Origin of the sequence: Veillonella parvula, from assembly GCF_024461875.1 — a bacterium.
Taxonomy (GTDB): Bacteria; Bacillota; Negativicutes; order Veillonellales; family Veillonellaceae; genus Veillonella; species Veillonella parvula_I.
The window spans coordinates 288,358-376,561 of the sequence record NZ_JANGAL010000002.1; the positions used below are offsets into that span (position 1 = coordinate 288,358).

The window sequence follows — 88,204 nt, forward strand, 5'->3', positions numbered from 1 at the left end:
TATATATATTCTTTTGCTTAAAAAAGGTTACTAATATATCAATCAACTCTAGTATACGAGCAATGAGTTTCTCTTTATCGATAGTTGGATCTACACCATCATGATTACCGACATTTGCCGTATATTCAGCCAACGCCTTTTTAAGTGCTTCTACAATACCAATATAATCAATTATTAGGCCATTACTCTTACCTTCATTAACACGATTAGCACGAGCGATTGTTTGCATTAATGTATGTGCTTTTAATGGTTTATCTAGATATAAACAAGACAAGCACTTAACATCAAAGCCTGTAAGCCACATAGCACATACAAACACAATACGTAATGGGTTATCTGAATCTTTAAACTCTTTATCGAGGTCTCGTTTTATCATTTTCCGTCGATGTGTTTCAATGTCTAGCCCCCAAGCTTTAAATGTTTGGATTTCATTTTGTTCTTGACTGATAACAACAGCCATGTCCGTTTCTTCCATCCATTTTAGTTTGCGTTCTAGTTCTTGTGCTTCCTGTTGTGTCGCTACTTTAATTTGTTTTTTAAGATGCTTAATTTCTTCTTTCCAATATTCCTGTACATAATCGTACATACGAACACAGGTAACTTTATTTAAGCACACAAACATGGCTTTGCCACTAGTCCACACATCGGAATAATGTCGTACAAAGTCCTTGGCAATAGAGCGAAGTCTCGGCTCAGCAGTAAGGATATGAATTGATTTTTCAAATTCCTTCTCTAACTTCTCTTGTTGTGCACTATCTAAATCTGCTGCTTCGATAGCATCAAGAATCTCATTAGTTATCTCTGGATTTTGTAAATCATCTAGCTTAGCACCACGATTTTCATAATATAATGGCACCGTAGCACCATCCTCAACAGCTCGTTTAAAATCATAGACCGATATATAGCCACCAAAAGTACGCTCTGTAATATTGTCATATGAAAGTAACGGTGTACCAGTAAAGCCAATACGTGCCGCTGTCGGTAACAGTTTCATCATATTATCTGCATACAGCCCATACTGACTACGATGAGCCTCATCAGACATGATAATGATGTCATGATCAGGATAAATCGGCTCTACATCAGATTTATTGAACTTATGAATCAATGTAAAGATAAAGCTAGGATTCCCCTTTAATTTAGCAATTAAATCCTCGCCACTAGTTGCAATACATTGCTTTGCCTTACTATCCTTACCCAGAATGCCACAATTTTCAAAGATATCACTGATTTGTATATTAAGCTCTTCTCGATCTGTAAGCACTACAAAGGTTGGTGAACCTGCCATCTTGCGACGTATCTTCTGTGCAAAAAAAGCCATAGAATAGCTTTTACCAGAACCTTGTGTATGCCAAAAGACACCAAGTTTACCATCTCTTAATCTTCTATCTGCATAAGCCTCTACCGCCTTATTTACACCTAAGTATTGGTGATTACGAGCTAATATTTTAGCAGTGCGACCATCAGAATGGTCAAAGAGAATAAAATTCTCTAACAAATCAAGAAAATTTTCCTTATTACAAATACCAAGAAGCATAGTTTCAAAAGCTACACTCCCCTTTTCATCCTCATCTAGACGCTTCCATTCATGAAAGAATTCATATTTACTACTAACTGTACCAACCTTTGCTTCTAAGCCATTAGAAAGCATTACAAAGGCATTGTAGTAAAATAATTGTGGAATGGTATCTAGATAATCTTTATAGTTATCCTCATATGCATTTCGCACATCAATATCCGGCCGTTTCGATTCAATAAACAGCAAAGGAATCCCATTCACAAATCCAACGATATCTGCTCGCCGATTATACAAATCACCATGAACAATGAGTTCCTTTACTGCTAAGAATTCATTATTCTGTGCGTTTTTAAAGTCTATAATAGCAGCCTTTTTAATCTCTGCTCTCCCATCAGGACGCTTAACCGTTACAGGGATACCATCACGAAGATAATTGTATTTCTCTTCGTTGATTTGTATCAAAGATGCCGTTGACATTCTACGAGTTAATTTAGAAATTGCCTCTATAATTTGTTGTTCATTAATCCAAGGATTTAGTCGTTTAAGGCCCTTGCGTATTTCTCTGGTCAATAAGACTTCTTTATAACTAGTCCTGCCAAATGTGCCATCTACTCCGAGTTGCTCTAAATTATATGCATACGCAACCTTCCACCCCAATCTATTCTGCAGCACATCACAAGCACTATCTTGAACTAGTTTCTCTTCAGAATAATCATGACTCATAGTAACACCTCCTTTACACCTCTATTTCCCCATTCATAAGCTTAGGAAGTAAACGATCTCGGGCTTGTTCACAATTTCTATTAATATCTCTCAATACTTGTACTCTTTTAAATAAAGGCTCAACAATATTATTAAAAGTATCCGCTATTTCTTGTGAAGGAATTATTATCATTTCTTCCTTCAAGTACTTAAAATGTCTTGCATAATGATAGTTAGATAAATCAACTGATAAAAGAGATAAATATAATAATGGCGCTGGCATCAGTTCAGTATTACTAATTATTAACTGTGTGCCATCTGCACCTTTAGCAAATGGAAATTGAATATACTTTAAAATACGAGTATGATCACCAAATACGATTACAGGGGCTTCGGATGATACGATTGCATCCTCAAGATTTGTATATCCTGCAATGAACTCCCTACTTTGATCAATAATAGGGATAGTCCCTTCCCGTAAATAATCTTTCGTTTTTATCTGTACTGTCCGTGGTACTGTTTTAATAACACTACCAACAGATTCCAATTTCCAACCTTCTGGAACTCCATCTACATTTTTTATATTTTCATACCCAGGAAATCGTAAATCTACAAACCATTCTTTATATAAACGCTGTGCAGCCTCTTCAAGGAGCTTGATTTGCTTTTGATTGTTTCCAATGAGGTCATCATAGCTACCAATAATAGACGCAATTTTTCTCTGAATAGTTATTTCAGGGCAAGGAATATCTAAACCATTTAAGATCTTAATTGTTAAAAACTTTGTTGTAGATCCAGAAGACATTGACTTTAATAAACGAAGCTGCTCAGTAATAGCAAAAGCTAAAAATCTAACTGTCAATAGACTAGTATTTGCACTCTCAATAATATATGTTCGTTGATACGCATTAAATTTTCCTTTATAATATTTTGCCGTATAATTTCCACTAGCGTTATTTCCTGCCAACAAAACAGCTTCAGTATCATATGCCCAATCATCAATCTTTAGGGTATTGGGATCACAAGTAAAAAATGGATAGGCACCATCGGTCACGGCTGCATTAGAATCTAATTTACCTGTTTTTATTAATGCAATATTCTTTAGCTTTTCAATCTGATAACTCATAACCCCATCTCCTTCATATTTTTAGAGATAGTTTCCATAAGTGCATTAGATTCTTGTTGTAATGCTAACAGTTCTTCATGTATTTCAGCCATACGTTCTTCAAAGTTAACCCCATCATCTTCTACAGGGGCTACACCAACGTAAGCACCTGGTGTGAGGGACCAACTTTTATCTTCGATGCTCACACCGTCATTATCACCTTTGGCTTCATTTGTGATATATGCAATTTTACATAACCCTGGTACGTCTACATATTCTCCATCGCCAAATTTTTCATATAACCATTGTGCTTCTTGAGCAATGGTTAATGTTTCTTTAACAGCTTCTACCTTTTCATCGTATTCTTTCTGAACCTTTCTTCCTTTGCCTCGACCCGCATCAGCAACAGCTTGTTTACCTTCAGTCTCAATAGCTTTCACTTGTTCGGAAAGAACCTCTATATGTTGAGAAAAGGTTTTATCTTCACCTAATGTCTTGCGATATTCATTAAGTAATGCTGTATATTTTTCAACTTCACCACGATAGAGCCAAACAATAGCATTTAAATTTTTTAATTGCCATTCGGTCCATTCGTTTAATGTACGATCAACAACAGTATAGTAATTACGGGCATCAATGAAGAGTACCTTATCTTCAATAGCATCTGGCTTTGCTCTATCAAAGAACCACAAAGAACATGGTAAAGATTTTGTATAGAAGAAGTTATTACCAACACTCACCATTACATCAACTGCACCAGTTTTAACTAGGCTTTCACGGATATTTTTATCCTTGCCTTGACTGTCCGTAGCAGAGGACGCCATAACGAAACCAGCTCGACCTGTATCGTTTAAATAGCTATAAAAATAGGAAATCCAAAGATAATTAGCATTACCGATTTCCTTATTTTTATTAACGCCAGGCATACCAAATGGCAAACGTCCCGCAGCCTGTGTAGATTCAGATTTAACCTTATCTACGTTAAATGGAGGATTCGCCATAATATAGTCACAGCGACCTTCTAATTGATGAGCATCATTGTAAAAGCTGTTTCCTTCATCTCCAGATTTAATAACACCAGTTAAACCATGAACCGCCATATTCATTAAACAAAGCTGTGCATTATACTCAACCTTTTCTTGTCCATAAAATGTCATTGTGGTGTTCGCATTCAATCCGTGAGAGTTTACAAAATCACCAGATTGAATAAACATACCACCAGATCCACAGGCTGGATCAAATAGCGTGCCATGAGTCGGTTCCAGAACATTAACAATCATCTTAACTAGAGATTTAGGCGTAAAGAACACACCATCATCGGAGGCAATGTTCTTGGCAAATTTGTTTAAGAAATACTCATAGATTCGGCCAATGATATCTCCACCTACTTCATCAAGAGCAGAGTTATTAAAGATACGAAGAATTTCTGCTAACAGCTCATCAGAAAAATCTGTATAATTCTTAGGCAATATCCCTGTCAGCTGTGAACTTTGTTCTTCAATCAAAGCCATGGCATTATTGACCACTTCACCAAGACTAGTCATGACTTGACCATCTTTGCTAGTTAAGGCTGCACCTTTGATGTCCTCTGGTAAGTTAAGGAGATAGTCATATTGTGCTTCTAGTGGTAAATAAAGAGCACTTTTAGCCTTAAAGTCACTAGCTTCTACAGGCATAACACGACCATTACGCATAGGTCTATCTTTTAAGATTTCAACCTCAATAAGTTTGAAACGACTATACGCATAACGCAAGAAGATAAGCCCCAATACAGGCATACAATATTGATTTGACGTCAGTTTAGATCCTGCACGTAGCGCATCTGCAGCTTCCCACAATTCATTTTCTAATTTTCGTATATTAACCATCGTTTCAATCCTTGCATTATCAATAATACCGCTAAAGCCACATAGAGGTTTAATACCGATATATGGCTTTAAGGTATGTATTTTTACGTATTTTATATCAATATTATACCATTACAAACAAGTACTATTTTAGGTATAAAAAAAGCACCCTTGAGGGCGCCCATATAAAAAATAAAGCAACACCGAATTAACGATGCTGCCGCTTGAAACCAAAAATGGTTTTTCTATGTACCTAAATATTACCTTATGTGGAACCATGTGTCAATAGCTCTAATAAGCACATCAAATGTAGCTTTTATATTATCATTCAACCTATAATCATTATCTCGGAAAAAGCGTTTCTTAAGTTCATCTAATTCACCACATATATGATTATGAACACCAGTACTAATACATATTCTCTGATGAGCATACATCGTAGTTAAAATTTGATAGGTAGAAATATGACCCAAATGTCTACGTCTACTTGATGGTGATTTTATAAATTTAGTGCATTCACGTTGCAAATCAGCATTAATACGTTTATTATGTGTAGAGTTTATATCGTTAATAATACAATTATTATGCGCACATGCATTCCGTAAACTTTTAACGGTATACATTAAGTATAATCGTTCAGTAATTTCAGTATTTTGCAATAGTTCTACACAATATTTATAGAAATATAAATACTGTCCAAAAGAAATCATTTCTAGAAAAGCCCATACTGGGCAACGTTTATTTTGATCATCAATATATTTAGCATATAAATTACCGCAATATAAGCTACCACTATTTTTCCATAAGTCATGCTGTAATTGTTCAAAATTAGATTTCTCTAGTTGATTCATATATTCCTCAACTACATCATAAGGATCAATATTATTCTGCTGTAAAATAGATAATAAATGAACTTTTGAAAAATGCTCAATCCCAATAGTCATCTCTAACATGATTCGTCTCAATCTATTATCAATACATGCTAAATCTATTAAATAGCTAAAATCTAAATTTACATATTTTCCAGATTTTGTGGATTTTAAGAAGTTCTTCCTAAAGGATCTAAGTCTAAAGTAGTTATTATTCTCTACTAAATATTGCTCTGATTCCGCTTCAGTAATATTATTAAAAGTAATACCTTTAGATATACTATGCTCTATCTGTTCTCTTGGTGTTAAAAACGGACCATCGGACATACAGTCGCTCCCTTCAAAATAACCAACCACACACAAAACAAAGGCAAAATTTATATATACAATTATACCACTGCTTAAATATATTTGACTCTATTGAAAAATCATCTTTCTTTTACATATAATATGGCTTAAACACCTACATTCTACTTAAGCAAAGTGACTTTTTGTATAACTTTTGTTGTCGCACCCGCATAGTGGATAGTTTTATAATTCGCGACTACGTCGCGAACCAGTCTAAAGGCAATAATAAAGACCTCCTCTATCTTGGTGTATAATTATTATAATCTCCATATATTATTTAGTATTTCGCTATAATTATAATAAACTCATCATTTACCTTATCAGGGAGGTTCATAATGGCACAAGCATTAATCGTAATCGATATACAAGAAGGCTTAGTTAAGGAAAACCCTTACAATGCCAAAAACTTTATCTCAAATACAAAAGCAATCATTCAACATTTTAGAGATCAAAATATAGAAGTCATTTATATCAGACATTCTGAAGATGAAGGCTTATTAGCAACGGGCAGTGATAATTGGCAAGTCTATCACGAATTAAAACCGCAAGAAAACGAAAAGATTTTCAATAAATATTACAATAGCATCTTCAAGGATACTGAATTAAAGGAATATTTAAACCGAAAAAATATTACCGATGTAACATTCGTAGGAATGCAAGTGGAATTTTGCATTGATACATCTGTGAAAGTAGGCTTTGAATATGGTTATAATATCACCATCGTCGAAGATGCTATCTCAACCTTTGATAATGATCATCTATCCGCCGATACAATCCTATTCTTTTACAAAGAAAAGATTTGGCGGAATCGATTTGCACAGCTAAAAACAACAAACGAAATGTTAAGTATCAATTAAATTACGAAAATAATACAAAGATTTTTATAATTTTTTCTCACGTATTTGTCATATATGTATGTTAAAATTTCATTAAATATTTATGCCCGAACATAGGAGGTCTTTTTTATGTATAAGTATATTACGATTTTAGGAGCTGCGGGCCAAATAGCTCAAAAGTTGACTGCTACACTATTAACATATACAGATATGCACATTACATTATATGGTCGTCAGTTGAAAACACGTATACCTCCAGAGATTATCGACCATGAACGCGTTACAGTGATTGAAGGTTCGTTCCAAAATCCAGGTAAATTAGAACAAGCTGTAACAAATGCGGAGGTTGTATTTGTAGGTGCTATGGAGTCTGGCAGTGATATGGCGTCCATCGTGAAAGCATTGAGCCGCAAAAATATACGCCGTGTTATCGGTGTGTCCATGGCTGGACTTTCTGGTGAATTCCCTGTAGCACTTGAAAAATGGACCTTCGATAACTTGCCGATTAGCTATGTTCAAGGTGAGCGCCAAGCACGCAATGTATTACGCGAATCCAACTTAAATTACACCATCTTGCGCCTCACATGGCTTTATAATGATCCAGAGAAAACTGATTACGAACTCATCCCTGAAGGGGCTCAATTCAACGATGCCCAAGTTTCACGCGAAGCAGTGGTAAAAGCCATCTTTGATATCTTACACGCTGCGGATGAAACGCCTTTCCACCGCACAAGCATCGGTGTAGGTGAACCAGGTACACACTATGACAAACCAAGCTTTCACTAATATATAGCTATATTAACAATAAAGGCCTGATAGACTATGAAAATAGATAAAAGCTACAGTAATACAATAAATATTGACGATAATGCAACTAATATTTTACAAGGTAAGGTAGATATATTATCTGCTCTTGTACAAGGCCAAAATGACATCATTCAAGGTCGTATTCTATCTTTAGAGAAATCTTTTGATAGTATAGATAAAATGTTAGATAAAATATAAATAGTATAATATATTAATTCTTTAATAATAAGGTATATCCAAGATCTAAAGAGTACATTTTTACTCATGTAACATAGATTTTGGATATACCTTTTTTATTCCTACATTTTATAGATATTTATATAGATAAACTCACGTATTTACGCTATACTAATAAATGATTAATATACACTTATAGGTATGTGAAAGCAAATGCCTCTTAGATTATCAATTATATTTATATATACAGTTCGTTGTATAAAATGTGCAAGATTCTATGTATAAAAATAAATGATAGTCATTTTTAGTCCCAGTTAGGGCAGAGGCTTATTAAGGAGTTATTATGAATCGTATTGTTGTTATTGGCAGTTGCAACATGGATATTGTAGTCCTCGCGGATAAACGCCCTACTGCGGGCGAAACAATTATGGGCAACGAATTGCACATCGCGCACGGTGGCAAGGGTGCAAACCAAGCGGTGGCTGCAGCTCGTCTAGGTGCAGAGGTCACAATGGTCGGCTGTATCGGTGAGGATGCATACGGCCAAATGATTTTAGATAATTTAAAAGAAAATTTCATCAATACAGATTACATCGTTACGGTACCGAACACTACAACCGGTACAGCACACATTACATTAGCTGAAGGCGATAACAGTATCATCGTGATTGCAGGCGCTAACGCTAAGGTCAATAAATCCGTAGTAGATAATGCGTGGGCCGCTATTGAGAAAGCCGATCTCGTAATGGTGCAAAACGAGATTCCTATTCCAACTATTGAATACATCGTTCGTCGTTGTCACGAGGCTAATGTGAAAGTCCTCTTAAATCCGGCTCCAGCGGCTGACCTCAACCCTGAATGGTTAGAATTAGCAACCTATATTACACCAAACGAACATGAGTTATCTGCCCTCTACCCTAACCAATCTACAGAGGAAACCTTGCTGGCGAACGAAAATAAAATCATCGTTACCCTTGGTAGCAAAGGCGTAGGTTATGCTGACGACGGTGAAATCCGCATCGTACCGGGCTTCAAGGTTGAATCCGTAGATACAACAGGCGCTGGCGATACTTTTAACGGTGCCTTTGCAACGGCTATCGTTAATGGTGAAAGCTTAGCCGACGCTCTACACTACGGCAATGCAGCCGCCGCCCTCTCCATCCAACGCTTAGGTGCCCAAGGTGGCATGCCAACAAAGGACGAGGTCGCTGCATTCTTGGCAGAGAATTAACATATTGAATACAAGCTATACATTCTTATGTAACGAATGCATCTGCCCTCTATATAACAAAGGGAGTTAATGAATGAGGCGTTAAAACCTCGTTCATTAGAATAGAAAAAGGAGTTTACCATGCAACGACACGGCATTTTAAATAGCCATATCGCTAAGGTATTGGCAGATCTTGGCCACACAGATACAATTTGTATCTCTGATTGTGGCTTGCCAGTACCTGAAGGGGTTCAAAAAATCGACTTAGCCTTAGATTTTGGTGTACCTAGCTTTGAGCAAGTAGTATCCATCATCGCTAAGCATATGAAAGCCGAAGCGATTCATGTGGCTACAGAAATTAAAGAAAACAATCCTAAGGCTTACGCCTTCTTAGAGTCTACCTTCTCATCCGAGCAATACGAATGGATTGAAACGAGCCATGAAGCTTTCAAAGAAGCCACAAAACAATGCAAGTGCATCATTCGAACTGGTGAAGCATCTCCGTATGCAAACATTATCTTGCGCGCCGATTGTATTTTCAGCGATCGTCCGTAGAATAATAGATTAAGATATACTTTCATCAGTCATATAGGAGTAGTTATGGAAATTGTTATGTCAGGCATTGCGAAGGCATTTGGCACAAACCAAGTGTTGCGCGATGTAAGTATTACCCTCAAGGAGGGCGAGGTTCACGCCTTGATGGGCGAAAACGGCGCCGGCAAATCTACACTCATGAATATCCTCACCGGTATTCACAAAGCAGACGCTGGTACGATTACCATCGACGGCGTAGAGCGTACCTTCCCGAACCCGAGAGAGGCCGAGCTGAACGGTGTAGCTTTCATCCACCAAGAGCTCAACATTTGGCCAAATCTAACATTGTTAGAAAATCTATATTTAATGAGACCAAAGCGCAATAAATTTGGCATGCTCGATAAAAAGGCGATGCTCGCTGAGGCAGAAAATACATGCCGCGAACTAGGCATCGAATTGCCACTCACAACAGAAGCAGGCCTTTGCTCCGTTGGTCACCAACAAATGACGGAAATCCTTCGTATCTTGATGTTAGATGCAAAGGTTGTCATCATGGACGAACCGACAGCAGCCCTCACAGAGCGTGAAACGGCGACATTGTTCAACATGATGCGCAAAATGAAAGCACGCGGCGTTGCTATCGTATATATCTCTCATCGTATGGAAGAGGTATTTAGCGAATGTGACACAATTACGGTTATGCGTGATGGTCACACAATTATCACTAAACCAACATCTGAGATTTCTGTAGACGAAGTGGTACGCCACATGGTAGGCCGTTCCATCGACGAGTTCTACCCTGCTCGCACTACAACACCGGGCGATGTGGTTATGAACGTGGATAACCTCAAACCAGAAGGTTTCGACAACGACATCTCCTTCTCCTTGCGCAAAGGCGAAATCCTCGGCGTAGCAGGTCTCATGGGTGCTGGCCGTACAGAAATTATGCGCGCCATTTTCGGTGTAGATAAACACAACGGCGGCACCGTAACAGTAAACGGCTCCGTCCTAAACTGTAAAAAACCAGAAGATGCCATCAAGGCTGGCATTGCTTTCATCACAGAAAATAGAAAGAGCGAAGGATTGATTCTTGATTTCTCCATCGGTTCTAACATTACATTGCCTAATCTTGGCGAAATTTGCCCCTCTCATGTACTTGATAAGGGCAAACTCAATTCCTTTGCTGACGAATTGTCTAAAAAACTAGGCGTTAAAACACAATCTATTCACGAACCCGCATCATCCCTATCCGGTGGTAACCAACAAAAGGTGGTTATCGCGAAATGGGTCGGTAAAAAGCCATCTATTATCATCATGGACGAACCTACGCGCGGTATCGACATCGGCGCCAAGCGTGATATTTACGATTTAATGAACGAATTAACGAACGATGGTGTGTCCATTATCATGGTGTCCTCTGAGTTACCGGAAGTGCTCGGCATGAGCGACCGCGTTATGGTCATTCATGAAGGTCGCGTAGCAGGTATCTTGGACCGTAGCGATGCAACACCAGAATCGATTATGACATTAGCCACAGGAGGACAATAATGGACAGCAAAGCTCTACAATATGTAAAAAAATTAGGCCCCCTCATCGGCCTCATCCTATTATTCGTAATTATCTCTGTCATGAACGACAGTTTCCTTGAATTTTCTAACTTGCGTAACTTGTTACGCCAAGTATCCATCAATGCAATCATCGCCTTTGGTATGACATTCGTCATCTTAACTGGCGGTATCGACTTATCCGTTGGTTCCATCCTTGCCCTCTCTAGTGCAGTGATGGCCAACCTCATCGTAACTGGTACTGACCCTGTATTGGCTATCGTATTAGCCGCAGGTGCAGGCCTCGTATTGGGCGGTATTAACGGTCTCGTTATCACCTATGGCCGCGTAGCTCCATTTATTGCTACCTTGGCAACCATGACCATCTACCGTGGTGCAACGCTAGTATTCACAGACGGTAACCCAATCTCCGGCCTTACACAAGATCCTCTATTCCACGGCTTTGGCCAAGGGGACATCGCAGGCCTTCCAGTTCCAGCTATCACTATGTTCCTAGCTTTCATCATTCTCTGGTTCGTATTGAGCCGCACCTCCTTGGGTCGTAAAACATACGCCGTAGGTGGTAGTGAAAAGGTTAGTTACATTGCTGGTATTAAGATTGACCGTGTTAAAATCTTCGTGTATGCCTTAACGGGTATGCTCTGTGGTATCGCCGGTGCAATCATCACATCTCGTCTTAACTCTGCACAACCTACAGCAGGTGCAGGCTACGAACTGGACGCTATCGCGGCGGTAGTTCTTGGCGGCACAAGCCTAGCTGGTGGTCGTGGTCATATCGTTGGCACATTAATTGGTGCCCTAATTATCGGTACCCTCAACAACGGGTTAAATATTCTCGACGTTTCCAGTTTCTATCAACAAGTCGTAAAAGGTATTGTCATTTTATTGGCGGTTCTTGCAGATCGCAAGAAAGCCTAGGAGGTTCCTATGAAAAAACTATTGTTACTGTTGGCGATGGCTATCATGGTTATCGGTCTTGTATCAGGCTGTGGTAAAAGCGCTGATAACGGCGGCGACAAAAAATCCGGCACCATCGGCTTCTCTGTTTCCACATTGAACAACCCATTCTTCGTAACTATGAAGGAAGGCGTTGAGGCTCAAGCTAAAGCGCTTGGTCTTAAAGTTAAAATCGTTGATGCTCAAAACGATCCTGCAAAACAAGCAAACGATATTTCTGACTTGCTTGAAAGCGGCGTTTCTGTATTGATCATCAACCCTGTAGACTCTGCAGCTATCTCTACTTCCGTAGAAGCAGCAAATGCTAAAAACATTCCTGTAATCACTGTTGACCGTTCTGCTGACAAAGGCAAAGTAGTAGCTCACATCGCTTCCGATAACGTAAAAGGCGGCGAAATGGCAGCTCAACTGATCACTGATAAAGTAGGTAAAGCTGCAAAAGTTGCTGAAATCGAAGGTATCCCTGGTGCTTCTGCAACTCGTGAACGGGGCCAAGGTTTCCATAATGTAGCTGACAAAGACTTAACAGTAGTAGCAAAACAAAGTGCTGACTTCGACCGCACAAAAGGTTTGAACGTAGCAACAAACATTTTGCAAGCTAACCCTGATGTACAAGCTATCTTCGCTCATAACGACGAAATGGCATTAGGCGCTATCCAAGCAGCTAAATCCGCAGGCAAAACAATCTTCATCGTAGGCTTTGACGGTACTGCTGATGCAGACAAAGCTGTTAAAGACGGCACATTGGCTGCAACAATTGCGCAACAACCGGACCAAATGGGTAAAATCGCTATTGATACAGCTCAAATAGTTATCAAAGGCGAAGCTGTAGAAGCTAAAATCCCTGTAGATCTTAAAGTTGTTACAAAATAATTGTAAATAGAAACTGGGTACAAAAAAGAGTCGCATCCTTTGATGCGACTCTTTTTATTTTGGCTCTCGTTCCAAAAATTCTTTGAAAAACTCAATAAACTTTGGCAAATATGTTTGATCTAAACTTTCAATTGTCATATTACATTTGTAATTATAAGTAGTACAGATAGTAACATCTATCGCCAATGCACCCTTTTGATCTAACGAGAATGTTAAGGTATCCCCTTCTCCAGTTAATACATGGGTAAAGGTTGCTTTGCCTTTACACTTCTCATACAAATCGACTAATTCTTGATAGCCTTTACGAATTCCGGACCAATCGCTAGGATCAATATAGCCAGAACAGATATTATAGCCTCGTTTAATATATACGCCAAACACACCAAATTCAGATAACTCTACATCCATATCAAAAGCTATTGTTAAATTTGGTTCATTTACGATTTCATACATACTATTCACACTCCACAGACAAAAACAATTTCATTTATTATAACGTAACTATATGTAAAAATAAAATAGCGACTAGTTGATTATCTTAACTAGTCGCTATTTGTATGGTAGGACTTTAAAATTAGAGTTCTTATTACAGTGTTTTCTTAAAGAATATGGTCGTATGTACCTTTCCAGGTAGTTGTTTCCGTTTATATTCTTTAAAGCCAAAGCCTTCATACATTTTGGCAAGCCATGGGTGTTCTGCAGCAGTACCTAGTGTTACGGCTGGTGTTTTATATACATTGCGCAGTAGATTTTCTGCTTCAGTTAAAACTTCACGAGCATAGCCCTTTCCCTTATGTTCAGGGGCTGTCACAAAGTGTGCAATGTGCGGATATACGTCTGGCGTAGCTTTGGGAATCCAAGGCATGCGGAATGAAATAGAGCATACTAAGGAACCATCTACGTAGAGACCAAATACAGGATATTTTAAGATCCACACCCGAGATTCTTCTGGGCTAAAGTTAATAGCATCGAAGGATATAGGGTAGTTCTTATTCTCCGCATATCCTGCAATTAACACCTCGTGATATTCAGCCGCATCATCTACGGTTAATTGTCTAAATTCTTTCATATGTACCTCGTTTAAAGCGACCTAATTCTAAAAATATTAGGTCGCCATGAATTTCTATATTACTAGGATAGCACGCATTATTATGCTCTGCATTATTTATAGAGCAGTATTTTTATAGAGCAGTACTATTTATAAAGCTGCACTATCTAGTGGCTGTTCGCTATCTAGTGTAAGGTAACGGCTCAAGAATTTGCGTGTTCGTTCTTCTGTTGGATGTTCAAGGACAACCTTAGGATCCCCTTGTTCTACGATGACGCCGCCTTCCATAAATACGACTTGGTCAGCCACTTCTTTGGCAAAGCCAATTTCGTGAGTTACGATAATCATCGTAACCTTGAGCTCTTTCGCAATCTTGCGTATAACAGCTAATACTTCACCTACGAGCTCTGGATCGAGGGCTGATGTAGGTTCGTCAAAGAGGATAACCTCTGGGTCCATCGCAAGGGCACGAGCGATGCCAATACGTTGTTGTTGACCACCGGAAAGTTGTACCGGATAGTAATCATCATAGCCTTCCATGCCTACTTCCTTGAGGAAGCGTTGTGCGATTTCACGGGCTTGAGATTTCTTCATCTTCTTAACCGTTACAAGGCCTTCCATAATATTTTCAATAACGGTCTTATTAGAGAACAAGTTATAAGATTGGAACACCATGGATGTGTTACGGCGTGCGTTTAAGATTTCCTTGTTAGACGCTTTATGGAGGTCTACAGAAATATCATTTAACTGCATTGTCCCTGCATCGGCCTTTTCAAGGAAGTTAAGCGTTCTAAGGAATGTCGTCTTACCACTACCGGATGGGCCAAGGATAACCGTTACAGACCCTGTTGGCACATGTAAGTCGATGCCCTTTAAAATTTCACGGTTCCCGAAGGATTTGTGAACTTGTTTAATATCTATCATAATGCATTACCTCGTTTATACTTGCTTGCATAGATTTCTAAACGATGGAAGATAAATTCAAATACAATCCCCATCACCCAGAATAGACCGGCCACCACGATGTAGGCCTCAAAATATTGTGAATTTTCCTCTGTATATAACTTTGCAGCGCCAAATAGTTCAATAACTGTGATGACAAATACGATACTCGTACTCTTCATGGTGTTAAGGAACTGATTTGTAAATAGTGGCAACGCAAAGACTGTAGCCTGTGGCAATACGATGCGACGGAACGCTTGGAACCAAGTCATACCGATGGCCTGAGCCGCTTCCATTTGCCCTTTCGGTACCGATTGTAAGGCAGCCCGGAAGATTTCACTCAAATAGGCTCCTGTGTGCAAGGTTAAACCTACAACGGCTACAAAGGTAGCTGGCACCTTTTCAAAGGGCACATGCACCCCTGTTTGATCCTCTAGCGCGAGGAATAGAATTGGTAAACCATAGTACACGAGGTATAAGAGAACCATGTTCGGAATACTACGGCACAATAATACATATAGGTAGCTGAGCTGACTGAGCACAGGCACTTTATTTTGTTGTAGCACGCAACTTAATAACCCTAGGATTGTACCCAAACCAACGCTGAGGAAGGTAATCATAAGGGTGACTTTCACATAAGGAATGACAGCAAAGAAGGTGCCATAAATATAGGTTGAATCGATTATATGTCCCATACGCCCCTACTCCTCACTGATCAAAATGCGTTGCGTTTCCTTGCCCGCAACGGTAAAACGTTTTTCAAGCAATCGGCCCAAGAGAGACACGATGATAATTAGAATACCATAAATGATGGCCGCATCGACGAATAGCTCAAGATAGCGCTGACTATTGCCGCCCATGAGGTCCGCCTTACGCATCATATCGACAACGCCGACGTTAAAAATGAGCGCCGTCCCTTTCAACATGCCGATAACGAGGTTCGTCAACGGTGGAATGCTCATGGTGAAAGCCTGCGGCAAGATGATGCGCACATAGTTTTGGAACTCGGTCATACCAAGACTTTTAGCGGCTTCCTTCTCACCAGGAGCCACCGCATCAATACTGGAGCGCATGATTTCAGCGCTGTAAGCTGCAATGTGCAATGTAAATACGGCGTATACGAATACGAGGCCTGGCACATTTTTCATGTTAAGCCCCATGTGGGACATGATTTCTGGTACCCCAAAGTAAATAAGGAAGAGCTGTACCAAGAACGGAGTGCCCCGCATAAAGGAGATAAATACGATAAATAATTGGTTTAATACTGGTACCTTCTTGAGGCGAATGATGGCTATGATAGAGCCCAAAATAACACCTAAGATGGCAGAAATAACGGTGATAAGCACCGTTACGTGCACATAATTCAAGAGCTGTGGAAACGCTTGGATCATGTAGGACACATCAAAATACTTGCCCACAGTAACACCTCGCTTCTAGACATAATAGAATAAGGCCGCCAAGGCGGCCTATCCGTTATTTTTGTGTTGGATCGAATGTGTAATCCCCACCAAGATATTGTTCAGAAAGTTTTTTCAACGTACCATCTGCACGCATTTCTTTCATAGTTTTATCGATTTTTTCGTTTACTTGTTTCATGTCATCTGTACGTTTAGACAAGAAATAAGTTGGTACTACGGCCAATACATCACCTACGGCTTTAAGTGGCAAGCCACGGTCTTTAATAGCAGAGTTAATTACGTATTCATACTCACCTGCTGCATCAGCACGGCCTGTAGCAACGAGGTTTAATGTTTCTGCACCTGCTTTATCTGTATAGATAACTTCGATTTGAGGATTTGCTGTTTCGTTGAATTGTTTTACTAACTCGTTGAACTCAGAGGATGTAGTAACGGCGATTTTCTTGCCTTTCAAATCATCCAATTTAGAGATGTCGTTGCGATCGTTTTTAACTACTAATTTACGTGTAGAGTAGTTGTTAACCTCATTTGTGTAGTAGTATTTTGCTTCACGTGTCGGGTTGCGACGCATTTGGTTTGCAATCATGTCCACTTGGCCTGCATCCATTGCTACAAAGGCAGCATCAACGGCCATTGGCTTGAAGTTGAAGTGAAGGTCTGGATTACGACGCTCAATTTCTTTCAACAATTCTACGTCAAAACCAGTAAGGTTGCCATTATCATCTGTATAGGAATAGGGGCGAACTGTACCGCGTGTAGCTACGTTAATTACTTTAGCATCAGGATTTACCTTTGCGTCCTTAGATGTATCGTCACCGCAACCAGCTACGACAAGCACGCCTAGTGCCAACGCGCCGATGGCGAATAATTTCGTTAATTTCTTTGTATTAAACATGTAAAACTCCTTCTTTTCGCAATGTTTGCAGGAATGACTCTACCTTATCTGTATGGGTAAAAGCCTCAATAACTCTATCTATTTGGTCAGCCTCCAAGGTGAGACCTAATTTAATGCGTATATCCTCCATAGTAAGAGGATTCTTCGGCGATCCTTTAGGATTATTCACCGTTTCTGTGAAAGTATCTCCATTTTTCAAGGTAACGGTTACTTTCGTAATCCGCTCTGTTTGAGATACCTTCGGCAAGTCATAGACACGCTCTATGCGCGACATACAGTCTCGTACATCTGTGTCTATGGCATCTATCTTGAACAACTCATCCTGTACCGACCCATACGCGAGGACTTGGTACACGATGTACTCTATGGAAAACTGCCCTTCTCGACCTGTTGTTGACGATGTATAACGCAATGCCGCATCAGCACCAGGTGGGAAGTGAACAGTCACTCGATTTATCTCATCCCAAAGGGAGAAATCGGGGGTGGTACATAATCTACATTGATCTTGTTCCTCTGTATCTGGTGAAAGGTAGTTGTGTTTAGACACATACGAAGAAGATGTATATAGTCTATGTACCACGATTTCTGCTGCTTCAGCGCCACAAATGGCTGCCGAGCAATACGGGTGAACTTTCATCCACAAACCAGGATCAATGAGTTGTCCTGGTGCTAGCCAACGGCTAGCAATGTCATTTGATGTAACGGTAATATTACCGATAGTTTTAAACCAACCCCGTTCAGGGTCAAATGGTTTTGTACTTGTTCGCAGTGATGTATGTTGTAACAGTTCGTAAGCCCATACGCCATTGCGTGCCGCCAGTCCCGCATGGAGCGGCTTACCATCTGTGCCACTTTGAAAGAACATGCCCGCCGATTGAGTAGCAGCCAAAGACAGGAGCTGAGCCAAGCTTTCACCATGAAGGCCTCGCAAAGCGCCTATAGCGGCCGCCGCCCCAATAACACCAACGGTCCCCGTAGAATGCCATCCTTGGGTCCGATGGGCAGGATTGATAAGGGAACCAATAATCCCTTCTAACTCGGCACCGATGATATAGGCCCGAAAGAATTCGTGCCATGTATCCGTCGGCTCGAGCACTGCCAGTAAAGCAGAGTATAAAACAGTACTGAAATGACCTGCTAGATTTGCCTGGGCGTCATCAGAATCTAAATAATGGGAGGCAAAGCCATAATACAAAGCTTTATCGGCTTTAGATACATTTTCTATTGCTAAGTCAATTTTGCCCTCTGATATAACCTTGCCACTCAAAACAGTGGAGTTCATAACATGACCAACATCCGAGCCTATAGATGACTTAGCCCCTATGAACCGAGCCAAGTCTTGAACGGCTTGTTCGTTCTCTGCTGGTGCTAAGGATGCCAGATAATCTAGAAAGGCAATACGAGCCACTGACAGGAGGTCCTCACGGTTCGTCACATCCGTTTGTTCTATGTAGTTCACAATCGTCTGTGTTACAGAATCCATGAAGCCGTCCTTTCAGTTATCTATAATTAAATATATTGATTGATTCGTCAGTAATATATCAGATTTTATAGTAAAAGATTTACTAAATACAGCTCATCCAACATATGAATTTACTGTCTATTTTATTTACCAAATTTTTCAGCACGGTCATTTGGTTCTAACCAAATGGAGTCGTCTGGACCTTTTGGAACGAGGCGTGGTAGGTCTTCAAATGGCGTATGGTCTACATAGTAGAAACGTTTACGCATGGAATCGAAGTCTGTTGTGCCACCGAAGGCTGGATTGGAGTACAAGTCCTTCGCATAGTTCCAAAGATTTGGATAGTCTACGAGGCGTTTTTTATTCACCAAGTATTTTTGGTAGAATACAAGGTCAAAACGTGCCAATGTTGGGAAGATACGAATATCTGGGTCCGTAATAGTATCACCCATCAAGTAACGTTGCTTGCTAAGGCGTTCTTCAAGCCAGTCTAAGCGAGCAAAAATGCGGTTATAGTAATATTCGTAATCTTTTTGGTTCGTTACGAGGGCTGCTAGATTTACAGCCAAGTTGAAGTCAGCATAGATGATAACATTCAATGCATCGATATCAGCACGCAATTCCTCAGGATAAATATCTGGTGCATTAGGGGAAATGAAATCTTTAAAGCCTAATGCCAATTCCGTAGTCAACGCATGGTAGTCGTTGTTAACTACCGCGCCAGTCGTAACATCTACGATAGCTGGTACTGTGGAACGTGCATCATAGTTAGGGTCGCCCTTGCGATACGCTTCACCTAAAGAGTGAATACCCAATACGGGGTCTTTTTCATCTTTATCAAGGGTAAAGAACCAGTCCGCAATAACGCCTGCTGGACGCAATGGATCAACAACACCTTTGGAAATTACCTTATCTAGTCCGAGCAAATCGATGGCGATAGCAATACGGTGAGCCCAAGGACAATGCTTAGACCATACAAGGCGATAACGGTCCTTTTCTACAGGTAAAAGCCCTGGTTCACCGCCAAAAGGTGTTGTGAATTGAGGCTCTTCACTATCAGAATATTTTTGACGACGGTTAAAATTCGATGCATCTTTACCTTCATACTCCTTCTGCTCCCCTTGAGAACGAGGGTTACTAGATTGAAACTCAGAAAAATCGATGGGACAAGGATTCATAGCGCGTTGGAACTCAACTTCTTTTCGAGCCGCCGCAATGGTAGGATCCTTGATTTTACTTACATCTACGTGTTCACTCATTCTATACTCCTTATAGAGGTCATCCCCATTAGCTTTATTCCACTTTTCATGGTGAAAGCTTCTGTGATATTCCTCAATTATTCCTACTAACTTAATATGAATATAAGCCTATATTATATTATTTAAAAACCTATGTCAATAGTGGGTATTTAAAATTTATAATATCTATTACAAACAAAAATCTCGAGTTATATCGTTTCTAGATATAACTCGAGCTTTATTTAAATTATGTGTATTAAACAAACACTAGTATTGGTAATATTTTTATTCGTGAGGTGTTGTATAGTTAATATCTTGTGCCTTGTAACTTTCACCATGAGCTAATACATGAACGATGGTTTCCAATGTGGCACGTACAGTTTCAACAGCCATGCTTGGTTGATTTGGTTTATCCACCACTTGGGATGGCAAGTATGGGATGTGCATAAAGCCCGCCTTAATATTGCCCTTTTGCGCGGCATAGTGACATACACCATACATCAAGTGGTTGCATACGAAGGTTCCCGCTGTATTGGAGACCTTAGCAGGAATACCGTTTTGATGTAACGCATTGACGATATTTTTTATGGGCAATGTCGCAAAATAGGCACTAGGGCCATCGGCTACAACAGGCTCATCTTCCGGTTGGTTGCCCCCATTATCTGGGATGCGAAAATCGTCGCAGTTAATAGCAACGCGTTCCACTGTAATATCAGGACGACCACCTGCTTGACCTACACACAGGATAAAATCTGGTTGGCACTGTTCAGCTGCTGCTTTTACAGTATCAACAGATTTATAACGAATGGTAGAAACCATTTGTGTCACTACCTTGTAATCACCATCGGTATAACCATCCATTGTTTTGACCGCTTCCCAAGCCGGATTAATAGGTTCACCGCCAAATGGATCAAAGCCGGTAATTAAAATTGTTTTCATCACACTACCTCATAACGATATCTTATGGTTCATTAGAATAATCAAGCATGATACATAACCTTACAAGATATATCATATAGTTTCATAAGCATATCGTACTTTCACAAAAGGGTTAAATAAAGTAATACATTAATAGAATATTCAATACGAGCATGATTAATGCAATTGGAAGTTGTGCTTTAATAACGCCGTATTGGTCGCGCATTTCAAGGAGCGCTACCGGTACGATGTTAAAGTTGGCGGCCATAGGTGTCATCAAAGTACCGCAATAGCCAGCAAGCATTGCTATAGCACCAACAGCCGCAGGGTTCGCACCATGAGCTACAACGAGCATTGGGATACCGATGGCACTTGTAATCATCGCAAATGCAGCAAAGGCGTTACCCATGATCATTGTGAAGATAACCATACCAATGCAGTAAGCCACAACAACAAGGAATACATTATCTGCTGGTACTACACTTGCGACTGCACTGGAGATAAGTTTACCAACGCCAGCCAAATTAAATAGATACCCAAGAGCCGCTAATAACTGGGACAAAATAGCAGTCCAACTGATAGCATCGATAAGTCGACGGCCTTCATGGAAACCTTGGTTAAGTTCGCCCTTTGTAATAAAAAGAGCAGCACACATAGCTATGATTGCGGCAATACCTAGACCAACAAGAGCACCTAACTTAGTAAAGAAACCAATAAAGAATGTAATAATACCAACAAGTAACGCTGGTACGAAGATAACATTACCAATACGAACAGCTTCGCCTTTTTTGAATTCGATAGGAGATTCAAAGTAATGGCCTTTGCCGAGTTGTTTTACTAATACAATAGCCGCCATAGCAATGACAAGCCAACCATTAATTTCCTTGGAGAGATAAGAACCAAAGATAAAGGATACGCTATATAAGAGCCAAAATAAGCCTGTACCAATGCGATATTTATGTTCTTTATCTAGAAATGATTGAATAGCAAAGATAAATAGAATAATCCCTACGAGAAGATATACATAATCTAAGGGCTGCATTTTATAGAATATTTCTAACATATTATTCAGCCTCCTTCTTCAATTCTTCTGGTGTAACAAGAATATTTAACTCATTAGGTACTAATTTACCAGCTTTCATATCCGCTTCGTCACGAGCTACAGAGGCTTGAATTGTTTTATCAAAGATAATAAAGCGAATAAAGTTAACGATATAAGCACAAACAGCAGTTGGCAATCCGTACAATACCATATCTGTTAACTCTACAGAATAACCTAATTGTTCCATAACGCCTTTGATGAGTAATAACCCACCAGCAGCAAGGAATAAGTTTTGACCGAAGAAGTTACCTATATTATCTGCAGAAGCAGCCACACCGCGCACCTTATCAAGCGTACATTGAGATACTGGACGGCCTTGAGCTACCGCAGCTTCACTCATAGGAGCAATCAATGGACGAACCATAGCAACCATACCGGACATGTTAATGCCAAAGGCTACAGTTACTTGACGCACAAATAAGTAAATCATAAAGATACGACCTGCCGTAGCAGCGTTGATCTTGCCAATCAAAATTTCTGCCCGTTCACGCAAGCCGTGACGTTCCATAAGACCGATAACAGGTAAAATCAAAATAAATAATGACATATAACGATTTTTAACAAAGGCCTCTCCAATAGCACCAACGATATCGTTAATACTGAGACCACCTGCAAGGCCCGTTACAAAGCCTGCGGCTACGACAACTAACAAGGCATTAAAGCGCAGCATCAGACCGATGACCATCACTAAAATACCAGACAAAATCAACATATGGACACATCCTTTCTACAAATCATCCATAACACATATAACCATAAAGATACGTTATATGTATATATTATATACTGAATAGTCATAATCTTACACAAAAAAATACCTTGTATCTAAATTTAGTGAATGTCCCTGATCTGCGATCAGAGCATAAAACACTCAAATAGAGTACAAGGTAATTTACGTAATTAATATAACGCTTTCTTAATTAATTTAATTCTTTCTTGAATAATATAGTTGTATGCTGTTTTCCTCTAAAATGAACCTTATCATATGCCGTAAACCCAAAGGATTCATACATTTTAGGCAACCACGGATGTTCCTTAGCCGTTCCTAGTGTAACAATATGTGTTTTAAACTGTTCTTTTAAAAGCTCCTCTGCATAGCCCAAGACTTCCCGTGCATATCCTTTGCCTTTGAAAGCTGGTGCCGTTACAAAATGAGCAATATGCGGATATTTATCCGGCGTTGAGTATTTCACCCAAGGCATACAAAACGTAATAGAACTAACTAATTGCCCATCAATATACAAGCCGTATACAGGATAATTTTCAATCCATTCCTTAGATTCCTCTTCCGTAAAATCAATAGCGTCGAAGCTAATGGGATAGTCTTTTATAGCTGCGTAACCATCGATTAATACCTTATGATATTCTGCTGTGTCTGCAACTGTTAATTGTCTAAATTCTTTCATGGTCTTTCCCTCATATCTATATTTTTATTCACAAACTACGAATATTAATTCACTTTGTGAAAGTAATTATACACCTATATGTATTTATTTGCAATACAATTACATAAATATTATATGAAATTATAATATCTATAAAGAGGATCTCATATGGAGTGCCATAATATATACACAGAAGAAACTAATAACAAGATAAAACTATTGAGACAAATAAGTTATCAACTACGCCATATTGATAGATTTATATTACGTATTCTATTTTTAATCAAAAAGAATGACACCAACCATAAAATGATTGGTGTCAAAAAATACTCATAAGATAAAATTGTAATATTTGACGGATAGCAAAAATAAATTATGTCTCCTTAATAATAGTATTATACATATAAGGAGACATAACTCAAAATCTTTTTAAAACACTTTTAAAAATATACGTTATAAATGATATATTTACGCCCTATCATTGGACATCCAATCACAATAAAACAGATTTTTTCTCATATGAAAATCTTTCGATTCTATTAACCGCGACCTTTAATAACGCGAACACGTTGAATATCAGGCGTACCATCTTTATGTTTAGAAATAGTATCTACTCTGATACGTTCAAGTTCTGGTTGGAATTCTTTAAGTGCTCTAACCATTTGATCATCGGCGACAGCACCGTTTTGAATAGCCCTGTAAATTAATGCAGCCATTTCATAACGAGTCATCATACGATCTCCACCAAATTTACCGTCTGGATAACCCACAATAATACCATTACCTGCTAATGTCGCCACATAGTCGTATGCCCAATGGTTTTCAGGTATATCTGGGAAAAGTTGCATCTTATCCAAATCCAAGGAGTTGAGCTGTTTCCCCTCAGAAACCTTCATGAGTATGCCCTTCACATTTTCAAGCTCAGCACGAAGATCTTTGATTTCTTTCGCCATTGCTACTCTAGAAGTAGACACATGATTGCCTTGACCGATTTTCATGCTAACACCAGCGTTCAACATATTTTCACCGCCGCCGAAGGAACCACCTACACTAAATAGAGTATCCTCATTTGGACGATAGAATGCACCGATTGAAGCTGCATGAGCATCTTTGTAGTTACCATAGCCTGCAGCGATATCCCATTTATCATCAGGATCGAAATCTAGAGGGTGAAGTGCTGCCAATGCGGCTGCCCCTGCACCAACCCTATTCATACGACTATCAATATTCTTGATATTTCCACCGATTTCTTTTAATTGACTTACATTAACGGCATCCGAATCAGACGTACCTGCTGCAACATTGGTGATTTTCTTATTACCTGCATTGATACCAGTTTCTGTGATGCTAGGACCATTCTTAATTGTCAAGCCATTATTGTTCATTATGGTATTACCAGTTGTTACAGATTTAAATGTCGGTGTATCGATTACAGATACTTTATAGTCTACACCACCAATTGCATTTGTCCCTTTAATTACGCTAATATTGTTACCTTCCGATACGGAAGAGTATTTACCTGCCCCATTAGCTACAGCCTTCAATTGGTCTTCTGTTGCCGCTTGACCACTAGTTATGTTAGCAGGGTCCCAGGTCTTATTAGTCAAATTATTCACTGTACCAGCTGTGCCATTAACAGTTACTTTACCTGCTTGTATTGTTCCTTCAGAACCCTTAATAGAAATTTGCTTATTAGGATCTGTTCCAAGAGTAATATCATCATTGAGGTTTACTTTATAAGTCTTAGATCCATCATTATTAGTTATGGAAGTTACTGTTGTATTTTTACCATTCTCTAGTTTTGTTGTAGCACCAGCTACCGCTTTACTCAATTGACTCACATTTACTGCATCTGTAACATCAGTACCGTCAGCGACATTAGTAATCTTCTTTCCACCCGCATCGATACCAGTCTTAACAATCTTGGGACCACCATTAATAGTCAATCCATCAGTATTCATAACAGTATCACCGGTAGTTACGCTGTTCAAACCTTTCAAGTCCTTAGCTAGACGAACTTTTAAGTTGCTATCACCATCGGATATAACACCGATATTGTCATCAGTAGTCAATTTACTTACATCGGTAATACCACCAACTACATTCACTTGTTCGTTAAGTTTCTTCTTGATAACAGCGCCTGTATCTCCGCCATACTTCATACCGTCATCTAAAGTTGCAACATCATGCTTGTCGCCATTCTTTTCTTCGATTACTAAGCGAGTAATATTTTTGCCATCAATACCAGATTTTCCGTCGCCCCCCTTGATAGAAATAGCGTTATTACCATCCTTGCCATTCAAACCAATAGATCCATCTTTACCATTGATAACAACAGCTGAACCATCTTTACCGTTAACTCCGATGGAACCGTCTTTGCCATCAATACCTTTCTTACCAAGGACTAGATCATCATTTACATTAACTTTGTAAGGATTAGCAGCTGAGCCATCACCTTCAACAGTTGTATTTTTACCATCTTTAAGAATAGTCTTACCTGCTGCAATAGCGTCTTTCAGTTGACCAACATTTACTGCATCCGTATTATCAGTACCAGCCGCTACATTAGTAATCTTCTTATTGCCTGCATCGATGCCGTTCTTAAGAATCTTAGGACCACCATTTATAGTCAAGCCATCCGTATTCATAACGGTATCGCCGGTAGTTACACTAGTCAGATTTTTCAATTCTTTTGCTAATTTAACATTAAGCGCACCATTTGCAGATACTACACCAATATTGTCATCAGACAATTTATTAGTATCGGCACCACCTTTGATATCTAACTGTTCACCTAATTGTTTATTGATAACAGTTGTATCGTCACCTTTGAAGTTTAAGCCTTTTACAATGGTTTTATTGATATTTGTAATATCATTTTTATTATTTTTTACACCGTCACTAACATATTTTAATTGGTCTTCTGTTGCTGCTTGACCATGTACAACTGTAGGATTATCGATATCCCATATACGGTTAGTCAATTCATTTACCGTACCGGCGCCAGTTATTTTAACTATTCCCGCCTTAATATCACCTGTTGTACCATGAATTGTAACCTTATTTCCAGCTGTAATCGTACCAGTAGTACCATCTATAACGACTTGTTTATCAGCATCTGAACCGAGAGTAATCTTATCGCCTAATCCAACTGTATATTCTTTACCGCCAGCAGCGTTAACTCCTTCTGTAACGGTTACGTTAGCATCTTTAGCTTTTACAGTTGTTGCTTTGGCTGTACCACCAATTGCGGCATTTAATTGATCCACATTGACAGCATCAGTTCCAGCAGTACCTGCTGCTACATTAGTAATTTTTTGACCACCCGCATTCAAACCATCTTTATTGACATAAGTCTTCCCATTGATAGCCAAGCTACCATCAGGTCCTAAGTTAATATCTTTTTTAAGTTTAACATTTAGTTGAGTACCATCAGATTCTACACCAATATTATTATCTGTCAAGTCCGCAGAAGCGCCACCCTTAATAGATAACTTATCACCCAATTGCTTATTAATATCTGTACCAGTATCACCAGCGAAGTTCAATCCTTTTGCAATAGTAGTATTGATATTTGTGATATTTGTTGTATTGGTATCTTGTTGTACTTTGGATGCGATATCTGTCAATGTAACTTGTTTTTTATCGCCTTTATCATTAGCTACAGTCAATACCATGTTGCCATCACTGTCAACTTTATATTTACCTTGGCTATTTAAATCAGGGTTTGCTACCAAACGATAGTCCCCTTTTCCCACTTCGGTAAATACATTACTCAAATCAACATTGACTTTACCTGTATCGTTACGTTCCAATGTCAAAGTTTTACCATCATTGGATACACTACCACTTGTAACAAAGTTATTTTTAAGGCCTGTCACATTAGCGGTCAAACCGTTTGTACCGGTTAGATTTGCAATGCCGTCACCATTAGCTTGATAAGTTGCTGTACCACCGGTCACGTATTTATCCTTTGCATCAACGATACGGTTGATATCTCCGATATTAGCACCATTTGTAATGACATCTCCACCGCTAGCAACGCCTGTAATCTGTTTGTTCCCCGCATTAATACCATCTTTTACGATTTTTGGACCTCCGGTAATAGTCACACCGTCAGTATTCATAACCGTATTACCAGTTGTTACACTAGTCAGATTGTTAAGTTCTTTAGCCAATTTAACATTCAGCGTATTTATTCCATCGGATACCACACCAATATTGTTGTCGCTCAATTTAGATACATCTGTTACCCCGCCAACAACATTAGTTTGTGCACCTAGTCTTTGAATAAATTTATTATCCGTAGCTCCTGCAGCCTTTACATCACCTGCATACACTACGCCTTTATTCACTTCAGTATTCACCGCATATAATTGGCTACCATTTATAGCATCGGTAGATGTAGCAGAAAGACGTCCAGCTGCTACGTTAGTAATGGTACGCTCTACACCTGTCTTGCCAACACTTACTGTAGAAGTAGGATTAATGCCTGCAAAATTATGTATTTCTCCATTGACCGTTTCAGACGTAGTACCAACTGCTGTTGCAGTTTCAGATCCAGAACCGATAGCTACAGCATTTTCATTCTTTGCATTTGCTTCATTACCGATAGCTACACCATTCTTTACTGTTACGTTAGCCTTATTACCTATTGAGGTACCATTTAATCCAGTAACAGAAGTCGAAGACCCTATGGCAGTGCCATCTACTGCAGTAACATTCGTGAGTCTACCAAGTGCCGTTGCTCCTAAAGCTTTTGCTTTGGCTTGATAGCCAACAGCTGCAGACTGCCCACTCGTAGCATTTGACCATGTTCCAATCGCCACACTAGCATCATCTTCAGCCACCGCATTTGTTCCCATAGCAATAGACCATCTTCCCTTTGCCTGCGCATTACCACCAATTGCATAAGCATAGGTATTTGTAGCTTTCGCTAAACTTCCCATCGCCAAAGAAGATTCTTCTTGAGCATGAGCAACGCTACCAATAGCAATAGCATGAGTCTTATCCGCTTTTGCGTCTCCACCAATAGCAGCAGCATATTCTCCAGAAGCTTTAGCATTTGCACCTACAGCAACTGCATTTTTAGCTGATGCATATGCTACGCCACCAATAGCAGTAGCATTTTGAGCCGTAGCATTTGAGCCTCCACCAAGAGCAGTCGAATATTGAGCCGAAGAATTACTATGAGCACCTATCGCCAAAGCAACTGCACCTAAAGACTTAGCATAACCACCTATTGCCACATTATTAGGATCAGATCCTGTCTCAGTTCCATTTCCCAATGATATACCTGATCCTGTTCCTTCAGGAATTACTGCATGAACAGTGTTCAATGGCAGTGCTATACTTCCCACCAATGCAAGTGCACATAAAACAGTACACGCACTCGTTCCACCACTTCCGCTGATTTTTCCACGATTATTGGCAAATTCCGAAACAACCACATAACATTTTTTCACCCGACTCCAAATGACTTTATAAATCCGGTTCATAACACTCCTCCTAAATTTTTTCTGTTACACTAACTAATTACACTAAAAATACACTATATATTAAGATAAAAGATATATACTCTCTGCCAAAAACACCTCTTCAAAAACAGGTAAGTATATATTTTAAAATCATTATTACATTATTATTATAATAATAATTCAAGAACCCCAAAATCTTAATTATTATGCAATTCTATTTATAGTGCTAGAAAACAAAATAAGGCTACTTTGATTTGTAAAAGTTTTGTAGAAAAACCATATAAATCAAGGCAGTCTTTTTTAAATTTCATTATAACATAAAGAAAAACATCTGAAAAGGAGCATAAAAGAGGCTTCGTCAAATATTGGGACATTTATCTCACAAATCTTTTTTCATTAAAAGTAGAATACGTATTCAAAAAACATATAAGATAATACAAAAGCATATTAGACAAAAAAACAGGATGTATCAAAGATACATCCTGTTTTGAACTTTTACAAACTCTAGAAAAGTTAATTCTATTGATTATTGTATATACGGGAACCGTATACGTCACGTTCGTTTTTAGGTTCGTTGTTAACGCGAACACGTTCAGTTTTATGACGGTCGTTATCATCACCAGAAATACGATCAACACGGAAATGGTTAAGACGAATATTTTGTAATTCAGGACCGAATTCATTCAATGCACGTTTCATGTTTTCGTCAATAGGAGCACCGTTTTGAAGTGCACGGTACAACATAGTAGCGAATTCGTAACGAGTCATCTTAACATCGCCTTTGAATGTGCCATCAGGGTAACCAACAAGGATACCATTACCAGCCAATTGGCTAATATATTGGTAAGCCCAGTGGTTACGAGGAACGTCTGGGAATTCAGCAGTTTTGCTAGGATCAATTGCATGTGGAGTCAAGATTTGTAACAAGTTATTATATTTGTTTTCCATATCTTGAAGACGTGCGTTCAATTCAGCAATTTCACGACCCATAGCTACGCGGGAACGGGATTCTGGGGAACGTTTACCAAGACGAATAGATACACCTGCGTTCAATTGAGTTTCGCCAGTACCTACAGTGCCACCAACGGAGAACATTGTATCTTCGTTAGGACGGTAGAACGCACCCAACGCAGCGGAGTTAGCATTATGGTAGTGACCATAACCAGCAGCAATTGTCCATTTGTCATCTGGGTTGAAGTCCAATGGATGCAATGCAGCCAATGCAGCAGAACCTGCGCCTACTTTGTTAACGCGTCTTTCAACAGTACCAACACGACTAGTCAAGTTCTTAATATTGTTATTAATTTGACCAGGTGTGGAATTGTTGATTTGTGTTTGTAAGTCATTAGCTACGGAATATAATTGGCTACCGTTTACAGCATCTGTAGAAGTAGCGGAGATTTCCCCAGCCGCAACATTTTTAATTTGACGTTCAGCACCAGCTTTACCTACAGACACGGAACCATTAGCTGCAGAACCTACGCCAGCAAAACCACCAAAGGTATGACCAGCGATGGTTGCACTACTTTGAGCTGTAGCTTCACTTGTAGTAGAACCTGTGCCTAATGCGATAGAGTTTAAATGTGTTGCATTTGCATGATCACCAATCGCCATAGCGTAGTCAGCTGTAGCACTCGCATCAGAACCAAATGCATTAGAACGCACATTAGTTGCCTGTGCACCAGCGCCAAATGCTTGAGCATGATCACCAGATGCAAGGGCAGAGGAACCCATAGCAACAGAATGATTATTAGTTGCTTGTGCGCTAGAACCAATCGCATTAGATTTATAGCCAGACGCTAGTGCTTCATAGCCAATAGCTTGTGAGCGAACTTCGGAAGCCTTTGCACGAGTACCAATAGCGGTAGACCATGTACGTTGTGCTTCAGCAGAATGACCAATAGCAATAGATTCATTCATCAACGCTTTGGAAGAATTCCCCATTGCTAATGCAGAGGTACCTGCTGCAGTATTGTTAACACCTATAGCGACAGAATTACTTTTCCAGTCACCAGTTCTCTTTGTAGCATCATCTGGCTCATTTTCATAATCACGATCACGGAAGTTTGCATCAGATTCTTTTACAGTATTACCACTACCATACGCAACTGCATTATTAGCACCTGTAACAACATTAGTGTTGTCCATTACAACAGAAGCAGCGTCTACTGGATTAACATTCGCACCAACAGCAGTGACAGCAGCCAATACAGCAAATGCTAATTTTTTGGAATGTTTCATTTCTCTCATCTTACACCCTCACTAAATTAAAAAATTATCTAAATTACAATACAATTTTTCATTCTCTCTATGTTCCGTCTCTCACCTCGGTCTGAACAGGTGATATTCTAAATTAGCATAAAGAAATACCCCTATATCAGTTTAAGAAAAATTTATATTGTCGATTACTCGCATAGAATATCAAAGTTTTACGATATACACAACCCTTTTTTCTAACACAAATCAAATTAACAAGTTTCTATACCTATCAAAATCCGCTTTATTCCTAGCTTTATAAGGAAATAAATTTTACTCATTATTTTCCCTTATGAGTTAAATTTTTCGCAACTTTGTAAACTTTTCTCATGTAACAAACTGTATAACTTATAAATAAATAACCACCTTATAAGTACGCAAAATATACCTTTTACCCTTATTATATCCCATTCACACTTAATTCATGAATTATATGTGAATTAAACTGTTTTGTATATTTAATCAACAACTTAACATTTTATTATAATTTTATATTTCTATAGCGCCAGTATCTATCAATGCAAATCGGTGCCCCAAAAAACGCTAACGAGAATGTTATGAGAATAAACATGACAAATACAATTTATATTGACTAATATTTTATGTATATGTTTAAAAAAAGAAGGCCCCTATTCTTCATGAAAATACCCCTTTTACTGATTATCCAGTAAAGGGGGTACATATCAAAAATAGGGGTTTTATAACAAGAATCTTTCTTTATTATATGTAATTATACTAATAATGCACTTACAAGTGCTTCTGCTTTATTAAAGTCGGATTCTTCGGGGTTCCAGTTGCATTTGATTTCAGGTTCTACTACAGAGAATCCATATTTAGTCAACTCTTCACGGAGTACCTTTGTAGATTCACCAGACCAGCCATAGGTACCAAATACAGCAGCCTTTTTATTTTTGAATTTCAACTCACGCAAGAAGTCGAGCCAACCAGCTACAGCAGATAATACGCTGTTACCCACTGTTGGAGAGCCTACAGCAATCGCTCTAGACTTAAAGACTTCCGTCATAATATCATTTTTATTGGTTTTGCTAATGTTAAAAATCTTAACACGTGTATCAGGGGATTGCTTAGCAATTTCTTCAGCAATCTTATGGGCCAATTTCTTGGTGCCATCCCACATAGTATCGTATACAACTGTGACTTGATCTTCTTGGTACGCTTGAGACCATTCATAATATTTTTCTACGATTTGCATTGGATTTTCTCGCCAAATGGCGCCATGACTAGTAGCGATGATATCGATTGGCAAGTTAAGCTTTTGAATTTCTTCAACTTTAGCTTTTACCAATGGAGAGAATGGATTCAAGATATTAGCGTAATATTTCATCGCCTCTTCCCATAGACGGCATTGATCGGCCTTATCCGCCCATAGTTCTTCTACGGCAAAATGCTGACCGAATGCATCGTTGGAGAACAAGATATTATCCCCTGTCATATAAGTCGCCATGGAATCAGGCCAGTGAAGCATGCGCATTTCTACGAACACCAAGGATTTACCGTTCCCGATATCTACGGAGTCACCAGTTTTAACAGTTTTGAAATTCCATTCTGGATGATGATATTGACCAACCAAGGACTTAACTGCATTTTCGGTACAATAAATTGGCGTATTAGGTATTTTTTCCATCAACGCAGGCAAAGAACCACTATGATCTACTTCGCCGTGGTTACATACGATGAAATCAATCTTATTCAAATCGATTTCGGATTCCAAGTTATCAATGAACTCAGAGGAATGAGGTTTCCACACAGTATCGATGAGGACAGTCTTCTCCTCTTCAATCAAATAGGCATTTTGGCTTGAACCATTATTAATACTGTAATCAGAACCGTGGAACTCTTGCAATTCCCAGTCGATTTTGCCAACCCAAGAAACATTGTTTTTAATGTGCTTTCTCATAATAACCTCCATGTTCTGTGAAAGTTGACGTGCTTAACTCAGATTTTTTTAATGAACCTATATAGAAACACGAATGATAGAAGCAACTTTCACCGATAATACCAAATATATGGCCAAATGTTATATCAATGGATACAACATAAATCGGTCATTAACTATAGTTTTATTATATCGATATCACACAATTAAGTCTGTACCTGTAGGTACAGTTTTGAGAATTATTATAAAAACCACTCATAGGTAATCACATGCCGTACATTAGTACACATCGATTTCCCATGAGTGGTTACGAGTATATGTAATTATATGATTATTTATTACCCGATTTAGATAGTCCAGGGATAGCTTTATAGATATATAATGCAATATATCCATCAACCAAGCTATGAACGATGGTACCGCCACCTACAAGAACAAATACAACGTAGATGAGATCAATGTTTGGCATCGTAGTGGTAGTATAGAACAATAGGCATGCTAGTACCTCACCAATAGCGTGAACGATAGCACAAGCAAGGTTAAACGCAACAAAGGATAGAGCCCCTGTTAATACGCCTGGATGATGTTTAATATAGTAAGCCCCCATCAAGGCAAAGATGATATGAGATGCAGCACGCATAACGATAACAAGTGGGAACCCTGCTACAAAGAAGCCGAGCGTAGAACCTATCACGACACAAGCTGCCATCTTTCTAGATAAGAACATAGCTAGGAATATAGGAACATGACTCGCCAATGTATACGATGCCGGTGGAATCACAACTTTCAAAGGCATCACGATAGGAATCATGATGGCTAATGCCATCAATAAAGCAGTAATGGTTAAATTTCGATACATCGAAGAATTCATAAAGGCCTCCTTAAAGAATATTTTGCCATACATCTACCAATATAGCACTCTAATATATGAAGAACAACTACGTATACCGCTAGTGTCCTACAAAAAAAAGAGAGGGCCTTACAACCTTCTCTTTTTTAATTGGACAAATATATTATAATACCTATATCTTAACGCTTATAATACGATTTTAAAAATGACGTAACTCACGTTAATACCTTTCAGGAATCTTAATTCATTACTTTTATAAACGTTCGATTACGGCTTGCGCCATTTCTGTTGTACCTACGCGTTTCAACCCTTCACGGTAGATATCGCCAGTGCGGTAACCATCAACGAGCACTTGTTCTACAGCACTTTCAATAGCGTCAGCCACTTGAGGTAAATCAAGGGAATGACGGCACATCATCGCAGCGGACAAGATTGTACCCAACGGATTCGCCAAGTTTTTGCCCATGATGTCCGGTGCAGATCCGTGGATTGGCTCGTACAATGCAGTACCGGTACCCATGGATGCAGATGGTAAAAGCCCGATAGAACCGGAAATAACAGCACCTTCGTCGGACAAGATATCGCCGAACAAGTTTGTCGTAACGATAACATCAAACTGTGCAGGATTTACAACGAGCTGCATCGCGGTGTTATCTACATAAAGGTAATCTGTTGCAATATCTGGATTAGCAGCCGCTTTCTCTTGCGCGATTTTACGCCACAAACGAGAAGACGCCAATACGTTTGCTTTATCTACGGATACGACCTTTTTGTTACGTTTACGAGCTGTTTCCATAGCGATATCCATGATGCGTTCTACTTCATAACGGCTGTATGTTTCTTTATCCCAAGCGAACTCATTAGCACCTTCACCTTGTGCCTCTTCACGTTCACCGAAATAAATACCGCCAGTTAACTCACGAACGATAACGAAATCTACATCTTGTACGAGCTCCTTTTTAAGCGGAGAATACTCTTGCAAAGATGGATAGATTTTCACAGGACGCAAGTTACAGAACAAACCAAGCTCCTTGCGAAGACCTAGGATTGCCTTTTCAGGACGGATAGACGGATCTACATTATCCCATTTAGGACCGCCAACAGCACCAAGCAATACAGCATCAGCATTTTTACAAGCCTCGATAGTATCCTCAGTCAAAGGCACGCCGTATGCATCAATAGACGCACCGCCCGCTTTCTTATCAATCCAATTAACCTTTATACCGGCTTTCTCAAAAGCCACATCACACACAGCCTTCGCTGCAGCAATAATCTCAGTACCGATACCATCACCAGAAATCAATACGATATTTTTTTCGCTCATTCTTATTTCCTCATATACTACATTCATCCGAGGCAAGGTGAAGTCCTAAAGCTCCAGCTAGCTTAACGGCCTTCGCCCAAGGGGCTCGACCTACTAAAGTCGCTTGAGGACTTCACCTTGCCTCTACATTATCAATACATTGCGGAACTCCGCAAGACCGAAAAACACATCCACCCTCAGAACAGAAGATTACAATTTGGCTCAAACCTCACCGACAAATTGCTAAGAGCCGAATGCCCGTTGAAACCGACTTTGGCCCTGCGAAGGCCGCAGGCCGGAGTCAGACCCGGCCAGTGGAGGTTGAGACGGATGTTTGGCTCGCCTCCGAAGACCGCTAAGGCAACTGGAGGGAAAAACAAACATTCCATCCCGGATATGTACTACTTGCGATGTTTCGCAAAGTTTACAAGACCTCCTGCTGCCGCAATGTCTTGAATGAATTGTGGCAATTCAGTACCTTGGTATTGTTCGTTTTTAGTCAAGTTATACACGATGCCTTTAGACAAGTCTACGCCGATAGCGTCGCCTGCATCGATACGATCTACTTGTTCGCCGATTTCAATAACTGGTAAACCGATATTGATGGCATTACGGAAGAAGATACGTGCAAAGGAGTGTGCTACGATAACAGACACGCCTTTTGCTTTAATAACGCCTGGTGCGTGTTCACGAGAGGAACCGCAACCGAAGTTTTTGCCAGCTACCATGATTTCACCAGCTTTCACATTAGGAGCGAATGTAGTATCAATGTCCTCCATCGCATGTTCAGCTAATTCGTTCCAATCAGCAATCGCCAAGTAACGAGCTGGAATGATTACGTCTGTATCTACATCGTCGCCGTAGCGCCAGATTTTCTTGCTTTCAAAATCCATATTAAACCTCCTCAGGGCCTGCAATGCGGCCTAATACAGCACTTGCTGCCGCCACGTAAGGGCTTGCCAAATATACTTCAGAATCAACGTGACCCATACGACCACGGAAGTTACGGTTTGTAGTGGAAACGGTTCTTTCACCAGCTGCCATGATCCCCATGTAACCACCAAGGCAAGGACCACATGTTGGCGTGGACACAGCGCAATCAGCTTGAATGAAGATATCCAACAAACCATCTTTCATCGCTTGGTCGTATACATCTTGGGAGCCAGGAATTACGATACAACGAACGAATGGAGCCACCTTGCGACCTTTGAAGATTTCCGCAGCTGCTACCAAGTCCTCATAACGGCCATTTGTACAAGAGCCGATGATCACTTGGTCGATTTTAATATCTTTGTCAATCTCGTTGATGTAATGTGTGTTGGATGGCAAATGAGGGAATGCTACAACTGGTTGCAATTTAGACAAATCGATAGTCACAGTTTGAGCATATACTGCATCAGGGTCTGGATTAATTGGTTCTACAGGACGGTTTACGCGACCTTTGATATAGGCTTCGGTGATTTCATCATAAGGGAACACGCCACATTTACCGCCCGCTTCGATAGCCATATTACAGATTGTAAGACGGTCAGCCATAGTCATATGTTGCACGCCTTCGCCACCGAATTCAAGGGCCATGTAACGAGCGCCATCTACGCCAATTTTGCCGATTAAATCAAGGATTACGTCCTTACCAGTTACCCATTTGTTAGGTTTACCGATAAGCTCAACCTTAATTGTTTCAGGCACTTTGAACCAAGTTTTACCTTCTGCCATAGCAACACCTGCATCAGTGGAGCCAACGCCTGTGGAGAATGCATTCACCGCACCATATGTACAAGTGTGGGAGTCAGCACCAATCATCATTTCACCGGGACCGATAAGACCTTTTTCTGGCAAGATAACGTGCTCGATACCCATACGACCTACTTCAAAGTAATTCGTAATGCCATGTTCGCGTACGAAATCGCGCATGACTTTCGCTTGTGTAGCAGATTGAATATCTTTATTTGGTGTGAAATGGTCAGGAACCAAGTAGATTTTATGACGATCAAATACAGGTTTGCCGATTTTTAAGAACTCTTTGCGAGCCGGTGGGAATGTGATGTCGTTCATCAATACCGCATCCAAATGACACTCGATGATTTGGCCTGGCTTTACAACATCAAGACCCGCATGACGAGCCATATTCTTTTCAGTAATGGTCATACCCATATTATTCTTCCTCCTGTTGTTCTAGCTCCATAGCTAGGAATACTGAGTTTACTGCATTAATATATGCATTTACACTTGATTTAACAATATCGGTGCTGATACCACGACCATGGTACAAACGACCGTTATATTCTACCTTGAGAGTTGCTTCCCCAAGGGCATCTTTACCAGCTGTTATAGCGCGGATTTGGTAATCTTTCAAACTGATTGGCAAGCCAACCACACGTTCAACCGCTTTAAGGGATGCGTCTACTGGACCATCACCAACGGCTGCATCTGCTTTTTCACCTTCTGGAGTCATGAGACGAACGTCAGCATAGGCATAGCCTTTTTCGCCCGATTTGTAGTATTGAGCCACGAGTTCGAATGCTTTTTTGTGGTGAAGATTATCTACTACAAGGGCTACGATATCATCATCGTATACTTGTTTTTTGCGGTCCGCCAATTCTTTGAATTTACCAAAGAGATCATTGATTTTCTCTTCTGTGAAAGATTGAAATCCAAGTTTTGCCAAATGATCGGCAAAGGCATGACGGCCAGAGTGTTTACCCAATACGAGATCTGTTTTTTCAGCACCTACGGACTCAGGCGTCATGATTTCATACGTTTCAGGGTTGCTCATCATACCATGTTGGTGAATACCAGACTCATGAGCAAAGGCGTTAGAACCTACGATTGGTTTATTGGGAGGAACTACAACACCTGTTAAACGGCTCACAAGTTTAGATACTTTCGTAAATTGTTTTGTATCAATATTCACTTGAAGGTCATCGAAATAATCATGGCGTGTTTTAAGAGCCATAACAACCTCTTCAATTGCTACATTACCTGCACGTTCACCTAGACCATTAATTGTACCCTCTACTTGACGTGCACCTGCTTTAATAGCAGCTAATGTATTCGCATTGGCAAGGCCTAAGTCGTCATGACAGTGAACAGAGATGATGGCATTTTCAATACCTGGTGTATGTTCTTTAATATAACGGATTTTGTCACCAAATTCGTTAGGGTTCATGTACCCCACAGTATCTGGTACATTAATAATTGTAGCGCCACCAGCGATAGCCACGCCGAATACTTCACACAAGAAATCTAAGTCTGTACGAGCCGCATCTTCACCAGAGAACTCGATTTCATCAAATTTGCCTTTTGCAAATTCCAAGATAGATTCAACGCGATCCAATACCTCTTGACGAGTCATTTTCAATTTATATTTCATGTGGATTTCGGATGTAGCGATAAACACATGCAAACGGCTGCGCTCTGCATCTTTCAACGCATCAGCCACCTTTTGCACGTCCTTTTCGTTGGCACGGGCCAAGCCACAAATCGTTGTGCCTTTAACCTCGCGAGCAATCATTTGTACCGCGTCAAAATCTCCAGGGGATGCAGCCGGGAAGCCAGCCTCGATTACGTCGATGCCGAGGCGTACTAGGCCTTTCGCAATTTCAATTTTTTCAGGAGTTTGTAAAGACACACCTGGTGTTTGTTCCCCATCACGAAGGGTTGTATCGAAGAAATATACGCGATTCTGTTCCATAATAGCCACCTTTTCTATCCTCATAAAACATAACACTTTATTATATCTATCCATAGTGAAAGTTTGTAACATCACCAATGTCGACACTATGTATAATCAGTGATTTACTAGACTTTCACAAATAAAAAAGCCCCTCAGAACAACCGTCGTTGCTCAAAGGGGCGTTATATTCATAACACGGTACCACCCTAATTGGGACTCGTTTCGGGTATAACGGAACCACCGTCGATGACTACTGACGTTCGCCACCGAAGCTCACGGGAGAGTGTCAGCGTACAACCTCTATTGCCTCGCACCAGCCGGCAACTCTCTGAAAGCAGGATTTGTAAACCTTTATACCCGTTCATCGCTTGATTTAAGATATAAGGGTATTGTACTGTATTCTATAGACTTATGTCAATTAAAATAAAATGAATATGATTTCATAAAACTCATCGTTAGTAGTTAGTCCACTCTAAACTATCAAAATCATTCATAATGAGTTTCTTCTTCTTTACCACTTGGTTCGTTAGCTCAATGCGTTCACTAACAAATGAAATATCTGTATACCATTCCTTTAAATTAGCATACACTTCATTCTCTAAATCAATAATGATAGTTTCTATGGGATCCCAAGTTTTACACTGTACAGATTCCACCATAACCATGCTACTACCTATGAAAGTAACATCTCTACCATAAATCCAAAATGGCAATATCTTATTTTTTATAGAAATAGAATATATAGCATCCCCATGAGGCGGTTCCGTTTCATATTGCGTGCGTATTTGGTACTTTTCCATAATTTCATTACTACCATTTTCTATATATGGTAGCTTTGAAATCTTATAATTTTCTGCGTTCATATAAGCTCCATTATTTTTAATATCAACCACACTATAGAGAACTGTATATCGCTATTTGTGTAGCATATATTTTGCTATACTTATTACGAAGAGAGTCCGTTGACGTGAGTTAGGTTCATCTCCGCGAGGAGGTGATACTATGACAAATCATGAGGTTACCTATGTAATTATCATAGTTCTGTTATCAGTAGTCACTATCATTGCACTAGTTAAGTAGTACAACGATAAACGCCTAACGTATAGAGGAGTGCAGTCCTCTAACACGTTAGGCGCTATCATAATTTTGTTCAGTTTTAGATGAGCCTAACGCCCTAATCACGTTAATGGGCTCTCTTTATATATATTATAAGCTAATCATACTTAAAAAGATAGTACAATAAATAACTCAATTTATACCTACACTATTAATTATTTCTCTAGCCCGTTTAACAGAAATTGGCTCATCAAATAAGAACACATGGTTCTGCCCCGCATGTTCCCAAAATGCTAAGTAAACGGCGTCATCCACCATTCGATAGGTTATCGTCATCCCATTTATAACATCGGTTTTCTGAGGTAAGTATTCCTTATAATCACCTGCGATGTTACCTGATAGAGTCGACACACGATACTTAATATATTTCGGCATATCATCCACACGATCAAAATATCTCCCATTTAAAAACTCATGATAAGCATACACGACTTGTAATACATCGTGATCCACAATAGATACATGTATAAGACGTAATCCCTCTATTCCACTTGGTAACTGCGGTTTAAAGTTCAGATGTTGCTTAGTCTCATATATAGTATCAAACACCTCTAGCGATTGACCCTTATGAATGCTTCTATAATCCTCATCAGTCATAGTACAACTTCCAAGCCCATCGGGACAAGGAAACTCATTTCGATCACCATAAGGCTGATTATAAATAGAATTACCATTAAGGCGAAACCGCATCAAGTCATCTGCTGAGACGACATTGATAGAACCTATAAAAGCTAATGTAGTCAGTGCACATATAATCTTTTTCATGATACATTCCCCTATAAATAAACTACATCTATTAAGTAAATTATATCATTAAAAGAAGACTATCTAGATGATATTTACTGTCCCATACACTCTATCCGATGCACTCCAATAGAATTTACTTTCACAAGCTCAGATTTTTTAAAAATTGAATTATGTATTATCTAAAATCTATCACATTTGATAGTATCTATCATAAATTATCCTACTATTCAAAATAATCGTAGGTGCTATAATGAACTCAACAAAAGGAACATGTGCTCATATAATACTAGTTAACGCACTGTTCTATATAATTAGTAGTTTATAAAAGGAGACCATCATGACACATACACAAGTAAAAGAACTCGTACAAGCTTTATTAGATGCACCTACAAGCAATCCAACATTAAAAGAATTCGCTCAATCTTGGATCAATGCAGAAGGCAAACCTGAACAAGAAGCACTTACAAAACAACTCGTATCCGTTGCGGAGCAAAACATTGCACTCATCGACGAAACAATCGGCTTTGCAGGATCTGAACTTGGTACACAAATTCTTGGTGCAGAAGGTGCTGCTAACCTATTGCAACACGCTAAAGACATTAAGGCAAAAGGCGCTAAATTCTGCGACTGCCCTGGATGCACAGCATGTAAACACGTTATCGATTTGAAAGCGGAAATTATGTAGAGAAATCAATAGAGACAATAAACGGCTCCTTTTAGGGAGCCGTTTTCTATATGTTAACTGATTTATATCATTTTATAATCACCTAAAGCGCTACTATTTTTAAAAATCTTTGCTTCAACTTCTACTCTATTTTTATTGATAAGTAAACTTAAACCATATTTATATTTAAAGTCACTATCTATACTAGTCAAGAATTCTAACTTCTTTTTATCATATAAGGTATCGTCACTATTCCACCAAGGCTTTATTTCTATAACAACAAAATTATTCTCATTACTTCCACGCTTATGAATAATAATATCAGGTCTAATCCGACTTTCACCCATATATTTCTTATCATCTTTATTTCGATTATATTCACAGTCTACATCATATTCAGTAATAAGTAATGCTAAATAATGTCCAAGCTTATATGAAATCGATAATTCACTAACATGTTCATCATCCTTAACATGTTGCTCAGATTTATGATTTACTAAATACTGATCCTTATAATACAGCATATCTAATGCTAGCTTCAACACTTTTAAGAACTCTTCTAAACTCTTCATAATATATCCTCCTAATACTATAAACAAAAATAATTCAACCTATATTATTTATTATTCTACACTTTTATATAAATTTCTCTATTAGTATTGCTAATTTATTTTACCAACAATATAACCTTACTCTAACTTAAATAAAGCGGTCCCTCATGGAAAAGCCGCTTTATTTAACAATATGTCTATATATCTGTGAAAGCTTTCCGTTCACAGTCTAATCAGATGGTTTTTGTAACACCTGTAATATTTTAAAACTCACCGCAATATTTACAAGGATAAGCAGCAATGTTATAAACGAATACGCCAAGAGCCAATAGTTTGCTGATACCGCATCATAGATTCGGCAAGTACAATAACCGGCTGTGATGATACCGCTTAGAACGCCCGGTATATACTGTTGCAGGAAAATACTTTGGAATATATGTCCAATCACATGATATATATACGCTATGATGACAGTGATGTAAATGTCGAAGCTTTCAAAATAAATACTTAAGCCCAGCACAATCAACAAAAGCAGGAATTCCTGACAAACGATGGCATTAAATCTAGACGGTGTAAAAGCGGCCGCTAAGAATTGCTGTTGCAGTTTTGGATTCCTTCGCATAAATCTTGGAAATAAAAGAATCTCTTCAAATTCGTGCAACATAAAAATGCTTGGGAATAATAAGAAAAAACTATTCAGATCCATAAGGTGCCTCCTTCATAAATCCGATTAGGTTTATTATGACAGCCTTATACTATCCCTTTTTCACTTGTACGCGCAGCACCGTTTTCAATTTTGCGAGCTCCACCTTTCGTGCATCGGACAAATAGATTTCCCGATGCCACTCGTTGTTAGCACGTTGCAAACTATGAGAAGAGCAGAATTCATCTACTTTCATAAACGATTCCGGTTCATCATCATAAGGCCCGACATGCAATATCTGCACACAATCCCCATCCTCTATCGATTCGAGCCGCACGTCCTTAAATCGAGGCAACAATTTTTTCTTGGACACATTAACAATGGCCTCCTCTAACACGTCAGACGTCACAAAATCCGGTTGTCTGATCATCACCCGGTATTGCAGATTATTCTTATCAAACTGCTCCGTATACTCAATCTGCTTCCAGAGCGCCTCCAACGGATACACGGTGTAATCAAAATACCCGTCTGGTGTCACGCCTTTTTTCGGCAACATCTTTATCCCGTAAGACAACGAATATAACGCCTCGATATCATCGGCGAAGGCCGCATGATTTGGATTTCCCACGCCGTCCAAAACGAGAAACTTCATGCTCGGTACTGTAACCTGCACCGCCTGCTGCTTCGGACAATACAGTTCCTTTTCGTGCTTGCGCCATTCATGCTTTACTGCAGTCATAATTAACCCCTCTTTCTGAAAGAAAATATATGATTTCTTTTATCGTAAAGGAGGATTATGAAATTAGTTTTAAAAAGAACGTTTACATACTAAATTAAAGACTTTACTAACTTAGATCTATATTCCACCACTGATTATCCACACCAAATTTCTCTGCTAATCTTTTATATATAGCAGCAGTATATGTATATCCCTGTTCAGATAAACTTAAAGATTTTCCATAATAATTATTGTATAATGCTTTATCTCCTTCTGAAGATGCCCAATGAACACCTCTGGAATTATAAGCTTCAACAGCATATCCCCTTCTTAAAGTATCAAACTCTGGTTTTTCTAAAATATCTATCACTACTTTAGATAAAAATTCACAAATTTCATCAGATTTAACATGAAATAACTTTCCACCCAGAAGATTTAATACTATATCTAAGCGATTAACATTTTTTGCATGATAACATACTGATTCAAACCAATTATTAAAAGATATCTCTGAATCAATAACACTTTCAAGTTTAAGCCACTTATTTAATATTGCATTACATCGTCGCACAAGAATAGAATTTTCTTTTCCACTTAATGATAAATCATCATCAACATTATCATCAGTTCTATATACAATACCTACAATTTCTATAAATAGACATATATTGTAATATAAAAGATTATTTAACGCCTTTAGATTACAATCATCATCATATAAAAATAAATTTATAAACTGGCATTCAATATAGGCTAATTTTTCCAAATTTGCACTATTCATCTCATGATTTTCACAATATATAATTAAAGTTTTAATTATACTCCCGTTAATTCTTTCGTCATTATCCTTTTCAATTGCCTCCAAACTTTCTATAAGATAATCGATATTAACATCCATATTATAGTGATAATGATAAATTGCTAGCAATGCAAGACTATATAAATTAAAATCCATTAACAACTTTATATATCGATTTTTATTATTCTCTTCTTTTAAATTCAATTGATATATATCAATTTCCTTAACTTGCTCCTTATAATTTAACCATCCAGCCTTTATCAAAACATCAAAAACACTATCATTAATTATTATGGCCTTAAAAAAATCTACATCAAAAGAGTTTTCAAAGATATGATGAGAAATAAACTCAGGATAATTTATACACACACCATTTAAAAAACCTTTAACTAAATCTGAAGAGTATTTCTTAAATCTAGTAAGATAATATGTAAATTTACTTTCATCATTCAATTCTCTAGAAATAAGAACCCCTATAATAACTTTATCTTCAACACTTGATATAAATTCGAAGAGTTGATTCTCTGCAATTTTTTCTCTTAATATTTTGGTTTGTACCTTTTCTACTGCTTTCTCCCTATCTTCCCAGCGTTCAATCTTACTAAACAAAAATAATCGATCTTTTGAGAATAAAAGCTTGCTATTATAATCTGAATGTTTTAATTCTATTAAATCAATACAACTCTTAATTTTTTCTATTATTTTTCCATATTGATTACTTTCATTTTGTCTTTGACACAAATAATACTCCTCATAAACCTTTACTAAGTTTAAATATAAATCAAAAGATACTCCCTCTTTTTGATTTATTCTACTCTCAACTTCTTTAAGTAAATTTATTTGCATCTCAGGAAACAAAAGCCAGAAATTCTTTAATAAAAGAATTAACTTATCTTCATGAATAGTCGCATAGTCTAAAAGCAACTTAAAATATTTCCCACAGATATCAAGATATTCTTTTTTTAATACCGTAATAGTATCGATTGGCCCCCTATATTTTAACCCATCAATATTTTGAGCTATCTGTATCTTGTTTGGTAGTAATTGTTCTACTATATCCCAAGCTAGTTCAATATCATCCGAAAAAAAAGTATTAATAATATTAATACGTGCAGAACAACTAGCCTGTGTTAAAGGCTTCCATGGTAGTAATGACATAATAATATATTGCTTAACATCATCTCGTATTTTAGATAATTGAAATAAAATATTCATAGAAATATTAAAATAATCTTTTAAATATGCTATTTTTTGTAACCCTTGGCACAACCTATCACCATAGGAAATGGACATAAATCCCGTAGATTCTTCATTAAATAATTGTATAAATACTTGATTATTAGTTCGTAAGTTTCTATCAAATAACGCTAAAAAAACATCTGGATTCCATTCAATAATTGAATCAATATAACTTTCTAAGGTCCCCCATACTCTCCAATCAGATTGTATAAAAATTGTTTCAATCCATTCATAAATTAAACTATCTATTTTTTGTAAATTACATGAACTAAAATCATTTTTATGTGTTGCTAAATATGCAATAAAATCATATATTCCCGTAAGAAAACCTTTTGAATATTTTCCATCTTCTCCCCGTGTAATACACCATCTTTGATCTTTGGGTTTAGATAAATTTGCACCTATACTATTAAGAACCGTTTTAACATTACCCTTAATACCATTCCAATACGAATCATAAAACTTAGATGCTAAAAATTCTAATAAACTATTTCTATTATTAAATTTTCCTTGATCACCTTTAATTTTAATAAAACCTTTTTCATTCCAATGAAAACTCTGAATATCTCTTTTAAACTGCTCCAAAGAACACCCAGTCGTGTTAACAATAAATTCTATATCTCCAGCATATATAAAATCCCAAGCTCCAATCATTAAAGCAACCATAATTGGAGGTATCCCATTACCTTGATACGAATCAATTAACTCTACTAATTTCTCTCTATATTTTGATTCATCAAAATAAGATGATCTAATCTTTCTTCTAACTTCTTCTGTTAATACTGCATTTTGGCTTCCCTGTCTATAAAAAGTCTGTCCTTCATGAATTGGTTGAATATTAACACCTTGTACCAGTTCATATATCTGTCCATCATTTTCTTTATTAATACATATTATCTCAAAAACTTTATTACCATACTTAATTTGTCCCGTATTAACAATTGGTTTGGGACTAATTTTATTTATCCAATTTTGGTACTCATTATCATCTCGAATTTCTTCTTCTGAAATACCCACTAATTCCCTATTATCATCTACACCAATAATAATAAAACGGTTTCTACCATATGCAGTATAAGCATTAAGCATAGAAATAACATCTTTTATAAAATATCCTTGTTTATCTTTTTTATAGCCAGTTTGTTTATAATCGATAAACTCACACTCAGGTGGCAAAGCTTTTAATAATTCTATAACTTCATCTTCTGTATACATGATAGTTCACATCCTTCATATCTTTAATTATGAATTCAACAATTAAACTAATTGCAATATCATCATTTTATGAAAGTATACTTTATCTCATACTATTATATTTCTACATATTATTAAAAACTCCTGCATATATAAGTATGGTTAATTTATTTTATTATTTTTATACTTTTGATAAATTTTAAGGTTATAATCCTTATTACATTACATGTACTAGATTACAGTAATTTAATTCTAAAAGAGCTATTTTATCAATATCACGGAACTGAATAAATATCAAAAGTATCCTTAATAGTTAAACTTATGCTTTTATAAATACTCCAAAAAAGAGCCCCTGTTCAAAACAGGGGCTCTTTGCTTTTTACTCACTTGCTTCTACAAGTGCTTGTGTATATGGATGTACCGCTTCTTTTAGTCGTTTTGATTCGATTATCTCTACGATTTGTCCATCTTTCATGACGATGATTCGGTCTGTTACAGCTTGTAATAGACCTATGTCATGGCTGACGAATACGTAGCCGAAGGGTTGTTCCGTATGGAGTTTTTGTAATAGGTCTAGCACCAGTTTTTGGTTCACCGCATCAAGGGCTGATGTAGGTTCATCAAAGAGTACTAGTTTTGGATGCATCAACATAATCCTTGCCAGTACTAACCGTTGCAGCTGACCACCACTTACTTCATGAGGGTATTTCTGAACAATAGTTTCAGGTAGATCTACATGTTTAATCCATTGGCGGATATCGTCCTTTGCTGCCGATATATCCATGAGACCATAGTTGATATACGGCTCTAAGAGAAATGCTTCTAAGTTCATCCGCGGTGGAATCACCGCCAAGGGATTTTGGAACATCATCTGCATAGAGTGATATATTTCTGTATGATTTTGAATGGAATGGATTTCCTCACCAAAGAGTCGCAAGGTGCCAGATGTAGGTTTTTCTAGCATAGCAATCAGCCTAAGCAGCGTACTTTTACCAGAACCACTACCACCAGCAATACCTACCCGTTCATTCTCCGCTACAGAAAAGGATACGTTATCAACGGCGTGGACCGTATGATTGTGGTTCGTATATTGTTTACATATATTCTCGAGTTGAATCATACTACACCACTTTCATTACGGAATCTAACAAAATACGGGTATACTCATCTTTTGGATGGGCCATGACCTCTGTGGTGGATCCCACTTCAACGAGTTGCCCCTTATTCATAACACCGATGCTATTGGCAATGCGAGCAGCCGCCTTGATATTATGGGTTACAATAATCACCGTTGCCCCAAGAGCCTGTGTTACCTCTTTCATAAGGTCTAATACAGAGGATTGCACCAGCATATCTAAGGCACTAGTCGGTTCATCGGCAAATACGATGCTAGGCTTTAAGATAAGGCTTAGCGCAATGGCCAACCGTTGTTGCATACCACCGCTCAACTGAAACGGATAGGCCTGCAAGATACGCGCTCCGTCAATTAAGTGAACGAGATTAAGCATATCTATCACTCGACTGACCTCGTAGCTTTCACCATGAGCACGGAATAAATCTTTAAAGTGATTTTCTACGGTGCGATTTGGGTTTAAATAGGCGCTGGGATTTTGAAAGATCATAGAAATCTTCGTGCCCCGCAATTGTCGCCAATCACCATCACTCAATGTAGAAACATCGGTTCCGTTTAGCAAAATTTGGCCGCTAATGCTAGCTTGTTTCAACATGCCAAAGGCGGCACGAACTAACGTAGATTTACCAGATCCACTTTCACCAACGATGGCAAAGACCTCACCATTGGGCACGGAGAAGGATACATCGCGTACCGCTTGCTCCGCACCGTATGAAATTGTAACCTTATTAAATACGATACAATCAGATTTATTCAATAGTAGAATCCTTTGTTAATAAGTAGTAATCGATTGGATGTACCGGTACATTTTTAACTTTTGTAGTAGATACAACTGTTGCACTTGGATACAACAAATAGATATCTGCTACGTCATCAACTAAGATTTGTTGCGCTTGTTTTGCAATATTAGAGCGTTCGTTTTGATCAAATGTTACTGACAATTGGTCGATTAACGCATCTACTTGAGGGTTAGAGTAGCCACCAACGTTTGCTTTCGCACCAGTTTTGTAGAACAAGCTGAGGAACCAGTAAGGATCGTTTGTAGACATAGTAACTACATTGCGTTCTACCAAATCGAAACCATCTGTACCAAGTGTATCTACTTCATCAGGGCTTTGTAATTTCTTAAGAGTTACAGCAATACCTGCTTTTTTCAATTCTTGTTGAATTTCTTCGTATAAGCTTGTGTCTTTACCCCAAATAGCAATAGTAATCGCTAATTCTTTGCCATCTTTTGCATACATGCCGTTTGCATTCTTAGCGTAACCAGCTTGAGTCAAGATTTGGTCAGCTTTTGCTACATCTGTCATCGGTTTATTAGCAATTGCATCATAGCCTAAGTTGGCAGATGGCGGGAATGGTGCCGCCCCTGGTGTAGAGCCATTGCCAATGATTTTAGCCATGGAATCATAATTAATGATATGAGCAATAGCGGAACGCACAGCTTTATCATGTAATGGAGATGCTTCTGTGTGGTTTGCTTTTAACATAAATACACGAACGCCAGCAACGTCTTGAATATTGAAACCGTCTTTGAACAAGCTGCGGTTAGCAGAGTCCACTTTTTGAATTACGTCTACGTCTTTAGATTGCAACGCCATAGCGCGTTTGTTATTGTCTTCGATGTCTTTTACAGTTACAGAATCAAGACCTGGTTTGCCGCCCCAGTAATCTGCGAAGGCTGCGAGTTCAATTGTTTCACCTTTTTTGAAAGCAGTGATTTTGTAAGGACCTGTAAGTACTGGTTTAGATGCTACATCTTTAAGATCTGCAGTGTCCATGATAACGAAAGCAGGTTCAGTCAAGCTAGCTAACAAGGAACCATTAGGTTCTGTTGTTTTAATAATCAAATTTTGACCATCTACTGCGATGGACTCGATTTTAACAGCTTTTGCAGAACGAGCACTTTGTTTCATTGTGTACTCGATGGACTCTTTTACCTTTTGTGGAGTCATAGGCGTACCATTGTGGAATTTAACATTTTCACGGATGTGGAATTTCCATGTTGTAGGGTCCACATTTTCCCAGGAGTCTGCCAATTGTGGAGTAAATTTCATATCTGGTGTTACTGTTGCCAATGTTTCACCAGCACCGATACGCGTCAATGTCCACGCATCCCATTCGTGAGTTGGGTCTAATGTTTCACCAAACCAATACAAACCAACATTCATATGCTTCCCTTGTTTGCCATCTTTAGCAGTATCATTGCCACAGCCAACCAAGAGAGCTACCATGCATAGCATGGACAAACATGCTAATAACCAACGTTTCATAATATCTCCTTTAAAATACATTGCCTCGTCGAGGCTTTCACCATAAAAAATCTATACACAGCACGGTTAACGAGATACATCAAGGGCATCGCGCAACGCATCACCAATATAGTTAAATAAAACAACGGTAATAAAAATAGCGAGCCCTGGGTAAATTAGCAGCCACGGCGCAGTTTGTAGAAAATCTCGGGAACTCAACAGAATCGCGCCCCACTCCGGATCCGGCGGTTGTACACCGATGCCGATGAGCGAAAAACTGGCTACCAAAATGATGGCGTCCCCTAAATGTTGAATAATAACGATCACCAACGGTGGCAATACATTCGGCAGAATATAGCGCCACAGAATTCGTAGATTTGAAGCATCTGACATACGAGCAAAGGTAATGTACTCCGCATGGCGTTCAATCTGTACGAGGCCTCTAGTGATACGGGCATATTCCGCCCATTTCGTAATGCACAAGGAAATGATTACATTCGTTATGCTAGGTCCCATAATACCGATGAAAGCAATGGCAATCACCATGTTCGGGAACCCTAGTACCAAATCAATCAAGCGAGATAACCAACGGTCAATGCTAGGTGTAGAGAATCCTGCTAACCCACCAATAGCGATACCGATGGCCCCACTAATGCCAATGATGGTGAAAGCAATCCCTAAAGAGGCTTTACCACCGTACAGAATACGAGACCACACATCACGACCGAGTTGGTCAGTACCTAATAGATGGGTACTACTAATGTCTTGTAAGCGGTCCGCGATACTCGTCGTTTCAGGATCAAAGGGTGCTATATAGGGAGCACATAAGAAAAATACGATCCACAGAGTTGCTAATACCAACATAGCGTATAAAGTATAGGGCTTTTGTCTATTCATAAGAGCCTCCTTTTATGGCGGCTCTTCGCTTCGGATTCAGCCAAACACTCAATACATCAATGATGATATTAATCACGATAAACACCAAGGTAATCCATATGATATAACCTTGCATCAATACATAATCGCGAGCCATAATGCCTTGTACCATCATGTAACCAATACCTTTTATAGAGAATACCGTTTCAATAACGGCAGAGCCACCTAGCATAGCGCCCATAGTTACCCCCATCATAGGCAACAACATAAGTCCCACATGAGGGAATATGTAACGGGTGTAGACCATCCATTCTGGCAAGCCCAATGCTCGCGCCCCCTGTACAAAGGGCTGTCGCGACACTTCTAAAATAGCATTGCGCAATCGACGAATGTAGAGACCACATATCCATAAAGCAAGGGTTACCGCGGGCAATACATAGGCAGAAAAGCCATTGGTATTCGTTATCGACACTAGCTGTAATTTAACACCAAATAAGTACAGTAATAATAAACCGACCCAGAACCCGGGGATTGCTAATGCTAGAAATGTAACGAGACGAACCCCATGATCAATCCATGAGTCTTGATACTTTGCAGATAACATACCGAGCGGTATGGTTACCACTATCCCCATAACAAGAGCTAAGGATACTAGCCCCAAGGTATTAGGCAAGGCGCCACCAAGAATAGTCGCCACTGGTAAAGCGTACAGAATGGACTCACCAAAGTCCCCTTGTACAATTTGACCTAACCAACGTAGGTATTGCTGCCACCAAGGGTCATTGAGCCCCAACTGCTCTCGTGTCTGTGCAACTACAACTGGATCTGGTGTAGCTCCTAGAAGATTAAACTTCATCGACACGGGATCAATAGGAGATAATTTTATCAATACAAATGTACCGATGGTAACAACCAATAAAATACCTACAATACTTGCCAAACGCTGTAGTATTAATCGATACAATACATCACCTGCCTTCTTTATCACAAAACAGCCATATTTATATTTATATTTATATTTATATTTATATTTATATTTATATTCTATCAATAGTCTTTATATATATGTATACCCGCAGAGGTATATTAGAGTGATTCTCATTATGAAAGTTTTGCATACCAACAAAAACGGCTCCTCATATGAGGAGCCGTTCCATATAAAACCCTTACAGTGTCCATGCGAGTGCTTCACCACAGCTCGCATGCCTATTCCACTAGACCTGGGCTTTTATATATTATTTTGTATGTAAATTTGGTGCAACTGTATTAGCAACGATGGCTTTAGCCATGTCACGAGTTACAGGCCTTTCGAAGTACATCCCATGAGTTTGGCCGTCTTTGGTCCAACCTATGAGATATACCATTTTATTGCCACCTTTGAAAATAACCTTTGTACCGTTTACTTTTTCATTAGCTGTTACACGAAAATCGCTATAATCGCCGCTAATATCTTCTTTTATTTCATTAGATACGCGATACACGATGCGTTTGCCTACAGCTTGATTACGAGTAGTATCTTCACCAGGTTGGTAAACATAAACCACTTGCAATACATCCTTATCAATAGTACTTACAGATTCAATGTTATAACCTACAGGCAATACCTTAGGCATTTGAGGTGTAATATTCATATATTTAGCCGCTTCATCTACAGTAGAAAACTCATGAAACGGACTTGGCATGCCAACCATTGGCGCTTCTTGTTCAGCTACCACAGATTTAGGTTGATTCGGTTTTACATCAAGAGTACCTTGAGCACCCGCAACAGTATAAGAACCTACACACGCACAAGCAACAGCCATCAATACGAATTTCTTCAACATGATTATAATCTCCGCTCTTTTACATATACATCTGTACAAACACAACACATGTATTAAGAATATTATAATTTATAAATATATTTTACAAAATATTCTTTATCAAAACTTATTTTATAATTATACCATAAATGATAGGGAATTTCAAGTAGTTATTTTTGATATAAAATCCTGAGTTCTATATTAGCTACTATACAAACATATATTCAAAATAGATGCTAAGACGCTCATCAGGAGTATCTATGTTTATATATAATCCATCCCTATCTACTATTTGGCAGCAGCTAGGTAATTAAATTTTGGCCCGCTGAGCTTAAACTCAAAGCTAGTTAAATCCACCTCGCCAACACATGCATCGCTATCATAAAGGGTGAGCAAAAAATCTGCGGTCTGTTCACTGCTATGATACTTTTCAAATGAAGCATCGTAATCAAATCCGCTTTTACCTGAAGCTACATCGCAGAACTCGCTTTTAGTAGCAGCAGGCGCTAAGATTTTAGCCTGCATTTTAGCATCTACATCCTGTGCAAGCTCATGATATAAGCCCTCTGTGAAGGCACTTACAAAAAATTTTGTGCCACAATATGGTACTACTCCGGGCGCTAAAAAATATCCACCCACGGAGGAAACATTTATCAACTGTGTTTGTTTACATTTATAATCTCGCACGAATAAACTAGAAAGTATCGCAAGTGCAGTTACATTTAAATCTATCATTTTTACCATTTTTTGAATATCATGATTGCCCATGAATCCAAAATCACCAAAGCCTGCATTATTAATAAGTGCCTTTAACTCATAGCTTTTAAGGTCATCCCAAAGCGCTAAAACGTTTTCGCTACGCGAGAGATCACAAGGTTTTACAATAACGTCTGAATCAGGCGAAATGTTAGCAATCTCGCCTTTCAAATTTTCTAATAATTCTGCTCTACGTGCAATAACGATCAAATTTTCTCCACGGCGTGCAAAAGCTTTTGCCGTAGCTGCTCCTATGCCTGAACTTGCTCCTGTAATAACGATATATTTTTTCATTTTTTTGCCTTTCCTTTATAAATAAGAGTATCTGGCTTTATTGCACTTGCTATGCCTCCTTAGTTAACATACGAGACCTTTACTCAGCTTTCACATTAAATCATAGGAAATCTTATTTCTTATGCACCATAAACCCAGCTGCTTGTTGGTTCGCCATGATTGTAACATCAGAAATTTGCAAGCGTTTAGGTTGGTTTGTTACATATAACACAATGTCCGCCACATCCTCAGGTTGGATGGCATCGATGCCGGCATAGACAGCTTTAGCTCTTTCAGCATCACCGTGAAAGCGGACTTCACTAAATGGAGTCTCTACGATGCCCGGTTGAATGGTTGTGACCTTAATATCCGTAGCAATCGTATCCATCCGAATACCATCGCTTAACGTCTTAACGGCTGCCTTTGTAGCGCAGTAAACGGCGCCACCAGGATATGCATAAATACCAGCTGTAGAGCCCATATTCACGATATGTCCTGCATTTTTATCAATCATATAAGGTAGTACAGCCTTTATTACATATAAAAGGCCTTTCACATTCGTATCAATCATAGTCACCGCATCATCGACAGTACTATCTTGGAAAGGATCTAAACCTTGTGCAAGACCTGCGTTATTTACGAGGACATCAACGCCACCAAAAGCCTCAATTGCTGCTGGGACCTTACTTTCAACATCCTCACGACTACGCACATCAAGAACCAAAGTCTCAACGCGCACGCCGTATTCCTTAGACAAACGACCCTGTACCTCAGCTAACACCTCAGCACGACGGCCAGAAATCAACACATTATCACCATACTTTGCATACGCCTCGGCAATACAAAGACCAATACCAGACGTTGCACCAGTAACAAAAACATTACGAGCCATAAAAACCTCCTTATCAATCCGAACTATATCTATACCCTAATTATACCACTTTAATATGTAATCGACTCTAGGCCGCTACGCGTACCACACTCTCCTACTCCCCAAAATAACATATTGACGCATTTGAAGGTAAAACGCATAGAAATGAAAAAGGATTACCGTTCCGGAAGTGACTTAGCTCGCCTTTGTCCCTTCCACTTTCTCTAAAATGATATGTAGGCGTATCTGTATTTAATACGATAATATTTGAGCTCTATCGCAGCTAGGAAATAAATAGGGATACCTATTCGAAGCCGCCTTGGGCGCTATGCGTACCCATGAAGGCTGAGGATAGGTATCCCTATGTCTTATTTAGTCTGATAAGTAGAGCTCAAATACTACTTCTTTTATTTCAAATGCGCCAACATATCATTTAACACTTCCATGCAATCCCCCACTATCCCATAGTTAGCGTGTTGGAAGATTTCTGCATTTGGATCGTTGTTGATAGCTACGATTGTGTCAGCACCAGAGATACCGCTCACGTGTTGAATAGCCCCAGAGATACCGAATGCCAAGTATAGTTTAGGGCTTACAGTTTTACCTGTTTGGCCTACTTGGTATGGCAATTCAATCCAACCCTTTTCAACGAGAGGACGTGTAGCACCTACAACGCCGCCGATAGCATCAGCAAGTTCGTAAAGCTTATCAAAGTTTTCTTTGGAGCCCATGCCACGGCCACCTGCTACGATGATGTCCGCTTCTTGAATGTTGTACCCAGCTTTGCTGAACGGAATGAAATCAAGACACTTCATACGAATGTCTTCAGGTTTAAGGTCGAATGGTTCAATTTGAATGCGGCCCCAACTATCTGCAATGCGTTCAGGCTTTTTAAATACATTAGGACGGACAGAGCCCATTTGTGGACGGTGATTTGGGGAAATAATTTCAGCTAAAATATTGCCACCCAAGGCAGGGCGTGTCCATTCTACAAGGCCTTCTTCAGTATCTACTGTCAAAATGGTACAGTCAGCTACGACGCCGTTTTTCATGCGACCAGACATGCGAGGTGCTAGGTCGCGACCATTATTTGTTGCACCAATCAAAAGAATATTAGGCTTATGGTCTTCAAAGAAGTCCGTCAAAACCTTTGTATAGCCGTCTGTTGTATAGTATTTCAAAAGAGGGCTTTCAAAAACGTGAACAATATCCGCACCATGTGCCACAAGTTCCTCCGCCTCGGATTGAACATTCTCACCAAGCAGCATAACTTGAACGAGTTGTCCCAATTCCTTAGCAATACGGCGAGCTTGACCGATAAGTTCGTACGTAACCGGATGTACTACGTCATCGATGGTATCCGCTACGACAAAGACGTCTCTATATTCATCAAAATTTGTCACTCCCATTATCGATCACCTCCTTTGGAACCTTCTTCACCTTTAACAGCTGCTAAAACCTTAAACTCACTAGAGGATACACTTTCAACAGAGGCAGCCCGCTGCACAGGATCTTTTACATCTACGCCCTCATCATTGGTATCTACAGGCTCTTCAATCAGTTCTTCGCTGGGCACTAATAGATGAGAAAACTTTTCTGGCTTGATATTATAAGCCAATTCAAGAATTTTCTTAGCCCCTTCGTCTACGGATGAAAGCATTTCTACCTTGCCCCGAAGCGGTGGTTGGTATACCTTGCGCACACGTGTAGGAGAGCCATTGAGACCAATACGGCTTTCATCAATATGCGGCATATCTCGCAATGTAATATGTGTAATCGTATATCGTTTAGCGTAAATCGAGCTCCAAAGACCGGGTTGACGAGGCTCATTGAGTTCAGCCGTAGCCGTTACCAATAGTGGCAAAGGAACTTCCACAATTTCGTAACCATTTTCATGTTCTCGTTTCACAATCGCCTTTTGGGCTGCTTGGTCTACGGATAATTCACAAGCATAGGTAGCTTGCGCCATACCTAGTTCCTCAGCAATTTGAGGCCCTACCTGAGCCGTATCACCATCGATAGCCTGCTTGCCGCAGAAAATGATTTGGAACTCACGATTCATGGTACGTTGAATATGACGAATGGCAGAGGCAATTGTATAGCTTGTCGCCAATGTATCAGCACCGCCAAACGCACGGTCTGTAATGAGCACCGCATCATCTGCACCGAGGGATAAACACTCGCGCAGTGCCGCCTCGGCTTGTGGAGGCCCCATAGTGACAACGGTTACACGGCTATCTTCATATTGATCTTTTACCGCAAGAGCTGCCTCTAACGCATGCATATCATAAGGGTTTACAATACTAGGCAGACCTGTGCGGATGAGATTATTCGTTTCTGGATCCAGCTTAATCTCAGATGTATCTGGAACCTGTTTGATACATACTAATAACTCCATACACTCACCCCTGTCTAAATTCTACGCCCTTAGCGTTACGCGGATATTTCCAAGTTTTTACGATAGTTTCGCCACAGAGAACACGGCAGGTACCGCATTCAAGGCAACCAGCAAAATCAAAGGCTAAATCGCCATTCTCTTGTAATGTATATAAACCAGCAGGACAGCCATTTACAAGTTTCATTTTCTCTTCCAGACCAAAGCCAGCGCCATCCACAATGATATGAGGAGACGTTTCATCTACATAGTATTTATTGGCGCCCAAGCGCTCTTCTAATTTCATAGGGAACGCACCCCTTTCCAAGCATCACGAATCAAGGTAACTAAACCTACATCACTTACACTACTCATCAATTTTTTCATCATTGGTACTGCCCCATCACCGTTTACAGTGAATACATCGCGCATCACATTATTCACAAGAGCTGGATACTCTTTAAATATACGAGGGTTGGATGCGAGGAAGGCAGGCATATTTTTATAAAGCTTCATGTCCTTATATAGCCAAGAATTCTTGATTTGACGTTCATACAATTTAGCAACGCGCTCCATGTTCTCATCGCGCAAGGCTACGTTAACCGCATCCGCTGCACACATGCCAGATTCGATGGCGAGGTCCATCCCACGAATGGTATACCCCAAGTTCATACACATGCGCGCTGCATCACCGACGATAACATACCCATTACCGCCCAACTTAGGCAGTGCTTTAAATCCGCCTTCTGGTACGAGATGCGCACTATGCTCCTTCAATTGACCATTTTTTAATAATGGTGCGATTCTTGGATGATTGGTGAAAGCTAACAGCATATCATCTACCGATTTAGTAGCTTTGCCGATATCTTCAAGGCCTACAACCATACCTACGGAAAGGCTGTCTTTATTCGTATAAATAAAACCACCACCTAATAGGCCATCGGTCATGTCCCCCAATGTAAGCCACGCCATCCCCTCATCGCCAGATAGCATAAGGCGATTTTCAAGATCCTCTTTTTTGAGTTTATATACCTCTTTTACCCCTACAGCCATTGTTTTTGGATCTGTAGGGCCTGTAAGACCAGCCTGTTCCAATAATAATGTATTAGAACCTTCTGCGATGACAACTAATTTTGCATATACTTCGTCATCGTGACAGCGAACCCCTATTACGCGGCGATGTTTACCTTCACCTTCGGTAATAAGCTCTGTTACCTGTACATTAGATACGAGGAGAGCCCCTTTTTTCTCTGCCTCTTCTGCTAGCCATTTATCAAATTTAGCACGCAATACTACGTAGGATTCTTCATTAGGTTCACCATCTTCGTAACTATACTCGATGGTAGTCATTTCATTACCTGTGCCTATAGAAATGCGCTCTTTTGTTACCTTTCGTTCCAACGGCGCACGGTCTCTAAAGTCCGGTACAAGACGCTCCAAAGAATGTGTATAGATGCGTCCACCCATCATATTTTTAGCACCTGGTGCGGTTCCACGTTCGATAAGTAAAACTTTTACCCTCTGCTCCGCTAAGCGTAATGCTGCCGCAGAACCCGCTGGCCCTGCGCCAACAACGATAACATCAAATGTTTCATTGCGATCAATTGCCATATACTCAGCTCCTTTAAATGAAAGCTTAGACTTACATAAGTTCATATAGTATATATATTTCTCTATTTAGAACCAAAATACCTTTAAAAATTATCACAGAAAGATGAATATATTCTATATTTTTCAGAAATATATTATAAAAGTCTCTACAGGTTGTATATATACTCATTATATATTAATACTAATGTATACTTTCCGTTCTAAATAAGTGCAATAAAATTCATCAATTCGTGAAATTTATAAGTAAGTCTAGCTTTCACGGTGAAAGTAGCGTATGATAAAAGTAGCAAAAACCCTATACGGAGCAAGACGCGTATAATACGACCGCATAATGCAAGTCCACGGTCAAGGTTGGGAACTCGTTATTTTTTAATTAAGAGGAGGCCCTATGGACCCGTTAAAAATCTTGAAAGCATTATCAAATCCGCATCGGTTAGATATTATATTGTGGCTAAAACACCCAGAGAAAGAATTCGGTGTACAAGTACACTCTAAAACTCTTATCGATTTTCCACATAGTGTGAGCGTTAAGAGCATCCAAAAGCGCTGCGGTGTATCTCAATCTTCTATTTCTACATTTATGAGCATTTTAGAAAATGCTGAACTTGTAGAATCGCGTAAAATCGACCAATATACCTATTTCCGTCGCAACGAAGAAGTTATTCGCGAATTTGGCGAATGGTACAACAAAGAAGTATCCATCCAGTCTGATGAAATTGACAAATTATTAGAAACGGTTATCTTAGAAGACACTTCATATCCAGCAACTGAGGAACGCTCCATACCTAGCGAGCAACTGGCAGTCGAAATACGTACTAAGGGACCGCATCATGATGAAGAAAGTAAATAAAAGCCCTTCCCTACTTACCATATCTAGGGAAAAACGAAAAGAGCTATAATTTTGAATATTATAGCTCTTTTTTATGTAATACTATACCATACATAGTATCTATATGACTCATAATGATAACTTACAATGCAAAAAGAGTGCCTCCCTTTGGGAATGGCACTCTTTACATTTATACATTTCGTTGTGCTTCGTAAGCTCTGAATAGTTTAGATAATAATTCAGGAGCCAAACGCAATAAATCAGGATTCTCACAGAAAGACACGCGCAATTGTGTTTTACCAGGGTTATTATCACCATTTTTACCGCTATAGAAACCATTGAGCGGCGCCATGAGGAGTGTATATTCCTTACCATCATCAAGGCTCACTGCACCGTGTTCGGCGCACCAGGACGCGAACTCTACACCGTCAAAGCCAGGTTTTGCCACCTTTCTCACGTCGATTACAAAGTAAATAGATGCTTCAGGGCGAGACACGATAAAGTCCGGTTCTACCTCTTTAAACCCTTTGTGGAGTTCAAAGATCATTTGACGATAGTAGTCGCGTTGTTGCTCATACCAGTTATGCAATTGCGCATAGGACTCATGCTTCAATGCGCCAAAGATATATTGGCCCAATGTATTAGCGCTAAGGTTTGCCGTATATTCCGCAACAGATTTTTCATAGCATAATTTATTATCTGTAATGATGGCTCCAATGCGAAGTCCACACGCATTCCAAACCTTACTGGCCGTTTCAAGGCTGATGCGGCGCCCTTCGATGCCAGGCACATCTTTATCGGTTAAAGCCCAAATACTAGATGTTTCTTTCCCTTTTTCATAAGCCAATTCACGGTACGCTTCGTCAGAGATAATCCATAAATTATGTTTAACGCACAATTTTGTATATTCAATGAGCGTTTCTTTGCTAAACAATTGACCAGTCGGATTGTCATAAGGAATGATGAGCAATGCACCTGGTTTTGTATCGATAATGCGTTGTTCAACAGTCTCCACAGACGGCAGTTCAAACTCACCATTTTCATTGAGCTCCCGTTCTACAGTCACAGTTTTACGGCCAATGCGAAGACCTACTGCATCATAGTTTGTATAAGAAGGATTGAACATCAAAAGAGGGCGTTCCTCTTCGCCAGCACCACCACATACGCCGAGCATGATAATTTCCATCGCCATGGATGCACCGTCTGTCACGAGTACATCAAGACCTGTCGTATCAAAACCTTGACTGCGCAAAATATGTAGAAATGCTTCACGGCATTCATCAGTGCCCGTAGTTGGTACATACGGCACAATACCATTATGAAACGGACTATTGACACCACCCAAATCAAACAACCTACGCTGCATGGCGGGATGCATAGGACGCATTACATTGCCAATAGAACCATTCACCAAGATAGGTGGGTTCTTACGTTCCAAGAATTTAATTTGTCCTAGGCGAATGCCAGACGGCTTGCGAGCCATCATATACGGCGATAATTCTGGTTGTTTCATTTCGATCCAACTCCTCTAAAAATCAACCTTCTCCATGGGAAGGTTTTGATAACTGTGAAAGTAACAAAACATTTACTATACAAGCAAATATACGTTTACATCACAAAACATAAACTATGAATACCTATAGATAGATACATAATATTATAGAGCTTTTACTATAGAAAATCTATAGTTTTATAACATATACTTATTTACCTATACCTAATTTATCGGTTATTGAAAATAGCTCTCATAGTTCTTAGTGCGGTCTCAATATATCATCAAAAATTATAATAAAAATGAAAGAGCCCCATAAGAGGCTCTTTCACCATGATATAGATTACATTTTGAAGCTATACAAATAACTATGATGTAATTGTCAATTATTAGTATAGCTTTATAATCGAACCATTACAGTAGTTATATCTATTAGCCATTGCAGTAGTTATATCTATTAGATAGTCACTTCTACACCTAGACGGAAGTTGCGACCTTGACCTGGCCACCAGTCACCAGGGTTGCCCCAACGAACGCTAGATTGTTCTGCATAGTATGTATCAAAGATATTATTGATACGACCAAATATAGTAACATTTTCGCGTACCCGATAGTTAGCGCTGATATCCGCCAACCAGTACGTTTTACGTGGGAATACATTATCTGCAGGGCCAGGACGATTAATGATACCGCGGATATCCAAATGAGCATCCCATTTAGCATCGTTGTAATCAAGGCCTGCATTAACAGCATGTTTTGGCACATACCCATCACGATTTGCTTTGCGAGTTGGTGTCGCATCAATATGAGTATACGTATAGCCAAGGCGTGCGGACAAGTGGTTCGTCAATTGTTTACGCACATCCGCATTGATGCCACGAGCTTTTTCAGTGTCAAAATTGCGATATTGGCCTGTAAAATTTGCTGGATCAGTCATAACCCAACCGATTTTATCCTTCGTACTACGGCTGAAGAAACTAAGATTACTATTCCATGTTTTACCGAATTTGTGGTGTACACCTAAATCAAATTCATGACCTGTTTCCGGTTTCAAATTGCGATTGCCATTGAAGCCATCAAATAATTGGTATGGTGTAGGGGCTAAGAAGTACTCTTTATACGCAGCATACACATTTGTCTTCTCATTTACATCATAGCCAAGGCTGATGGATGGAGATGTATGAGTACCGAAGGAGGAATGATGGTCAACGCGGATACCAGGCGTTACAGTCCACTTAGGAGCAAATTTCCATTCATCTTGAATGAAGTATGATGTGTTCGTAAGCTTCACGCCGCCCATATTAAGCACCTTATCTTGTCTCCAGTCGAAGCCGCCTACTACAGTATGGTCTTTTGCTTTATACGTAACTTGATCCCCAATACCACGAGTCTTCACATCTGTTAAGTACCCATCGTATGTTGTTTTATAATGATTGTTCATCAAGTATAATTGATGGCTCCAGCGATTGCTGATTTTGTTGTTCCAAATCGCGCGTAAGGAGTCATTCGCTTCATTACCATAACGAATATGGTTGAGGGCACCCAAATGGTCGGAGTACATTACATCACCACGATATGTGTCGTAAGCTATTTTTACATCGTTCTTATCATTGATTTTATTGCCCACCATGAAAGATGCACTATGGCTGTTGCCATGTTGAGGAATACGCACACCATGACCATCTTTGTAAGAGCCAATGATATCTTTTTGTACGCCTACACGCCAGTACCAATCGTTTTGGCTACCTTCGTTGGTAATTGCGTATTGCTCTAAATCATTACTGCCGCCCATCACGCGAAGCTTAGTTTGTACACCTTGCTCAGGTTTTGCGGTGATTACGTTTACTACACCACCAATGGCACCAGAACCATACAATGTAGAGCCTGCGCCACGTTGAACTTCAATGCGATCAATACTAGACATATCTTTCAAAATAGTCATCGGCGGATTCACACCTGCTGCGCCCATATTGATGCCGTCTACCAAATACAATACTTGGTCAGACCCATTGATGCGGAATGCATTGGAGTTCGTGTAACCTACGCCACCACCATACGTATTAATATCTACGCCCGGTACGATGTTCAAGGCTTCGTTCATATTCGTAGCATGGCGCTCACGAATATCGTCACCTGTTACTACGCCTACACTAGCTGGCACTTCTGAAAGCTGTTGTTCACTACGAGTCGCCGTAACAACAATGGTATGCGCTTCTTTCGCATCACCAGCGTCAACAGCTGATACACTAGGTGCACTCAATGTGCTACCAAATACGAGAGCTAACCCTACGTACATGGATAATCGTTGCATTCTTGATACTTTCATAAAAACCTCCACACACACTAAATCACTTGTCATATATATTTTGTGCCATAGAAACCATTGCACGAGTCATAAATTGAGAATAACTCATGACCTGCGAGGAATCTACGAGGAACACACGACGATTAGCGATGGCCTTAACCCCTTGCAAAGCAGGGTCAGAATAGAGCTGTTCTGCCGTTGCTGGCGTAGTACCATCCGAAGTATAGGCCACCGATGGGATGATGATAATGTCTGGATTCACTTTAATTAAATCCTCTCGCGTCCCATTATCAAAAGGCCCCAAGCCTAATTGGGCGGCCGCATTGGTAACCTTCAGATATTTAGTCATATCATCAAAGGTTGACCCTTTGCCACCGGTTAAACCAAATTGCGTATAAAATGCTACTACAGGGCGTTCACCGGTATGTTTATTTGCTAACTCTTCGACAGTTTTCAAATCTGCATCCATGCTAGCAATCATCTTTTCATCCGAAGCGTGTAAGAGTCCTGCAATTTCATGGATAACTGCTTTTGCTTCTTCTACCGTAGTCGGAGTCTTATAGACGTAAACGGGAATCTGCATATTCCGCATTTCCCCAATTGCATCTGGAGATATCCAGTTTGGAACTAATACTAAATCAGGTTGTACTGAAAGCATGGATTCAGCAGTTGCTTTCACATGCGTCCCCACCTTGGCAGACTCATCAGGTACATTATTAGGCACGGTGCCAACGGCTGCCACTCGGCTCGGATCAACCAAGGATAACACTATATCCTCTGTACTCGCAGCAATAGGGACGATTCGCTTCGGCTCACTAGGCATTGTAACAGTTACACCAGTGCCATCCGTAACTTGATGTGTCGTGCCCGTTGTCCCCGTCTGCGTAGGACCACAACCGACCACTAGAAGTACCATCATTACTATGGTACATATAATAGATATTCTTTGCTTCATACTAACGACCTTCTATAACCCCTTCCATGGAAATAAATAATGATTGCAAATCCTGTAATATTTCAGGCGATGCATTCCAATAGCCACGTTGAGAAGCCTCTAGCAAGGTTTCTGTAATGCGCTGTAAGGCCCAAGGATTTACATTGCGCATCCAGTCTTGTACTGTCTTGTCTAAAGCATACTTATTAGCATACCCTTCATAGACCCAGTCTGGTACGACATCACTCGTAGCATCCCAACCAAATGTATGGGATACGACATTCGACATATCCGATGCCCCTTTATAGCCATGTTTCATCATGGCTTGAATAAATTTAGGGTTCTGCGTTTCCCCTTGCACGACGCGGCGAATTTCGTCACCTAAAGGCCTCATCACAACACGACTGCGGTCTGAGCTATCCCCCACATAGGCGCGCGGCGCACTGCCCTTTGCGGTGCGCACCGCCGCAATGAGACCACCGTGATAGCTATAATAATCGTCGGCACTCATAATATGGGTTTCTCGATTATCTTCGTTCTTAATGGTCACATCCATCGTGGTTAATCGACGTTGGAATAGCCTCATGTCCTGAGGAATGTCCTTGTGCAGGTGAAAGCTACTCCACTGGCTATAAACTTGAGCAATATCTTGTAAAGACTCCCAGTTTTTGCCTTCAATCAAGGCACCTACACCCGTGCCATAAGCTTGGGGCGGATCGCCAAAGATGCGGAGTCTAGCCTTTTTAGTAGCCAATAGAGGGTCCTCACCTTGCTCAACGAGCCAGTCTACATCATCGTGAATATGCTTTTTCACGTAGTTGTCTTCCAACGACTCATCTAATTCTGCCACCATTTCAACGGCTTTGTCGAGCCAGCCGATAGCAGTAGGCATCATATCTCGAATGAGGCCACTGATGCGGCCCATCACATCGATGCGAGGGCGCTGCAATTCCTCTAAAGGAATCACTTCTAAACCTGACACGCGACCGCCCGATTGCCATTTAGGTCGAACTCCTAACAAGTAAAGGAACTCACCCAAGCACTGACCATGACTTCTAGAATTGCTCGTAGCCCATAGGATGATGCCAATCGTCTCAGGATACCGTTGTTCATTCAAAATATAATCAGCGATAACTTGATCTGCTAACTCTATGCCTAATTGATAGGCTATCTTCGTCGGTAAAGCTCTTTCATCTAAACCATAGAAGTTACGCCCCGTAGGCAGTACGTCGACTTGACCGCTCGAGGGGGCTCCACCTGGACCGGGCTCTACATATCTGCCCTGTAAGGCATTTGAAATAGAGGTTAGCTCGTTCTTGGTGTCACCTAATTTTGGAATATACTCTCGAACGATCTCATTCGCCAAAGGTTCTAACCGTTCGGGCACTGTATAATCTGGTATATTGATCACATGCCTTACAAAGCTACGCAATTCATTCCAAATTCGATCTATGGTAACACTATATCGTATACCATCTGAATGAATTTCGCCAGCATGTTCCGCCATATAAGACCAATCATAACCTAATTCTTCTGCGATGGTGGCAAGGCCTGACGCGATTTCACCTTGAGGAGTGCTTACAATAGCAGTAATAAACTCTTCTAATGCTTCCCCTTCAGGACCTTGCCCCAAGATGTGCAAACCATTGCGCATCTGCATATGTTTCAAGTCGCTCAGCTTTTCGTGGACCTCTGTAATTATATCGTCCACCGTCATGGTAGAACCTCGTTCTTTATCGATGAGATGGCACTCCATGGCCTTTTCTCGAATCACTTCACCTAGAGTAGAGACACTTTCAGGATGTTCCCGCTCAAAATGACTATGTTCATCGAGTAAGGCCTCTAATTCTTCGAACTCATCATAGAGGCCCGCTGTCGTCATCGGCGGCGACAAGTGACCCACTAAGCAAGCCGAACTACGCCGCTTGGCTTGTATGCCTTCCCCAATAATGGTTGTCCAATACGGGTAAATATTTGGCAAACTGGAAATGCCGATTTCCGGATAACAACTAGCGCTGAGTCCAGCCCCCTTACCGGGCAGCCATTCTAGAGAGCCATGGGTACCAACATGGATAAATGCATCAGCTTCAAAGACATCGCGCACCCAGTGATAAAACGCTAAGTATTGATGTGGTGGAGGCAAGCAAGGATCGTGATAAATGGCCGATACATTCTCCCCAAATCCACGGGGTGGCTGTACCGTAATCCACAGATTGCCATTGGAGAAACCTGGGATAATCACGTCATCATCGTAGACGAATACATCCCCTGGGGCTTCGCCCCAAGATTTAATCATCGCCACCTGCGTATCTTCCGGCAGCGTAGCAAAATATGCTTTGTAATCATCGCTACTTAACCGACCTTCTGCAGAGGCTAGTAGTTCATCGGTGAGCATGGAGCGGTCATTCGTCATATGAGACGTTACCACATCCATCAAGTCTGCACTTGTTTCTGGCACCGTGTCGATGGTATAACCTTCCGCCTTCATATCTCGCAATAACCGTAGCACCGACTCAGGTGTATCAAGACCTGCGGCAGAGCCAATGTTGGAGTTCTTAGGCGGATAGTTATGTAATATAACGGCCACTTTTCGCTCCGATACAGGGATATGGCGCAATGTAGACCATTTAATAGCTCGTTGTACAATAGCAGCGATGCGTTCTTTCACAGGCAAGTACACATAGTGTCCACGCTCATCATAGGTTTGGCATGCCACAACACCGCCTTGAATAACCCCATCTAGCTCAGGCTGAGATATAGATAAATTCACGTCTAAAGGCGTTACACCTTGTGGATTCTCGATCCAAGATTTCTCATCCATGTATATGGTATAGCCCTGAACGATAGGAACGCCCTGTAATTTTAACTCCTCCAAGGTTTGAGCCCCTAAGGACTGGAAGGAGAATTTACAAGTATTTATGAGCACATCAAAGGGGAATATATCCTTTCCAAAAAGATGGTTCATGGACAACTTCATATTCGGAATGCCTACGCGCGGATTCGAGCCATACTGACCATAAAAGATAATCGGATTGTACTGATGCTTATAAATCTCTTCAAATAAGGCCTGTTGATACTCAATATCCCCCATAATCCATTCGTCACGGTAAAAGTAGACCGCTATAGATGGCCAATCTCGATGCCCTTCGGCATCCATAAACTCATCATAAGTTTCGTAGATATTGCCTTCTCGACCCATAATGGCTTGCCAAGGAATAGGATCTGGCTCTTCCCATTCAGAGGTAGGTTTTGTACTGAAAGCACCATTGATTAAGCGTACATAATTCATGACCCCACTGGTTCGGCGGTAGCTTTCAAGAAGGACCCGTTTATCCTCATCCAAATTGCGATATAAAATATCTGTTTTCTTAGGTTCTACTACATCAATCCAGTATTTAGGATGATGTGCATATAACCAGCGTTCCAGACGTTCTAAGAAGGGCGAGTCTAAACCAACCCCCATATTCGTTACCAGAACTACATCGGCAGCGCGTAAGCGACTTTCAAAGTCAGCATCCCATTGAGGAGGCTTTTTCATATTGCAAAGGTCCACCTCGCCCTGTAAGAGTTCCGGGTAAGTAGCAACAGCTTTTTCTATATATTGGATTTGTTTTCCTAAATTAGAAATATACAGGAGTCGACTCATGATCTACCTCCGCGATACGCGCAAAATACTATCTGACGTAATAGAGTCCATCGCATAATAACTGCCATTCATTAATTTACACAATTCCTTAGCTAAGCCGAGCTTGATAAAGCCCGTTTCCGTATCGATAACGATATAGTCTACTGGCAAGGTCCCTAAAATACGAGCCCATTGTTTCGCCTCTCCTACAGGGTCCTCAGAAGCACCCGAAGTAGCACGACCATCGGTAATACAAATCATTTGAATCCGCTCCGCCGAATGTCTGCGAAGCAATCTATCACACATAGTATAGGCGACTCGTAAACCTTGGGCTAAGGGCGTCTTGCCCCCCGTTGGCAATGTAGCTAACAGTCGTTCTGCTCGCTCTACACTACGGGTGAAAGGCAATAATACCTCTGCGGAGTCCTTGCGAAATACAATGAGTCCCACCGAATCACGGTGAATATAGGAGTCTCGCAATAAGCTCAAAATTGCGCTCTTAGTCGCCTCCATGCGATGTCGGGCTGCCATAGAGCCACTAGCATCCACTACAAAAAGCTGGTACGCACCGATCCGCTTTTCACGAGCTTTTCGGCGGTAATCTTGGGGTTTTACTACAATAGATAGCCCTTTTAAATCATGATGCTCTGTTTGTGGGGCCCTTTGACATAAGCATTCTGATGTAACAGATCGCTCTACCACATTTAATGGGGTATCTGCCTGTAATGGCGTTACCCTTTCAACGGCTCGCAATCGTTGATACGGTGCGGCTGCACGCAATGTGTCAATTAAGGCCAAATCCTCTAAAGCATGTTCATCTTGATAGGCTCGAATCATGCGCCCTCTAATGTCCTTTGTTTTAGTCATGAGGCGCCGACCGGAACCCTTACGGTACTGACGGTCTACTGTTTTAGAAGATTGCAGTTTCCACTGAAAAAATTGGTTAGCTATACGGGCAACAGTATCTGGCAAACATAAAGAAGATATTCTATCAGATACATCACCTTGAGTATTCATTGAATCAGAAGTTCCCCACTCATTCGCTGTAGACTCTAATGTTTCTGGATGATTGGATGTCCTTGATTTACCATCATCAAAATCCATATCACTTGAGCCATCATGACCATCACTATTTGAATTATCTAGCCCATTAGCATTTAACTCGTCAGAATGGAATTCATCACGCTTGGAATCTTCGGAATCAAAGTTATTAGAGTCGTCCATATCCGAATCATCCATTGCTGATTCGGTATTCTTCTGGAACTGGTTTTGGTCACTTGTACTATTAGATGCCTCTCCTTGTGAAGTCCGAGACTCAGGTGTATCATTGCGTTTCATGCGATGAGGTAGTACATAGAGAGCGGCTCGTTCCGCATGAGACGGCTTACAGTAAGAACTGCCATCAAGAACTGCTAAGGATTTCATAACTTGTAATAATATATACTCTGCACCATGACCTACTGTGTGAGCTTGCAATGCATAGGATATAGCCAGTGAAAGCATGGCATCGGAAACAACTATCAATTGAACTCGTTTAGGATCTATTAGGCCCAATAAATCCTCAGATAAAGGCTCAATTTCATCTCGCCTTCGTCGTAACACCTTCACCTTAGATTGTAGTGTAGGTGCGTCCATAGATACATGCACATCTACGAGTTCCCACTCCGCATCATCTAAAGTTCTATCCTCATGATTTATGGTCAGTATCAGTAGTATTTGACGACGTTTCGCTTCTACCAATAGTGTATGACGGACTTCAGACGATAAAACGTGAGCATCATCGACGCCCCAGCATCGAATACTCATATCACCTAACAAGCCAGATGCCATAACCATCTTGCTCTGTGCAAGGGATGCTTCAAAATCGATGGACTCTTGTAGTTGTGAACTATCTATATAAACAGGTATCAAACGATATGGAATTTGCCATTTCTCGAAATACTGGCGAAGTAAATAACTTTTACCCACACCGGTACCACCAGAAATGACAATGGTATGAATCTGGTCGTTTACAAGGCCTATTTTGAGGGCCTCTTGTACAGATGTTTCCATAACTAGTCCTCAAACACTGCGGATACTACTGTATCAATACGGTCTTCATCGTGACCTTGTTCTTCAAAGGGCAAGCGACGTAAGCGATGTTTTAACGCTAATCGTGCCGCCACCTTAAGGTCTTCCGCAGTAATTTGGTTGCGACCGTGAAAGGCTGCATGAGCACGAGCCGTATGCATCATCGTAATGTCTGGGCGATGTCCATCGACGCCGACACCAATGCTAATACTCGCTATTTTTAACAAAATATCATCAGATGGAATGATACTCGGCAATAATTCACGCGCTTGTAATAAACGTTCGTGCAGGCTACGTTCTGATTCCTCGTAAGATGCTACAAAGCTTTTAGGATTGTCGCCAAAGGCGAGGCGACGCTTGATAACCTCCATACGTTGTGCTGGGTCCTGTTCTCCATAGACCATGACAGATAGTCCGAAACGGTCTAACAGTTGAGGTCGAAGGTCGCCTTCTTCAGGATTCATCGTTCCTACGAGAATAAAACGAGATGGATGAGAGTGGCTCACTCCTTCCCGCTCTACCGTATTCACCCCCATAGCTGCCACATCTAATAAAATATCTACAATATGGTCATCTAATAGATTAACCTCGTCTACATAGAGGATATTTTGATGGGCTGCGTGTAAAATACCCGGTTCAAAGGCTTTTACCCCCTCTTGCAATGCCTTTTCCAAATTTATGGATCCTACAACGCGATCTTCCGTAGCATTGATAGGTAGCTCAACAACAGACATCGCTGATGCGCCTGTTTCCATAGGAGGTAACAGATTCGCTAACGCACGTACAGCCGTAGACTTAGCAGTGCCTTTTTCGCCTTCAATTAACACACCGCCGATTGATGGGTTTATGGCATTGAGCAACAAGGCCAATTTCATTTCATCTTGACCAACAATAGCAGTAAATGGATATAGCATACGTCTAACCTCACTCAGATTCGCAATACAAAACTGTCACCATACCTAATAAATCAATAATCCCTAAGATAACTCAAGTATCATAATCCACTCTAACTATTTCAGATTTGGATCAATAGATATTGCTGTATTAGCATCAGTTTGTTTAAAGTCATCAATATTTGTAGTTCCTTTTGGGAATACAAAGATACGTTGTTGTTTAAAGTACGGATCATCGTAAACCGCGGCCGATAAACGAAACGCTTTTCGTAGATTTTCTGCCGTCAATACATCACGAGGCGTACCTACATCAATGATGTGTCCATCGCTAACCAAAACGAGTTTAGTGCAGTATTTTGCGGCTAATTCTAAGTCATGAACAACAATTAAAATCGTTTTACCTTCGTCACATAATCTGCGCCCTTCATGAAAGATATCGTCAGCGTAGACTAAATCGAGAGCAGCCGTCGGTTCATCTAGTAATAGGACCTCTGTTTGTTGTGCCAAAGCCTTTGCTAAGAATACCCGTTGTCGTTCACCACCACTCAAGGATTGTACAGAACGATTCCGCAGGTGATAAACACCTACCTCTTTCATCGCCTGTTCAACGATAACCTTATCTTCTGGCCCCTCTTGTTGCCACCATTTCAAATAAGGATAACGAGCGGTCATCACAATATCGATGGCTTCATAATCAAAGGAAACATTGACGGACTGTTGCATATACGCCACATGATGAGCGATTTCTTTATCACTCAAAGAAGCGATGCTTTTACCATCCCACAAAACATCTCCACCAGACGTAGGATAGAGGCCACGCAAGGTTTTTAACAACGTCGTTTTACCGGAGCCATTAGGGCCGATAATACCGACGAACTCGCCACTATCAATAGAGAAGGACGCATTCTTTAGAATGGTAGTTTCCCCTAATGTGACGCATAGAGATTGGACATCTAGTTTCATTAGGCCCCTCCTTTACTACGCAAGCGATGAAGTAAATAAAGAAAATACGGTGCCCCTAAGAGAGCCGTCATGATACCGACGCGAATCTCAATTGGTTGAGCAATGACGCGACCTAAGGTATCGCAGAACACAAGGAACAGCGCACCACCAACGGCCGCCATCGGCAATAATATCCTATGATCTGGCCCTACCAAAAGGCGCACGATATGAGGTACCACGAGGCCCACAAAGCCAATAGAACCGCTGACACATACGGCAGTAGCCGTAACTACAGACGCTAGGAATAGGAATAGCATGCGATACACCATAACAGGCAAGCCTAAGGCACGCGCCTCTGTATCGCCCAGAACGAGCACATTCAAGTGGCGACCGAGCATCATCAATATAACGCTGCCCGTCACGATAGGGCCCACGGCTAGCAAAACGTGATCCCAACGGCGGAAATCAAGGCCGCCCACCATCCAGAATAGGAATTCGCGCAAGCGATATTCATTAATCATCGTCAAAATACCCGATGTGAAAGCGCCGAGCAGCATACTAACAGCTACACCCGCCAGCAACAAGGTTGTGGTATCGAGCTTGTTATTACGCCAGGTTAACAAAATAGTAATTCCAACGGATACAAAGGCCCCTACGAAGGCAAAGGCAGGCATGTAAAACATGCTAAGAGATGTTACGCCAAGGGCAATGGCGATAACCGCACCGAGGGATGCCCCAGCGGATACACCCATAATACCTGGATCTGCCAATGGGTTGGAGAATACCCCTTGCATAACGGCACCAGCCAGTGCCAAGGCGCCCCCTACGAGAAGGCCGATGATAAGGCGTGGCATGCGGATAAACCACAGTACAGCCTCTTGCTCAGCCGTAATAGGCTCCGTGAAGCTCACAGGTATGCCCATGCCATTTAAAATACTTTGCACGCCCCCTCCGATAGGGATCATAATGGTTCCTACATGGAGCGCCAATAAACTCACAATACATAGCAACACCCCAATCAGAGTTATAGCCATGATGCGTTGTTTCTGTTTAGTCATGAGAATTCCTTTCTAATTGAGGATACACCGTATGCATAATGGCTAGCATCGCTTCGCCGATATGCTGGTTCATTGTATATAAATACGCTGCCGGTAAGGGCTTAACTCGATTTTCCTTAATAGCAGGTAGATTTTGAAAGGCCGGATTCTTTAAATATCTATCCGCCAAATTCTTGTCCATTCCCTTATAGGATGGAATAAAAATATAGTCTGGATTCATGGCTAGCACACGCTCCTCCCCAAAAGGTATTCGTGGTGGTAAACCAATCCGATCAGGTGCATTATAGATGCTCATATAGTGACACATATCATCAAAAAGGCTTCCTGTGCCCGTGTATCCGTCCATAGATGATACAAAGAGAACCGTCTTGCGCTGCTCAAGTGGAATAGATTCCGCTAGGTGCTTTATTTCATCTATTTCACGGTGAATCTTCCGATTGTAAAAGCTACCCTTTTCATCTTCCCCGATAATATGAGCAATCTCCATCACATTCTGAATCACTCCGTCCACCGTAGAAGGGGTCGGTACCACAACAGTGGCTATACCCATGTGCCGTAAACCATAGATAACATCAGCCGATATATAATCTGGCGCTATAACGAGATCCGGTTTCAAGGCTATAATTTTCTCCAAAGGATACGAGCTCAACACAGGCTTTACCATCCTTGCGCGCTTTGCCTCTAAGGAATATTCCTCATAGGTAGACAATTTATTAATGCCTACCAAGCGTTCTGGTTCTATAAGTCCCAATAAAATTGTGTCGAACGCAGAGGATAGCGATAAAATCCGCTTTGGATGCTCTGGAACAACAACTTGAACGCCATCTTGACTTTCAACATAACGAGTATATGGCGTTACATTTGCCTCCGATTGTGGTCCACAACCCGCTATACATACACAAAGGAGTATCATCAAACATATGAAAAATCCAATTTTCTTGTTCATGATGATACTCCTTGTATAGTTCTAATTAGTGATTACATAAAGACTAGAATTTTTGAGTATAACTAAGTTGGTAATTAAATGGTTCATCCCAGTACTCCCAGTCGCCATTTGAAATAACATTATGACGGTTTAACAAGTTACGTGCATCTAACCGCAAGGATGCGTTTTCATTGAACTGATAGCCTACGTATGCATTCCAAGCTATAAGGTTTGGGTTTGTACCGCCATCGCGGTTCTTCATCCGTTTTGTAACAAAGTTGATGCTAGTACCTGCAGTCCAGGTTGAGCTATTATAATGGATTCCCCCGGTAAATTGCAATTTAGGGTTAGCTTGTTTCCAATAGGTCTTATCGATTTCTCGTTGTTTTGGATTAGAATACGATGCACCCACAGTCATTTTTAAGTGATCTGTTAATTTACGACCATATTGGGCTTCGATACCGACATTTCTATAGCGACCACCATTTACGCGAATCGTGTTTTTACCATTGCTATCCGGTTTCCAAGAGAAGAAGTTCTTAAAGTCCATATAAAAGGCCGCTATTTTCCAGCTATCTTTGTTGGTAATATGTTTGTAGCCTAATTCATAATTCCAACCTTCTTCAGGTTTCAAATTACGTCCACTAACAGAGGCATAGCCTTTATTAATTTTCTTGAAAGTATCGCTTAAGTTCGGCATTCTAAAGGCTTTACCAACATTTATATACATGGATGATTCGTTGTTAATACGATGTTGTAATTGGAACTGAGGAATTAATACGCGTTGATTTTTCACAGGGTCTTTAATATCCGAATAACGCAAGCCTAAAATACTCGTCCATTTAGGATTAATCTGATAAGAGTATGTACCATAAACGGCATAACTATTGCGATGTGGATTTCCATAGTACGGACCAGATGTGGTGCGATATGTTTCTCGTTTACCAAGTACACCCGCAATAAAATAGTCCTTACCACCGCGGAAATCCCATTCATGTTGTACATCAAAACCATATTGTCGAGCAATATAGTTATTATCACTCAACGTATATGCCTTTTTGCTATGTACGCGACTTTTACCATACAAATCTCTATCATTGTAGAAGATTGTACCTGTAGTATTGCCATCTTTATAAACTAAAGACGCATTGTTTTTAGTATCTTTATAAGCATATGTTGTAGAGTGAAGCTTTTGCTTAATAGGATTCGTTTCTGTACTCAACTGTCCAAAAGAAGAATTACCTTCAAAGCGGCTAAAGTTCAAAGTCAACTTATCATTTAATTTACCGCTCATAAATACACCTAAAGAATTCCCTTTGTTACGAGCTGTATAATATTCATAGCCTCTAGCATAAGCGCCGATATCTGAGCGGATAGGCGTTTCTGGGTCTTGAGCACCAAAGAAGTTACGTTCCACACCAATTAAGAAGCGAGGCGTGCCATAGTTAATTTGATAAGTTTGACGACCCATATTACCAAAACCTACCGTAGCAGAGCCCCCTTCTTTACTTGGAGTCTTCGTAATTACATTGATAACACCACTCATAGCATCAGAGCCATATAAAGCAGATGCTGCACCTTTTAATACTTCAATGCGTTCAATAGAGCTAGTCGGAATAGAGCTAAGTCCGCCCTTGCCATTGAGGTTCATCGGTACCCCATTCATGAGAATCAAGGAGCCCCGTTCAAGACCACGGATATTTACACGGCTATCCATAGCCCCATATTCAAGACCAGATGCACCATAGGAAAAAGACGTAATGCCGGGTACCATATTAACTGCATCAAATGCATTTTTGGCACCACTATTAGCTAAGTCCTTTTGAGTAATAACATCCATCGCAGCCGGCGTATCTAAATCTAAAAGAGCCATGCGATTTGCTGTCACATTAATTGTGTGGGTTTCAGATACTCCATTTGTTTCACTCGCCGCAGCTGTATTAGGAGTCTTAACAGCACTCACCTCTGCTGCATATCCATTCACAGATAAGCCCATTAATGCTAAACCTACAAGTATAGATATACGTTGCTTAATTTGTTGTCTCATACCAAATGCCTCACTTAACACATATATACATTCACACAATTATATAAACTACATATTTGTATTATTACACATTTATTTGGCCCGCACAAAACCCATACCCCTACCACTACTGTATTTTGGGGGGATTGTATCACTAATACATATTAGAATTTTTGTGTATAACTTAATTCATAATTGAATGGTCCATCCCAGTATTCATAATCGCCATTGGATACCACATTATGACGATTCAAAAGATTGCGTGCATCGAGGCGTAATGTAGCATCTTTATTAAAGTGATACCCAACGTAAGCATTCCAAAGAACAATGTTAGGGTTCAAGCCACCATCGCGATTGCGCAAGCGTTTGGTTACAAAGTTCAAGGATGTACCTGCATCCCACGTAGAGCTTTTATAATGAATGCCGGTTGTAAACTGTAACTTAGGAGCCGCTTGTTTCCAATAGGTTTCATTCATTTCCCTTTGTTTTGGATTAGAATAAGAACCACTTACACTCATTTTGAGTCGATCTGACAAATGTCTACTATACTCAGCTTCAATCCCAACATTGTGGAATTTACCACCATTTACGCGAACGGTTGGGCGACCATTTACATCAGGTTGCCATTGGAAGAAGTTCTTGAAGTCCATATAGAACACGTCCACCTTCCAGCTATCCTTCTTATTAAGGCGTTTATAACCTAATTCATAGTTCCAACCCTCTTCAGGCTTAAGATTTTTACCACTTACTGCTGTGTATTGGCGGTTCACGCTACGGAATGTATCACTCAAGCTAGGCATCGTGTAAGCTTTCCCTATATTTAAGTACATAGAGGAATCTTTATTGATGGTGCGCAATAATTGGAACTGAGGCGTTAACACATGTTGGTCCTTAATAGGATCACTAATAGCTGTATAGCGCAAGCCCAAAATGGCAGTCCATTTTGGATTGATTTCACGAGAATAGCTACCGTACACCGCATAGGTATTACGATGAGGACGTGTATACACAGGGGCCTGTGTGGCGCGATAGGTTTCTTGCTTACCTGTAATACCGGCAATCAAATAATCCTTACCGCCTCTAAAGTCCCATTCATGTTGTGCATCTATACCATATTGACGAGCTACATAACTAGTTTCGGTCGGCTTGAACTGTTTAGCACTATGAACACGACTTTCACCACGCATAGTACGGTCATTATAAAATAATGTTCCCGTCGTATTATCATCCTTATAGATCAAGGATGCATTGTTGCGGTCATCCTTGTAATGATAGGTCGTAGAATGACGAGCCTGTCTCATAGGATTTGTTTCTGTACTAATCAGACCAAAGGAGGAACGGCTTTCAGCGCGATTATAATTTAAGGTTATTTTATCTGAAAGCTTACCACTCATGAACACGCCTAAGGAGTTACCCTTGTTGCGCGTAGTGTAGTAATCATAACCCTTGCGGCCTGTATAGTCATACCGCACCGGTGTAGATGGATCTTGAGTCCCCCAGTATCTTCTATCGATACCAATAAGGAATCGATCGGTACCATAAGAAATGTCAAATCGCTTAGAGCCTCGATTACCTACAGCTACCGTAGCAGAACCACCCTCTTTTGACGGCGTTTTTGTAATGATATTTATAACGCCACCTAAAGCTTCAGCGCCATATAAGGTAGAGGCCGCCCCCTTTACCACTTCGATGCGCTCAATGGCACTGATAGGTATAGAGCCAATTCCGCTCTTACCATTTAAGTTCATAGGTACACCGTTTACAAGAACAAGTGCACCGCGGTCGAGTCCACGAATATTCGTACGGCTATCCATGCCACCGAAATCCGCGCCAGACGCACTAAAGGAATTAATAGTTACACCCGGTACATTGGCAACCGCATCAAAAGCCGTCTTAGCACCACTATTTTGTATATCCTCTTGAGTAATAACAGAAGTCGATACCGGTGTATCTAAATCTAATAACGCTGTACGATTAGCTGTAACATTTATGGTAACTTCTTCTTCATTATTGTTCATTATTACATCTGCAGCATAACTATTAATTGACATAGTAGTTAATGCCATAAGCACTGCTGCACAGACTTGTTTATTCATTCGTTTCATCATCCACGCCTCTTTTTTATTTATTCCATATTATATATAATATTTAATCGTCCATTTGGTAATGTTTGTACCGTGGCGGACACGCCGTAGATGTGTCGGATGGTCTCCTCTGTCAATACTTCATGAGGGGTCCCTGTACACACTACGGAGCCGTCTTTTAGGGCAATGAGACGGTCACAATAGATGGCTGCTAAATTCAAATCATGAATAGCAGACACTACAGTTGCATCAAGGCGTTTTACAATCGTCATCAGTTCCAGCTGATACTTAATATCTAAGTGGTTTGTCGGTTCGTCTAGCACTAGGCATTCTGTGCGCTGTGCCAAGGCACGTGCTAAGATAACACGCTGCTGCTCACCACCAGATAAGGTATTAAAATTGCGACTTTCAAAATCACTAAGTCCTACTTGAGACAGCGCATGTCGAGCGATTTCATAGTCATCGATTTTATCTCTGTCGAGCAGTCCTTTATAAGGGGAGCGGCCCATAAGGACCATTTCAAGAACGGAAAAATCAAAGTTAACCGTACTATGCTGTGCTACTACAGCCATTTTTAAAGCCGTGTCGCGATGACTTAAGGAACTCATTTCAGTGCCGTCAAAGAAAATCTTGCCATGATTAGGTTGAAGCACGCGATATAAGCATTTCAAAAACGTACTTTTACCACTCCCATTAGGACCTATAATTCCAACAAATTCCTTATTTCGTATATCTAGGGAAATATCATGGAGGATCGTTTTCGGGCCAAATGAGACTTGGATATTATCTGTTTGAATATTCATTATTCCCCTCCAAATCCGTAGTTCTTACGCACCAACATATACACAAAGGTTGGTGCACCAATGAGAGAAATGAGAATGCCGATTGGCAATTCTGCGTGAGGAATAATGCAGCGGCACAAGCCATCCGCAATAACGAGGAAAATGCTACCCCCTAATGCGCTGAATGGAATCAAGGTCCAGTGATTCGTGCCGATCGTCATGCGCACAAGGTGAGGAATCAAGAGTCCTACAAAACCAATCATACCCGCAGCATACACCACAAAGCCAATAATAAGTGAGCTAATAATCAAATAGACTTGTCGATATCTATGCAAATCACGACCTAAGGTGATGGCCACCTCATCGCCGAGAAGCATAATGTTTAAAACTCTGCTTTGAGACCAAAAGAATAGAATGCTCACGAAGACAACGATGGCAATAAATGGCAACATATCCCATTTAGCGCCTGCAAAGCTCCCCATCAACCAGTACGTAATGGTTTGAATGCCTTCTTTATCGTCCGCTAAATAAACCACAAAACTAGAGAAGGAGCTACATACGGCGCTTAACGCCAAACCCCCTAAAATCAATTTCACCGAATTTGGTCGGCCACCCAAGTTCGAGATAAACAATACACCGAAGGAAATCGCCATAGCCCCGATAAATGCCATAACGCCGACGAAGTTCTCACCGAACATAACGCCTACACCAAATAAAATAGCTATCGTAGCACCGAGAGACGCACCGGAGGAAATCCCCAAGATATAAGGATCTGCCAGTGGATTCTTAACGATGGCCTGCATGATAACGCCAGATACGGCAAGACCTGCTCCAATAATAGCGGCCATCAACAACCGCGGCATACGTAGTAACCAAATAATAGTCTGATCAGGACTATTCATAGGATCATCAATAGCCAATGGGCTAGAAAATTGATCTATTACAATATTGAGAATTTGAGAAAGTGAAAACTGTACTGTACCAACAGAAAGTCCCCATAGAATGGCTACTGCTAGCACCCCTATGAGGACAAATCCGCCAGCAGTATATCCAATTCGTTTTAGCATACTGCTCCTTTATTAATGAATTAAATCTGGTACCCCTTCTGGATATAGATTAGGATACAACCCATGCGATACGATGTCGATACCATCTAATAAACGAATACCAGGACTATATACAGCAAGCAATGGCAAGAAATGAACGCGTTTATTGCGCAATGCATTAACACCTTGTAAACCTGGCTGCGTTAATACATAGTTCATAATCACATCCGCTTGACTATATTCGCCGTCAGACACAATCAAGAAAATTACATCCGGATTCTGCTCCACCACGTCCTCCATGCTAATGGACGGCGTTTCCGTGTCGATCACGTCGGCGTGCAAGGAAGCCCCTATATTACCAGCTAATGTCTTATGTCCATACAATCGAAAATGCTTGCCTTGCACCTCAATAAACAATGCCTTTGGTGGCTTCTCATGAGCCGTTTGGGCTACCGTGTACGCCACAGATTGTTGCATCTCTTGAATGAGACGCTCTGCTTCCATGTTTCGATTAAAAATACGCCCCAAATCTCGAATATATTTATACTCCATATCCATGGTGAGCGCCGATTGAGCCCCCAAGGAGGACTCTGCAATATATACATTCGCTTGTCTCGCCTGCCAAAATGTAGGTGTTTGTAACATTTTATTTGTGAAAGTAGACTTCCAACCTACCAACAAATCAGGCTTCATCATTAATACGCTTTCCAAATTGGCGTATTTCAGATCCTTGTATGGAATTTTATCGTATGCCTCACGGTATTCTGGTCGCACGTATTTGCGATCTGGAATCCCCATGCCCGCTACGATACGATCCCCTTCACCAAGAGCAATGATAGTTTCTATGGAGTTTTGCCACATCGCCACCACACGCTCGGGCACTGCCGTATAGGTACTTTCAAAAGGCTCACCTCGACGTACAAAGGATTCAATTGTCACTGGTGGCTGCAATTTGATATGTACTGGTGTAGACTGATGGTCCTCAACAGTTACCTGCTGAGGACCACAACCTACACATATTAATAGACATAGTATTAATACGCTGAATCTAATCATTAGAATTTATATTTCGCCCCAATCATGAAGGAACGTGCTGGCATAGCCGCACTACCGCGACCATTATAAGCGCTATAGCTTGTTTCATAAGCGCGGTTAAGAACGTTATTTACCACGATGTACGCCGTTAAATCTTTTGTTACATCATAGTTGAGGTTCCAGTCCACGATGAGGAAACGTCTATGAGTGAATGCATAGTCGCTATTGCCAGTGTACCAATTAATCAACAAGCCAGAATATAGACGCTTGTTATCATAGGAAATGTTCAATGCATAGTGGTTTTGCGGACGCAAGCTATTAATAGCCACATTGATATCATCGCTATTGCTATAACCCCAGTTTGGATCAAGAATCCAACCACCTTTAGATAACCATTTATCTTTCATATGAGAGTAAGACGCACTCATTGTTACATGTTCATTTAATCTGTGGTCTACTGTAATATTGAAAGATTGTTTGTTTTCTTTTGCATTAACTGCTGTTTTTTCAAACTCGCCTGTTCTGCTATTCAAAATTGGCAATGTAGCGATGGCATTTCTCATACGCGTGTAATCATAATGAACTGCTACAGTAGTATTATTACCTTTACCAAATGTATGTAATAGGCCCCATGTGAAAGCATCGCCTCTTTCGTCATCTAACGGTGTATTAAATACGCCATCAGTCGCACTATAGTCGCCTGTTTTAAGCGGTCTTAAGATACGAGTCCACCCAGCGTACATGCTAGTCTTCTTGTTAAATTTAACCTGACCATGCAAGCTAGGAGTCAAGGCGCTTACACTACCTTTACCTTGGGAGTCACCGCTGCCATTACCTTGAATGCTGCTATAGTGTACATAGCGCAACGCTGGTGTTAATTCCACATTGTTACCAATGTAGATTTTATCTTGCAAATAAGCATATAAAGTATTGCGACGAATATCAGAAGACACTACATCACCATTACGTTTAATAGAACGGGAGTTCAAATTAGAGCGACTATAGTCGATATTAGCAATAATATCATGCTTATTAAGTTGGCGAGTCCATTGAAGCTCTACGCCTGTTTTGTTTTCTTTATACCATCTATTTGGGCTACCTGCCATACCACCTGTGTCAGCAATCCATTGACGCAATGCATCACGACGATCAGGGAATGGTGCCAAATTGGAATCAACCCAGGCATTGAATTGCTCTACAGTAGCACCATTAGGGAATGCCGCCGCATAGGCGGCACGTGCAGCATCACTACCAAGCTTAGACCATGTATATGTATCACGACCTTCATATCGATGATCTAAACGATACAAGCTAGCAAAGCTTTCCATTTGGCCTTGGCGATCGAAAGTAAATTTTAAATCTGTATCCAAGTTTTTGAACTTACTATAAGAACCATAATGACCGTCTAAAGCGAATAAATTATGGTAACCAGGATTTCTGGAATCACCGTACAAAGTTGGCGCATACCCTTTAGGGTTATTTGGTGTTATATATTTAGGATCTGTAATCAATTTATTGTTCGCATCAAATTGACCAATAGTAGCGTTGGAAATGATACGACGCCAATCATCTGCATTCCAGTATTTACGACTAGGCGTAGAAATTGGATAGCCATCGCGACCTTTTTTGAAGTTCATAGAAAACTGTAAGCTTTGTTTCTTATTAAACTCATGGTCAATACGCGTATTAAAACCTTCTTCACGCCATTTAGAACCTGTAAGAGTGGCTACTTCACCAGTATCGCCATCTTTATACTTCGTATCTTGAGACATAGTACGTGTAGCTGTTACAAAGTAACCAGTAGATGCATTCTTACCTGCCGCACCTTGTACAGTCAAGTTATAACTATGCTTGTTCCAGCTGCCTGTAGCCAAATCAACGGAACCGCTGAAATTGCCTTTACCACGGCGTGTAATGATATTGATGACACCACCTGTAGCATCAGAACCATATTGAGAAGCACCAGGGCCTTTGATAACTTCGATTTTATCAATAGCATCCATATTGGTTACTTCATCAATATTTACACCTGTAGATTTAGAGCCTCTTTCAGAGCTATCACCTAAACGACCAGATGTAATATTGTCTACACGACGACCATCTACTAATACTACAACGCGGGAGTCACCATTGATGGACACACCATTGTTGTAAAATTGGTAACCATACTCGCCACCACGGTAACCAGGATTTTGGAATGTAACACCTGGGACGCGTTTAATTGCTTCAGTTACATCACGATAATGACGTTTTTCAATCTCCTCACGAGTGATAACCTTTACGTCACCACCAGTACGGTAATAGGATTGCTCAGTAATGGTATTACCATACTCATCCTTAGCCGCATCAGCTTTCACCGAAACATTATGAACCTCATAACCCTTGAAGTTCTCATCATACGCATAGGCTTGATACGTACCTAACGCTAACGTTGCCGCAATAGCAGCAGATAAAATACGACGACTCGTCATAACCCCTCCACACACAATAAATACACAATAAAAAAAATATTAAAACTAATCCTCTAACAAATGCGTTTCTTGTATTTTCTGAATTAAAACTACACACAAACATAATTCATACATTATCAGCTATAGAAGATTAGTTAAAACCATAATCTACATTAACCACAATCGTAACTGGCTCACCTGTTGTATTCTCTATACCGCCAGAGCTCTCTACGAGGCTAGCAGCAGCATTATCGAGAATGCTAGAGCCACTGCTACCGATCATATTCGCACCAGCAAAGTTGCCATCGGCATCAAAAGTGATTTCAAAGGAAACTCGTCCACTGAGTCCACGGCGCACCGCCTGTTGCGGCATCACTTTATTACTCTCAACACGAGCGATATAACCTGAACTATCGTAAGAGCCCCCACGACGTTCTACATCGCCAGGACCTGGATCACCACCTTTAGATCCAGTACCTTCATCACCAAGCCCACCATTACCAGCATTACCACCACCAGGGCCTGGTACATTGCCACTTCCTGGATTACCAACAGGATTATCAGTATTACCATTCAAATTGACTGATGCCGTCTCATTGCCACCTAAGTAAGGATTCAGATTTTTTAAGCCTTCTGTAGGCTTTCCCGATAAATCAGGCAACACACTTCCTGCTTTACCGCCCCCTGCGACGGGTTTGTCGTCAGGATGAATCTTTAATTTCTCAGGATCTTTCTTCTCTTGAGGAGGTTCTTGCTGCCCCATATCAAGGTTGATAACCAAGTCTTTTTTGGGTGTTTCTGGAGGTTTTATATGACCAAACCAATCACCTACAACACCCCAATATACAAGATTTAATGCCAATGCAGCTACGAAAGGAATTCCATATCGTTTATCTACCATAGAATCACTTCCGTTCTGTAGCTACGCTAACAAACCGAGCACCACTAATTTTAAGATTATCTAAAATATTGATAACGTCCTTATACGCAATATCCTCAGAGGCACGCACAATAAATGCCTGTTGAGGTTCTTTTGCAACAATACCTTGAATTTCATTGCCCAGTTGATCAGGGACAATCTCACGTTCATTCAAATACATCTTATGTGTAGCTGTTAATGAAATTGTGATAGGCTCAATCGTCTTTGCAGAAGAAGAGGAAGCCTTTGGTAAGTTAAGAGGAATTTGTTCCTCTGTATTCATATACAACGTACTCATCATGAAAAATACGAGCAAGAAGAAAACGATATCAATCATAGGTATAATCATGATGGTAGGTTCTTTTTGTATGCCTACTGAACTACGTTTCATCGTTGACTCCTAATATATAAATCCATAATAGAACCTAATTTTTGCTCTAACTTTGCGATATCTGAATTTACTTTATCTGTGCACCAACTATGGATGGCTAATGCTACGATGGCTACTGAAAGCCCTGTTGCAGTGGCAACCAGCGCTTCGGATACGCCGCCTGTAATAACAGTAGGCGCACCAATATCGCCACCAACGGCCGCGAAGGAGCGGATCATACCAACAACAGTACCCAAAAGGCCAAGTAATGGAGCCATTGTTACCATCATGCTAAGCCAGTTAAGACCACGTTTTAAACGTTCATCCATGTACCCTACCACATCATGTAAACGATTCTCTAAACCTTCCGCACTATATACAGACTCCACGATAGGAGACACGAATCGACTCAATGCATCATCACTATTTTTTATAGAATTCTCTAGAGTAGACCAATTATTACTATTACGACCGGCATCAATGCTATCGGACAACTGCTGTAACTCATGATTGATGTTTCTGTACGTACGAATACGTTCAAATAAAATAGTACATGCTGCTAACATGAATAGTACAAGTGGATACATAACGAAACCACCTGCATTAAATAGGTGAATTGTATACTCCATCATAGCCTCCATATAATATATAAAATTACGTGTTATTTAACAAAAAAATGGTCATCTATATTATTAGATTAACCACCAACATTGACATTATCCTATAAAGTATTTATAAGTACAATAACCCTATACCCCCTACCGTTATGATATTTCTATAGGATTCCATTCTAACTACATATTTTATCCACCTTAAATATACATCTATCCACTATATATAGACAATACTAATCTATCACATAAATAATTCATAAATATTACAAAAATTAAAATAAAATTCTCTATAAAAACTTTATTTAATAAGATAATTCCTTATATTTTATGGTATAAACCCATTATAATTCACTTTCCATCCTCAAAAGATTCTCTGTATTTTTATGAATCTATTCTTACTTTATGAGCTTATTATTACTTCATGAATATAATTTATTCACACATGAATAATACTTATACTCCAGACTATCCATATCTTTACGGTCTATTTATTACTCCTATAGCGCTCAATATATCTTATAAACTTATAAATAGTATACTCAAGTCACAAATTTGCAATCTATATAAAAAGAGGACTAAGCCTTTATGGGCTCAGTCCTCTGATTAGTCTCATTATAATAGCATAAATCCTTAAAGCAAATTATATGCCATGTATAGCTCTTATTTATTTTTTAGCTTTATCAGCTTTTGCCTTTTTATTTTCTTTTACCTTTTTAGGTTTTTCTTGTTTAACCTTTATTGGTTTTTTCGCATTAACAGCAGAACCTGCAGGTTTTACAAATGCATTATTAAGATTTGTTGCCACTTGTAATGCTACGTCCGCATTTGGCGTAGAAACAATGGATTGACCAGCTACCGTTACAGTGTCACCACTATACGATGCAGAACCTGGTGTCACTTGATTATTATGATACAATCGTGCCAATTTACCGGCCATGTAATAAGCACGCTCTTCGCCTGTGTAACGGCCACTACCTGCTGGAGTATAGATATTATCACCGTTTACGTACACAGTACCATTCGATACATTTACATGGTTCCCAGAATAGGCGTACATGCGAGAAATATTATTGTTCACCCGATCGGACAACTTTGGATGGTTGTTAGGTGCTACCACTTGTGAAAGCCCTTCACGGTAGTGTTCCCCCACTTTGTTGCGCAGTACTGCCATAGAACCAGCTGCACCACCCACATTGTATGGAGATTCACTTAAAATCTTAAAGCCTAACTCATCAGCAGCTTTTTCTTGACTCATCGTAAACACTTGATTAGATAAGTAGTTGCCTGCCACATTAGATAAAATAGCCGCACCTTCACTACCGCCAGCAGCAATGCCAACCGCTGTAGAAAGACCGATTTGCTTCTTAGCGCCATTAATAATATCTTTATGCTCACCATGAGAGATTTCATGAGCCATTACATAGGCTAATTGATCATCATCCAGTGTATCTAGAGCACCCTTGTTAATGGACATAACACGGCCAAGTGTGGCAAACGCATTAAACTCCTCATCAGGATTTGCATATACAACGTAAGAACGCTTTACACTAGGTGTAGCCTCTAATGTCTTCATGATTCGATTTACACGCTCTTGGGCTGCACTATCGTTTAAGTAACCAGTTTTCTCTTTTGTGCGCGCCAAACTCTCCTGTTGCCCCTCTGCAGAATTATCCATTTTATTTAATGCAGTAGATACGTAAGCCATAGCAATAGCACCACCAGCTAAGGATTGTACCGCAGCAGAAGCAGCATTGACAGAAGCCGTTTGCATCACAGTAGGTGCCATTGTCACTGCCATAGCAATAGATAAAGTAGCCGCTGTAAGTTTCTTATTCATTCTCTCAACCTCTCAAAATGATAAATATATCACTCATAATTTACATACTATCTATATAATATAGGTTTAGTGTAAATATAGAATGAATAATGGAACAATTATTCATCTATTATAAGATATTGCAAATTGTTATAGTTAATTCAAGCATTGCTGACTATTGATCTGTCGTTACTGGTTTAGCTGAAAGTACTATCGCTTCTTTACCATCTTTAGAAACAGCACCACCATGTGTATAGCCTACTACATCAAAGCCCGCCTCAGCACACTGCTCTGCGATGCTTTCATAATTTTCATTCTTACCACGCGTACATGTAGAAAGATGTACCGCAGTAACACCTTTTTTCTTGAAAGACTCAATCTTCTTGGCTAGATCCCCACCACTATGTGTGAACCCCACCAACTCAATATCCTCATCAGCATAACGCTCAAAAGAATCCGCTTTATTCATAAATGCTTTCAAACAACCGCCACAAGAACAGCGCTGCATTGTCTCCTCATTAACGAGGACCGCAATTTTTTTAGACATAAAACCTCCTATAAATATGATATAAGCCTAAGTATACCATATCCATGAGAAAAATATGTGCTTCAAAGCACGATAATTAATACTAATTATATAAGTAACTCCTTCAACGTCTACTGCTTTGCTCATTAGTTCCCTTAAAAGAATAAAAATCCATACAAAAAAAGACACACCCTCAGGTGTGCCTTTAGCTTAATCAGCAAGTTCTTATATACGGTTCTTCCCTCCAAAATACTGGGTGTTCGTCGCTGTGGATGGACCTATGTAGCTGCGCTACATATCCATCTTACGCTCCGAACTAAGCGATGCAGTGAATCTGTCGTCGTTTAATTCTTATTACCTTTAACTTGCCCTACTTGCTTCCTTACTGTGGATTTCCCTTCACTGCTTCGCAGTTCGGTAAATCTTACGTTCGGAAGAAAGTGATGCAGTGAATCTGTCGTCGCGTTGCTCCTCCATCTTCTACTGCCCTACTTTTACTGCCCTGCTTACCAGGTCCCCTGGGAGGATAGGAAGCCATACAAAAAAAAGACACACCCTCAGGTGTGCCTTTAGCTTAATCAGCAGCTTCCTATCCTCCCAGGCCGTCTCCAGCCAAGTACTTTCGGCGT

The 88,204-nt window shown here is 40.1% G+C and carries 72 protein-coding genes and 1 other annotated feature (1 of these 73 cut by a window edge); of the genes, 10 read left to right on the forward strand and 62 right to left on the reverse strand.

The features are described 5' to 3' along the window. From NE668_RS05500 to NE668_RS05515, 4 genes are all read right to left on the reverse strand, one after another. On the reverse strand, nucleotides 1–2,242 hold the 5' portion of the coding sequence (locus NE668_RS05500) for a type I restriction endonuclease subunit R (RefSeq protein ID WP_227037535.1). Its footprint begins 923 nt before the window's first position; the window shows 2,242 of its 3,165 coding nt (coding positions 1–2,242); it begins with the start codon at nucleotides 2,240–2,242; the stop codon falls past the left edge of the window. 13 nt (nucleotides 2,243–2,255) lie between these two features. Further along, nucleotides 2,256–3,347 (reverse strand): restriction endonuclease subunit S, encoded by a 1,092-nt coding sequence (locus NE668_RS05505; RefSeq protein ID WP_008603239.1) that lies wholly within the window; start codon nucleotides 3,345–3,347, stop codon nucleotides 2,256–2,258. Continuing rightward, entirely contained in the window at nucleotides 3,344–5,194 is a 1,851-nt protein-coding gene (locus NE668_RS05510) for a type I restriction-modification system subunit M (protein ID WP_008603252.1), read from the reverse strand. The genes NE668_RS05505 and NE668_RS05510 overlap by 4 nt, the downstream gene beginning before the upstream one ends. A 239-nt stretch (nucleotides 5,195–5,433) precedes the next feature. Further along, nucleotides 5,434–6,369, reverse strand: coding sequence for an Abi family protein (locus NE668_RS05515; RefSeq protein ID WP_008603253.1), 936 nt, complete (start codon nucleotides 6,367–6,369; stop codon nucleotides 5,434–5,436). A gap of 356 nt (nucleotides 6,370–6,725) precedes the next feature. On the opposite strand from NE668_RS05515, the gene NE668_RS05520 reads away from it, so the two are divergent. From NE668_RS05520 to rbsB, 8 genes are all read left to right on the forward strand, one after another. Next, nucleotides 6,726–7,247, forward strand: a complete 522-nt coding sequence (locus NE668_RS05520) for a cysteine hydrolase family protein (RefSeq protein ID WP_008603254.1) — start codon at nucleotides 6,726–6,728, stop codon at nucleotides 7,245–7,247. A gap of 108 nt (nucleotides 7,248–7,355) precedes the next feature. Beyond that, nucleotides 7,356–8,012, forward strand: a complete 657-nt coding sequence (locus NE668_RS05525; protein WP_004694229.1) for an NAD(P)H-binding protein — start codon at nucleotides 7,356–7,358, stop codon at nucleotides 8,010–8,012. 36 nt (nucleotides 8,013–8,048) lie between these two features. Further along, the gene (locus tag NE668_RS05530; RefSeq protein ID WP_008603255.1) at nucleotides 8,049–8,231 is read left to right on the forward strand and encodes a hypothetical protein; all 183 of its coding nucleotides are present in this window, start codon (nucleotides 8,049–8,051) and stop codon (nucleotides 8,229–8,231) included. Between the two features lie 322 nt (nucleotides 8,232–8,553). Continuing rightward, complete coding sequence (gene rbsK, locus NE668_RS05535) at nucleotides 8,554–9,441, forward strand: ribokinase (protein ID WP_227037534.1); 888 nt, start codon at nucleotides 8,554–8,556, stop codon at nucleotides 9,439–9,441. A 120-nt stretch (nucleotides 9,442–9,561) separates the two neighbouring features. After that, nucleotides 9,562–9,975, forward strand: coding sequence for a D-ribose pyranase (gene rbsD, locus NE668_RS05540; protein WP_227037532.1), 414 nt, complete (start codon nucleotides 9,562–9,564; stop codon nucleotides 9,973–9,975). 45 nt (nucleotides 9,976–10,020) lie between these two features. After that, on the forward strand, nucleotides 10,021–11,502 hold the full coding sequence (locus tag NE668_RS05545; protein WP_227037531.1) for a sugar ABC transporter ATP-binding protein: 1,482 nt from the start codon (nucleotides 10,021–10,023) through the stop codon (nucleotides 11,500–11,502). Further along, nucleotides 11,502–12,437 carry an ABC transporter permease gene (locus tag NE668_RS05550; protein ID WP_004694241.1) on the forward strand — a complete coding sequence of 312 codons (936 nt, stop codon included), beginning with the start codon at nucleotides 11,502–11,504 and terminating at the stop codon, nucleotides 12,435–12,437. Before NE668_RS05545 ends, NE668_RS05550 begins: the two co-directional genes overlap by 1 nt. Nucleotides 12,438–12,446: 9 nt before the next feature. Next, on the forward strand, nucleotides 12,447–13,349 hold the full coding sequence (rbsB, locus tag NE668_RS05555; protein ID WP_227037529.1) for a ribose ABC transporter substrate-binding protein RbsB: 903 nt from the start codon (nucleotides 12,447–12,449) through the stop codon (nucleotides 13,347–13,349). Nucleotides 13,350–13,403: 54 nt separating this feature from the next. Here rbsB and NE668_RS05560 read toward each other — a convergent pair whose 3' ends face one another. The 22 genes from NE668_RS05560 to NE668_RS05665 form a co-directional block, all read right to left on the reverse strand. Beyond that, the gene (locus tag NE668_RS05560; RefSeq protein WP_004694245.1) at nucleotides 13,404–13,802 is read right to left on the reverse strand and encodes a hypothetical protein; all 399 of its coding nucleotides are present in this window, start codon (nucleotides 13,800–13,802) and stop codon (nucleotides 13,404–13,406) included. Between the two features lie 133 nt (nucleotides 13,803–13,935). Next, nucleotides 13,936–14,418 (reverse strand): GNAT family N-acetyltransferase, encoded by a 483-nt coding sequence (locus NE668_RS05565; RefSeq protein WP_004694248.1) that lies wholly within the window; start codon nucleotides 14,416–14,418, stop codon nucleotides 13,936–13,938. 129 nt (nucleotides 14,419–14,547) lie between these two features. Beyond that, nucleotides 14,548–15,321, reverse strand: coding sequence for an amino acid ABC transporter ATP-binding protein (locus NE668_RS05570; RefSeq protein WP_004694249.1), 774 nt, complete (start codon nucleotides 15,319–15,321; stop codon nucleotides 14,548–14,550). Beyond that, entirely contained in the window at nucleotides 15,318–16,034 is a 717-nt protein-coding gene (locus tag NE668_RS05575) for an amino acid ABC transporter permease (RefSeq protein WP_004694252.1), read from the reverse strand. Before NE668_RS05575 ends, NE668_RS05570 begins: the two co-directional genes overlap by 4 nt. 6 nt (nucleotides 16,035–16,040) lie before the next feature. Further along, a complete protein-coding gene (locus NE668_RS05580) occupies nucleotides 16,041–16,757 on the reverse strand; it encodes an amino acid ABC transporter permease (RefSeq protein WP_227037528.1) in 717 nt (238 codons plus the stop codon). Between the two features lie 55 nt (nucleotides 16,758–16,812). Then, entirely contained in the window at nucleotides 16,813–17,652 is an 840-nt protein-coding gene (locus NE668_RS05585; RefSeq protein ID WP_021147573.1) for a transporter substrate-binding domain-containing protein, read from the reverse strand. Next, the gene (locus tag NE668_RS05590) at nucleotides 17,645–19,135 is read right to left on the reverse strand and encodes an MmgE/PrpD family protein (RefSeq protein ID WP_227037526.1); all 1,491 of its coding nucleotides are present in this window, start codon (nucleotides 19,133–19,135) and stop codon (nucleotides 17,645–17,647) included. The genes NE668_RS05585 and NE668_RS05590 overlap by 8 nt, the downstream gene beginning before the upstream one ends. 122 nt (nucleotides 19,136–19,257) lie before the next feature. Then, complete coding sequence (locus NE668_RS05595) at nucleotides 19,258–20,373, reverse strand: glutathione S-transferase C-terminal domain-containing protein (RefSeq protein ID WP_227037525.1); 1,116 nt, start codon at nucleotides 20,371–20,373, stop codon at nucleotides 19,258–19,260. A 264-nt stretch (nucleotides 20,374–20,637) separates the two neighbouring features. Then, nucleotides 20,638–21,291, reverse strand: a complete 654-nt coding sequence (gene pcp, locus NE668_RS05600; RefSeq protein WP_227037523.1) for a pyroglutamyl-peptidase I — start codon at nucleotides 21,289–21,291, stop codon at nucleotides 20,638–20,640. A 112-nt stretch (nucleotides 21,292–21,403) separates the two neighbouring features. Further along, on the reverse strand, nucleotides 21,404–22,333 hold the full coding sequence (locus NE668_RS05605) for a DUF979 domain-containing protein (protein WP_004697680.1): 930 nt from the start codon (nucleotides 22,331–22,333) through the stop codon (nucleotides 21,404–21,406). Nucleotide 22,334: 1 nt separating this feature from the next. After that, the gene (locus NE668_RS05610; RefSeq protein ID WP_227037521.1) at nucleotides 22,335–23,084 is read right to left on the reverse strand and encodes a DUF969 domain-containing protein; all 750 of its coding nucleotides are present in this window, start codon (nucleotides 23,082–23,084) and stop codon (nucleotides 22,335–22,337) included. 208 nt (nucleotides 23,085–23,292) lie between these two features. Continuing rightward, complete coding sequence (locus NE668_RS05615; RefSeq protein ID WP_004694271.1) at nucleotides 23,293–23,778, reverse strand: GNAT family N-acetyltransferase; 486 nt, start codon at nucleotides 23,776–23,778, stop codon at nucleotides 23,293–23,295. A 518-nt stretch (nucleotides 23,779–24,296) separates the two neighbouring features. Further along, nucleotides 24,297–29,255 (reverse strand): ESPR-type extended signal peptide-containing protein, encoded by a 4,959-nt coding sequence (locus NE668_RS05620; protein ID WP_008715136.1) that lies wholly within the window; start codon nucleotides 29,253–29,255, stop codon nucleotides 24,297–24,299. A gap of 498 nt (nucleotides 29,256–29,753) precedes the next feature. Next, nucleotides 29,754–31,484 (reverse strand): S-layer homology domain-containing protein, encoded by a 1,731-nt coding sequence (locus NE668_RS05625; RefSeq protein WP_195213557.1) that lies wholly within the window; start codon nucleotides 31,482–31,484, stop codon nucleotides 29,754–29,756. A 736-nt stretch (nucleotides 31,485–32,220) separates the two neighbouring features. Next, on the reverse strand, nucleotides 32,221–33,408 hold the full coding sequence (locus NE668_RS05630) for an oxygen-binding di-iron domain-containing protein (protein WP_227037520.1): 1,188 nt from the start codon (nucleotides 33,406–33,408) through the stop codon (nucleotides 32,221–32,223). Between the two features lie 310 nt (nucleotides 33,409–33,718). After that, the gene (locus NE668_RS05635; RefSeq protein WP_012863703.1) at nucleotides 33,719–34,258 is read right to left on the reverse strand and encodes a hypothetical protein; all 540 of its coding nucleotides are present in this window, start codon (nucleotides 34,256–34,258) and stop codon (nucleotides 33,719–33,721) included. Between the two features lie 232 nt (nucleotides 34,259–34,490). Continuing rightward, the gene (gene leuB, locus NE668_RS05640) at nucleotides 34,491–35,561 is read right to left on the reverse strand and encodes a 3-isopropylmalate dehydrogenase (protein ID WP_227037518.1); all 1,071 of its coding nucleotides are present in this window, start codon (nucleotides 35,559–35,561) and stop codon (nucleotides 34,491–34,493) included. A 380-nt stretch (nucleotides 35,562–35,941) separates the two neighbouring features. Beyond that, nucleotides 35,942–36,433, reverse strand: coding sequence for a 3-isopropylmalate dehydratase small subunit (locus NE668_RS05645; RefSeq protein WP_227037517.1), 492 nt, complete (start codon nucleotides 36,431–36,433; stop codon nucleotides 35,942–35,944). Nucleotide 36,434: 1 nt separating this feature from the next. Continuing rightward, a complete protein-coding gene (leuC, locus tag NE668_RS05650) occupies nucleotides 36,435–37,694 on the reverse strand; it encodes a 3-isopropylmalate dehydratase large subunit (protein WP_227037515.1) in 1,260 nt (419 codons plus the stop codon). Nucleotide 37,695: 1 nt separating this feature from the next. Continuing rightward, on the reverse strand, nucleotides 37,696–39,234 hold the full coding sequence (locus tag NE668_RS05655) for a 2-isopropylmalate synthase (RefSeq protein ID WP_227037513.1): 1,539 nt from the start codon (nucleotides 39,232–39,234) through the stop codon (nucleotides 37,696–37,698). A 154-nt stretch (nucleotides 39,235–39,388) separates the two neighbouring features. Beyond that, nucleotides 39,389–39,590, reverse strand: a binding site (T-box leader). Between the two features lie 81 nt (nucleotides 39,591–39,671). Beyond that, nucleotides 39,672–40,079 carry a hypothetical protein gene (locus NE668_RS05660; protein WP_227037511.1) on the reverse strand — a complete coding sequence of 136 codons (408 nt, stop codon included), beginning with the start codon at nucleotides 40,077–40,079 and terminating at the stop codon, nucleotides 39,672–39,674. A 385-nt stretch (nucleotides 40,080–40,464) separates the two neighbouring features. Continuing rightward, nucleotides 40,465–41,097: a hypothetical protein gene (locus NE668_RS05665; RefSeq protein ID WP_227037510.1), complete on the reverse strand. Its 633-nt coding sequence runs from the start codon at nucleotides 41,095–41,097 to the stop codon at nucleotides 40,465–40,467. 319 nt (nucleotides 41,098–41,416) lie between these two features. Between NE668_RS05665 and NE668_RS05670 the strand changes: the two genes are divergently transcribed. Next, a complete protein-coding gene (locus tag NE668_RS05670; protein ID WP_227037509.1) occupies nucleotides 41,417–41,764 on the forward strand; it encodes a hypothetical protein in 348 nt (115 codons plus the stop codon). A gap of 62 nt (nucleotides 41,765–41,826) precedes the next feature. Here NE668_RS05670 and NE668_RS05675 read toward each other — a convergent pair whose 3' ends face one another. The 16 genes from NE668_RS05675 to NE668_RS05750 all read right to left on the reverse strand — a co-directional run bounded on the left by NE668_RS05675 (nucleotide 41,827) and on the right by NE668_RS05750 (nucleotide 58,834). After that, entirely contained in the window at nucleotides 41,827–42,315 is a 489-nt protein-coding gene (locus NE668_RS05675) for a hypothetical protein (protein WP_227037507.1), read from the reverse strand. 208 nt (nucleotides 42,316–42,523) lie between these two features. Beyond that, entirely contained in the window at nucleotides 42,524–43,000 is a 477-nt protein-coding gene (locus NE668_RS05680; protein ID WP_227037506.1) for an HXXEE domain-containing protein, read from the reverse strand. Nucleotides 43,001–43,049: 49 nt separating this feature from the next. Then, nucleotides 43,050–43,676 (reverse strand): GyrI-like domain-containing protein, encoded by a 627-nt coding sequence (locus tag NE668_RS05685; protein ID WP_227037504.1) that lies wholly within the window; start codon nucleotides 43,674–43,676, stop codon nucleotides 43,050–43,052. 106 nt (nucleotides 43,677–43,782) lie between these two features. After that, nucleotides 43,783–46,908 (reverse strand): ATP-binding protein, encoded by a 3,126-nt coding sequence (locus NE668_RS05690; RefSeq protein WP_227037503.1) that lies wholly within the window; start codon nucleotides 46,906–46,908, stop codon nucleotides 43,783–43,785. Between the two features lie 358 nt (nucleotides 46,909–47,266). Next, nucleotides 47,267–48,007 carry an ABC transporter ATP-binding protein gene (locus NE668_RS05695; protein WP_227037501.1) on the reverse strand — a complete coding sequence of 247 codons (741 nt, stop codon included), beginning with the start codon at nucleotides 48,005–48,007 and terminating at the stop codon, nucleotides 47,267–47,269. A gap of 1 nt (nucleotide 48,008) precedes the next feature. Beyond that, on the reverse strand, nucleotides 48,009–48,776 hold the full coding sequence (locus NE668_RS05700) for an ABC transporter ATP-binding protein (RefSeq protein WP_227037499.1): 768 nt from the start codon (nucleotides 48,774–48,776) through the stop codon (nucleotides 48,009–48,011). Beyond that, nucleotides 48,769–50,292 (reverse strand): ABC transporter substrate-binding protein, encoded by a 1,524-nt coding sequence (locus NE668_RS05705; protein ID WP_227037497.1) that lies wholly within the window; start codon nucleotides 50,290–50,292, stop codon nucleotides 48,769–48,771. The genes NE668_RS05700 and NE668_RS05705 overlap by 8 nt, the downstream gene beginning before the upstream one ends. A 66-nt stretch (nucleotides 50,293–50,358) precedes the next feature. After that, nucleotides 50,359–51,168 carry an ABC transporter permease gene (locus NE668_RS05710; protein ID WP_227037496.1) on the reverse strand — a complete coding sequence of 270 codons (810 nt, stop codon included), beginning with the start codon at nucleotides 51,166–51,168 and terminating at the stop codon, nucleotides 50,359–50,361. After that, entirely contained in the window at nucleotides 51,161–52,111 is a 951-nt protein-coding gene (locus tag NE668_RS05715; RefSeq protein ID WP_195394572.1) for an ABC transporter permease, read from the reverse strand. The genes NE668_RS05710 and NE668_RS05715 overlap by 8 nt, the downstream gene beginning before the upstream one ends. Before the next feature lie 271 nt (nucleotides 52,112–52,382). Beyond that, nucleotides 52,383–52,970 carry a hypothetical protein gene (locus NE668_RS05720; protein WP_227037493.1) on the reverse strand — a complete coding sequence of 196 codons (588 nt, stop codon included), beginning with the start codon at nucleotides 52,968–52,970 and terminating at the stop codon, nucleotides 52,383–52,385. Between the two features lie 267 nt (nucleotides 52,971–53,237). Further along, on the reverse strand, nucleotides 53,238–53,999 hold the full coding sequence (locus NE668_RS05725) for an SDR family NAD(P)-dependent oxidoreductase (RefSeq protein WP_004694325.1): 762 nt from the start codon (nucleotides 53,997–53,999) through the stop codon (nucleotides 53,238–53,240). Between the two features lie 112 nt (nucleotides 54,000–54,111). Further along, nucleotides 54,112–54,870, reverse strand: a complete 759-nt coding sequence (locus tag NE668_RS05730; RefSeq protein ID WP_227037491.1) for an SDR family NAD(P)-dependent oxidoreductase — start codon at nucleotides 54,868–54,870, stop codon at nucleotides 54,112–54,114. Between the two features lie 386 nt (nucleotides 54,871–55,256). Next, nucleotides 55,257–56,258 carry an electron transfer flavoprotein subunit alpha/FixB family protein gene (locus NE668_RS05735; protein ID WP_227037489.1) on the reverse strand — a complete coding sequence of 334 codons (1,002 nt, stop codon included), beginning with the start codon at nucleotides 56,256–56,258 and terminating at the stop codon, nucleotides 55,257–55,259. Further along, nucleotides 56,258–57,247 (reverse strand): electron transfer flavoprotein subunit beta/FixA family protein, encoded by a 990-nt coding sequence (locus NE668_RS05740; RefSeq protein ID WP_227037488.1) that lies wholly within the window; start codon nucleotides 57,245–57,247, stop codon nucleotides 56,258–56,260. The genes NE668_RS05735 and NE668_RS05740 overlap by 1 nt, the downstream gene beginning before the upstream one ends. A gap of 4 nt (nucleotides 57,248–57,251) precedes the next feature. After that, nucleotides 57,252–57,530 carry a ferredoxin family protein gene (locus NE668_RS05745; RefSeq protein ID WP_008715118.1) on the reverse strand — a complete coding sequence of 93 codons (279 nt, stop codon included), beginning with the start codon at nucleotides 57,528–57,530 and terminating at the stop codon, nucleotides 57,252–57,254. Further along, the gene (locus tag NE668_RS05750) at nucleotides 57,527–58,834 is read right to left on the reverse strand and encodes an FAD-dependent oxidoreductase (RefSeq protein WP_105086790.1); all 1,308 of its coding nucleotides are present in this window, start codon (nucleotides 58,832–58,834) and stop codon (nucleotides 57,527–57,529) included. Before NE668_RS05750 ends, NE668_RS05745 begins: the two co-directional genes overlap by 4 nt. A gap of 388 nt (nucleotides 58,835–59,222) precedes the next feature. On the opposite strand from NE668_RS05750, the gene NE668_RS05755 reads away from it, so the two are divergent. Continuing rightward, complete coding sequence (locus NE668_RS05755; RefSeq protein WP_008603322.1) at nucleotides 59,223–59,684, forward strand: ArsR/SmtB family transcription factor; 462 nt, start codon at nucleotides 59,223–59,225, stop codon at nucleotides 59,682–59,684. A gap of 169 nt (nucleotides 59,685–59,853) precedes the next feature. On the opposite strand, the gene NE668_RS05760 is transcribed toward NE668_RS05755, so the two are convergent. From NE668_RS05760 to NE668_RS05855, 20 genes are all read right to left on the reverse strand, one after another. After that, nucleotides 59,854–61,176, reverse strand: a complete 1,323-nt coding sequence (locus NE668_RS05760; RefSeq protein WP_227037487.1) for a pyridoxal phosphate-dependent aminotransferase — start codon at nucleotides 61,174–61,176, stop codon at nucleotides 59,854–59,856. 436 nt (nucleotides 61,177–61,612) lie between these two features. After that, nucleotides 61,613–63,481 (reverse strand): TonB-dependent receptor plug domain-containing protein, encoded by a 1,869-nt coding sequence (locus NE668_RS05765; protein ID WP_227037485.1) that lies wholly within the window; start codon nucleotides 63,479–63,481, stop codon nucleotides 61,613–61,615. A 22-nt stretch (nucleotides 63,482–63,503) separates the two neighbouring features. Further along, nucleotides 63,504–64,415 (reverse strand): ABC transporter substrate-binding protein, encoded by a 912-nt coding sequence (locus NE668_RS05770; RefSeq protein ID WP_227037484.1) that lies wholly within the window; start codon nucleotides 64,413–64,415, stop codon nucleotides 63,504–63,506. 1 nt (nucleotide 64,416) lies between these two features. Beyond that, on the reverse strand, nucleotides 64,417–68,040 hold the full coding sequence (gene cobN, locus NE668_RS05775; protein ID WP_227037482.1) for a cobaltochelatase subunit CobN: 3,624 nt from the start codon (nucleotides 68,038–68,040) through the stop codon (nucleotides 64,417–64,419). A 3-nt stretch (nucleotides 68,041–68,043) separates the two neighbouring features. Continuing rightward, complete coding sequence (locus NE668_RS05780; protein ID WP_227037481.1) at nucleotides 68,044–70,071, reverse strand: VWA domain-containing protein; 2,028 nt, start codon at nucleotides 70,069–70,071, stop codon at nucleotides 68,044–68,046. A 2-nt stretch (nucleotides 70,072–70,073) separates the two neighbouring features. Then, nucleotides 70,074–71,003, reverse strand: a complete 930-nt coding sequence (locus tag NE668_RS05785) for a magnesium chelatase ATPase subunit I (RefSeq protein ID WP_227037479.1) — start codon at nucleotides 71,001–71,003, stop codon at nucleotides 70,074–70,076. Nucleotides 71,004–71,099: 96 nt separating this feature from the next. After that, nucleotides 71,100–71,945 (reverse strand): ABC transporter ATP-binding protein, encoded by an 846-nt coding sequence (locus NE668_RS05790; RefSeq protein WP_227037478.1) that lies wholly within the window; start codon nucleotides 71,943–71,945, stop codon nucleotides 71,100–71,102. Further along, nucleotides 71,945–72,982: a FecCD family ABC transporter permease gene (locus NE668_RS05795; RefSeq protein ID WP_227037472.1), complete on the reverse strand. Its 1,038-nt coding sequence runs from the start codon at nucleotides 72,980–72,982 to the stop codon at nucleotides 71,945–71,947. Before NE668_RS05795 ends, NE668_RS05790 begins: the two co-directional genes overlap by 1 nt. Further along, nucleotides 72,975–73,928: an ABC transporter substrate-binding protein gene (locus NE668_RS05800; RefSeq protein WP_118091148.1), complete on the reverse strand. Its 954-nt coding sequence runs from the start codon at nucleotides 73,926–73,928 to the stop codon at nucleotides 72,975–72,977. Before NE668_RS05800 ends, NE668_RS05795 begins: the two co-directional genes overlap by 8 nt. A gap of 43 nt (nucleotides 73,929–73,971) precedes the next feature. Beyond that, the gene (locus NE668_RS05805; RefSeq protein ID WP_227037471.1) at nucleotides 73,972–75,954 is read right to left on the reverse strand and encodes a TonB-dependent receptor plug domain-containing protein; all 1,983 of its coding nucleotides are present in this window, start codon (nucleotides 75,952–75,954) and stop codon (nucleotides 73,972–73,974) included. Nucleotides 75,955–76,097: 143 nt separating this feature from the next. Beyond that, nucleotides 76,098–78,041, reverse strand: coding sequence for a TonB-dependent receptor (locus NE668_RS05810; RefSeq protein WP_227037470.1), 1,944 nt, complete (start codon nucleotides 78,039–78,041; stop codon nucleotides 76,098–76,100). 17 nt (nucleotides 78,042–78,058) lie between these two features. After that, nucleotides 78,059–78,820, reverse strand: a complete 762-nt coding sequence (locus tag NE668_RS05815) for an ABC transporter ATP-binding protein (protein WP_227037469.1) — start codon at nucleotides 78,818–78,820, stop codon at nucleotides 78,059–78,061. Continuing rightward, nucleotides 78,820–79,866: a FecCD family ABC transporter permease gene (locus tag NE668_RS05820; RefSeq protein WP_227037468.1), complete on the reverse strand. Its 1,047-nt coding sequence runs from the start codon at nucleotides 79,864–79,866 to the stop codon at nucleotides 78,820–78,822. The genes NE668_RS05815 and NE668_RS05820 overlap by 1 nt, the downstream gene beginning before the upstream one ends. 12 nt (nucleotides 79,867–79,878) lie before the next feature. Then, nucleotides 79,879–80,901: an ABC transporter substrate-binding protein gene (locus NE668_RS05825; RefSeq protein WP_227037467.1), complete on the reverse strand. Its 1,023-nt coding sequence runs from the start codon at nucleotides 80,899–80,901 to the stop codon at nucleotides 79,879–79,881. Then, complete coding sequence (locus tag NE668_RS05830) at nucleotides 80,901–83,351, reverse strand: TonB-dependent receptor plug domain-containing protein (RefSeq protein ID WP_227037466.1); 2,451 nt, start codon at nucleotides 83,349–83,351, stop codon at nucleotides 80,901–80,903. The genes NE668_RS05825 and NE668_RS05830 overlap by 1 nt, the downstream gene beginning before the upstream one ends. Before the next feature lie 130 nt (nucleotides 83,352–83,481). Next, nucleotides 83,482–84,231: a TonB family protein gene (locus tag NE668_RS05835; protein ID WP_227037461.1), complete on the reverse strand. Its 750-nt coding sequence runs from the start codon at nucleotides 84,229–84,231 to the stop codon at nucleotides 83,482–83,484. Between the two features lie 4 nt (nucleotides 84,232–84,235). Continuing rightward, nucleotides 84,236–84,640, reverse strand: a complete 405-nt coding sequence (locus NE668_RS05840) for an ExbD/TolR family protein (protein WP_004694375.1) — start codon at nucleotides 84,638–84,640, stop codon at nucleotides 84,236–84,238. Further along, nucleotides 84,637–85,248: a MotA/TolQ/ExbB proton channel family protein gene (locus NE668_RS05845; RefSeq protein WP_004694376.1), complete on the reverse strand. Its 612-nt coding sequence runs from the start codon at nucleotides 85,246–85,248 to the stop codon at nucleotides 84,637–84,639. The genes NE668_RS05840 and NE668_RS05845 overlap by 4 nt, the downstream gene beginning before the upstream one ends. A 649-nt stretch (nucleotides 85,249–85,897) precedes the next feature. Continuing rightward, nucleotides 85,898–87,070: a M48 family metallopeptidase gene (locus tag NE668_RS05850; protein ID WP_004697896.1), complete on the reverse strand. Its 1,173-nt coding sequence runs from the start codon at nucleotides 87,068–87,070 to the stop codon at nucleotides 85,898–85,900. A 154-nt stretch (nucleotides 87,071–87,224) separates the two neighbouring features. Further along, nucleotides 87,225–87,596: a CGGC domain-containing protein gene (locus NE668_RS05855; protein WP_227037457.1), complete on the reverse strand. Its 372-nt coding sequence runs from the start codon at nucleotides 87,594–87,596 to the stop codon at nucleotides 87,225–87,227. Nucleotides 87,597–88,204 lie beyond the last annotated feature (608 nt).

Excerpts from the sequence above, each read along its gene's own strand:
- NE668_RS05595 (WP_227037525.1), bottom strand. The coding sequence starts at position 20,373 with ATGAGTGAACACGTAGATGTAAGTAAAATCAAGGATCCTACCATTGCG.
- NE668_RS05530 (WP_008603255.1), top strand. The coding sequence starts at position 8,049 with ATGAAAATAGATAAAAGCTACAGTAATACAATAAATATTGACGATAAT.
- NE668_RS05635 (WP_012863703.1), bottom strand. The coding sequence starts at position 34,258 with ATGAATTCTTCGATGTATCGAAATTTAACCATTACTGCTTTATTGATG.
- NE668_RS05805 (WP_227037471.1), bottom strand. The coding sequence starts at position 75,954 with ATGAGACAACAAATTAAGCAACGTATATCTATACTTGTAGGTTTAGCA.
- NE668_RS05755 (WP_008603322.1), top strand. The coding sequence starts at position 59,223 with ATGGACCCGTTAAAAATCTTGAAAGCATTATCAAATCCGCATCGGTTA.
- NE668_RS05505 (WP_008603239.1), bottom strand. The coding sequence starts at position 3,347 with ATGAGTTATCAGATTGAAAAGCTAAAGAATATTGCATTAATAAAAACA.
- NE668_RS05605 (WP_004697680.1), bottom strand. The coding sequence starts at position 22,333 with ATGTTAGAAATATTCTATAAAATGCAGCCCTTAGATTATGTATATCTT.
- NE668_RS05550 (WP_004694241.1), top strand. The coding sequence starts at position 11,502 with ATGGACAGCAAAGCTCTACAATATGTAAAAAAATTAGGCCCCCTCATC.
- NE668_RS05840 (WP_004694375.1), bottom strand. The coding sequence starts at position 84,640 with ATGAAACGTAGTTCAGTAGGCATACAAAAAGAACCTACCATCATGATT.
- NE668_RS05545 (WP_227037531.1), top strand. The coding sequence starts at position 10,021 with ATGGAAATTGTTATGTCAGGCATTGCGAAGGCATTTGGCACAAACCAA.
- NE668_RS05675 (WP_227037507.1), bottom strand. The coding sequence starts at position 42,315 with ATGAAGAGTTTAGAAGAGTTCTTAAAAGTGTTGAAGCTAGCATTAGAT.
- NE668_RS05685 (WP_227037504.1), bottom strand. The coding sequence starts at position 43,676 with ATGACTGCAGTAAAGCATGAATGGCGCAAGCACGAAAAGGAACTGTAT.
- NE668_RS05800 (WP_118091148.1), bottom strand. The coding sequence starts at position 73,928 with ATGAACAAGAAAATTGGATTTTTCATATGTTTGATGATACTCCTTTGT.
- rbsB (WP_227037529.1), top strand. The coding sequence starts at position 12,447 with ATGAAAAAACTATTGTTACTGTTGGCGATGGCTATCATGGTTATCGGT.
- NE668_RS05610 (WP_227037521.1), bottom strand. The coding sequence starts at position 23,084 with ATGTTGATTTTGTCTGGTATTTTAGTGATGGTCATCGGTCTGATGCTG.
- NE668_RS05520 (WP_008603254.1), top strand. The coding sequence starts at position 6,726 with ATGGCACAAGCATTAATCGTAATCGATATACAAGAAGGCTTAGTTAAG.
- NE668_RS05645 (WP_227037517.1), bottom strand. The coding sequence starts at position 36,433 with ATGGATTTTGAAAGCAAGAAAATCTGGCGCTACGGCGACGATGTAGAT.
- NE668_RS05630 (WP_227037520.1), bottom strand. The coding sequence starts at position 33,408 with ATGAGAAAGCACATTAAAAACAATGTTTCTTGGGTTGGCAAAATCGAC.
- pcp (WP_227037523.1), bottom strand. The coding sequence starts at position 21,291 with ATGAAAACAATTTTAATTACCGGCTTTGATCCATTTGGCGGTGAACCT.
- rbsK (WP_227037534.1), top strand. The coding sequence starts at position 8,554 with ATGAATCGTATTGTTGTTATTGGCAGTTGCAACATGGATATTGTAGTC.
- NE668_RS05855 (WP_227037457.1), bottom strand. The coding sequence starts at position 87,596 with ATGTCTAAAAAAATTGCGGTCCTCGTTAATGAGGAGACAATGCAGCGC.
- leuC (WP_227037515.1), bottom strand. The coding sequence starts at position 37,694 with ATGGGTATGACCATTACTGAAAAGAATATGGCTCGTCATGCGGGTCTT.
- NE668_RS05725 (WP_004694325.1), bottom strand. The coding sequence starts at position 53,999 with ATGAAAAAATATATCGTTATTACAGGAGCAAGTTCAGGCATAGGAGCA.
- NE668_RS05585 (WP_021147573.1), bottom strand. The coding sequence starts at position 17,652 with ATGTTTAATACAAAGAAATTAACGAAATTATTCGCCATCGGCGCGTTG.
- rbsD (WP_227037532.1), top strand. The coding sequence starts at position 9,562 with ATGCAACGACACGGCATTTTAAATAGCCATATCGCTAAGGTATTGGCA.
- NE668_RS05790 (WP_227037478.1), bottom strand. The coding sequence starts at position 71,945 with ATGAAACTAGATGTCCAATCTCTATGCGTCACATTAGGGGAAACTACC.
- NE668_RS05740 (WP_227037488.1), bottom strand. The coding sequence starts at position 57,247 with ATGGAGTTATTAGTATGTATCAAACAGGTTCCAGATACATCTGAGATT.
- NE668_RS05735 (WP_227037489.1), bottom strand. The coding sequence starts at position 56,258 with ATGGGAGTGACAAATTTTGATGAATATAGAGACGTCTTTGTCGTAGCG.
- NE668_RS05690 (WP_227037503.1), bottom strand. The coding sequence starts at position 46,908 with ATGTATACAGAAGATGAAGTTATAGAATTATTAAAAGCTTTGCCACCT.
- NE668_RS05670 (WP_227037509.1), top strand. The coding sequence starts at position 41,417 with ATGACACATACACAAGTAAAAGAACTCGTACAAGCTTTATTAGATGCA.
- NE668_RS05720 (WP_227037493.1), bottom strand. The coding sequence starts at position 52,970 with ATGTTGAAGAAATTCGTATTGATGGCTGTTGCTTGTGCGTGTGTAGGT.
- NE668_RS05525 (WP_004694229.1), top strand. The coding sequence starts at position 7,356 with ATGTATAAGTATATTACGATTTTAGGAGCTGCGGGCCAAATAGCTCAA.
- NE668_RS05515 (WP_008603253.1), bottom strand. The coding sequence starts at position 6,369 with ATGTCCGATGGTCCGTTTTTAACACCAAGAGAACAGATAGAGCATAGT.
- cobN (WP_227037482.1), bottom strand. The coding sequence starts at position 68,040 with ATGAGTCGACTCCTGTATATTTCTAATTTAGGAAAACAAATCCAATAT.
- NE668_RS05695 (WP_227037501.1), bottom strand. The coding sequence starts at position 48,007 with ATGATTCAACTCGAGAATATATGTAAACAATATACGAACCACAATCAT.
- NE668_RS05575 (WP_004694252.1), bottom strand. The coding sequence starts at position 16,034 with ATGGGACATATAATCGATTCAACCTATATTTATGGCACCTTCTTTGCT.
- NE668_RS05825 (WP_227037467.1), bottom strand. The coding sequence starts at position 80,901 with ATGATTAGATTCAGCGTATTAATACTATGTCTATTAATATGTGTAGGT.
- NE668_RS05780 (WP_227037481.1), bottom strand. The coding sequence starts at position 70,071 with ATGGAAACATCTGTACAAGAGGCCCTCAAAATAGGCCTTGTAAACGAC.
- NE668_RS05850 (WP_004697896.1), bottom strand. The coding sequence starts at position 87,070 with ATGAATAAGAAACTTACAGCGGCTACTTTATCTATTGCTATGGCAGTG.
- NE668_RS05625 (WP_195213557.1), bottom strand. The coding sequence starts at position 31,484 with ATGAGAGAAATGAAACATTCCAAAAAATTAGCATTTGCTGTATTGGCT.
- NE668_RS05745 (WP_008715118.1), bottom strand. The coding sequence starts at position 57,530 with ATGAAATTAGAAGAGCGCTTGGGCGCCAATAAATACTATGTAGATGAA.
- NE668_RS05655 (WP_227037513.1), bottom strand. The coding sequence starts at position 39,234 with ATGGAACAGAATCGCGTATATTTCTTCGATACAACCCTTCGTGATGGG.
- leuB (WP_227037518.1), bottom strand. The coding sequence starts at position 35,561 with ATGAGCGAAAAAAATATCGTATTGATTTCTGGTGATGGTATCGGTACT.
- NE668_RS05815 (WP_227037469.1), bottom strand. The coding sequence starts at position 78,820 with ATGAATATTCAAACAGATAATATCCAAGTCTCATTTGGCCCGAAAACG.
- NE668_RS05615 (WP_004694271.1), bottom strand. The coding sequence starts at position 23,778 with ATGAAAGAATTTAGACAATTAACAGTTGCAGACACAGCAGAATATCAT.
- NE668_RS05810 (WP_227037470.1), bottom strand. The coding sequence starts at position 78,041 with ATGATGAAACGAATGAATAAACAAGTCTGTGCAGCAGTGCTTATGGCA.
- NE668_RS05565 (WP_004694248.1), bottom strand. The coding sequence starts at position 14,418 with ATGAAAGAATTTAGACAATTAACCGTAGATGATGCGGCTGAATATCAC.
- NE668_RS05785 (WP_227037479.1), bottom strand. The coding sequence starts at position 71,003 with ATGCTATATCCATTTACTGCTATTGTTGGTCAAGATGAAATGAAATTG.
- NE668_RS05830 (WP_227037466.1), bottom strand. The coding sequence starts at position 83,351 with ATGACGAGTCGTCGTATTTTATCTGCTGCTATTGCGGCAACGTTAGCG.
- NE668_RS05835 (WP_227037461.1), bottom strand. The coding sequence starts at position 84,231 with ATGGTAGATAAACGATATGGAATTCCTTTCGTAGCTGCATTGGCATTA.
- NE668_RS05665 (WP_227037510.1), bottom strand. The coding sequence starts at position 41,097 with ATGAAAAAGATTATATGTGCACTGACTACATTAGCTTTTATAGGTTCT.
- NE668_RS05730 (WP_227037491.1), bottom strand. The coding sequence starts at position 54,870 with ATGGCTCGTAATGTTTTTGTTACTGGTGCAACGTCTGGTATTGGTCTT.
- NE668_RS05750 (WP_105086790.1), bottom strand. The coding sequence starts at position 58,834 with ATGGCAATTGATCGCAATGAAACATTTGATGTTATCGTTGTTGGCGCA.
- NE668_RS05680 (WP_227037506.1), bottom strand. The coding sequence starts at position 43,000 with ATGGATCTGAATAGTTTTTTCTTATTATTCCCAAGCATTTTTATGTTG.
- NE668_RS05820 (WP_227037468.1), bottom strand. The coding sequence starts at position 79,866 with ATGCTAAAACGAATTGGATATACTGCTGGCGGATTTGTCCTCATAGGG.
- NE668_RS05510 (WP_008603252.1), bottom strand. The coding sequence starts at position 5,194 with ATGGTTAATATACGAAAATTAGAAAATGAATTGTGGGAAGCTGCAGAT.
- NE668_RS05770 (WP_227037484.1), bottom strand. The coding sequence starts at position 64,415 with ATGAAGCAAAGAATATCTATTATATGTACCATAGTAATGATGGTACTT.
- NE668_RS05560 (WP_004694245.1), bottom strand. The coding sequence starts at position 13,802 with ATGTATGAAATCGTAAATGAACCAAATTTAACAATAGCTTTTGATATG.
- NE668_RS05660 (WP_227037511.1), bottom strand. The coding sequence starts at position 40,079 with ATGAACGCAGAAAATTATAAGATTTCAAAGCTACCATATATAGAAAAT.
- NE668_RS05590 (WP_227037526.1), bottom strand. The coding sequence starts at position 19,135 with ATGGATTCTGTAACACAGACGATTGTGAACTACATAGAACAAACGGAT.
- NE668_RS05765 (WP_227037485.1), bottom strand. The coding sequence starts at position 63,481 with ATGAAAGTATCAAGAATGCAACGATTATCCATGTACGTAGGGTTAGCT.
- NE668_RS05705 (WP_227037497.1), bottom strand. The coding sequence starts at position 50,292 with ATGAAACGTTGGTTATTAGCATGTTTGTCCATGCTATGCATGGTAGCT.
- NE668_RS05710 (WP_227037496.1), bottom strand. The coding sequence starts at position 51,168 with ATGAATAGACAAAAGCCCTATACTTTATACGCTATGTTGGTATTAGCA.
- NE668_RS05845 (WP_004694376.1), bottom strand. The coding sequence starts at position 85,248 with ATGGAGTATACAATTCACCTATTTAATGCAGGTGGTTTCGTTATGTAT.
- NE668_RS05760 (WP_227037487.1), bottom strand. The coding sequence starts at position 61,176 with ATGAAACAACCAGAATTATCGCCGTATATGATGGCTCGCAAGCCGTCT.
- NE668_RS05570 (WP_004694249.1), bottom strand. The coding sequence starts at position 15,321 with ATGATAGATATTAAACAAGTTCACAAATCCTTCGGGAACCGTGAAATT.
- NE668_RS05795 (WP_227037472.1), bottom strand. The coding sequence starts at position 72,982 with ATGACTAAACAGAAACAACGCATCATGGCTATAACTCTGATTGGGGTG.
- NE668_RS05620 (WP_008715136.1), bottom strand. The coding sequence starts at position 29,255 with ATGAACCGGATTTATAAAGTCATTTGGAGTCGGGTGAAAAAATGTTAT.